90 protein-coding genes and 2 pseudogenes are annotated in these 115,343 nt (G+C 35.6%); 28 read left to right on the forward strand and 64 right to left on the reverse strand.

Going from position 1 to position 115,343, the window contains the following annotated elements:
* Positions 1-312: 312 nt before the first annotated feature.
* From SanaruYs_RS17085 to SanaruYs_RS17120, 8 genes are all read left to right on the forward strand, one after another.
* Positions 313-801: an RNA polymerase sigma factor gene (locus SanaruYs_RS17085; RefSeq protein ID WP_127123821.1), complete on the forward strand. Its 489-nt coding sequence runs from the start codon at positions 313-315 to the stop codon at positions 799-801.
* Between the two features lie 894 nt (positions 802-1,695).
* Positions 1,696-2,274, forward strand: coding sequence for a GDP-mannose pyrophosphatase NudK (nudK, locus tag SanaruYs_RS17090; RefSeq protein WP_127123822.1), 579 nt, complete (start codon positions 1,696-1,698; stop codon positions 2,272-2,274).
* 4 nt (positions 2,275-2,278) lie between these two features.
* The gene (locus SanaruYs_RS17095) at positions 2,279-2,641 is read left to right on the forward strand and encodes a DUF4406 domain-containing protein (RefSeq protein WP_127123823.1); all 363 of its coding nucleotides are present in this window, start codon (positions 2,279-2,281) and stop codon (positions 2,639-2,641) included.
* A 164-nt stretch (positions 2,642-2,805) separates the two neighbouring features.
* A complete protein-coding gene (locus SanaruYs_RS17100) occupies positions 2,806-4,701 on the forward strand; it encodes a tetratricopeptide repeat-containing sensor histidine kinase (RefSeq protein ID WP_127123824.1) in 1,896 nt (631 codons plus the stop codon).
* A gap of 399 nt (positions 4,702-5,100) precedes the next feature.
* Positions 5,101-5,970: a CPBP family intramembrane glutamic endopeptidase gene (locus SanaruYs_RS17105; protein WP_127123825.1), complete on the forward strand. Its 870-nt coding sequence runs from the start codon at positions 5,101-5,103 to the stop codon at positions 5,968-5,970.
* A 96-nt stretch (positions 5,971-6,066) separates the two neighbouring features.
* Positions 6,067-7,203: a DUF998 domain-containing protein gene (locus SanaruYs_RS17110; RefSeq protein ID WP_127123826.1), complete on the forward strand. Its 1,137-nt coding sequence runs from the start codon at positions 6,067-6,069 to the stop codon at positions 7,201-7,203.
* 199 nt (positions 7,204-7,402) lie between these two features.
* Positions 7,403-7,792, forward strand: a complete 390-nt coding sequence (locus SanaruYs_RS17115) for a hypothetical protein (protein WP_127123827.1) — start codon at positions 7,403-7,405, stop codon at positions 7,790-7,792.
* A gap of 253 nt (positions 7,793-8,045) precedes the next feature.
* Entirely contained in the window at positions 8,046-8,777 is a 732-nt protein-coding gene (locus SanaruYs_RS17120) for a hypothetical protein (protein ID WP_127123828.1), read from the forward strand.
* 134 nt (positions 8,778-8,911) lie between these two features.
* On the opposite strand, the pseudogene SanaruYs_RS20150 reads toward SanaruYs_RS17120, so the two are convergent.
* From SanaruYs_RS20150 to SanaruYs_RS17140, 5 genes and pseudogenes are all read right to left on the reverse strand, one after another.
* Positions 8,912-9,106 (reverse strand): annotated as a pseudogene (locus SanaruYs_RS20150) (IS110 family transposase); the annotation flags it as partial.
* Positions 9,075-9,674, reverse strand: a complete 600-nt coding sequence (locus SanaruYs_RS17125; RefSeq protein ID WP_127123829.1) for an integrase core domain-containing protein — start codon at positions 9,672-9,674, stop codon at positions 9,075-9,077. The pseudogene SanaruYs_RS20150 and the gene SanaruYs_RS17125, both read right to left, overlap by 32 nt.
* Positions 9,674-9,880 (reverse strand): IS3 family transposase, encoded by a 207-nt coding sequence (locus SanaruYs_RS17130; protein WP_127123830.1) that lies wholly within the window; start codon positions 9,878-9,880, stop codon positions 9,674-9,676. The genes SanaruYs_RS17125 and SanaruYs_RS17130 overlap by 1 nt, the downstream gene beginning before the upstream one ends.
* An 83-nt stretch (positions 9,881-9,963) precedes the next feature.
* A complete protein-coding gene (locus SanaruYs_RS17135; protein ID WP_127123831.1) occupies positions 9,964-10,299 on the reverse strand; it encodes a transposase in 336 nt (111 codons plus the stop codon).
* Positions 10,300-10,938: 639 nt separating this feature from the next.
* Positions 10,939-11,487: a hypothetical protein gene (locus tag SanaruYs_RS17140; protein WP_127123832.1), complete on the reverse strand. Its 549-nt coding sequence runs from the start codon at positions 11,485-11,487 to the stop codon at positions 10,939-10,941.
* Between the two features lie 351 nt (positions 11,488-11,838).
* Between SanaruYs_RS17140 and SanaruYs_RS20515 the strand changes: the two genes are divergently transcribed.
* From SanaruYs_RS20515 to SanaruYs_RS17165, 5 genes are all read left to right on the forward strand, one after another.
* A complete protein-coding gene (locus SanaruYs_RS20515) occupies positions 11,839-12,033 on the forward strand; it encodes a TlpA family protein disulfide reductase (protein WP_127123833.1) in 195 nt (64 codons plus the stop codon).
* Between the two features lie 9 nt (positions 12,034-12,042).
* Positions 12,043-13,041: a DUF3738 domain-containing protein gene (locus tag SanaruYs_RS17150; RefSeq protein ID WP_370684892.1), complete on the forward strand. Its 999-nt coding sequence runs from the start codon at positions 12,043-12,045 to the stop codon at positions 13,039-13,041.
* Between the two features lie 271 nt (positions 13,042-13,312).
* Entirely contained in the window at positions 13,313-14,035 is a 723-nt protein-coding gene (locus SanaruYs_RS17155; protein WP_127123835.1) for a MoaF-related domain-containing protein, read from the forward strand.
* Between the two features lie 164 nt (positions 14,036-14,199).
* The gene (locus SanaruYs_RS17160) at positions 14,200-14,511 is read left to right on the forward strand and encodes an outer membrane beta-barrel protein (protein ID WP_127124079.1); all 312 of its coding nucleotides are present in this window, start codon (positions 14,200-14,202) and stop codon (positions 14,509-14,511) included.
* 274 nt (positions 14,512-14,785) lie between these two features.
* Positions 14,786-15,664, forward strand: a complete 879-nt coding sequence (locus SanaruYs_RS17165; RefSeq protein WP_127123836.1) for a hypothetical protein — start codon at positions 14,786-14,788, stop codon at positions 15,662-15,664.
* 198 nt (positions 15,665-15,862) lie between these two features.
* Here SanaruYs_RS17165 and SanaruYs_RS17170 read toward each other — a convergent pair whose 3' ends face one another.
* From SanaruYs_RS17170 to mraZ, 27 genes are all read right to left on the reverse strand, one after another.
* Positions 15,863-16,075, reverse strand: a complete 213-nt coding sequence (locus SanaruYs_RS17170; protein ID WP_127123837.1) for a helix-turn-helix domain-containing protein — start codon at positions 16,073-16,075, stop codon at positions 15,863-15,865.
* 213 nt (positions 16,076-16,288) lie between these two features.
* Complete coding sequence (locus SanaruYs_RS17175) at positions 16,289-21,982, reverse strand: T9SS type A sorting domain-containing protein (protein ID WP_160118706.1); 5,694 nt, start codon at positions 21,980-21,982, stop codon at positions 16,289-16,291.
* Between the two features lie 85 nt (positions 21,983-22,067).
* Entirely contained in the window at positions 22,068-24,155 is a 2,088-nt protein-coding gene (locus tag SanaruYs_RS17180; protein ID WP_127123839.1) for a fibronectin type III domain-containing protein, read from the reverse strand.
* Positions 24,156-24,303: 148 nt separating this feature from the next.
* Positions 24,304-28,893, reverse strand: a complete 4,590-nt coding sequence (locus SanaruYs_RS17185) for a hypothetical protein (protein WP_127123840.1) — start codon at positions 28,891-28,893, stop codon at positions 24,304-24,306.
* Between the two features lie 140 nt (positions 28,894-29,033).
* Positions 29,034-29,957: a HEAT repeat domain-containing protein gene (locus SanaruYs_RS17190; protein ID WP_127123841.1), complete on the reverse strand. Its 924-nt coding sequence runs from the start codon at positions 29,955-29,957 to the stop codon at positions 29,034-29,036.
* A gap of 343 nt (positions 29,958-30,300) precedes the next feature.
* On the reverse strand, positions 30,301-30,690 hold the full coding sequence (locus SanaruYs_RS17195) for a response regulator (RefSeq protein ID WP_127123842.1): 390 nt from the start codon (positions 30,688-30,690) through the stop codon (positions 30,301-30,303).
* A gap of 667 nt (positions 30,691-31,357) precedes the next feature.
* A complete protein-coding gene (locus SanaruYs_RS17200; protein WP_127123843.1) occupies positions 31,358-33,490 on the reverse strand; it encodes a FlgO family outer membrane protein in 2,133 nt (710 codons plus the stop codon).
* Between the two features lie 229 nt (positions 33,491-33,719).
* On the reverse strand, positions 33,720-35,078 hold the full coding sequence (locus SanaruYs_RS17205; RefSeq protein ID WP_127123844.1) for a TolC family protein: 1,359 nt from the start codon (positions 35,076-35,078) through the stop codon (positions 33,720-33,722).
* A gap of 3 nt (positions 35,079-35,081) precedes the next feature.
* Positions 35,082-35,768, reverse strand: coding sequence for an ABC transporter ATP-binding protein (locus SanaruYs_RS17210; RefSeq protein WP_127123845.1), 687 nt, complete (start codon positions 35,766-35,768; stop codon positions 35,082-35,084).
* A 203-nt stretch (positions 35,769-35,971) separates the two neighbouring features.
* The gene (locus tag SanaruYs_RS17215) at positions 35,972-36,388 is read right to left on the reverse strand and encodes an OmpA family protein (protein WP_127123846.1); all 417 of its coding nucleotides are present in this window, start codon (positions 36,386-36,388) and stop codon (positions 35,972-35,974) included.
* A gap of 132 nt (positions 36,389-36,520) precedes the next feature.
* Entirely contained in the window at positions 36,521-37,510 is a 990-nt protein-coding gene (locus SanaruYs_RS17220; RefSeq protein ID WP_127123847.1) for a potassium channel beta subunit family protein, read from the reverse strand.
* A gap of 56 nt (positions 37,511-37,566) precedes the next feature.
* Positions 37,567-38,130: a DedA family protein gene (locus SanaruYs_RS17225; RefSeq protein WP_127123848.1), complete on the reverse strand. Its 564-nt coding sequence runs from the start codon at positions 38,128-38,130 to the stop codon at positions 37,567-37,569.
* Positions 38,131-38,145: 15 nt separating this feature from the next.
* Entirely contained in the window at positions 38,146-39,150 is a 1,005-nt protein-coding gene (locus SanaruYs_RS17230) for an alpha/beta hydrolase (protein WP_127123849.1), read from the reverse strand.
* Positions 39,151-39,513: 363 nt separating this feature from the next.
* Positions 39,514-41,073, reverse strand: coding sequence for a cell division protein FtsZ (gene ftsZ / locus SanaruYs_RS17235; protein ID WP_127123850.1), 1,560 nt, complete (start codon positions 41,071-41,073; stop codon positions 39,514-39,516).
* A 100-nt stretch (positions 41,074-41,173) separates the two neighbouring features.
* Positions 41,174-42,490, reverse strand: coding sequence for a cell division protein FtsA (ftsA, locus tag SanaruYs_RS17240; protein ID WP_127123851.1), 1,317 nt, complete (start codon positions 42,488-42,490; stop codon positions 41,174-41,176).
* A 32-nt stretch (positions 42,491-42,522) separates the two neighbouring features.
* Positions 42,523-43,287: a cell division protein FtsQ/DivIB gene (locus SanaruYs_RS17245; RefSeq protein WP_127123852.1), complete on the reverse strand. Its 765-nt coding sequence runs from the start codon at positions 43,285-43,287 to the stop codon at positions 42,523-42,525.
* Positions 43,277-44,671 (reverse strand): UDP-N-acetylmuramate--L-alanine ligase, encoded by a 1,395-nt coding sequence (gene murC / locus SanaruYs_RS17250; protein WP_127123853.1) that lies wholly within the window; start codon positions 44,669-44,671, stop codon positions 43,277-43,279. The genes SanaruYs_RS17245 and murC overlap by 11 nt, the downstream gene beginning before the upstream one ends.
* Complete coding sequence (murG, locus tag SanaruYs_RS17255) at positions 44,668-45,777, reverse strand: undecaprenyldiphospho-muramoylpentapeptide beta-N-acetylglucosaminyltransferase (protein WP_127123854.1); 1,110 nt, start codon at positions 45,775-45,777, stop codon at positions 44,668-44,670. Before murG ends, murC begins: the two co-directional genes overlap by 4 nt.
* 75 nt (positions 45,778-45,852) lie before the next feature.
* The gene (locus tag SanaruYs_RS17260) at positions 45,853-47,031 is read right to left on the reverse strand and encodes an FtsW/RodA/SpoVE family cell cycle protein (protein WP_127123855.1); all 1,179 of its coding nucleotides are present in this window, start codon (positions 47,029-47,031) and stop codon (positions 45,853-45,855) included.
* Positions 47,028-48,386 (reverse strand): UDP-N-acetylmuramoyl-L-alanine--D-glutamate ligase, encoded by a 1,359-nt coding sequence (murD, locus tag SanaruYs_RS17265; RefSeq protein ID WP_127123856.1) that lies wholly within the window; start codon positions 48,384-48,386, stop codon positions 47,028-47,030. The genes SanaruYs_RS17260 and murD overlap by 4 nt, the downstream gene beginning before the upstream one ends.
* The gene (mraY, locus tag SanaruYs_RS17270) at positions 48,383-49,618 is read right to left on the reverse strand and encodes a phospho-N-acetylmuramoyl-pentapeptide-transferase (RefSeq protein WP_127123857.1); all 1,236 of its coding nucleotides are present in this window, start codon (positions 49,616-49,618) and stop codon (positions 48,383-48,385) included. The genes murD and mraY overlap by 4 nt, the downstream gene beginning before the upstream one ends.
* 17 nt (positions 49,619-49,635) lie before the next feature.
* On the reverse strand, positions 49,636-51,099 hold the full coding sequence (locus tag SanaruYs_RS17275) for a UDP-N-acetylmuramoyl-L-alanyl-D-glutamate--2,6-diaminopimelate ligase (protein ID WP_127123858.1): 1,464 nt from the start codon (positions 51,097-51,099) through the stop codon (positions 49,636-49,638).
* A 64-nt stretch (positions 51,100-51,163) separates the two neighbouring features.
* Positions 51,164-53,209, reverse strand: coding sequence for a PASTA domain-containing penicillin-binding protein (locus tag SanaruYs_RS17280; protein WP_306307942.1), 2,046 nt, complete (start codon positions 53,207-53,209; stop codon positions 51,164-51,166).
* A gap of 34 nt (positions 53,210-53,243) precedes the next feature.
* Positions 53,244-53,633, reverse strand: a complete 390-nt coding sequence (locus tag SanaruYs_RS17285; protein WP_170177240.1) for an FtsL-like putative cell division protein — start codon at positions 53,631-53,633, stop codon at positions 53,244-53,246.
* A 62-nt stretch (positions 53,634-53,695) separates the two neighbouring features.
* Positions 53,696-54,643, reverse strand: a complete 948-nt coding sequence (rsmH, locus tag SanaruYs_RS17290; protein ID WP_246011938.1) for a 16S rRNA (cytosine(1402)-N(4))-methyltransferase RsmH — start codon at positions 54,641-54,643, stop codon at positions 53,696-53,698.
* Between the two features lie 58 nt (positions 54,644-54,701).
* Positions 54,702-55,010 (reverse strand): four helix bundle protein, encoded by a 309-nt coding sequence (locus SanaruYs_RS17295; protein ID WP_160118708.1) that lies wholly within the window; start codon positions 55,008-55,010, stop codon positions 54,702-54,704.
* Positions 55,011-55,151: 141 nt separating this feature from the next.
* A complete protein-coding gene (gene mraZ / locus SanaruYs_RS17300) occupies positions 55,152-55,595 on the reverse strand; it encodes a division/cell wall cluster transcriptional repressor MraZ (protein ID WP_127123861.1) in 444 nt (147 codons plus the stop codon).
* A 759-nt stretch (positions 55,596-56,354) separates the two neighbouring features.
* Here mraZ and SanaruYs_RS17305 point away from each other — a divergent pair.
* The 8 genes from SanaruYs_RS17305 to SanaruYs_RS17340 all read left to right on the forward strand — a co-directional run bounded on the left by SanaruYs_RS17305 (position 56,355) and on the right by SanaruYs_RS17340 (position 65,909).
* The gene (locus tag SanaruYs_RS17305) at positions 56,355-57,065 is read left to right on the forward strand and encodes a hypothetical protein (protein ID WP_127123862.1); all 711 of its coding nucleotides are present in this window, start codon (positions 56,355-56,357) and stop codon (positions 57,063-57,065) included.
* Positions 57,062-58,078: a caspase family protein gene (locus tag SanaruYs_RS17310; RefSeq protein ID WP_127123863.1), complete on the forward strand. Its 1,017-nt coding sequence runs from the start codon at positions 57,062-57,064 to the stop codon at positions 58,076-58,078. The genes SanaruYs_RS17305 and SanaruYs_RS17310 overlap by 4 nt, the downstream gene beginning before the upstream one ends.
* 851 nt (positions 58,079-58,929) lie before the next feature.
* The gene (locus SanaruYs_RS17315; RefSeq protein ID WP_127123864.1) at positions 58,930-59,406 is read left to right on the forward strand and encodes a hypothetical protein; all 477 of its coding nucleotides are present in this window, start codon (positions 58,930-58,932) and stop codon (positions 59,404-59,406) included.
* Positions 59,407-59,636: 230 nt separating this feature from the next.
* A complete protein-coding gene (locus SanaruYs_RS17320; RefSeq protein ID WP_127123865.1) occupies positions 59,637-60,800 on the forward strand; it encodes a cysteine desulfurase family protein in 1,164 nt (387 codons plus the stop codon).
* Positions 60,784-63,015 (forward strand): DEAD/DEAH box helicase family protein, encoded by a 2,232-nt coding sequence (locus tag SanaruYs_RS17325; protein ID WP_127123866.1) that lies wholly within the window; start codon positions 60,784-60,786, stop codon positions 63,013-63,015. Before SanaruYs_RS17320 ends, SanaruYs_RS17325 begins: the two co-directional genes overlap by 17 nt.
* The gene (locus SanaruYs_RS17330; protein WP_127123867.1) at positions 63,012-63,224 is read left to right on the forward strand and encodes a hypothetical protein; all 213 of its coding nucleotides are present in this window, start codon (positions 63,012-63,014) and stop codon (positions 63,222-63,224) included. The genes SanaruYs_RS17325 and SanaruYs_RS17330 overlap by 4 nt, the downstream gene beginning before the upstream one ends.
* A gap of 8 nt (positions 63,225-63,232) precedes the next feature.
* Positions 63,233-65,404, forward strand: a complete 2,172-nt coding sequence (locus tag SanaruYs_RS17335) for an AAA family ATPase (RefSeq protein ID WP_127123868.1) — start codon at positions 63,233-63,235, stop codon at positions 65,402-65,404.
* A gap of 1 nt (position 65,405) precedes the next feature.
* Positions 65,406-65,909 carry a DNA phosphorothioation-associated 4-like protein gene (locus SanaruYs_RS17340; protein ID WP_127123869.1) on the forward strand — a complete coding sequence of 168 codons (504 nt, stop codon included), beginning with the start codon at positions 65,406-65,408 and terminating at the stop codon, positions 65,907-65,909.
* On the opposite strand, the gene SanaruYs_RS17345 is transcribed toward SanaruYs_RS17340, so the two are convergent.
* The 11 genes from SanaruYs_RS17345 to SanaruYs_RS17395 all read right to left on the reverse strand — a co-directional run bounded on the left by SanaruYs_RS17345 (position 65,906) and on the right by SanaruYs_RS17395 (position 81,076).
* Positions 65,906-66,649: a hypothetical protein gene (locus tag SanaruYs_RS17345; protein WP_127123870.1), complete on the reverse strand. Its 744-nt coding sequence runs from the start codon at positions 66,647-66,649 to the stop codon at positions 65,906-65,908. The genes SanaruYs_RS17340 and SanaruYs_RS17345 overlap by 4 nt on opposite strands.
* Positions 66,636-67,778, reverse strand: coding sequence for a hypothetical protein (locus SanaruYs_RS17350; protein ID WP_127123871.1), 1,143 nt, complete (start codon positions 67,776-67,778; stop codon positions 66,636-66,638). The genes SanaruYs_RS17345 and SanaruYs_RS17350 overlap by 14 nt, the downstream gene beginning before the upstream one ends.
* Positions 67,768-70,011 (reverse strand): ATP-binding protein, encoded by a 2,244-nt coding sequence (locus SanaruYs_RS17355; protein ID WP_127123872.1) that lies wholly within the window; start codon positions 70,009-70,011, stop codon positions 67,768-67,770. Before SanaruYs_RS17355 ends, SanaruYs_RS17350 begins: the two co-directional genes overlap by 11 nt.
* Positions 70,012-70,020: 9 nt before the next feature.
* A complete protein-coding gene (locus SanaruYs_RS17360) occupies positions 70,021-71,124 on the reverse strand; it encodes a phosphoadenosine phosphosulfate reductase family protein (protein ID WP_127123873.1) in 1,104 nt (367 codons plus the stop codon).
* Positions 71,121-74,339, reverse strand: a complete 3,219-nt coding sequence (locus SanaruYs_RS17365; protein ID WP_127123874.1) for a hypothetical protein — start codon at positions 74,337-74,339, stop codon at positions 71,121-71,123. The genes SanaruYs_RS17360 and SanaruYs_RS17365 overlap by 4 nt, the downstream gene beginning before the upstream one ends.
* Positions 74,329-75,204 (reverse strand): DUF4007 family protein, encoded by an 876-nt coding sequence (locus tag SanaruYs_RS17370; RefSeq protein WP_127123875.1) that lies wholly within the window; start codon positions 75,202-75,204, stop codon positions 74,329-74,331. The genes SanaruYs_RS17365 and SanaruYs_RS17370 overlap by 11 nt, the downstream gene beginning before the upstream one ends.
* A gap of 758 nt (positions 75,205-75,962) precedes the next feature.
* Entirely contained in the window at positions 75,963-76,757 is a 795-nt protein-coding gene (locus SanaruYs_RS17375) for a Fic family protein (RefSeq protein WP_127123876.1), read from the reverse strand.
* Positions 76,757-77,608, reverse strand: coding sequence for a hypothetical protein (locus tag SanaruYs_RS17380; RefSeq protein WP_127123877.1), 852 nt, complete (start codon positions 77,606-77,608; stop codon positions 76,757-76,759). Before SanaruYs_RS17380 ends, SanaruYs_RS17375 begins: the two co-directional genes overlap by 1 nt.
* A gap of 1 nt (position 77,609) precedes the next feature.
* Positions 77,610-78,524, reverse strand: coding sequence for a TniB family NTP-binding protein (locus tag SanaruYs_RS17385; RefSeq protein WP_127123878.1), 915 nt, complete (start codon positions 78,522-78,524; stop codon positions 77,610-77,612).
* Positions 78,502-80,400: a TnsB C-terminal domain-containing protein gene (locus SanaruYs_RS17390; protein WP_127123879.1), complete on the reverse strand. Its 1,899-nt coding sequence runs from the start codon at positions 80,398-80,400 to the stop codon at positions 78,502-78,504. The genes SanaruYs_RS17385 and SanaruYs_RS17390 overlap by 23 nt, the downstream gene beginning before the upstream one ends.
* Positions 80,378-81,076 carry a TnsA endonuclease N-terminal domain-containing protein gene (locus SanaruYs_RS17395; protein WP_127123880.1) on the reverse strand — a complete coding sequence of 233 codons (699 nt, stop codon included), beginning with the start codon at positions 81,074-81,076 and terminating at the stop codon, positions 80,378-80,380. Before SanaruYs_RS17395 ends, SanaruYs_RS17390 begins: the two co-directional genes overlap by 23 nt.
* 570 nt (positions 81,077-81,646) lie before the next feature.
* On the opposite strand from SanaruYs_RS17395, the gene SanaruYs_RS17400 reads away from it, so the two are divergent.
* Positions 81,647-81,868 carry a helix-turn-helix domain-containing protein gene (locus tag SanaruYs_RS17400; protein WP_160118710.1) on the forward strand — a complete coding sequence of 74 codons (222 nt, stop codon included), beginning with the start codon at positions 81,647-81,649 and terminating at the stop codon, positions 81,866-81,868.
* Positions 81,869-82,646: 778 nt separating this feature from the next.
* Here SanaruYs_RS17400 and SanaruYs_RS17405 read toward each other — a convergent pair.
* The 16 genes from SanaruYs_RS17405 to SanaruYs_RS17485 form a co-directional block, all read right to left on the reverse strand.
* On the reverse strand, positions 82,647-84,383 hold the full coding sequence (locus SanaruYs_RS17405; RefSeq protein WP_127123882.1) for an ABC transporter ATP-binding protein: 1,737 nt from the start codon (positions 84,381-84,383) through the stop codon (positions 82,647-82,649).
* A gap of 12 nt (positions 84,384-84,395) precedes the next feature.
* Positions 84,396-85,223, reverse strand: coding sequence for a cupin-like domain-containing protein (locus SanaruYs_RS17410; RefSeq protein WP_127123883.1), 828 nt, complete (start codon positions 85,221-85,223; stop codon positions 84,396-84,398).
* A gap of 271 nt (positions 85,224-85,494) precedes the next feature.
* Positions 85,495-87,819, reverse strand: a complete 2,325-nt coding sequence (locus tag SanaruYs_RS17420) for an ABC transporter permease (RefSeq protein WP_127123885.1) — start codon at positions 87,817-87,819, stop codon at positions 85,495-85,497.
* A 14-nt stretch (positions 87,820-87,833) separates the two neighbouring features.
* Complete coding sequence (locus SanaruYs_RS17425) at positions 87,834-88,964, reverse strand: S8 family serine peptidase (RefSeq protein WP_160118711.1); 1,131 nt, start codon at positions 88,962-88,964, stop codon at positions 87,834-87,836.
* Between the two features lies 1 nt (position 88,965).
* A complete protein-coding gene (locus SanaruYs_RS17430; RefSeq protein WP_127123887.1) occupies positions 88,966-89,820 on the reverse strand; it encodes a hypothetical protein in 855 nt (284 codons plus the stop codon).
* 6 nt (positions 89,821-89,826) lie between these two features.
* On the reverse strand, positions 89,827-91,287 hold the full coding sequence (locus SanaruYs_RS17435; protein ID WP_127123888.1) for a FlmE/OhkG family radical SAM/SPASM peptide maturase: 1,461 nt from the start codon (positions 91,285-91,287) through the stop codon (positions 89,827-89,829).
* 25 nt (positions 91,288-91,312) lie between these two features.
* Positions 91,313-93,235, reverse strand: coding sequence for a S41 family peptidase (locus tag SanaruYs_RS17440; protein ID WP_127123889.1), 1,923 nt, complete (start codon positions 93,233-93,235; stop codon positions 91,313-91,315).
* Positions 93,236-93,267: 32 nt separating this feature from the next.
* The gene (locus SanaruYs_RS17445; RefSeq protein ID WP_127123890.1) at positions 93,268-94,182 is read right to left on the reverse strand and encodes a peptide arginase, FlmR/OhkR family; all 915 of its coding nucleotides are present in this window, start codon (positions 94,180-94,182) and stop codon (positions 93,268-93,270) included.
* A 3-nt stretch (positions 94,183-94,185) separates the two neighbouring features.
* Positions 94,186-95,244 carry a lysophospholipid acyltransferase family protein gene (locus SanaruYs_RS17450; RefSeq protein ID WP_127123891.1) on the reverse strand — a complete coding sequence of 353 codons (1,059 nt, stop codon included), beginning with the start codon at positions 95,242-95,244 and terminating at the stop codon, positions 94,186-94,188.
* Positions 95,245-95,286: 42 nt separating this feature from the next.
* On the reverse strand, positions 95,287-96,762 hold the full coding sequence (locus SanaruYs_RS17455) for a carboxypeptidase-like regulatory domain-containing protein (RefSeq protein ID WP_160118712.1): 1,476 nt from the start codon (positions 96,760-96,762) through the stop codon (positions 95,287-95,289).
* A 33-nt stretch (positions 96,763-96,795) separates the two neighbouring features.
* Positions 96,796-97,176 (reverse strand): hypothetical protein, encoded by a 381-nt coding sequence (locus SanaruYs_RS17460; protein ID WP_127123893.1) that lies wholly within the window; start codon positions 97,174-97,176, stop codon positions 96,796-96,798.
* Between the two features lie 87 nt (positions 97,177-97,263).
* A complete protein-coding gene (gene flmA, locus SanaruYs_RS17465) occupies positions 97,264-97,470 on the reverse strand; it encodes a FlmA family RiPP peptide (RefSeq protein WP_127123894.1) in 207 nt (68 codons plus the stop codon).
* A 56-nt stretch (positions 97,471-97,526) separates the two neighbouring features.
* Positions 97,527-97,736, reverse strand: coding sequence for a FlmA family RiPP peptide (flmA, locus tag SanaruYs_RS17470; protein ID WP_127123895.1), 210 nt, complete (start codon positions 97,734-97,736; stop codon positions 97,527-97,529).
* Between the two features lie 48 nt (positions 97,737-97,784).
* Complete coding sequence (locus tag SanaruYs_RS17475; RefSeq protein ID WP_127123896.1) at positions 97,785-98,732, reverse strand: JmjC domain-containing protein; 948 nt, start codon at positions 98,730-98,732, stop codon at positions 97,785-97,787.
* 36 nt (positions 98,733-98,768) lie between these two features.
* On the reverse strand, positions 98,769-99,683 hold the full coding sequence (locus SanaruYs_RS17480; RefSeq protein ID WP_127123897.1) for a cupin domain-containing protein: 915 nt from the start codon (positions 99,681-99,683) through the stop codon (positions 98,769-98,771).
* A gap of 38 nt (positions 99,684-99,721) precedes the next feature.
* Positions 99,722-100,666 carry a JmjC domain-containing protein gene (locus tag SanaruYs_RS17485; protein WP_127123898.1) on the reverse strand — a complete coding sequence of 315 codons (945 nt, stop codon included), beginning with the start codon at positions 100,664-100,666 and terminating at the stop codon, positions 99,722-99,724.
* A gap of 569 nt (positions 100,667-101,235) precedes the next feature.
* Here SanaruYs_RS17485 and SanaruYs_RS17490 point away from each other — a divergent pair.
* Positions 101,236-103,560, forward strand: coding sequence for an alpha/beta hydrolase family protein (locus tag SanaruYs_RS17490; protein WP_127123899.1), 2,325 nt, complete (start codon positions 101,236-101,238; stop codon positions 103,558-103,560).
* A gap of 83 nt (positions 103,561-103,643) precedes the next feature.
* On the opposite strand, the gene SanaruYs_RS17495 is transcribed toward SanaruYs_RS17490, so the two are convergent.
* The 4 genes from SanaruYs_RS17495 to SanaruYs_RS17510 form a co-directional block, all read right to left on the reverse strand.
* A complete protein-coding gene (locus SanaruYs_RS17495; RefSeq protein ID WP_127123900.1) occupies positions 103,644-104,960 on the reverse strand; it encodes a patatin-like phospholipase family protein in 1,317 nt (438 codons plus the stop codon).
* Between the two features lie 4 nt (positions 104,961-104,964).
* Positions 104,965-106,392 (reverse strand): ComEC/Rec2 family competence protein, encoded by a 1,428-nt coding sequence (locus SanaruYs_RS17500; RefSeq protein WP_127123901.1) that lies wholly within the window; start codon positions 106,390-106,392, stop codon positions 104,965-104,967.
* Positions 106,393-106,402: 10 nt separating this feature from the next.
* Positions 106,403-108,301, reverse strand: a complete 1,899-nt coding sequence (locus SanaruYs_RS17505) for a gluzincin family metallopeptidase (RefSeq protein WP_127123902.1) — start codon at positions 108,299-108,301, stop codon at positions 106,403-106,405.
* Between the two features lie 456 nt (positions 108,302-108,757).
* Positions 108,758-109,381: a metallophosphatase domain-containing protein gene (locus SanaruYs_RS17510; protein ID WP_127123903.1), complete on the reverse strand. Its 624-nt coding sequence runs from the start codon at positions 109,379-109,381 to the stop codon at positions 108,758-108,760.
* Positions 109,382-109,529: 148 nt separating this feature from the next.
* Between SanaruYs_RS17510 and SanaruYs_RS17515 the strand changes: the two genes are divergently transcribed.
* A complete protein-coding gene (locus tag SanaruYs_RS17515) occupies positions 109,530-109,778 on the forward strand; it encodes a hypothetical protein (RefSeq protein WP_127123904.1) in 249 nt (82 codons plus the stop codon).
* A gap of 69 nt (positions 109,779-109,847) precedes the next feature.
* On the opposite strand, the pseudogene SanaruYs_RS17520 reads toward SanaruYs_RS17515, so the two are convergent.
* Positions 109,848-110,300, reverse strand: a pseudogene (locus tag SanaruYs_RS17520) (SOS response-associated peptidase); the annotation flags it as partial.
* Between the two features lie 142 nt (positions 110,301-110,442).
* On the opposite strand from SanaruYs_RS17520, the gene SanaruYs_RS17530 reads away from it, so the two are divergent.
* From SanaruYs_RS17530 to SanaruYs_RS17545, 4 genes are all read left to right on the forward strand, one after another.
* Positions 110,443-111,240 (forward strand): SMODS domain-containing nucleotidyltransferase, encoded by a 798-nt coding sequence (locus SanaruYs_RS17530; RefSeq protein ID WP_127123906.1) that lies wholly within the window; start codon positions 110,443-110,445, stop codon positions 111,238-111,240.
* Positions 111,241-111,351: 111 nt separating this feature from the next.
* Positions 111,352-111,897 (forward strand): SLATT domain-containing protein, encoded by a 546-nt coding sequence (locus tag SanaruYs_RS17535; RefSeq protein ID WP_127123907.1) that lies wholly within the window; start codon positions 111,352-111,354, stop codon positions 111,895-111,897.
* A 141-nt stretch (positions 111,898-112,038) separates the two neighbouring features.
* Entirely contained in the window at positions 112,039-113,118 is a 1,080-nt protein-coding gene (locus tag SanaruYs_RS17540; RefSeq protein WP_127123908.1) for a hypothetical protein, read from the forward strand.
* Positions 113,111-115,105 carry a hypothetical protein gene (locus tag SanaruYs_RS17545; RefSeq protein ID WP_127123909.1) on the forward strand — a complete coding sequence of 665 codons (1,995 nt, stop codon included), beginning with the start codon at positions 113,111-113,113 and terminating at the stop codon, positions 115,103-115,105. The genes SanaruYs_RS17540 and SanaruYs_RS17545 overlap by 8 nt, the downstream gene beginning before the upstream one ends.
* Positions 115,106-115,343: the final 238 nt, after the last annotated feature.

Genomic DNA, 115,343 nt, shown 5'->3' on the forward strand with positions numbered 1-115,343 from the left:
AGCAGTCGGACTGAATCGCTGGATAAGCCTCACAACTTGGTTGGCGGCATAGTGCTCCGGCTGCTTTTGTTTATAAAATTTAACGATTAATACCTTTACTTCAAATCATGGTTTGAATCTAAAGGTTGGGAGCAAGCCTCGGAGTCTATAGATAAGAAGCCCAAAATATTGGGTCGGCTATAGTGCGAGCGTAAAGTCTTCATGACTAACTTAATTATATAGAAAGATTTGCAATTGATAGAAAAAATCTAAGTCCTCTGTAATATTTTTGATTATTGAGAGTCAAAAGCTAAAAAAGCGGAAATATTATATATGGAGATTTTTAATGAGGAATTTTCCTCCATTTATCAGAATTACAACGCTAAAATAGCAAAGCTTTGCCTTGGGTATGCTCATTCAGTCGAAGAGGCTGAGGATCTCGTACAAGATACATTTTTATCTGCTTGGAAGCACTGGAGTAGTTTTCATGGCCACTCTTCACGCAAGACATGGATTTATAGAATCGCAATAAACAAATGTCTAACTCACATTAAAAAAAAGCATCAGCGATCAGATGCTATAAAAGAAATGGTTGAGCAGCCACATGCCTATAATGAAAAGGATGAGGCAATAAATCTTTTATATGACGCGATAAATAAACTAGAAAAGGTAGACAGGTTGCTAATCAGCATGTATCTTGATGAACTAGCTTACAGAGAAATTGCCGAAGTTCTTGGAATCAAAGAGAACACGGTAGCTGTTAAGATTCATCGTATAAAAATCCAACTCACTGAAATTTATAATCGAAATGAAAAACTTTAATGACATAAAAAGTATCTGGACTGAAAACGAGCCAGGCCCTGTTATATCCGCTCAATCTTTGAGGAAAAGAAAAAAGGGACAGCTCTCATTTTTGCAGAAAAAGTACTCGTTGAGCGCTATTGGTTTAATTGGATTTACAATGTTTGTTCTAGGGTTTGCATTTTTTAGGGACCGCGGTTTTATCTACGAACTGTCCTATACCGCGTTATTCCTGATTGCTGGATGTTCATTAATCATGGTGTTAGTTAATCTGCATAATGTTTTTTTACTTAGTAAAATACATGAGACACTTGCCCCGAAAGAATATTTAACACGATGGTACTTATTTTACACCTATCGGTTACGGTTTTTTAGATTCTATTCACCTGCTCTTTTTCTGATCCTTTGCGTATCCTTTTCACTTTATTTGCCGGAAATTTTAGGCTATTACCCAACAGCATACTATAAGGCGGGATTTGTACTATTTATTATAATAGTCTTCATTGGATATCACATGCTTGGCAAAAGATCTATACTGGAAGAAAAGATCAGACTCAACGAGCTGAATAATACAATTCGGATGTTATTTGAAGAATGAATTCAATCAAATAAAATTGTCACTTAAGCATATTTCTCTCATTGAACGTAAGGATATATTAAAAAGATTATTTGTCTTACTATAAATAAATATTTTTTGACCTTTTAGCTTGACATTAGAATTCATTAAAGATAAAGTGATGGTTATTAGATAGAACGGCCAGCGCCCAACAGCATGTTTCTGCAATGGTGCCGTGACGTATTGGTTTAAAGTTTTATCTTCGTTTAACGTTTCTCCACGTGGACAGGACGCGGCTTCGAAAAGGCACCACTGCAGAAACACAAACGTTAGTGTCAATTTAAAACAACACCCTACAAATGATAGACAACATAAAAATATTAGACACCAAAGTCCTTTCTGACAATTGGTATGTATTGAGAAAAATTACTTACGAATATTCAAAAAAGGATGGTACAAAACTGACTCAAAGTAGAGAAGCCTACGACAGAGGAAATGGAGCGACAATTTTGCTTTATAACAAAGAACAAAAAACTATTATTCTTACTAGACAATTTCGCCTTCCAACATTTGTAAATGGAAATGAAACTGGAATGTTAATTGAGGCTTGTGCAGGTTTATTGGACAAAGACAATGCTGAAGATTGTATTAGACGAGAAACTGAAGAAGAAACAGGATATAAAATTACAGAAGTACGAAAAATATTTGAAGCCTATATGTCGCCAGGTTCGGTGACAGAAATTTTGTACTTCTTTATTGCTGAGTATGCAAAAGAAATGAAAGTTAATGACGGTGGCGGTGTTGAACAAGAAGAAGAAAACATAGAAGTATTGGAGCTTGATATAGACGATGCAATGAAAATGATAGAAAGTGGAGAAATAAAGGACGGTAAAACAATAATGTTACTTCAATACATAAAACTTAACAAAATACTTTAAAATTATGATGATACTTATTGCAGGACCTTATCGTGGAGGAACAAATGACGACCCAGTTTTAATAAAGAAAAATTTAGACAAACTTGAATCTGTTGCATTGCCATTATTTCGTAAGGGGCATATTCCTATGATTGGAGAATGGGTTGCTTTACCCTTAATGCACTTAGCTGGTTCAAAAGAAATTGGGGACAGTATTTGGGACGAAATACAATATCCTGTTGCACATCGACTTCTTGAAAAGTGTGACGCAGTTCTTTGTCTTGAAGGAGAATCAAAGGGAGCAGACAATGACGTAAAAATTGCCAAAGAAAGAGGCTTAAAAATTTATTATAGTTTGGACGAAATTCCGGACTTGACACAGAAATAAACTGCCACTAACACTGTATAAGAGCAATAGCGAGTAAAGTGGTAAATTGAAGGTCTTTGCATTTAATAAACTTTTGTGGTAGCGGACAGGTAATCGCCTTGAAATACGCTACTGCTCTTATACTAAACGTTGCCAGATAGACAGAAAAAAATCGAACTGAGTAAATGAAAGTAACGCTGACTATATTTTTTACAGTAATACTACTCAATCAGACAATAAGTCAAGACCTTGATTCCCTTGAGCGTAAACTAAGCAGTAAGCTACTTACTACAAGTGATAGTATTGTTACGTTAAATTTGATAAGCAGAGGTTCGACTTTTATAAATCCTTTAAAGGCATTAAACTATGCTAATAAAGCATTAGAACTCTCGACAAAGGCAAATAATCTAATTGGAGCAGCCTATGCATATCGAAATCTGTCGAGCATACACTCATTTAACGAAAGTTACTTCATTAGTATGGAGTACTTACAACGAGCTCTAGATATTTTTACATTGAGTAACGACTCTACAGGAATTGCCAACTGCTATATTTCTATGGGGCATACTTACAGACGACTACAAAACAGAAAAGAAGAAGTACATTATCATTTAAAATCATTCATAATATTTAAAAGGCAAAATAATAAAGAAAGGATTGGTGTGACCGCTCACAATCTTGGAGAGAGTTACTATAATATTGGTGATTTAGTAAAAAGTCGACAGTTAACTCGATACGCCATAAAAATCAACGACTCGCTTGACAATAAATCAGTTCTATCCTCTTGTTATAAAGTAATGGGATTGATTGAGTTGAAAGAGGATAATCTTGTACTAGCTGAGGACTATTTCAAAAAAGTCATTGACTTAACAACTGAACTAGGGGAAAACTCTCAAAAAGTAGCAGCGGTTGAATCAATGATTCAACTTGCAACAGTTTACAAACTTAGAGGAGACTTAAACAACCAATTTAAATTTCTCTTAATGGCTGCAGACTTTAGTAATAAGAATGAGCTTGCAAGTTATTTACAGAAAACCTATAAGGAATTGATACTGTATTCATCTACAAAAAATGACCAGGAAGCTGTCACGAAATTCATTAGCTCTTACTTTACAATCAGTGATTCTTTAAATCAAAGACAACTCCACGACAGATACAGTTTAACAAAAAGCATAGTTCAAGTACATGAGCTATCAAAATCTAAAACTGAATTGGAAAAGAGCAGTCTGTTACAATTGCAGAAAATACAAAGCAGAAATACATTAATAATAATAATCACAATTACAGTAATTGTGTTGCTTTGGTTACTATTTAAATTCACCTGGCTAAATAAAAAACTAAAAATTCAGAATTCGATTATTGAAAATCAAAGGAACGATTTAGAAGTTTTAAATAATACAAAAGACAAGTTTTTTACTATTGTAGCTCATGATTTGAAAAGTCCTCTTAACTCCTTGAAGTCCTTTTCAAGTTTATTAATTGACCATTTTGACGACCTTAGTAAGGACGAGATCTTGACCATGAGCAAACAACTCCGAAACTCAATTGACAATACCGTTAAAATGGCCGACAACTTAATTACGTGGGCACAGATACAAATGCAAGATTATCAATTCCATGAAGAAACAATAAAAGTTAAGGACATTGTATCAAACATATGTGGTGTTTATCAAGAGGTAGCCTTAAAAAAAGGCATAAATATAAGCTACTCAGTTGAGGACTCTCTTACAATAAATGGTGATAAAAATCAAATAGAGTTCATAATTAGAAATCTTGTGAACAATGCTATTAAGTTCACACACAAAGACGGCCTCGTAAGTTTGACAGCTAAAACATTACCGGAAGGACAAGTACAAATATCCGTTTCAGATAATGGGGTCGGAATTTCTGATGAATTTAAAAGAAAATTATTTTCTATTGGCAAAAAACAAAGCACTAATGGGACAGCTGGAGAAAAGGGCACCGGATTAGGTCTTATGTTGAGCTACGAGTTCGCAAAACTTAACGGTGGACAGATTGACATTGAAAGCAATCTAGGCAAAGGGACAACATTTCACACAACTTTCAAAAGTGGAAATTAATAAATGACATTAGGGAATGCAACAACCGCTAACAAAGTGTATGCGCAATTGAAATTTGTTAGTTATTTTTAAAGGAAATTTAAACTGCGCATACACAAGCGTTGCCAGCATACTTTGGCTGTATCGGAACTTCAAACTGATACCAGAAAATAAGTGACATTTATCATCTCAAACTATGATCTGTGTCATAGCCCTAAAGTTAAAAATCTGTAATGTTTGCTACAAATATTTGTTGTTACATATTATCACTTTGCTATGAACTTTAAAAAGTCACTACTGTGCTTTTTGTAGTCTCGTCTTTTACACAGGCTTCGTTCAGTACTACTCGCAACCAATAATGGGCACTAATTTTTACTGTTGCTTAGGCATGGTAGAAGCTAAACAATGTAGGTAAGTACTATGAAAAATTTGATTATAAAATATCCCGTTGCAACTTACTACATACTGACATTTCTTATTTCTTGGGGAGGTCTTATACTGCTTATTGGTGGCCCAGGGAGAATTAATTCTCAGCAAACTAATGCTCCTTTTTTAAATCTGTATTTAATTACAGTAGCCGGTCCCATTATTTCAGGGGTTCTTTTAACCGGATTATATTATGGAAAGAAAGGTTACCGCGATTTTCTTTCCCGGTTGTTTAAATGGAGGGTACCTGTTAAATGGTATGCGATTGCACTAGTGATCGCTCCGCTTACGGTCTTTGCAGCACTTTTCGCTCTTTCATTATTTTCCCATGTATTTATGCCGGGTATATTCGAATCAGGGAATAACCCAATTGCTTCATCGTTTGGATTACCAGAAGGTAATAAAATAACCCTGGTATTGTTCGTTTTTATGCTTAGTCTTTTTAATGGCTTTGTCGAAGAACTTGGATGGACAGGATTTGCAACTCCGATACTTTTACGAAATCAAAATCTTTTCAAATCAGGTATTACGCTGGGCATCATGTGGGGATTGTGGCACTTGTTTTCAAATTATTTAGGAAGTGCTGATGCAGCGGGAAGTATCTCTTTGCTGGTATACCTGCCGGTAATGCTTTTCTCTTTTCTTCCACCTTTTAGAATTCTTATGATATGGGTTTACAGGCATACCGGAAGTTTATGGCTAGCAGTGCTGATGCATGCAAGCCTTGATATGTTCTGGATGCTTTCCATGCCGCTTTCTCTAACAGGAAAAGAACGGATAATTTGGTATACACTATGGGCTGTTGTGCTTTGGATCATTGTAATAATAATTGGCATAGTCGACAATAAAAAGAAAGTTGATTGAAATCACTTTTTATTAAACCAAACTCTTAAAGTTTCTGAATAGTATATAAAAGCATTTCAGACAGACAACTGAATTCGAATTGTAAAACTATAACTGATGGAAAAACGACCGCTAATAAAAAAAGAAGACAGCAGAAAAGAACGACCGGCACAAAAGATGGTTGCTCTACCTGGATGGCAGCGGATTACTTTACTGATTGTTCTTGGTTACGAAGGGGCAGGGTGCTTGCTGGGCGGAACCCTTCTCGTTGCGGCACCGGACGGCAGATACATGGACATGCCGACTACTATGATGCATGGTGTCTTCAGTGATTTCCTCATTCCCGGCATCATCCTCTTCGGATTGGGTATCCTGAACACGTTTGCTTTTTTTACAGTCCTTCGCAGAGCCGCTTCCGACTGGTTTATGGCGGGGCTTGCTTTAGGCGGACTATTTATTTGGTTTGTTGTAGAAATTATAATTCTACAGGAACTGCATTGGCTGCACGCCATGTGGGGAATTCCGGTTTTACTGGGATTGGTGGTCACTATTCCGTTGATTGTTTTGCGACATGATACAGCGATTATGCGAAAAGCTTTGCTCAGCTGTGGCATCCTTTCTTCATTATGGTATGTCGCCATAAATATTTTTGTTCCAATGATGTATGATGGATACAGCATGGCTTCTTTGACTGTAAGCGAATTGTCCGCAATAGGTGCTTCGACAAGAATAGTATGGGTGTTGCTTGCAATGCTGTATCTTCTGCTTTTGATTGCCTTTGGATGGGGCGTGCTGAAATCATCAGGACATAGCCGCCAACTGCGGATTGCAGGAAATTTAATTATTGCATACTGTATTATGAACTTCTACTGGCCACCGATGCATCAGCGCGAAGTAATCGCAGCGGGCGGAGGAACCCTGACGGACACCTTGCATATCATTTGGGCAATGATGACGCTTCTCTTCAATATGCTTCTAATGGGGTTCGGGGCAGCGGCCTTAGGGAAGCGGTTTCGCATTTATACCATCGCGACTTGGTTAGTCTTTATTGTATTCGGTATCTTGACCTTTATGGAATCACCCGGCATCGAAGCAAATCTACCAACGCCCCATATAGGTCTATGGGAACGCATCAACATGGGTGCTTTCTTGTTGTGGATAATTGTGTTCGCATTTGTACTTTTAAAGATCGAAAGATTATTTAATTCGATTAATGGCTCTGAGCATTTGGTGAATAGTAGCACGAACGCATAACAGCACATTTGCAATAGGCGGGGTTTGGTGCTTTGCAGACAGTTTAGTAGTAATAGAAGGTGTTGTGCTCCGCATCAACATTTGTGGTGAAATCCCGCCCATCGCAAATCTGCAAAACGTTAGGGGCAATAGTATGGAAAAATTTATGATACGATTCATTTTGATTCTTTTGACGTTTGACCTTTTCAGTTGTCCTGCAATGGAGAAGAAAATAATCGTTGACAATGAATCAATTCAACAATTTGACACGGCCGACAAAGAACCAGTATTCAGCGGACGTCCCATCTCATTTTATTTAACACACAAACAAATCCCTCAAGTTTACAAGGACTTGTATAATGGGAAAAGGCAACCAGCTGACGATGAGGACACCTTGCCTTTATTGGACAGCATGTTTACCTCAAATACTGAAATTAAGCCATTTTATTTTTCAACCATTACTCGGACAATGGAAAAGACTGATGGTGCTTATACCGAGCCACTGGGAATGATGGAGAAACATTTTGTTGAAAAGAAGGCAAAGGAGTTTGTGGATTACTATATAAATAATTCGTTTTTGACGGACAAGGACTTGGAAGAATGGGCATAGACTGTTGCAGGAGAAATTCAAATATCAGCAGAAGGACAAGAGAAAGAAGAACTAGAAAGGTTAAAAGCAAAAAATGAAATTCAGCTGTGACAATTGTAACGGACGACAAAGTAAAGTAATAGTAAACTTCCTTGAGAAAGTGAAATACTACTGCCCCTAATAAAATGTATAAGAGATGGTGTTGACAAGGAGGGATATTTTTTTATTTTTACTCAGCGCCACCAATTATACATAAACGTTACCTACCATTTAAATGAAGTTAGAAGAAGCTATAGAAAATTTGTATCAAGTATTTTCAAAATACACAACCTCTGATATGTATTATTGTGACTGTGGCTGTATTGATGAAAATGACGTGAAAAAATTGGCTTCAAAGAAACTGCGAGAACTTGGAGAAGACGACTTTAGTTCCTATCATGGAAGTGCGCTTTATACTTGGGGAGATATTGAACATTATAAACACTTCTTGCCGAGAATTTTAGAAGTCCATAACGAAAAAAACGGAAAAGGACTTATTGGACTTTTTGAAATTATTTCAAAACTAGAATATGCAGAATGGGAAAAATGGGAAAGTAATGAAATTAAAGCGATTAAAGACTTCATTTTTGCTGATTGGAATAGCTTTATTAACAAACAGAATTCAGAAATTGGGACAGATGACATTCAATATTATTCCTTCTTTTTTAAACCAGAAAACCTTTTCGGTATTTGGGACTTGACGAAGAATGGAAATAGCTTTAAAAACTTCGTGAAATTCTTCTATTATAATGGAACTGAAATAATAAATAAAGGACTGAAAATCAAAGACAAGATTTATGATAAAGAGTTCCTGAATTTACTAAACCAGTCTGAGCTATTGGATAAATTAGAAATCGAATTCTTTAAAGCAGACGAAGTAGATAAAGACTATGCAGAAAAAATTTCGATTGTAACACAAATGATTGAACAAGAAAAAACGGTAGGTAACAATGTATATAAAAAATAGGCTAGACATTGGTAAATTCAAGGGATTTAACTCCTATCTAATCTAACTTTGTGCTTAACAGAAAGTTTAGTGCTTCGAAATCGCCTACTTTTCAGATACTAACCGATATCTATGATTAAAAAAAGTTTTTCTAACTATTTTTTTAATTCTGGTGTGTAAGGTGTTCCACGATTCACAACAGCTACAATTCTGTGCAACAGTTTGTTTCGAACAGCATTGATCACCGACATTTTGTTTTTGCCTTCTTTCACCTTTCGTTCATAATATTCTTTAAGTTCCGGATTGTGATGTGCGCTACTAATGGCAGCCATATGTAGCACTTTCTTCAGGTTGTACTAACCCCCTATAAGTTGGACAGGAAAAACCTAGTGACCATTTCTGATGAGGAGTTATCCGACCAAGTTTTCTGTGCTTCCGTTCATAGTTGTACCATTGCATGTATTTTTCAATGTGCTGTTTGGTTTCGTAGAAGCTGCTAAATTCAAACCGGTCGATGAGTTCACGTTGAAGAATGCTGTGAAAGGCTTCGATGTATGTATTCTCTTCAGGAGTAGCTATATGTGTAAATTCCTGCTTTGCCTCCAGCTGCACCAGAAAGCTTCGGGCCTGATTGGCAAGAAATTGTGAGCCGTTATCATTTCGGATAATCACTCCCTTGAGATTATAAATCATGTAGAGCCATCGAAACATATTGATCATATTTGCTTTACGAACACTCTTCTGAAAAATCCAGTGCAAAATCTTTCGACTGAACGCATTCATGATTGACAGCAGGTAGTACCATCGTCCTTCACCCTGCACCCATACGTACTTGATGTCAAGACAGAGATATTCTAATGGCTGTGTAGCCAGTATTTTCCGATACTGATCCCAATTGCGTTTACCGCTGGTTCGGATTACTTTCCCAAGAGAAGCTTATGAACGTCCATGATTCGATAAGTTTTCTTATGGTTGATCAGATAACCTAATGCCTTAAGATCATCATTAATGGATTGATATCCAAAGGCATTATACGAGCCACTGAACAAGATTTTGATCTTATCAACCACTTCTTCATTGGTCATGAGCACCCCATGATAAAGTGTATGTGTACTGGGTTTCATGCCTCGTTGTCCAATGTGGCTTATAAGAAAATGTGCTACGCGGTAATTGCAGCCACCTCGAAAGTAATTGAATCGGTGCACGATCAGAAAATCGTTTGATCAGCATTACTTTTTCTTGGGTTGGATAGGAGTTTTTTTTTTAGAAGCACTGACTTTACTTCTATCTCAAGAGCTTGCCTAGCGATGATTCGTTTCAATCTCTCATTCTCCTCTTCCAAAGCGCGAACCTCTGGATCTACTCGCTTATAGGCAGGCTTGAGTCCTTCTGCCCCCTTTGCCAAATACCGTTGCTTCCACTTCGATAACAAGGCTGGTGACAAATTATACTTGCGACATGTCTCCATGTAGCCTTCTCGTTCTGCTTCCTGAAAAAGGCTTAATCGCTCTTCTGGTGTGAATGATCTTTTTCCTCCTGGCATATTTCCCAAATTTAACTGCTACAAATCTGTTTTCAGATTCTTGTCCAGTCTTATAGGGGGTTAGTACAACCACAGTCCATCAACCACAAGAATACTGGAGTGGTGACTTGACCAAAAAGAACGAAGGAAATCCCATCGGAGCGCTGTTTATAGAAAACCATGTTGCCGGAATCTTTATTATTTCGGCTTGTTGGCTTATCCTCATAGCCCTGCTAGGGTATTATCTACCCCGAAAGGTCAGCAAAATATTTTTACTGTTTTGCTTAATGGCCCATAGCTATGGAGCATCCACATGGTTATATTATCTATACGGATTTTGGTATGTCATGGCATTCATCCTGTTCAACGCTATACGCTACAAAATCCTCGACAATCTTGTAGACAATAAAAACCTATTGCAAGAGCACATACAGCGTAAATAACTTTTGACTGCCTTCCTATCCTGGCAAATTTTTCTTAGCGCTCAATCATCTGATCAGCAAATCAAACAAAATGGGCATTAAAAAATATGAGTATCCCCTATGATTGGGATTAATGATTTAGTTTGCCTTAACCTGACGGCTATGCTTACAAACGAGGGCACTAGGTAAAAAAACCTGTCGGCCGGAGCAAACAGGTTTTTTATGTGTTGGTGGTCGGTTATTTAGCGCCAACCTGAATAGTACTAGTCATGGTAAAAGTTATGGTGTAATCCATTGAACCTGATGCATCTCCACTTAATTCAATATCCATAACAGTATTAGATGAGTAGTCCAGTATCCAGTCTTCAATGGCTCTGCGCAGCTCATTTGTGAACTCTGGGGTAAAACCGTTTAACTGGTCCTGAAGCGTAGCACCATTAACAGCAAGTCCTATTCCGCTAAAGTCTGCTTCAAAACTAAGATATACATTGGTAGGAACGGCACTGCCTCCGGTTAAATTATCAACTACATCAAAAGTTAATGTTACAACTTTAAATTCCTTCATTTTATCGCGGTTCTCATTAAATTCATCAGATGCGATATCTACAGGTTCTGTCTTGGTGAAAGGACCTGCTTCGGAGGTGCTTATTCTGATGGTTTTGGTAACCTCAGTTGGCACATCAATTGTAATCTCATCAGATAGATCTTCGCAAGAAAGTGCAGTTAAACTGAGTGTAGCAGTAAGTAATAGTGCGTAAGTAAATAGTTTCTTCAAATTGTTTATCATTTTTCTTCAGATTAAAACCTGCGGAAAAATATACAGCACACGAAAAAATTTGAACAATTATTTGATGAATGGTTTTGAAAAAGCGCTCCCTCCTAACCATCGTTTGTAACGAAGGCACGTTGTGCAGGTAATAGTTTACAGTGCATGCCTGAGCGATGACCTAACCCTCGTTAGTAATGTGTCAAAGCAGTAAAGAATAGGAGCTCACACAATGAAATTTGGTTGAGGCGGCAGAGTTAAAAATAAAAAATGCTAAATTATTTAGCCTTAATGTATTAATTTTAGTTGATACTTTGTAGAGATAAAGTAAATACCAATAGGCTAAGGTTGGGAACAATTAAAAAAAACGAAATGAAAAGAATTCTTCTACTTCCATTTATTATTTTTTCTTTAACCTCTTGCAAGGACGAAAGCTCCATCGCTGAAATTGGTAAACCAGTACCCGATTACACGTTCAGCCATATTCTAAATAGCAAAGAGGAACAACTATCCTTAAGCGATTTAAAAGGCAAGCCCGTCATCCTGGAATTTTGGGCGACCTGGTGAGGGCCCTGTATTCCTGCCATGAAAAAATTGGATAGTTTACAAAATCAATTTGGCGATCAGATTGAGATTATTACCATCTCATCCGAAAATCAAAAGCGATTAGAAAAGTTTATAGAAAGTTATAAAACTTCCTTGCGCATTGCTTCAGATACAGCACACACTAAAAATTTCATCTACAAAATCATTCCGCACACAATTTTAATCGATAAAAACGGAATTGTAAGGGCCATCACCAGTCCGGAAAATATCGACAGAAAGGTAATTGAAAATTTGCTGGCCGATAAGGACATTGCCTTGGAAGTAAAGGATGATTTTTATATTAATCCTGAATTAAAAGTTGAGACTATTAAAACAATCGCCAATGCTGATTACAGGATTGAACTAAAAAGTTACGATCAGGAAAAGCGAGGTGGCTCAAGACCCTTAAAAGATACTGAAGGGAATATCAATGGTATTGAGATGTGGAATAGTCCGATTCCAAGACTTTACCAGACCTTGTTTAATGTACCCTCACCGAAGAGAATGATTTTTAAAGATAGCTTAACAGAAGATGATTTTCCTTATGAAAAAGCGCATCAGTACAATTTTACAATTCAGGTTTCTGACAAGTACCAGGAAAATTGGAGAGCGCTTGGTGTTGAGTTTCTGAATGAACATTTTGATGTCAATGCAAAAATGGGGCTTGATTCATTAATGTGCTATGTATTAAAAAATACCAACAATTTGCTTAAGCCCTCTGAAGCCGAATCGACTGAATTCATGTTTATGGGCCCGGTGCTACAATCTAAAAAAATTAAAATGTCTCGATTAGCAGATTATCTGGAAAATTTCACCTCGATCCCTGTTGTAGATCAAACAAATCTTCTTGGCGAATATGATATTGCGTTGGAATGGCAAGCGGAAGACCCGAAAACAATTCATGTTGAATTAAAAAAATATGGCCTTGAGTTAATCCGATCAGAAGAGAAATTGCCCGTTGAAATTATGGAGATCTATAAAAAGAAATAAATACCATCGCCAATAGAATGCCTCACCCTCGCTTGTAAGGTAGGCGCTGAGTACAGCGATCAGGAGTCCTTTAACCAACACTCCTGGTCTCGAAAAACAAGCGATTTAAGCAATATATATACATGCATTTTTAGCTCGCTCCAGGCATTGTAAAGTTTTTTAGGGAGATTTTATATAAGTGATATACATACAACGTATGTACATACACATACCTTGGCAGTTGTTGTAGAGCGGCAACAACAAACCGGAAAAGGAAAAAGAACTAAACAAAATGAGTGATTTAAAAAACAAAAAATTACTGCAAGATATCTTTGCTGAGTTATCGAAAGGAAATGATAGCCTCTTCATTGAAACTATGGCAGATGAAATGAAATGGATATGGATGGGCTCTGGTCAGTGGTCAAAGACTTTTAACGGTAAAAGTGAAGTACTTGGTGAGCTCTGGACTGCTATACGCCAGACCTTGAAGCCTCCCTACAAAGTTTTTGCAAACAACTTTATCGCGGAAGGTAATTATGTTACCGTGGAAGCAGTTGGACAAAATTCAACACCTGATGGAAAGATCTACCAAAATAAATATTGCTGGATATGCAAAATTATAGATGGCAAAATTTATGAATTGAGAGAATATATGGATACAGACTTGGTAACAAAGACGTTTACAGAAAAGTATGTTAAAATTATAGGTGAGAAATTCAGGGTTGACTTTGGAATGGCAAAAGCAATACTTTATTTCCAGAGTGAAACATCAATGCAATTTACAATTACCGAAAAGGACGGTAAGCCATACGAAGAAGTAGAAACTGTTGAAATAGAATTAACTGAAATTAGACCTAATTTGTACATAACAACCTGGAAAGAAAGAAATCAAAACACCGTCACACAGATTCAAGATTTTAACAAAGGGATTGTCTATTCAAACTGGACTTTACCAAGTGGGGAATTCATTAATGAAAAAGGATCTATTTTATCAATAGATAAGGATACTGAATGATAAAGAAACAAAGAACCGCCAACAATGTATCTGCAAATAAGCTTCATAGTAGTCTTTTAAAGTAGTAACCCGCTTCAAATTTTGTGTACTTGATAGCGGATTACCTCGGATTCGTCTACTTTGCATATACTCACATTTACCGGTAATTTTACCAGACACAAACAATTAAACAAACTTACGCGTTATGGTTAAGTCCTGTAATCATTGGACAATTTACCATAAATAATAAGTGGAAAACGGCAATTCGGGGAGAGTATTATCATGATGAGATAGGCATTATCATTCCAATTAACGGTTTTCGAACAACAGGAATTTCATTAAATTTTGATTACTCTCCTGTACAAACTATCATTTGCAGACTTGAAGGGCGTTGGTTAAACGGTAAAGGCGGAATATTTGAAACTAACATTGCCCCAACAAGTAACAACTTTATTATTGGGATATCAATTGCTGTTAGATTTTCTGAGGCATTATAATCACTACTTAACTCGAATAAACTTTTCTAGTTAACACTAGAAGCGCTACTGTATTTTAAAAAATGGTGCAAAAATAACAGGTGATAAAAAGCGCTATTATGAATGATGTGTTGTGTAGCCCCCCTACCCACAACGCAAGTTTCATCTCCTACCATGTAATGGTTTGCCAATTGCGAGCAAATTACTAAATTCGTTTAGAACGTGTTCTGCTATCTGACACCTATGTAGTCGACCGTTAGTGGCAATTTTGGTAAGGCAACTCAGTTACAATAAAATGGATTCAGCATTAGAACTAAAAATTGGAATTGATAACGGTTACCACTTTTCCAATAAAGAGATTCTTGACAAACTTCAAAACTCAGAACTTGTAGGCAAACTAATTGCCGATATGCCTGTAACACCACTAGCAATTGTCTGGCGACTGATTTGTATTAGCGAAATACCTTTTAGCAACAAACTGGATTATACACAAAAACTTATTGAAATAGTTTACTCGAAACTTGCAACGCCTTATGGCTTTTCATTAAGTCGCGATGAGAAAATGTTTTTACCATGTTACAATGCAATGGTTGTTTCTGCATTATGTCGTTTAGGGAGAGCAAATGATAGACAAGTTAAAAATGCAGTTGATTGGATTAACTCAAATCAACCCATGGAAAGAGGAATAAAGGTGGATTTACCAAACTTTAACTTTGATAGATATGGAGGTTGCTTCAAAAAGACTCCTTGCTATATTGGTTTAGCCAAATCCGTTTTTGCTTTACAAGACTTTAAAGAACAAACAAAGAAGAAAGAACATGAGACTCAATTACAGAAAGGTATTTCATATTTACTTGAACATAAATTTTTTAAGCGTCTAAGTAAAGACGAACCAATTAATAAACATATAACCGACATATCATTCCCGGAAACATATCACCTTAACTCTCTCGAATTATTAAGGTTTGCAAAAAAAGCAAATCTATTAGCTAATAAAAAAACAACTGACTTAATTTCACATATCGAAAAACGAAAAACAAAAGACGGGAAATGGAAAAACAACTTTAACTACAAAGCAGAAGGTTACGTGGCTTTCGATAGTGGAAAAAAAACAAGTGACTGGACCACCCATTTAATAAACGAGATTTTGAAGAACAAGAAAAACAGTCACTAATATTGTGCGTGAAGTAGAACTTGTCTCATCTTTAAAATGACGGTTCTAGTTTAATAACTGAAATCAACAAATCCATCAACTATAAATCAGTACATATCTAGAAAAAAAGAATTACAATAAGCTTCTTACATTAAAGATACACTACTCTAATATTCCGTAGAAAAGCATCGAAGTCAAAACAGGTTTTAGAGTTTTTGCTTAACTATTCAATAATTCTCTAGGGTTAACTTTCAGAATCTTGGCTATCTCAAAAAGTCTGGAAAGTGTTGGTTGGCGGTTATTGTTAACATAGCGTGTTATTGTTTGAAAATCCAAATCCAATTGTTCAGCCAGCCAGATTTGCGATTTACCACGATCTTCCAATACTTCACTCAGTCGGTTCAACACCACTTTTTCTTTAAGTATTTCCATTCAATAAAGTCTTATTAATTCCGATCAAGCTCTTCGTTTACTGAACAAGACTTCAAGCAAACAAAAAGAAGTCATTAATTAATCACTCAATTGATGCACCTATGCTTTAATTCAGATTGCTTCGTCATGCCAACGCATCTGCCATCCCAATTCCTCGCAAAGACATCATATTCGTTTGCAGTTCTCAAATTCATTCGCCAATCAGTACATCAGTTAATTAACAACAAAACGCAAATACTTAACGCCTCCCCTGTAATCCATTCTTAGCACATAGGCACCAGTTGGTAATGGTTGCAAATCAACATTCACAGAAAAATCCTGAGCCTCCTTAAGGTTCATTTGTTTTACAACCTTACCTGTCAATACCTCCCAAATACTAAGGGTGGCAAATGTTTCTTCTATAAACTGAAGCGAAATTGTAAAGTTGCCCTGTGTTGGGTTAGGGAAGACTTCAAAGACTTTTACAAATTCTTCATAGCCTAACAATTCTTCTTCCTCTTGTGATATTCCACCTAAAATTGATATGGACTTAGTTACCTCATCATGACAACCGCCTAATTGTGCATGCATTCCAATATTATATACACCTGCATGTAGAAATTTACCATAAACAACTTCATTTAAGTCTTGTAGTACATCAAAATCTGACGGAAGTTGCCAGGTGATACTTTCTGCCAGTGGCCATGTAATATCAATCATCGCTACTGTATCTTGCACGTTAGCCTCGGCAGGAATAATGAAAGAAGCGCCTAATAAATCATTTGATGTGGCTAATAAAAAAGTATCACGTGCAATACACCCCAGCGCATTGGTCACTGCTAACCAATATTGTCCGGCAATATCGATTTCGACCTGAGACGCTTCACTTTGAAAGTTTACATTACTACTCCACTGATAACTTGACCAGATTCCATCAATACTTAAAGTATGACTTTGTCCTTCGCAAATGGTTCTACTTTCACCAAGTTCAATCGTCAGTTCTACCGGATTAAGTAATTGATGTGTCTGTTGCGTTTCACATTCATTTCCATCGGTAATAGTGACTGTATAAGCACCCGAACACAAATTTTCAGGATTTGCATCTGTATGACCATTTGACCAGTGATATGAGTATTCCCCTACTCCACCCGTAGCATCTACAGCTAACTCACCATCGCAACCATTATGACAATCGGGGGAGTCTAATGTCAAAAGTCTTGGCGTTAGTTGAGATGGCTGCCCTAAAGCGTAAGTGGTTTGGAGTGCACAACCTTTTGCATCTTGTACACTTACCGTATGGCTATCCGCGCATAAGTTATTTGCCAATGCCATTTGGCTTCCTGAATCCCAATTGTATAGATACGATCCATTACCACCAGCAGCCAATACCTCCATTTGCCCATTGCATTCACCATAACAAGTAGGCAAAATCCTGGAGACCAAGTTTAAAGATAATGGTGTTGGTTCTGGCATTGAATAACTTGCTAGTGCCATGCATTGATTAGCATCGTACAAAGTCAAATAACTATTACCCTTACTACGTCCTGGAAATAAAGAACCTTGAAAAATTCCCCAATCATAAGCATAAGGTGCAATACCTCCGCTGCCAGAAACTTCTATGCTACCATCGCTATAGCCATAGCAAGAGGGTGGTTTTAATTCAATGAGCGAAATAGCTAAAGGCGAGGGTGCACTTACTGTACCTGAACTTACCGTTATACAATTATTTACATCTTGTACTATAACAAAATATTCTCCTGACGCAAGATTAGTAGCGGTTGCTAAGCTTTGTCCATTCTGCCATTGAAAAGTAAATGGACCATCACCATCACTTACTTCCATAGCTATACTACCATCTGCTGAATAAGAACATTTGGCTGGAATAATTTCTTCGACTACTACCACTGGTCCGTCTGTAGCCTGAATACCTAAAAATTTGGAAGCTTCACAATTATTAGCATCAGTAATCAATAATGAGTATAAACCTGCAGCTAAATTCTCAATTGAGCTATCCTCGTCAATCAGATCATTAACACTGTTCTTCCATTGGTAAATATAATTCAATATACCACCAGTCACATGAGCAGAAGCACTACCTCTTGGATCGTCACAAAAAGCGGGTTCTATATTCTCGAAATTAATTTCAATTTGTGAAGGTTGAAGCAATGTTTCTGAAATAGTTGCGTAACAATTGTTGGCATCGTAAGCATGTAAGGTGTATTCCCCAGACATTAATGTTGAAAAAAGAGTTTCATTTGTCTGCTCAGATAAGTTGATAGCATACGTATAATTACTAACACCACCATTAGCCTCAACAGCTATACTCCCATTATTACCACCAAAGCAGGTGATGTCATTCTTATTGACAACCGCCAAGGTTAAAAGTGTTGGCTCAGTAATTTGTTGAAACACTTGATCGCTACAACCATTACTATCCGTAATCGTTGCTGTGTACATACCCGAACCAATCCCGGATAATATATTGCTTGTCTCGGTATAATCATCCGTCCAATTATAGAAGAAAACACCGGTACCCCCAGCACCCGTCACCGCAATAAAACCGTTTTGGTCATTAGCACATAAAACACCAAAGCCATTATAATCAGAGATATTTACAACTGATGCTACAACAGGTGCTGGGTCGACAAGTTCTTGCTGAGCATTTCCCTGACAACCATTTTGATCGGTTGCCAATACTTGATAAAGTCCAGCCGTTAAATTATTTTGTATAGATCCCAGTGTTCCAATATTCCAAGCGTAAGTGAAAATATTTGTTCCTCCTGTTGCACTTGCTTCTAAACGGCCGTTTGCCTCACCAGCACACGTTATCGCCTGACCGTTGTAATCTGAAATAACTGCAATAGATACTTCAATTGCTGGTGGATCTATTAAACTTAAATTTGTTTGTGCAGTACATCCATTTTCATCAGTTGCTGTAACTTCGTAGTTACCTGCCGGAATATTTGACAGCACATTTGAATTCACCCCGGTGCTCCAAAGAAATGTATACTCATTTGTACCACCTGTAGCCATAGCCAGCAATGAACCATCAGATTGACCAGTGCAACTTATCGGGAAGCCAAAAAAATCTGATGTGGTTTGAATAAATGCAGTAAGTACCGGTGGGTCTTCAATTGTAAAACTTGAGAAGGCAGGGCAATTATTTATATCAGTGGCAGTAACGAAGTATTCCCCGGCACCAATGTTAGTGAGCGATGAGCTTTCCGTACCATTATCCCAAACATAAGTATAAGAACCAGGAGTTCCTCCACTGGCAATGGCCAAAAGAGATCCGTTATTCTCACCTGTGCAAGAAATAATGTAACCATTATAATTCGAGTCTGCTTGAACATTTACCTCCACTGGATCTGGGTCTGATAAAGTAATGGCAGTGTTGGCTGTACAAACTCCCATGTAGGTAGTTACAACACTATAGTCCGCTTGATTAAGGTTATTAATATTACTTAAAGATTCACCTGAGGCAATGATCTCTCCATTACGATACCAAGTATAAAAATCAACCTCAGTAATGCTAGCTCCTTCATCAAGCAAGGTTACCGCGAGTGCACCATCCTGGGCTTCATGGCAACTGATAGCCGAACCGTTGTAATTACTCTGAATAGCGATGATGGCAACAAAGGGTTCCGGAGCTTCTAAAAAATAGGTACCCTCAGCTGTGCAGCCATTTCCATATTCAGCTTCAACGTTATAATTACCTTCATTAAGGTTGGAGGCAGTGGCTCCTTCACCTACAATGGCCTCCTCTTTGTACCAAGTAAACGTACCGACTACAGGAAGTGAATTTTCGTTTAACAAGGTAGCACTTAAAATCCCATCTGATGCTGTGCTGCAGCTTATAACATTTCCATCGTAGTTACTTTGCGGAGTGATGTTGACGGTATACGGTTCAGGGGCTTCTAAAAAATAAGTTTCTTCGACAGTACAACCATTCCCATATTCGGCTTCAACTCTATAATCACCTTCGTTAAGATTAGAAACAGTGGCACCCGCCCCTACATTCACTCCTCCTTTAAACCAACTAAAAGAACCAACCGCTGGATCTAAATCTGGTTCTAATAAGGTTGCATTCAAAATTCCATCCGAAGCACTACTGCAACTAATGTAATTACCATCGTAATCACTTTGAGGAGTAATGCTAAGCGAATACGGTAAGGGATCGCTTAATGTTTGCTCTCGGTAAGCAGTACAACCTTGCTCATCTGTGATGGTTACATTATACGTTCCTGCCGAGAGATTTTGAATAGCACTACCGTTTCCTCCAGTCGACCATGCATACGTATCTATTCCTCCGATTGCGTTCTCTACATCACTAACTGTTAATGAACCAGTTGATAATCCAGGGCAGGTAATATTAGTTGGTGTTAGTGTGAAAGCTATTGATGGCGGAGCAGTTAATTCAATATTTGAATTTGCAAGACAACCATTGCCATCAGTTACAGTGACAGCATAATTTCCAATACCTAATCCAGAATAGGTTGCAACAGCAGGGCCACCACTCCATTTATAGTTACGCCCGCCTGCACCTCCAGTAGCAATGGCTGTAATAGAACCGTTTTGCATATTATGACAACTAACATCATAATTACCATTGGCTGCATAATTATTTGATTGGATTGAAACAGAGAGGAGGTTAGGCTGCTTTAATTCGACATTACCCGAAGCAAGACAGTTGTTAGCATCTCGATAACTTACTGTATACCAGCCAGCATTTCTACCTGTAATGGTGGGTAGTCCAACATTTAAATTGCTAGTGCCTTTACGCCAAGAAAAATTCTTAAATCCACCAACGCCACCACTAGGGACAGCTGTTACCTGACCATTACTGCCACCATGACAACTGATATCGAAACCATTTTTAAGTACGCGTGTAAAGGTAGTTTCTATAGCTGATGGGTTGGTAATTGTAAAATTTGGGGTCACACTTCTGCATGAGCCATATAAATTTATGTTCTTGTTATTAACAACAGAAACAAAATATTCTCTTGGTGAGTCATTTACTCCCAAGTTATCAAACTCATAAATTGACGAATTATTCAACACCTGCCATGTGATGGCTGGAGGTAGCCCTGTACCCGGGTCAATAGCAATAGCAGGATCATGTAAGTAAACGATAAAGTCATCCACTGTTGAAGGTGAAGCACTTGATATTGTAACAGCAACAGATCCGTCTTTTGAATTATTACATGTTTGATCGGTTTTTATAAAACTAATTGAAGGAGCAGGCACCCAGAAATTAAAGACCACTGAACTTGGACTTGCTAAATTGGTAAGACAGCCCGACTCCACTACTCTTACATTACGGTTTTCATAAGCGCCATTACCTGCGGCAGTTTGTAGTTCTTGCCTAGTGGCTACAATAGCGTTTGATGCATCAGTTCTAAAACTAACCCAAGCACCAGCAGGGTTTAGTACCTGCCAAGTGTACGAGGGAGCTGTATTAGTAACCAAGAGGTTAACAGAACTTGAATTACACACATCAGAAACATATGTTACCGTAGGGGCAGACATAACAAGTCTGAAACTGTATGTTAATCTAAACCTCACAGTGTTATTTGTATATGTCTGCGAGCCATAAATACACAAACCCGTAAAGTTTATTGGAATAGACTCAGAAAAATTACCAGTATAACGCATTAATTGATCTCTAGTGCCATTCCATCCATTACAATCAAGTGAACTATAACTAAAACTTCCTGATAAAACTATTGAACCTGAAAAAGTATTTCCGTCTAATGGAATACTTGTATTCAAGCTCACACCATCTGTTGCGTTTCCATTAATTGAATTAACAGCAACATTCAAATTATTATTCAATCTTACTGAAACAGAATTTGTTACGTAAATCTCGTTCGCATCCAACGCGCAACCTACCGGATTTAACATGGTTGCAGTTATATCTACCAACATCGTCTGTTGGGCTCTTAAAGTTTCAAAAAATATCAAACAGAAAAAAAAAGCAAGTAAGTTTTTTCCACAACTCATAAAATCTCAATTAATAGTTGACTTTAATCAATTCACTCATTTTTGCTTTTGCACCATTTTTAAATACTGGCAAAACAGCATAGTTGTATTGCTTCGCTGAAAAAATCTTATCAGTAAAGTAGTTTGTAGTGGCTTCAATAGTTCTATAAAGGCTTAAAACACCACTATCAACTGATCTGTAAATACGAAACTCAGTAACCTCCTCAGCCTGATAAACCCAGTGAAGTGTAAGGGTTTTTTCTTCTTTATTAATAGTATAATCTTTCCATGTTATCGCTGGTCGTAAGGCATTGTCAATTTTAATACCACGAACGGGAGCAGCAGGCTCTGATTCTAATCCGGCATCATCAACAGCCACCACTGTGTAGGCATTCGCTTCTCCACTTTCTGAATGGCTATCCATATATTGAAAAACAGAATCTGTTGTAGTCTCAACGATTTTCAATCGTATCCAATTATCACTTCGACTTGTTTTCCGATACACATCATAACGCACCACATCTGCACTTCCGCTTGGCAGCCAACGCAATGACACACCACTCTCAGACCCTTTAACTGGCAAGAAAACCGGGGGTTGTGGTTTAATTTTATCAGGTAACACCAGTTTAACTCTTGAAGAAATAATTGATTCATTTTGATTTCTATCAACAGCTGCTATACTGTAGAAAACTGATTCCTGCAATGCGTTAACATTTACTTTGTCAGCAAATGAAGTGGTGGAAATGGGAGAACCTGTTAGCATGACCAATTCTTCGTCAGAGAAATTGCTACGATAAACTCTGTAGCCAAAAATATCAGGCTCACTGTTTTCTTTCCAGTTCAATTGAACATTTCCGAATTCATCCACTTTTATCTGCAGGTCTACAGGTGTAAGTGGAGCTATGCTGTCAATAAGTTGCAATAGATAAGGTGGCGAAACATGTTCATCTCCATTAAGCACAAAAGTTCTTATTCTGTAGTAATTAATTTGATTTGTTTCCACATACTCAAAAGTTCGATTGGTGGCTGGTAGTAATTCTTTGCTGACAACATTGTACTCGTCCTTTGCTTTATCTGCTCTTTCTAGCGCAAAACCCTTAATGGAGGAATTCTCTTCTTCACTTAATTCCCAGATCAACCTGACAACTCCATTATTCAATACTTCGCCTTCCGTAATAAATGGAACTGCGCTTAATGATTTCGTGCTTTTGCCTTTTACTACTTCAGAAGGTGGCCCCAATTCGCCAAAGGGAGAGATACCGCGTACACGGTAATGATATTCTGCACCGATAATGCTGATTGAATCAGAAGCATATTCATATCGACCTTGATCTGTTTTACCCGGACTTAAAGTTACCAGTGGGTTGTCGGAAACAGTTTCAAAACTACTGCCATCTGTTGAGCGTTCTATGCGATAGGCGGTATAGTACCCAAATACATCCTTCTCCCATTGAATTGAAACCAACGGAAATTTAAAGTCGGCTTTCAGCTCTTTCGGTTTAGGCAGCTGATATGAATCATTTGACCCAATAAATACGCTTCCCCTAATAGAATCTGACTCATTAAATAACTCAACACGATATAGGTATTTCTCATTCTTCTTTATTGATCTATCGGTGTACCACAACCCCGAAGCAATGGCAGTTGTTGCTGACATGTCAGCACAAAAGAGAGCAAAAGAGTATCGTTGTTCTTGTTCCTTTGATTTATTAACGATAGTCATGATGTCACTTTCGCTAAGGTTCACATCGAAACGATCTCCATAGATGGCTTGGGCCGCAATAGCAGCGTACTTATCTTTCTTTACTAACGATTCCCAATCGTCAAGTGCTTTAGGTTGTATAGGTACTCTATTTAATATTTGTAACTCAGCCGGTAAGATCACTGAGCTATCGCGAATAATCGTATATCGCTTGATAATATAACCAAGATTGTTTCCTTTTTGCCATGTCTCGAAATTCAGAGGTGCCCACCGTAAGGTAATGGAATCGCTTGAGGGATTTCCCAGCACAGCTATCTGATCTTCTACGTGCAAGCTGTCTTGGGCAACAGAAAAAACACTAGCAATCTGCACTAAAAATGTAGTAACATACAATATCCTTATAATACGCTTATCCATCTATTGCGATCTATCTTCTAATTTGTTTCTTTACCTAAAATCCGTCTGACCGCTGATTACTTCAGACTTCAGCGGTCTGACGGATTCACTCTAGTTTTTATTATTTACCACACTAAAATCAGTGCTATCAAAATAGATGGCCGATTAACTAATATTCCCTTTCGATTATCGTATTAAATAATAGCCATTCATATTCGCTGGTCTTCTTACTGATATTAGGAATTACATATTTCAATTTTATGTAGTATGGCCCAAACCGGATGTAGGGTGTTCTTCCCTGAATAATGCTTTGTAATCGGGAATTATACGCTGACGGATTATCTGTTACATAATCCACAGCCTTTCGCTGTAGTTCCAGAAAATCCAAATGAACGGGAACATTCATTCCATAAACAATATATTCACTGCTAAAAGAAGGCATGGTGTAGGTATTTACACCTTCAGGTAATGAAGCCAACGCATGTTTAAGAACAAAATAATTATGACGTATTGGAGGAAAACCATAAATTGTTGTATCCGTTAACTGTATAGTACTTGTAAGCGGGTAGCCACTATATAAGAGAGGATAAACAATATTTTGATACCATTCATTATTATGAGTAACTGCCTCCAGCTTAATAAACGGAGCATTTCCATTAAGTCCAATTAATTCTGCAGCATCCCAAATTTCATCACCTATGAGATAACTGGAAAGGTTAAATACATTAATAGACACGGAGTTTCTTACTGCATGTCGCAATGTTATTGATGATAGCTTCTCCCCAAAGGTTTTATACTTACTTGTCCTAAAAGCACTTTTAAAAATTGATTTCACCTCAAGCTGCGCTATATCGCCTTCTAATGTCTTTGTACTTAAGGTATCGGTGCTACCTGAATAATTTTGCAGCTCAGTATTAATCAATCGAACATTAGCATCAATCCGCATGGTCTGAGTGGGTATACTAAGAATTTCAAATCGGTAGACTTTACTCTTATCAAATCCTAAGAGCATATTAAAATCAATTCGCTTCGCCTGATTATTATAGGTAAGATCTGTTTCTGCAAAACCATTGTCAGTACTCATTCTAACTTTTTGAATCCATCCATTTTTATTCTCAAATAAGTAGTCCTGACCACTTCTTAATTGGATAAAACCCTTGTCGTACTCTTGTGGATAAAAATTTAACTGACCCTTAATGGGATAGGAATATGATACATTATGTTCTGGTATGTAGTCAGGAGCTTTATCAGTTTCAAAAGTTAAAGTGGCTACCTCCTCAACAGTTTGGTTATCAAATTTCGCCAGTGCCCATATCCCATTTATTCGTTCCTGAAAAGATAGTTTAACCTTAACTGTGATCTTGCTTTCTCCAGGCAAAACTTCCTGTCCATTAAATACTACTACATCCTTTGCTTCATTCCACACCGATGTACCTGCTAAAGAGGAAGTTTCTGTTTCAATCTTAAATTCATCCAACATCGCTTTATAATAGTGCTTAATATTTTCTACGTCTGTAATTTCAAAAATCTCACCAACAGGTATATTAAAGGCAACTTGTGGTGTTGTAAAAACATCAACTTTTTCGCTGCCATTTGCAGGACTTAGTTCGGCTATCATGTTTACATTGGCTAATAAATCTTGTTCACCAACGGGGATACATTCTTCCCCAACAGTTACCTCGAAGCGGCAGTTACCTTTTACTAAACCACCTAGTATTTTAAAGTAACCACCTACTGTGCCTTTCATCCAAAACGGATTGGGTCCTTTAGCTTGCATAACGGCTGCTGCTCCCAAGGATAAAATATCATAATCTCCTTTATAAAATTTAAGATTAACCCTGACTCCAATTTTTCCAGCAACGAATGCGTATGCTTGTCCATTGGCAAACCAACCATTGATTCCCATTGGGCCGGTTGATCCTGCGCAATGATAATTAGTACTGTAATCTTTCAGCATCATATCGAACCCAACACCAGCGGCAAATCTTCCATAGAACATCAGGAATCTCAGATCGCCCGTATCTACAATGAAGCCCATACCGAAAGCAAGTCCGGTACCAGATTCCAAATCATTCATATTTCGCATGTAGTCCAGATCAACATTACCCAGTATTTCACTTACTTGGCTTGGTGGTGGCGGACTACCCGGCACATTTTTACCTGCCATAAAATATGATCGTGCCTGAAAAATACCGGCTACATTTAAACCCAAAGGTTGATCAGGGGTACCTACTAAAATTTGCCAGTCATTTTGCTCAAAGTGTATTACTGCCCAACCAGCTCTGTTGCCACTGCTTATACCACGCACTACACCCCCAGCTACATTAACAATAACCTGTATGTTTCCATGAAACACATCATTTACATTATCAAAAGTCAAATGTATACTACCACATACCTGTCCGGTCAACATACCTGCAAGCTTTGATGCTATATTACCAGCAGCAGCATCACCCGCCAGTTCCTTCACTTTATCTTCAGCTATTTCATGTAAGCCAAGCAAAGTCGCATTTCCTGCTAAAGTCACCATGTTAATTCCTCCACTACTATTCATAGCAATTTCAAGTGTTACAATGCCATTCAAAAGTTCAGGGGTTGGTGTTGCAAATTTCATCATTGCCCTAACGCCTCTGGATTGTTGGTTAGGAATGTAGCGTATGCCTGAAGGCGTAATACCAATGGAGGTTGTTAATGTTTCATTTGATTGCTGCATGCGGTGATAATAACCTCCACCAAAAGCGTTTGCATTTAATACTCCAGGTACTAAAGGAACACCAACCTTACCTAACTCTACCAGTGCATCGGCAAACCAATAACGATAGGTATCAGTTCTTCCAAATAAAGCATATACTTCAAACCCTGCCTTTAATTTCCCAAAAATTCCTCTTATCCTTCCGGTAAAGCCATCGCCATAGGTGGGATCATCCTCAAAAAATCTTATCATCCCGTCAATTTCTATAACATCAGGCTTGCTGTACCTAATGGCAATGGCAGTAAGTTCTATTTTATCGAAAGTCCAATCATCTTCAATTCCTATAGGCTCTCCTTCAGGCCCGGTAATTTCCTGCACTTCATTTTTTGCCCAAACAATTAACCCCGCTATACCACTTACTTCTGCCGCCTGCGCGTTACCAGCAACATTTACCTGAAGGTCGAAGCCGATACCAAATCGATTTTCTTCCCTCCTCACCATAATGCCTGTAATTGAAACAGGAAACTTTGATACCTTTTGTTGATCTCCGGTTCGTCCAAAACCTAATGCAGCTACATCAAACTTGGGATGTTCAGTACTGATGCGCATGCCTTCGAATTGTATACCCAATAATTCAGCTTTTGGTCCTGAGCCGGTGCCTTTAATGTTTAATGAACCGTTTAAGAGCATAGTAGGATAAAAGCTATCATCTTTTTCTTGCACAGTGATAGAGGAACCTGCCGCAAGATTTAACTCAGCAACCAATATTGGCATAGTCAGATTATTCTCCACTTGAACTGCAAACATGTATTCACCATTCAAGTTTCTTTGCGCTGTATAGTTGAAATTAGTTGGATCGCCATTTTTTTGCTTAATGATTGGCACTGAAATTTTACCTGCTAATTCAAAACCTGTTATCTCATTTGTTACTATGCCAATCGCTACTTTATTTAATGAATAGTCCCAGCCCTTCATATCACCAACATCGATAATACTTCCTTCCACAAAGATGACACCTGTAAAACCTTGTTCGTCAAGCAACATGTGCTCGACACCAAGTTTAGTTCGTATCGTTGTATCTGATTTTAGCATAAAACCTTTAGGCAGTCGAACCTCTAGTTTTTTCATATAGATCCCATGCCATAAATTAGGACTACCTGACTGCAGGAATGGTGATGTATAAGATGCAGGAAAAGTAACTTGGGGTGGGTTGGCTAGATCGCTCCAATCCAGATAGGCCTCAGTAGCATTAAAACCAAAATCTTTCAATCCATTTATTTGAAATGGAGGAAGCGTGACACCAACCATTATATCGGTCCAGCTTTGACCTCGAGCAATGAATTTGGTCTTAACACGATGGCTTAAATCCGTATTAAGATTACCATTTGGCAATTCCGGAATAATCAAGTCGCGTGAAAACTGAACCTCTGCTTCTAAACCAATCTCTTTAAATCCATTACAATCAAATTCAACAAAAGTGTTTCCTTTACCTAAAAGCCAAGCCATGATCTTATCACCTAACGGGATATTGTAATCTCCCACTAATTCTAACCGACCCTCACCTGCAAGTCCACCCTCTTGTGAAAAGCGAATATTTTTTCCACGAAAAGCAATTTTAGTGTTATTAGCATTTGGTAGCGTCAGCAGCAAATAGGCCTCAACAAATGCACCTTGTGCATTTACCTTAACCTGTGTGATGATTATTGCATAATTAGGATCTTCATTACTGGAAGCAATACCAACTGGTAATTCTAAGGTAAGTAGGTTGTTTAAGTTACTAACGTAGGCATTCTGACTACTTACCTGTTGATGATACTCTTCAGCTTTGGCTCTATAATAATTAACTGAATCGTCATCACTAGTAGTTGTTAATATGATTGGATCTTGGTTAATTGAAATATCTGAAATTGATATACTATTAAACTTCTTTAAAAGAAGGTGTTCGCTATTTGGCAGCAATGTATTTTTTGTGTTAACAATCACCGAGTCTTCTTTAGAAGATACTGCTCCGCATATATTGAAGGAACAAAGTAGTAGTACGGTTAGTGAAGTAATTATTCTGTGCATCAACGAGTATTAACTAACAGCAAGTTAAAACCAGATGAACAATAGAAGAAGAAACTTAGATTGGATGTAATGAATTACTCAATAAAGAATTATTGAACTTTCTAAGATATTTAAAATGAGCTAAATACTATACTTCAAATTTACATGTGCTCATAATTTATTTCATACAGATCACCCTTAGTCTTAAACCAAGCTCTCACATCCTGCAAAGCTTCCTGATAATCATCAACCACGAGTTCGCCACTTACATCTGTTTTAAATGGGTAATCTGTTATAGCTGCTGCCAAATAATCTATTATTCTGAAGGCACATGTTATAGGTTTACTCCTTTCAGCATTAGTCGAGTTACAGTTTTTCTCATCGCGGTAGAGTTGTTCAATTAAATAATCGATGGTTGTTCTTTGTCGTGTGTATACAAGGTCGGGAAACAATGTGTACACTACGTCATCAGTTACACCTAACGATTTTACTTTGTCGAGTACAAATTGTGTTGCATTATCATCACCCATACGACTTAAAGCCAGGTAAGCAGCCCAACGCTGGCGCTCATTTGTAATAAGCTTTGCTTCTAATTTTTGTTGAAGAGCAGGTATAAGCGTTTTCACATCTAGAAAGCCTACCATTCGCAACAGTTTATCATAGTAGCCAGGTGATTGATTGATAAGTAGCACTAAACTATCTTTAGTTGCTAGGGTAAAATCATTTTTGGCGTATTTAGAAAGACAAGAGGCCACAAAACCGTTGATACCCGTATCAGTATCGAACCAACCACGTAATAAGTTCGAAACAACTTTTTGTCTGTCTTGTTGCATTATGCTTTGCATACCACGCTCATGCAATAAGTGGTAGGCATTCAATCGAATTATTGAAAGTGAGTCGTTTAGATAGGGTGTAATAAGCTCACATAAGATATCAATATCTATTTGCTTAATCTTTTCAACCACAACTCTTTCAGGATTTTCATTTCGATGGAGACTCACAAAATACTTCTCAATGTAATTATCGGAAGACTGAGCAAAAGCAGATAAACAGGAAAGCATAAATACAAAAGTGATATAGCGCATAAATTATTTTCAGTTTGCTAAAGCTATAGAATCTTCATGCTAAAAAAATTACCCGCATCTATGCATGTAATGAATTAAGTATATAATCAGAATTAGACTTTTGGGAACATTGAGATGGACTTTTAAAGGTCTTATCAACATAGTATTTCGGTCTGTGAGGACACAGACCGAGGTGAAGGAAGAAAAGCGTTAAATATCGTATCGTTACCTTAAGGGGAGACAATACTTAACGAACAACTCTAAATAGATATAGACACTGTCAATTCAGAAAAACGGTGTTTCGGTCTGTGGGGACACAGACCGAGGAGAAGGAAGGAGAGCCGAAGAAAAGTAATATCAAGCACTACTCAAACTTACGCTCTTGTAACAGCGGTAATTCGTCTGAGATGATTTGTCTGATGGATTGAATCAGGTTTTCATCTTTGATCACATAATTTCTAATGCCTTGTTGAATAAACTTAAGAACCTGTATGCCATCATCAATGGCGCTGGCCATAATTACAAGCGTGTCGGCTGGTAAATGATGTTGAAGCTGACCATATAGTTCAATGCCTGTCATGCCGGGCAGTTGATAGTCAAGTATTAAGATATCGGGATAGTTTTTTCTACACGCTGCCAAAGCTGTAAGGCCATCATCAAAAACACTCACCTCTGCTTCATACATTTTTTTTAGTGTAGTAGACAAGACAGAAGCTGTTAAGGGATCGTCTTCAACAATATAAATGCGTCTCATATAGAAAAAATGGTGGAAGTACTAGAATCAGATTTGCTGGAATTTCTGAAATGTTAGCAACTTATCCAAAAGGATGTTGATTTTTGGGGTTTTGCACTGTTTTATTTGCTCCTGTGTTAAAAAGTGATCTGATTAAAAGCTTCCCCTACGGAAGTCAATGAGCGGACGGAATACCGATTCATAATATGTTTATGTAAATAACATGAAAATAAAAAGCAAACCAGCTATAACGAAGGTAATCGTGTAAAAAAAATTAACAATTCTCCTTAGAATCAAAAGAACATGTAAATCTCTTATTAGCCTGACATCTGTGCTTTCTCTAATTTGAATTAGAACCTTATTTGAGTCTATGCCAGTTCTTCCATTATCATAACCAACAGCTAAGCCATATTTTTTCGATACTAACCACCATTTTCTTCTGAAAACCAAATCGATAAAAACCAACAAAGTCACATATATAAAAATATAATTCATTTATTTATTCCTCGTTACTTTCCTCAGTTGAAGTATCCTGATTTAGGTGAATAATTATATTGGAACTCAAACAATTAATAACTTAGTAATTCTATTGATTTCCTTGAAGCAGTTTGTTAAGTGAATATACAAACTAAGGAAAAAAAGACAGATTCAAAAAAAGACTTTGTTATCAATATGGTGCTGAAGTCCTCTATTTTATCGCTTGTAAAGCCGCCTCTGCTGCATAGCGTACATCTTTATTGGTAGATGAATCTAATATGCGTTGTATACTTTTGGTCGCTGGTGCTGCATCTTTTCCAATTTTACCTAATAATGTGATCAATTGAAATTGCAGGCCTCCCTCATGTATAGTGGTTTTATCCAAACGCGCCTGTAAAGGTGCTACGGCTGGCTTACCAATCTTTACTAATGCGTCCTTGGCCGCTTCTGTATCGTTGCCATAATTGGGCAGGGCGGCAATCATAAAGTTAATTGCGGTGCGATTTGTGGTCTTGCAATTACCCAGCACTTCAATTGCCAGTGTTTGTGCCTTTAATAAATCACTTCTTTCGTCTAATGACTTATGCGCAAGGAAAGCTACTAGTGTAGGTTCGAGAATCCTGGGTGCATCATCTTTCAAAGTAAGAAACTTCATTACTTTAAGCTGTTCGCTTACTATAGAACCTTTTAGTATTTTCTCAGCTTCTTCAAGGGTGGGGATAACACCGGGTACTGGAATATCATATTTAACACAAAAATTCAAACGGTCTTCCTGCTGGCTTTGATAAGGTGTGCTAACTGCATATTGTGCAAATCGATTACGGCTAAGTTCCACTAGTTTTTTAAGTTCAGCTTCTGGGTAGTCACGTTTTATCTCGTTATTTCTTTCCTCATAGGTTGTTAGCTTAAAATGCCAGGCAAAATCGTATAACTGCTCTGATGCTTTTGGATAATCCTGCTGATTGATAAACTCAGCAATCCATTGAATAATCTCTGATTTTCTTACTTCATTTTCTTCTTCTTTATACATCGAAGTTAATTCAGAGAAAAAAGTAGCCTTATGTTTATCATCCAACATCAGGTCTTTACTATATCGTTCATACACATATTGTCGTAACCCCTGATTTTTTTTCAAGCCCTCCATCATTTCGAAGTAGGCTGTTTCTTTACTAATGGGTAAGGGTAAACCAAGCTTGCCATTGGATACTACGCTGAAAAAATCGTCAATCCTTGTTTTCGAAACATCAACAGCGGTATTGCTTGGTCTTGCTAATAAATAATCCAGGTAGTTTGATAACCAGTAGTTGCCTATGCGAGATATGGCACTAAAGGCCGACTCCCACTCTGCCTCCTGAAGTTGTTCATCGTTCACTAAAAAGCGTATGATTTCCAATGCACGGTCATCTTTAGTGGGATAGGCGATGGTATCTAAAGTTTGCATCAAAAAACGATTGTAATTTCCTTGCTGGATTTTGTATCGGCTAAAAGTGTACATAACATCAAAATGTAAGAGACCACAGCTATTGTCAAAAGCTGTTTGCATGGCTTCACTGGCTACAGCATCAATTTTTTGTTGGGTAGATAAATCGCTGAGTTTAGTTCTGAACTCCTTCACTTTTATTTTACATAAATCAGCCACTGACGGTTTTGGTGTTTCATTAACCCCATTGGCATTGTTGATGGTAACGTTAATAGCTGGTGATGTTACTTGTTGAGCCGGTAAGGTATTATCAGGTGTAGGTTTGCTGGTTGGCTCTTTAAATAATGTTGCCAGATTTTTATCTACTTTAATACGTCCTGCAAAACTCATCAATACTTCTCCGGAAGAAACATCGAGCAAACGCGCACTTACATCTACATAAGTTTTAAGTTTAGTATACGTACCGGAGAGTATTACATCAATTGGTGCCAACTGACCAATTTTTAGTGCGGCAGCGGGCTTCATCAAATCACTTAGTTCCAGTTCTTGTTCTTTCAAAATAGCATCAAGTCGTGTGCGCTCGAAAAGTTTAACCTTGCTGGTGTAATTACCCACCTGACCCATAATTGTCTCCGTTAAATACTCACCAAACTGAGGTGAATTTTGAATCGATGATTTTGTGGCTGTAAAAGGAACAATACCCAGACGCATGGGTGACTTTGGCACAGGTACATTAATCAACTTCTGTGTAAGCTCATTGGTTACAACAGCGTAGTTTCTAGGCTTTTGACCATAGACTATGCCGCTGCAAAATATAAGAATGAGTAGAGCATACTTCATGTAAACAATTTTTGATTTAAGGACAGTTGGAACCTCGTAATTTTCATGTCCTTTTGACAGAAATGTGCTTATGCAAGGTTTCATTTTTAAAGTTTAATAAAGATTTAACCAAACGCAAGGGCAATCAAGATAATTTAGATTGTTACTTGAAAAAATCATGCCTCATACTTCTCAGCTATCGTTAGACTGTAAAAGCTGATGCGCTATAAATCTGCACAATGAGGTATGTTTTTAAGTATAATATTGGGCAAAATAAAAAAAGCCTCTGCTGGTTTGCAGAGGCTCTTGGGGTTAGGGAAAATTTGGTTGGTTGTTATGGAATGTCTTCAAACTTTAAAGTGCCTGTGGCATAACTAATTAATATTTTCTGGAACATTAACGTATAGCGCGCACTCTCAAAATCACCTTGAGCTTGTGTGTAGTTTTGGGTTGCCTGTGTTAACGCAACAATATCAGAAATACCTAAACTATATCTTTCCTTTTCGAAATTATAAGATATTTCTGCAGCTTTTAACTGTGCATTTGTAGCTTCATAATTAGAGCGGGCATCTCTGTAGTTTTGGTATGCCAGCATTACCGATGATTTAACCTGAATTTCAGTATTGGCAGTAGTTAGCTTAGCATTTTCATAATTCATTTTAGAACGAACTACATTTGTACGGGTTTGAAAGCCACCAAAAATAGGTATGGTAAAACTTACACCATAGGTCAGCTGCGTGTTATCTGTAAGAAACTGATCATTGAAAGAGCGATTATTTGGGAAAAAATTCTCTTCCGGGTTTGGGTGTATATAGTTATAACGCGAACCATATTGCAAGAATGCATTGATACTTGGCAAGTAGGTTCCCTTTGCTGAATAGAATCCAAAGCGGTTAGCTTTTTCTGTTGCTTTTGCAGATTCAAGATCACTGCGATTTTCTAAAGCAGTTTCATTTAATTGCTCTATTGACAGCACATCAGCATCTGCTACATTAACATCCCATGCCGGCTCTTCCAACTCAAACGAAACAAGCGGATCTATTTGTAAAGTAGTGGCCAGAATAGTCTTATTGTTTCTTAATGTATTGCGGGAACGCAACAAAAGTAATTCAGCATTTTTTACCTGATAATCCTGGTTGTATAAATCAACTTCTGGTCTGCTCCCAGCAAGCACTTGTTCGCGGATTTGGTCATACTGCTGTTGTTGTGTTTCAAGGTTTTTTTGCTGAATTATTGCTAAGCGCTGATCTAATAAGCAACGTAGAAACTGATTGGCTACATTGGTAATAACATCCTGATCTGTTCTTTTAACCAAGTTTAGTTGTGCATCGTTTTGCAATGCTGTCTGCTTAAAGGTTGTAATTGTACTCATGCCATTAAACAGTGGCATAGAGGCATTCAGGTTAGCGCCAACAAAATCAAGCACACCATTAATTACCTGACCTTCTTGCTGGTTAAAGGAGTTACCATCGTTTCTTCCGGCATTACCCTGAATATTTACACTGGGTGCCAACTGTAGCATACTGCTATTTTTAGCAACCGTAGACGTTACTAAATTATTCTTGGCCTGGTTTAACGCCAGGTTATTTTGCAAACCAAGCTTCACTGCTTCTTTAAACGAAAGCGTCAATGGGGCTTGTGCTACAGCTGTAAATGAAATTACGATTATACAAAGTATCAATACTATTCTCATTGATTAAGCATTTACTGTTAGACGTTCATCTTGAACAATGGCACCATCACCCAAACGCACAATGCGCTTACCATATCGGGCATTCTCTTCTGAATGGGTTACCTGAATAATAGTGATACCTTCATCATTTAGTTTCTGGAATATTTCCATGATATGTTTTCCTTGCTCGCTGTGCAAATTACCCGTTGGTTCATCGGCAAGTAATAATTTAGGCTGACCAACAATGGCACGGGCTATACCCACCAGCTGTTGTTGTCCACCAGAAAGTTGCTCCGGAAATAAATCCTTTTTAGCCACCATATTAAAGCGATCTAATAATTCGGCCACCATACTCTTGCGTTGTGCGCTGTTTACACCTTTGTACAGTAATGGTGTTTCAATATTTTCGTAAACTGTTAATTCATCAATAAGGTGATAGGCTTGAAAAATAAAGCCGATGTAGTTTTTGTGCATGTCGCTCTTCTGCTTTTCCTTCATGCGATGCACAGGTTCATCAAAAAAGAAATACTCACCTGCAGAAGGTTCATCCAACATCCCAATAATATTCATCAAGGAAGATTTACCCGCACCACTGGGCCCCATAATGGTAACAAACTCTCCTTGTTGAATTTCCAGGTTAACTCCCTTTAAAATAAACGTGCGCTGAAAGCGGGAATCCACGTATTTGTCAATGTCTTTAAGGTTGATCATGCTTTAAATTTTAGACGTAAATCCATACACTGAGGTAACAGTACAGCCATGAATCCTAAGCATCATGACCAATATAATGCCAAGGAAAAAAGGCCTTAAAAACTCAAAAATAAGGCTTTTAGTGTAATACAGGCGTTCGCTATCGAAAAGCGCTGTTCTTTTTCGGACACTTTAACTTCTAATGCTTAGAATACCAATTTCGTTTAGAATACTATAGGGTATAAAATAACGTCTACCCTCCTGTTCATTTGCATGCCTCTGTAGGTCTGGTTGCTGTAAACTGCATCATCCAGCCCCCAGTCTTTTCTGCTGATTTTATGCTGGGGAATATTGCGTTGTAAAACGAGTTGTTCAACGGACTCACTACGCATTTTGGATAGCCACTCGTTGTAACGCTTACCACCAATGGGATCGGTGTGGCTAATCAGATGCACTTCGTAGCGATCAATGTTAGGAATGGAATCAAGCCAATGTAGTAAAGACTGCTGCTGAAACGAATCGATGTCGTAACTACCGCCACCGAAATAAATGCTCATACGAATTTCGTCTGTCGTTTGCTGCTGAGCACGTACAGTAACCGAAAGTGAGAATAGAACAACGATGGCAATGCGTATCATCATTCTTATAAAATTTATAACTCAATTTCCTTTAGTTAAGCCATTTTTTTTACCTCACCTCCAGTCCTCTCCTGTAGAGAGGAAGAATAAGGAAGCTTAACTAAACGACATTTATTTATAACTTAAGTACACTGATTAAAACGAAGGAGGCGCTGGTTTGTTCTTAAGTATCTGCTCTATCTGCTCCATTACCTGTGGTGTTAAGCGGTCTCTTCCCTCAAAAGCCTTAAAATTTTCTATTAACTGCGCTCTTTTGGAAGCACCTAATATTACGGTACTTACATTTTCATTTTTTAAACACCAGGCTAAAGCCAAAATTGGCATGGTCATGCCTAAGTCAAACGCGAATTTTGTTAGCTCCTTAACCCTTTTCATGTTGGCTTCAACTAAAGTATTATCTCTTAACCAATCCAAACCCTCAATGCCAAGGCGTGTTCCCTCCGGAAAGCCATCATTATACTTACCCGTTAAAACACCCGAGGCCAATGGCGACCAAATAGTTGTTCCCAACCCAACTGTTTTGTAAAGCTGAGCAAACTCGCCTTCTACCTTGTTGCGCTCTAGCATGTTGTACTGAGGTTGTTCCATGGTGGGGCCAATTAATGAGTAACGTTGTGCCACCATGTGTGCTTCCATAATTTCTTGCGCACTCCATTCACTTGTTCCCCAATATAAAATTTTACCCTGTTGTATCAGGTTGTGCATTGTCCAAACCGTTTCTTCAATGGGTGTCTGCTTATCCGGACGATGACAGAAATATAAATCGAGGTAATCAAGTTGGAAGCGTTTCAACGCTTGCTCGCAAGCTTCTACCAAATGCTTTCTGTGCAAACCCTTCTGTGTAGGTTTAAGATCTTTACCTCCTAATCCAAAAAAAGCTTTACTGGAAACGATATAGCTATCGCGCGACCAACCTTTCTTTTTTAAAATTTCGCCCATCACTTCTTCTGATTTACCCCTCGCATAAATCTCTGCGTTATCAAAAAAGTTAATGCCGTTGTCGTAAGCTATGGTCATGAGTTCATCGGCAATACCATTTTCGATTTGCTTGCCAAAGGTTAACCAAGAGCCAAATGAAAGTGCACTTACTTGCAAGCCTGATTTTCCGAGACGTCTGTATTCCATACTATGTTAATTTGAAATTTGAAATTTGAAATTTGAAATTTTTAGAATTATTTTCCTTACTCCACATGTAATGAGTTACTAATGATTCTTTTTACAATATAACCAATCAACAATCCAAAAGTTGTAAAACCGATAACAACGTAGGTAAAATTATTTTCGAAAGAGCTGGTATCTAGCTGAAAAACAGAGCCAACAAAGTACCCAACAGTGCTCACTACCGTTGCCCAGAATAAACCCGAAATGATAGTAAACAACAAATACCGAGAAGGCGTCAAGCCACTCATTCCGAAAACCACCGGGATAATTACCCTAAACCCATACAAAAAACGATAGCTTAACAATAATTGCAACTGATACCGCTGAAAAAGATTGGTGACAGGAGCAACCAGCGCTTTTAATTTTGGTTTGCGCTCAATAAAATATTTTCCATTGAGTCTGCCTATTAAATAATAAATCCAATCGCTAATAAATGAACCAGAAAACGCAAAGAATACAGTAAAGGGGAATTCAAAGAAACCCTTATGAATAAGTGACGAGGCAATCAGAATAGCAGTTTCTCCCTCGAAAAACGTTCCTACTAATAATGCCAGATATCCATATTGATCTAAAAACTGTTGCATGCCGTAAAAATCTCATCAAAACTGACTTTGCAGCTTTAATGTTTGTGTGGCAAACTTAACAATCTCTGCGTAAACTGCAGGAACATCTTTTGATGCCATCGGGCTTCCTAATACATGCGCCCCAGCAGTGGGAATCGCTATGGCAAATTTTAAGGAGTCTGGTGTGCTAAGTTGTTCATTCATTTTCAGCATAGCACTTACTTTCACCTGAGGATCCTGTTCCTCTTCGTTCTTGAAATAGTATAGTGTTAATGAGGGTTGTGTAATTTTTTCAAATGTCTCTTTCACCATACTTGCTTCCAGCAATTCCTGCAATTGTATTGTGGCTTCTAATCTGTACAAACCGTTCCAATACTGCCACCGTTGGCTCTCTTCAGAAATTCCGGTTTTATTATACTTGCCACCCATCACAACTCTGGCAATTTGCAAACCCCAGGGGTCGTTTAATAAAAAAGCAGCTGGATTATTAATACGAATATTAGGTGAAAGATTTATTAAAGCATGCACATCATCAGGATACTCTGCAGCCAGTTTTATTGCAACGGTTCCCCCTGTAGATGTACTCAGAAGAATAACTTTATTGCCAAGTTGTTTGCCAATTGCCAAAGCTTGCTTGGCAGTTTCCCAGAGGCGGTCAGCCGTAAAATACAGTAGAGCATCCGTTGTATCTACACCATGGTCAGCCAGTCGTGCTAAATATAAATTGCAACCAAACTGTTTGGCGAAATTGCGATGCACAGGATTGCCTTCTTCCTGACTGGCGCTAAAGCCGTGCAGGTAAACCACTGCATACTCTGTTTTTTGTTTTAAGGAATCGTTAAGCCACACTATTCTGGCTTCATTGTCTTTTTTAAGTTGATGTTTTGCTTCGTTTTCGCTTATGAAGGTCTCCAATTCACCAGCTTCTTGTGGTACCTGAGGCATACTGAGGTTAAAAACCGGTGAGTCCGGTCTTCCACCTGCCAGGTAAATAGCTGCTGAGACTAATAAGAGTGCAATAAGTATTTTACGCTTCTTCATAATGTAAGGTACTCATTTTTCTTCAACAGCATCCTAAAGGATAATTTCTAATTTCAAATTTCAAATCTCAAATTTTGAATTTTGAATTTTGAATTTTGGATTATCTGTTTGAACGCAAAAAGCCCCTGCTATGCGGGGCTTCTTGCGTTGAAAAAATGGTCAGGTACATGAGACCTGCAACACTAAAAAGAAAGGCATGCCGTTACCGGCTAAAAATATTTACTACCAACAACCACTACGAATGGAGTAAAGTACCTGTCATAACGGCCATGCCAATTTCTTGTATCGTTGATAGTTTATAGTTGTTGGTTGTTCGCTTCTTTTTAAAGTTCAAATCAACAGCTACTTACTATCAACAAATTATTAATCTACATTATCGTGTAAGAATTTATTGTTACCTAAAATGTTATTGTCATCATTCAAATTATACTTCGAAATAAAAGGCTCTGATGAATGAGGTACGTCTTGCATCTTCACACCTCTGCGCATGTAAGCTGGTAATGCCCACTTTTCGCTAAATTCCTCTTTAGTCATTTCTGATTTCTTGCCTTCCTTCAATTTGTTTTTACGTAGCTCTGCCTGTTGACGCAAGCGCTCACGTGTAGAACGCAGTTCCATCATGCCTTCGTCATTGATTTTCTGATCGCCAAAAGCTTCAGCGTTCGTATCGTATTCATCGTCAGCTCTGAATAAACCATCTTCTCCATCATCCTCATCTTCTAAATCGAAAGAGGCATTAGGTTTAGAAAAGTTTGTTGTAAAAACTACTTCACGTGAAGCTGGTCTATCGTCATCCTCTTCTTCAACCTTAAATTTATTGGGCTTGAGTTCAGGCGCTACTTTGCCTCCCATAGGCGCATCCTTTGCTTCTTTTGCCTCGAACAACCAACCTTGTGATCGGTCGAGGTCATGAACCTTTTTTGCCTCTTCTTTTTTCTCCTGCTTTTTAGCTTCTGCATCAAAACCGGTAGCGATTACCGTTACACGAATACGATCACCCAAACTTTCATCTACACCGTGACCGAAAATCATTTCTGCTTCTTGTCCAGCTTGTGCCTGTATGTATTCCGTAATCTCACTCAACTCATCCATTGAAAGCTCAATGTCAGAACCTGAGAAAATAGAAAGCAGTATACGCTTGGCGCCCATGATATCACGGTTATCAAGTAGTGGCGAGGAAAGCGCAGCCTCTGCAGCTTTCTTGGCACGGGTATCACCTCTTGTTTCGGCAGTACCCATTACAGCAGCACCGGCATTAAGCATTACGGTACGCACATCCTGGAAGTCAACGTTAACGTGGCCTGTCAGTGTTATAATTTCCGCAATACCTTTTGCAGCCGTTGTTAATACATTATCAGCTTGTGCAAATGCCTGACCGATTGGTAAGTTTCCGTAAATCTCACGAAGTTTATCATTCAATATCATCAGAACTGTATCACAGTTTTGACGCAACTCATCTATACCAATCTGCGCTTGCGAAAATTTCTTTTTACCTTCCCATCCGAAGGGAACAGTAATAATGCCTACTGTGAGTATATCCATTTCTTTGGCAATCTTCGCTAACACAGGAGCAGCCCCAGTTCCGGTTCCCCCACCCATACCAGCAGTTACGAAAACCATTTTTGTGCCATTGAGCATTTCACGAATTTGTTCGCGACTTTCAATTGCTGCTGCACGACCCACATCAGGGTTGGCACCGCAACCTAAACCTTCTGTCAGGTTAGTACCAATTTGTAATTTATACGGAACAGGACTACTGTTAAGCGCCTGTGCATCGGTGTTGACCACCACAAATTCTACATCTTTAATGCCCTGCTTGAACATGTGGTTCACCGCATTGCTTCCACCTCCACCTACGCCAATTACTTTGATAATTGACTTGTGGTGTTTGGGGATTTCGAATTTATATCCTGAATCAAACATAATCTTTTTATTTAGTGGTTGTTCTTTAAGTAGTAAGACTTTAGTACTAAGACATAAGATTTAAAAATTTACTTATGTCTTAATACTTACATCTTAAAATCTAGTACTCGTTCTTATCATTCAAATCGTCTATTAACAAACTCTTGGTTTTAGTAAGTATATCGTTAAAGAAATTCTTAGAAGAAGATGGCATACTTACCGGCTTCTTGGCCTTTACTGTTCTAATCACTTCTCTTGCTTCTTTGTAGCGGTCTTCACGCTCATCTAAAGAACGGAAACCTGACAATACCAATCCCACTGCAGTTGCATACATCGGGCTCTTCACAATTTCAACTTTACCTTTGCCTAAGTGTTCGTTAGGATAACCAACTCGTGTATCCATGCCCGTCATATACTCAACTAACTGCTTGAGGTTAGCTAATTGTGCACCACCACCAGTGATGACAATTCCACCTGCTAGTCTGTTCTCATAACCGGAAGCAATAATTTCTGAATGTGCCATCTCAATGATTTCTTCCATTCTTGCCTGAATGATATTTGAGAGATTCTTTACAGAAATTTCTTTGGTATCACGGTTTCTGATACCCGGTATTGCTACAATCTCATTAGCATTTGCTTCTTCAGCGATAGCACGACCGAATGAAGTTTTCAGACGTTCAGCTTGTTGTTGCAATACCATAAGCCCCTGCTTAATATCATTGGTCACAATATTTCCACCGAAAGGAATTACCGCTGAATGACGAATGATATTATCGTAGAATATCGCGATATCTGTGGTGCCACCACCGATATCGATTAAGCAAACACCTGCTTCTTTTTCTTCATCACTTAATACCGCTAAACTTGAGGCAAGTGGTTCAAGAATTAAATCTTCAATCTCTAGACCAGCTTTGCGCACACACTTATGAATATTGTTGATGGCATTTGTTTGCGCAGTGATCACATGGAAATCTGCCTCAAGACGAACACCTGACATACCTACAGGTTCTTTAATACCTTCTTCGTAATCCACCATGTAATCTTGTGGCATTACATGAATAATCTGGCTTCCTGGCGGAACTACCATGCGGTACATATCTTGTGTAAGACGCTCTATATCGTCAACAGTTATTTCGTCTTCTTTTGAAGAACGAGTTATACCGCCATGTTGAACAAAACTTTTTATATGTTGACCCGCAATACCAACATTGACTACACCGATATCAATGCCTGATTGATCGCTGGCTTCTTTTATAGCTTTTTCAATGGCATATACAGTTTTATCAATATTAAACACGATGCCTTTAACAACACCTTCGCTTTCTGCTTTACCCATTCCCAGGACTTCGAGTTTACCAAACTCATTTTTGCGACCAACAATCGCGCATATTTTAGTTGTGCCTATGTCGAGACCTACAACTATTTTTTCGTGTTCCATGCTTCTGTATTTAGTGGTTGTTATTTTTTAAATTATTCCGCTACGATTTGTCCTTCGTATTGGAGATTAACTCGCTTATATTTATTCCATCCCTTCACAGGGAGTATCTCTTTGTAGAAAATCATCAACTTCTTCAATTTCTCCTCTGCATTATCCGCTTGACCGAATTCAATCAACTCATCCCCCACCTGTGGAAAAAGATTGATATTCCGCTTAGAATCGATGTCTAATTGTGCTATTTGTGCCTTCCAAAAATCATCATCCTCAATCATTTCTATCAGTGCCAACAGTTGTTTTCCTTCTTCTGTTTTATTCAAATTACCCATAGCCAATAGGTTGTGGGCATACGAACCACTGATCAGAATAACTCTTGCTGTGAACTTTTCAGAGACTGGCATAACAGTTCCGTCTTCAGCGATATAACCATCAGGTCCATCGTTGCGCACAATACGTGCGATAGGTCTGCGCAAGTCTACATTCACCAACAGATTACCCTTAAGATCACTATACAATTCTGCATCTTCTATAAACTTATCAGCCTTAATGCGTTTTTCAATTTCCTTCAAACTGATACTACCCATTGATGCACCGATCAGATTTTGTTGATTGAATTGCATTAATCGTCTTACATCTTCTTCATCAATAAAATGGTTATTCTCTATGTTATCTATATCAATCGAAATTTGCTTCACAGCAGTATCGTTTGTTTCACGTTCAGCAAAAGCAATGAGTACCAGGAGCGCAGCAAGTGCCAGCACACCTTTGATTTCATTTCGCATGTTGAGTTTAAGCTTCATACTTTTCAGTCAACATTTTTTTAATTGGTTGTACAAACGTATCAATATCGCCAGCGCCTACTGTCGCCACCAGCTCCAGTGTAGAATCTCCTAATGCTGCCATCAAATCCTCTTTGGAGCATCTTACCTTCTTCTTACTTGTTACATCTTTAAAAATGATATTGGAATCAACACCTTCAATGGGTAACTCACGCGCGGGATAGATGTCCATTAAGAACAATTCATCTGCCAGACTCAAGCTTTCTGCAAAACCTTTTGCAAAATCGCGGGTACGTGTAAACAAGTGTGGCTGAAAGATTACCGACAACTTTTTACGAGGATACATTGATTTCAATGATCGCAAGAAGGCTTCAATCTCTGTAGGATGATGCGCATAGTCATCAACAAAAGTTACATTACTTCCTTTAAGGATAAACTCAAACCTTCTCTTTACTCCCTTAAAAGAAGTAAGTGCCTGCTTAATTGTCGCCAAATCAACTCCTACTTTATGTGTGGCCACAGCAGCAGCAATTGCATTTTCTACATTATGAAAACCGGGGATACCGAGAGAGATATGTTGAACTTTTCCGAAACCGTGAAGGTCAAACTCAAAAAATCCTCCTTTCGAAGTAATGTGCTCGGCAAAAAAATCTCCCCGACTCATACTGTAATTAACCTTTGCAATATCTTTTAAGTCGTGGGTTAATAAATCATCAATAGATTCATGAATGATTAACGATCCTTTCTTATTAATCTGTTTTACAAAATCTTTAAATGAAGTAATTACACTTTCATGATCACCATAAATATCAAGGTGGTCAGGATCAGCATTGGTAACGATAGCCACTTCAGGAAATAATTTTAAGAAGGAGCGATCAAATTCATCAGCCTCTACAACTACAAGGGTATCGTCTGTTACCTCACCATTCATAACAAGATTTGACTCATAGTTTGTAGTAATACCACCCAAAAAAGCTACCATCTTTCGATCAGCTACTTTTAAAATATGTGCCACCATGGATGAAGTGGTCGTCTTGCCGTGAGTTCCCGCCACAGCAATAGTCTTGTAATTTTTAGTAAGCAGACCCAATACTTCTGAGCGCTTCAAAATCGTGTAACCGTTTTCCTTCAGGTATGCATGTTCAGCGTGATCTTTGGGAATTGCCGGTGTGTAAATTATAAGCGTCTTCTCCTTATTTTCTTTTACTAATGCAGGGATGGCGTCTACAGCATCATTAAAATGAATCTGCATACCTTCTGCTTGCAGGGCCTCCGTTAGTGCAGTGGATGTTTTATCGTAACCAAATACGTGTAGTCCTTTTTTAATAAACCAACGTGCCTGAGCACTCATGCCTATACCTCCAATCCCGAGGAAATAAATAATATCGTATTTGTCTAGTCTCACTTAATCAATTCCTCAATTTCATTTACTATATCACTTGTAGCACCAGGTCTGGCCAATGCTTTTATATTTGTTTGTAATCGTTGACAACGCACCTCGTCAAATAGCACTGTTAAAGCAGTATCAACTAAGCTTTTCATCGCGTCAACATCTTTTACTAAAACCGCTGCGTCCTTAATAACTAAAGCCATTGCATTTTTTGTTTGATGATCTTCCGCTACATTGGGTGAGGGCACTAGTATAGTAGCCTTACCCGCAATACAAAGTTCAGAAACGGCCAGCGCGCCACTTCTGGAAATAACCACATCAGCGGCAGCATAAGCCAAGTCCATCTCTTTTAAAAAGTCGTACAGACGCACTCTACGCAAATCATATTTTGATAAAGCTTCTTTACAGTCGACATAGTAGCCTTTACCTGTTTGCCAGATTATCTGTACTTCTGTTTCTTGAAGCTTTTCCACGTTCTTCAAAATACTTTTGTTGATTGTTCTGGCACCAAGACTCCCTCCTATAATCAAAAGTGTTTTCTTGTTTGCATCGAAACCAAAATGGCCAAGTGCCTTGCTTCGCTTCGAATCAATTTCTAATAAATCTTTACGAACCGGATTACCTGTTAATACAATCTTCTCTTTAGGAAAATAATTCTCCATGCCCTCGTAGGCAACACATACTTTCTTTACACGACTGGCAACTTGTTTGTTAGCTAATCCTGCAAAAGAATTTTGTTCCTGAATAACTGTTGCATATCCTAATCGAGTGGCTGCCATCATAATAGGGCCACTGGCATAACCACCTGTGCCTATAACCGCATGTGGTTTAAATCTTTGTAAGATGGCAACAGCCCTCAGGTAACTAAACACAAGTTTAAAAGGGAACAACAAATTTTTCCATGTAAGCTTGCGTTGAATACCACTGATCCACAAACCAATAATTTTATAGCCTGCTTCAGGAACACGTACCATCTCCATTTTACCCTGTGCACCAACAAATAAAATTTGTGCATCCGGATACCGCTGACGGAATTCATTAGCAATGGCGATGGCTGGGAAGATGTGTCCTCCGGTTCCTCCTCCACTGATGATGAGACGATATGGTTTTTCCTTTTTCAACTCTTTACTTATCCTTTTAATCGCTTTACGCTTCAGGCTGCAAGCTTGAGGCTTGAAGCGTAAAGCATGCAGCTGTTATGCTGCCTTCGCAGTTAGATTTTTCTCTTTAATTTCCTGTTCACCTTTCTGTTTATCCCACACTTGATCTTGCTGTTCTCCTCTGCTCACACTCAACACTATTCCTAAAGCAAGTCCTGTAAATACCATTGATGTACCTCCCATAGAAATCAAGGGTAAGGGCTGACCAGTAATGGGACCAAGGCCAACAACAACACCCATGTTTACCATTGCCTGACAGACTAAGTCAAAACTTAAACCGGCAGATAATAATCCTCCGAAAGCACGTTCACTATTGTAAGCTGCTTTCATCCCACGATGTAATAGAATGAGATAGAGTAACAAGACTACAATACCGCCAATCATGCCGTACTCTTCAATTACGATAGCATATACAAAATCTGAATACGGATGTGGTAGTATATTTCTTTGATCGCTGTTACCTGGTCCTTTTCCTGCTACACCTCCTGTTGCAATGGCTATGCGTGCATGCTTAGCCTGAAAAGGAAGTTCAGTACCATTAACAAAATTTTTGATACGATTCTTTGCCGTTTCACCACGGACACCAAAAGCGACTGCCAGTGCTCCGAATAGTAAGCCAACAAAAACAAGCATGGCTAAATATCGCGCTGGTACACGACCGATAAACATAATGAGCATACATGTTATTAAGAGTAGTACCGCTGTTGATAAATTGGTTAATGCAATCAATCCACAAATAATACCACACCAAAACAGAATCGGAATCAAAGACTCCTTGATATCATCTATATTTTGTTGACGTTTAGCCAACATGCTGGCCAGGTTTACGATCAGTGCTAAACTCGCAAAATCAGATGGTTGAAAGGATGTTCCGATCAGTGGAATCTGAATCCAACGTGCTGCATCATTGATGGTTGTTCCGTTTGTAAAAGTGTAAATCAATAGGGGAACACTTACCAATAAAGCAATCTTGGATAACTTAGAGTAGTAGCGATAGTCAACCTTATGTGCAAACCACATGGCAGCAAGTCCGATAAACACGTGCATTGTGTGAGTGAGCAAAAACTTTTCAGGACTCACGGTACGCTTAAATGCCAGCGTGCCAATGGAACTGTACACTACAAGGATACTGATCATTGATAATGCAAACACAACGGCCCAGATGACTTTGTCACCTTGTAAATTTTTATCGGCCCACGCTTTTACTTGATTCATTTGGATTGGCCCTCCACTTCCATTTTTAATTCTAATACGGCAGATCTGAACTGATCTCCTCGATCTTCATAATTCTTAAATAAATCAAAACTTGCACACGCAGGTGATAACAAAACCACATCGCCCTTCTGAGCTTCTGCTAGTGCCATTTTTACCAACTCTTTTACACTTTGTGTCTCTTTAATAGTAGACACAACATTGCCAAAAGCTTTCTTCAGTTTGTCATTTTCCTTACCTAAACAAATTAAGGTTCTCACCTTTTGTTTTACTTCTTTCTCAATTAATGTGTAATCATTACCCTTATCTACACCGCCAGCGATCCACACGAGTGGGCCTGTATAACTTCCCAACCCATACACTACTGAATCTACGTTTGTTGCTTTTGAATCATTAACAAACTCGACACCATTAATTACTGCCACCGATTCGAGACGATGGGGTGCATTTTTGAAAGTTGCTAAACCTTTACGAATGGCTTGTTCACTTAAACCTGCCAACTGAGCAGCAGAAACCGCTGCCATAGTATTGATCAGATTATGTGGACCCTTTAGTGTAGTTTCACTTTGAGCAATTTTAAATGCTTCACTAAAACCAAAGCTCATTCTTGTCCCATCATAATGAACCGGTGTTGATTCATCTGATAAAGAGATAGCCAGTTGTTGACCAGCAATTGGTCTTGCTTTTACTTCATGTTTCAGGATTGCATCATCTGCATAGTAAATGAAAGTATCTGTATCACTCATATGTCGAGTGATTCTGAACTTCGAGTTTATATAGTTTTGCAATTGATACTCGTAGCGATCTAAATGATCAGGAGTAATGTTTAACAAAACACCCACTGCTGGTTTAAATGTAGTAGTGCCATCCAATTGGAAACTACTGATTTCTATTACATACCAGTCGTGATCTTGCTCTGCAATTTGTCTGGCTAAACTAAAACCAACATTTCCGGCTAATGCAACTTTAACACCTGCTTCTTTAAGCAAATGAAAGGTAAGTAGCGTTGTTGTTGTCTTACCGTTGGTGCCTGTAATAGCAATTACTTTTCCTTTGATAAAGCGGAACCCAAATTCCAATTCATCAATAATTTCAATACCAGCATACTTACACTTTTTAATAATTTCTGCTTTATCAGGAATGCCCGGACTCTTAATAATTAAAGAGGCATTGATAATTTTTGCTTCAGTGTGCTGACCTTCTTCAAAATCAATTTTATGAGCCAGTAATTCTTGCTTGTATTTATCCTTAATTGGTGATTGATCAGAAACAAAAATTTCATAGCCCTTCTTGCTGGCCAACAAGGCTGCCCCTGTTCCACTTTCTCCTGCACCTAATATTACTATTCTCTGCTTCATCTTAACTTAAGTGTTGCTAGTGTTAGTATGGCTAGTAATATTCCTACAATCCAGAAGCGTGTTACAATTTTTGCTTCATGGATTTGTAATTTTTGATAATGGTGATGTAAAGGCGACATCAGGAAAATTCTTCTTCCTTCACCGTACTTTTTCTTTGTGTATTTGAAATAAGTAACTTGGATAATCACCGATAAATTCTCCACCAGGAAAATACCACACAGGATTGGGATCAGTAATTCCTTGCGAACGGCAAGTGCGATAACTGCAATAACACCACCCAAAGTAAGACTGCCCGTATCGCCCATAAATACCTGAGCCGGATAAGCATTATACCATAAGAAACCCAAGCAGGCTCCGACTAGTGCCGTACAGAAAATTACTAACTCACTCAAGTTAGGAATGTACATGATGTTCAAATAGGAGCTAAAGTCAATACGACCTGATAAGTAAGCGAAAATAGCCAGCGTGAGTGCAATGATACCAGAAGTGCCCGCGGCCAAACCATCAATACCATCGGTAATGTTAGCACCATTCGATACTGCAGTGATAATAATGATTACAACTAGTGTATAAACTACCCAAGTGTAATCAGTAGATATGAATGGAAGTAATTTTCCGTAGTCAAGCTCATTATTTTTAACAAAAGGAAGTGTTGTTTTGGTGGAGGGTACATCCTTGTATTCAAGTCTGTTTTCTTGCTCTTGTAATGATAATGTTTCAAGACTGGCAAGCTCCGCTGGCTTTACACTTACTTCGCGTACTACCACACTATCATTAAATGAAAGTGTAATGCCTACAATAAGTCCTAACCCAACTTGCCCGATAATTTTAAATCTCCCTGCTAAACCCTTTTTATCTTTCTTGAAAACTTTAATATAATCATCAAGGAATCCGATTAAACCTAACCAGATAGTTGAGATGATTAGCAGAATCACGTAGACATTATCCAACTTGGCTAAAAGAATGGTTGGAATTAAGATAGCCATGATGATGATGATGCCTCCCATTGTAGGCGTACCCTTTTTCTCCAACTGACCCTGTAAACCTAGATCACGAATATCTTCCCCTACTTGCTGTCTGCGTAAAAAATTAATCAATGCCTTACCAAAGAAAATAGTAATGATTAAAGATAATACAGCTGCCATTCCTGCACGGAATGATATATACCTGAACACACCTGCTCCGATGAGGTCAAACTGTTTATCTAAATAATCAAACAAATAATAAAGCATACTTAATAATCGATTTTCTAATTCACAATAAGCTTCAGCATTCTCGTCACTACTTCTTTATCATCAAAAGGATGTTTAATTCCCTTTATCTCCTGGTAATTCTCATGTCCCTTTCCTGCAATCAAAATGATATCGCGTTCCTTCGCCATCATACAAGCAGTTTTTATGGCTTCTTCACGGTCTGCCATTACTAAAGTCTTTCTCGCTTCAGATGGCATAACACCGGTTTGCATTTCACGGATAATCTCTATTGGTTCTTCATCTCGAGGATTATCGGAAGTCAATACAACTTTATCACTCATACGACAAGCAATAGAGGCCATGAGTGGTCGCTTGGTTTTGTCTCTGTTACCACCACAGCCAACTACTGTAATCACCTGTTCGTTTCCAGTTCTGAATTGTGCAATAGTATCTAACACATTCTTTAATGCATCTGGTGTGTGCGCATAATCAACAATGGCAATTACTTTAGAGCCAGGCATTACCAATTCGAATCTTCCTGGCGCACCCTGCAGATTAGATAAGTGCCGTAATACCTCATCTGAGTCTTCACCCAATAAAACTGCAGCACCATATACACCCAACAAATTATAGGCATTGAAATCACCGATCAGTTTAAACCAGACAATCTTGTTATTAACTTCAAGTTCAAGTCCTTCAATGGAGTTAGTAATGATCTTACCTTTAAAATCTACCATCTTCTTCAACCCAAAGGATTGTTTCCTCGCCTTTGTGTTTTGAAGCATCACCATACCTCGTTTATCGTCTGCATTCACCAAAGCAAAAGCACTGCTGCTCAATTCATCAAAGAACTTCTTCTTCGCACGAATGTAGTTATCAAAGGTTTTGTGGTAATCGAGGTGATCGTGGGTGATGTTGGTAAAAATTGCTCCAGTAAAGTGTAAACCAGCAATACGTTCCTGATCTACCGCATGTGAGCTGACTTCCATGAATACATGAGTACAACCTGCTTCCAACATCTGCTTCAACAAAGCATTAAGTTGAATTGGGTCAGGAGTAGTATGCGTAGCTAGCACATCTTTATCCACAATTTTATTAACAACTGTGGATAACAATCCGCAACGGTGTCCTAATGAACCAAACAACTGATACAAAAGTGTAGCTGTGGTTGTTTTACCATTGGTACCGGTAACACCTACTAGCTTTAATTTTTGTGACGGAGAGCCAAAAAAGTTAGCAGCAATAATTCCCAGCGACTGAGCACTGTCTTTGACGGTGATGTAGGTAATTTTTTCATTTATTGTAGCGGGTAATGTTTCACAAACAATTACAGCTGCGCCATTAGCTACAGCTTTATCAATAAACTCGTGCCCGTCAGAAGTCGAGCCCTTCACTGCCACAAACAAAAATCCGTTTTTTACTAAGCGCGAATCAAAAGCAATATTGCTTACTTCCACATTCATGTTACCGAACGTAGACGTAAGTGATACTTTGTATAATATGTCTTTTAACTCTGCCATAGGCCTTTGCCTCACCCCTGTCCCTTCTCCAAAGGAGAGGGGTTAGGGGTGAGGCTTTACTCTTTTAACTTAGTCGTATATAAATTCTATCTCCTTTATTAATTCGTGCACCGGCAGAGATGGATTGTGAAGCCACTCTTCCTTTGCCTTCGTAAAAAACTCTTAAGCCCGATTGCTCTAATAAAAAAATTGCATCGCGGAAAGTCATACCGGTTACATCGGGTACCAGGTCTTTTCCAACGGTTGCTTTCTTTAAATTAACGCCTGCTCCTGCTCTTGCTGTTTTCACCCACTCTTCTTCTGTTTGGGAGTGGGTTGAAATACCTAACTCGTTGCATAGCATCGTTAACTCTTCCTGATGTCCACCCCTGATTACAGGAAGCGCATCATCTTCCATTAATCTTTTCTTATCCATGGCCATGTGCAACTCTATATCTCTTGAATAAATGTTATCAGCTATCTCTTTAAAAACTGGTGCAGCCACACTACTGCCATATTGTTGCCAGCCTCTTGGATTTTTTATCAATACAATAGCACTGTACTTGGGGGCATGTGCCGGAAAGTAACCTACAAATGATGTGATGTATCGTTGCGTGTAACGGCCATTATCCAAAATTTGAGCAGTACCAGTTTTACCCGCAATGCGATAATGCGTGCCTCGAATATTTTTTGCAGTACCACGTTCGACAACACCTTCAAGCATAAGCTTGAGTTTTATTAATGTTTTGTTAGAACAAATTTTATCATTCAGTACTTCAGTCTTGAATGCTTCTTCAACATCATCTGCTTTTTTAACCTCTCTTACGAGAACAGGCTTGATCATTTTACCGTCATTGGCTACTGCATTAAACAATGCCAGTGTATGTAATGGTGTAATTTCAAAACCATAACCATAAGCCATCCACGGAAGTGAAATACCACTCCAACCTTTTTCACCCGGACGATGAATTTTAGGTTGTGGCTCTCCTGTAATCTGTATGCCAAGTGGTTGCGATAATTTTAGACGATCTATATAATCGACAAACTTCTGTGGTTTGTTGCCAAACTGTTTGTTTACCAGCTTTGCCATAGCCACGTTGGAAGAATGTTCGAATGCTTCTTGCACTGATATTTTACCCAACCCTTTTTCTTCGTGATCTCTTACTTTTTTATTGTAGAAGATAGCCTCTCCGTTTCCTGTATCAATAGTATCTGTTAATTCAACGTTACTGTCTTCTAATAAGGCAATCATGGTTACCAGTTTAAAAGTAGAACCCGGTTCGAATAGACCTGCCGTTGCAAAATTGAAACGTTCAGAGAAGTTGCCTTTCCCATCGCTACTCAAATTTGAAATGGCTTTAATCTCGCCTGTCTTTACTTCCATTACTACTACTAATCCGTCATCAGCATTGTGTTGCACCATAGCCTTGTGTAAGGCAGTTTCGGTTACATCTTGTAAGTTGATGTCGAGTGTGGTTTGCAAATCCATACCATCTACTGCTTTCACATTATTAGCATCGAATATCGGTTTCCAGATACCTCCTGCAATTTTTTGGTAGTAAGCGTAACCATCCTGACCCCCCAGGTAATTATTGAAACTGTATTCAAGACCTGCGCCTTTATTATCTTCATTTACATAGCCAATGGTTCTTCTGCTTAAGTTCGAGAAAGGATGATGGCGTACGTCAATCTTTTCGAAAATGGCACCTCCACGTAATCTTCCTTCACGGAAGATAGGCCATTCCATCATTTGCTTTTTATCCTGATAGTCGATTTGCTTGCGACTTAATACAACGTATTTTTTACCGGAAGATCGTGCGTCCACGAGCATACGCTTGTAGTCTGTCTTGGATTTATCTTTAAAGAATACAGATAAATGATAAGCTAAGGAGTCAATGCCTTCTTTGAACACTTCATCTTTAGGTAATGTAGCATCGAATGCGATTTTATAGAAAGGAAGAGACGTTGCCAATAGGCTGCCGTTGTCTGAGTAAATATTGCCTCGGGTAGCCTGCACAGTTTTATAATCAAAAGAAATGCGCTCGCCCATAGCGGCCCACTTCTCCCCTTCAATCACCTGAATGTGACCTGTCTTTACTACCACAGCGATAGCAAAGAGGGTTACAAACAAAAATGCAATCCTTACTCTTATTAATATGGACTTCTTAATATTCACCTTCTTCTACAACTACTTTAGTGGGCGGTGTTAAACTTTCTTTTAATCCGTAGGCTTTCACTTTTATGGCTACTTCGCTTTGCTTGCTGGCAAACATCAGGTCTGACTTCAGCGTGGTATAATCTGCGCGTAAGTCTTCTACTTCTGCTTGTATATGATTGATCTTCCGTACTGTCTTTTCCGCGTAATGGGTATTGCCGATATAGAATAGTGCCAAGCCTAATACAAATAATATCTTAGGCAGATACTGAATAGGAAAACCCTCTTCAAAATAGCTTTCGAGATTCAGTTTTTTCTCCAGCCCGGAAAACACACTATTGCCAGGCTCACCCTTGGCAGCAGTAATCTTTTTGGGTTCGATTTTGAATTTATTCTCCATGTATTGTTGGTGGTTGATCGTTGATTGTTGATCGCGATTAACGAAAAACTAACAACGAACAACTATATTTTTTTAGCTATCCTCAACTTTGCGCTTCTTGCTCTTTTGTTTTGTTCTATCTCTGCTTCTGTTGCTTCAATCGGTTTGCGATTGATTGCTTCAAAAGGTTTGATTTCATTTCCGTAAAAATCTTTCTCTACATCTCCAAATACCTTTCCCTTGTTGATGTAGTTCTTAACCATCCGGTCTTCCAGCGAGTGGTAACTCATCACTACCAGCCTGCCATTTTTCTCTATCACTTCGCCACATTGGTGCAAAAAATCTTCTAGGGCTTTCATCTCTGCGTTAACTTCAATGCGAAGCGCTTGAAACACCTGGGCGAAATACTTGTTCTCTTTACCACGGGGGGCTATGCTACTCAGCGCAGCTTTTAAGTCCTCCGTTCTGGCAAAGGGTTTATTAACTCTATATTGAGTTACCATACGGGCAGCAGTTTTAGCATTCTTCAGCTCACCATACATACCGAAGATTTTATGCAAATCTTCTTCCCTGTATTCATTTACTATGGTGGCTGCTGTTTCCGATTGCTTTTGATCCATGCGCATGTCAAGCGGTCCATCGAAGCGGGTGGAAAAACCACGCTCGGGTGAATCGATCTGATGCGATGAAATTCCAAGATCGGCCAGTATGCCTTGTACTTTGGTAACTCCATTCAACTTCAAATACTTTTTTAAGTACTTAAAGTTGGTATGACAAAATGTGAAAGAACGACTGTTTATCTTTTCTGCTTCCTGCTTCGCATCATCATCCTGATCGAAGGAAAGCAATCTGCCTTCTTTAATGTGTTCGAGTATTTTAATGCTATGTCCACCCCCACCAAACGTTGCATCTACATAAATGCCATTCGGTTGAATGTTCAGTGCTTCAATACACTCGGTGAGCATGACGGGGGTATGATAGCCTTGAGCTTCGGGCTTCGAGCTTCGAGCATTTTGCTCATTGCTATTCATAGTTTTGTGGCTTTAAGGCTACACGCTGTTGGCTTCAAGCTACACGCTAACTCCATCATTAAAACTTTTTTAAGAACGACTGAAGCATTTGTTGCTCCCGTTTAATCAACTCTAACAACTCATTCATTTGCTTCTCTTCAACCCACTGTCTGCGTTGAACTACTAACGAATGTGTTTCTAATTCAAAAACTGACCCCAAGGATATTTCAAGAAACCTTGCATAATCCTTCTGACTTGTTTTTGCACTTCCTTCAGCTATGTTGGAAGGAATTGATACTGCACTTCTGGTCATTTGAGAACGCATTCCATATTTTTCCTCAGCCGGAAGAACAGAAACCACTTCATACACCTTATCCACTATCTCCATTCCCATTTGTCAAATCAATAACTTCTTAAAATCTTTCATCCCATTAGCATTTCTGCATGAGGCATGAAGTCTGTAGCTTGAAGCCACCGAAACATTTGCACTTTGCAACGACACACTTTACTATGTATCGTCTGCGCCATGTTACTCCATCAAATGTTTCTCGGCCAGTTTAGACAACTCACTTGGATCTTGGATCAGGTGTTTTTCGTAGTGCGTTGGATTCCAGACTTCAACACGGTTACCCATCCCCACCAACATTAAATCTTTGTCGAGTTGGGCGTAGGTTAACATGTTTTTAGGTAAGAGTATGCGACCGTTATTGTCCATCTCTACCGTTGCGATTCCAGCAAAGAAGTTCCGTTGTAGACTTCGGTACTCTTCATTGAATTCACTTAATCCTGAAATTTTTGCGAACACCTTTTTGAACTCTACCATGGGGTAAATAATAAGATTTTGCTCAAAACCCCTCCGTATCACAAGCTCCTGGCTGTCCGCATCGGGTAGCTGGGCTTTGATCCGGGCAGGCAGAACTAGTCTGCCCTTGGCATCAAGCTTAATCTCATACTCACTGGTAAAGAAGGTCATAGACGTAGTGGTTGTCTTTTTGTCCTAAACAAACGTAAGGAAAATTTTCCCACTTTCAACCACTTTACTACACTTTTTTACACTTTTAATGAAAAACTTACCACTTTATGACATTTAATGTGGGTTTAGGCTAAAAAATTAGACTGGAGCAGACTTCATTAGACTCTTTCTTAAATAATTAGACTGGGCATAAAAAATGGTCGAAATCCGTTAAAAAAGCCATTTGTCAATGAAATTGACTTGATTGAGATAAAGTAGGCAGCTACCTAAGGAAACAGGCCGGTTTTACTTAAAAGTCCTTTTTTAGACTAAAAATGAGGTTTTCGGTTCTTTTAAAAATATTGAGTCATTATTTATGGCGCAGAAGGACTCAATAAATGACTGAATTGATATCCTGATAAAGCTTAAAGTGGGGGATTTGGTAGGAGGAGAAAAATATAGGCAACATTCCCAACATTATAGGACTTGGGAAGATAAGGCTAACAAGTCTTTAAAAAGGGGTACTGGTTATACTCATTAAACGAACTATTACAAATAGTCAGTCTTAAGCTGTTGGTTCAATTTTCTAAAAACAATCATAAGCTAAATGACACAATATCTGACGCGTTTCAACAATATCTCGCCTCATAATAAATTAGCATGAACTCTGGACAATATAAAAGTAAACTATTGGCTTTTTCACCATTGAATACAGTTTTGCCAAATTGATAATAAATGATTTATTTGGATAGTCTTTACTCGTTCGACAATTAGATAGCCATGAAACAAATCCTGCCAATTATTATTTTTTTAATCTGTCTTAGATCCTACTCACAAAGTATTACTAACGTTACAAGTTTACAACAAGGAAACAACGCAATCATAAGCTATGATCTAAATGGAATATCTGGCACATCTTATTATGTGAAACTTTCGTACTCCGTAGATGGGGGGAAGAGTTTCAGTAATGAATTGGTTCAGGTATCAGGAGATGTTAAAAGTGGAGTTAAATCTGGAATCGGAAAAAAGATAGTCTGGGCGGCCGACAAAGAAATTAACTCTTTAGACGGTTCTGTTATATTCAAAGTTGAAGCTGAATCGAGAAAGCCAATGCCAAAACCAGTAACAGTTGCCTCTTCAACCATTGAAGTGCTTAAGGTTAAACGAACTGGTGATAAGATACTCATTGAGTTTACTTTAACTCAGAATTCAGAAAAAGAAATTCAGGGCTATAGAATAAGAAATACATCTCAACTAACCGCCATTGATGGAAGGCAGTATTTAGCAACTCTAAGTAAACTTGGGCCACACTCCATTACTGATAAAGGGACAAGTGGAATAGTAGAATGTATTAGAGGTATCCCTGTTAGAGGTGAACTTACATTTGAAGTTGAGAACGAAGATTTAGTCATCCCTGCCATAAAGATAGATTTATACTATCCCGGCTTTAATCAATTAGAGATTGTTGTAAAAAATATTCCAATAGAATGAAGGTAATCCTAACACTTGCCATCTCTCTTTTACTCACTAATACAGTAATTGGTCAAAAATTTTCAGGGTTGAGTGAGGCTGTTAACTTTAGCATCCCACAAAAAAGTGCTACTCTTATTGGAGTAAGTACTCCAATCCATTTTAAAATTCGTCAAGGGGATACAATGTTTGGTGTGGGCCAAGCAAAGGTATTCGTCATTGGAAAGCAGCAAAAGACATTAATAAATGTTCCTGAGGCTAAAACAATAAAATCGAATAAAAATGAGCCTTCAACTATTCCTGACTTGGAAAATAATTTGCCTAAATACTATAGTCTAATAATCGGGATAAATGATTACCAATTTGACAACGAGCGTTTACGTGATCTTAACAAAGCAGTTAACGATGCAAACAGCCTACAAAAAATACTGATTGAAAATTTTAACTTCCAAATAGATAAATCGACAATTCTTATCAATCCAAACAGACAAGAGATCATCAAAGAACTGGAAAGTCTTGCAGATAGGATCACCTTAAAAGACAACCTTCTAATTTTTTATGCAGGTCATGGTGTATGGGATGAACGAATAAATATAGGCTACTGGCTTCCATCTGATGCAAAGATCGAGGATAAGTCAACATGGATTTCAAACAGCACAATCCGGGATTACATTGCAGGCATAAACTCCAAGCATACTCTTTTAATAACAGATGCCTGTTTTAGTGGCAGCATTTTTAAAATGCGAGACATCGATTTATCTGACTATGGAATGTCAAATTTATATCGGTTGCCAAGTCGTAAAGCAATGACAAGCGGGACACTTACAGCTGTGCCTGATGAAAGCAAATTCATGCAATACTTTATCAAAAGATTAATTGATACAGAGGGGAAGTATATAAGCGCCCGGCAATTATTTTATGGACTTGAAACAGCTGTCCTTAATAATACTAATACAGTTCCTCAATTTGGGGTAATTCAAGATACAGGAGACGAAGGCGGAGATTTTATATTTATCAGAAAGCAGAAAAATTGATTCATTCAATTTTTCTGATCGCAGCTCTGAGCTAAATGAGTTTCACATAAAGATACAAGCTACTAATAAGCCGTCACTTAATTAGTTTTTTCAAGAGAATAAAATAAATTGGCAGGCGCTACATCCTCAAAAAGGGCTTTTTTAATCGTCACATACTAGATTTTTTGGTTTCGCTTGCTGCATCCGAATCCTTTCGATTTAATTGTTGATAAACCAAAACACTTGATTGTAGGACAGGTATATCATCGGTAAATTTTTAATGGCATACGAAGACGTTCTATTACTTTTTAAAGGTCTCAATTACTCTCAAACAATCAGATTAAAACCGCTTCCCCTTCTTACACTAGGGATTGATGTTTTCAATGATGTTGAGTATTTAAAGTTATTGTCCAATGTTTAACACATCGCTCTATAAGTTCTTCATAAATTTCCAATTAGATTTTAATGGAATTGAAATTGGTCTAGCAAGGTTAAGAATTTGTCAACTTGTACTATAAAATAAATGGCAAAAATTCTTCTAGTTCGTTCCACAGATTTCACTATTCTACATATCAATATACTTTTCTACATTAATTTAATCATCAAAGCTTCTATTCTGAGATTGAAGCCTATAACTGCTTAAATCACATTTTTAACAACTGAAGCTCAGTCAGGCATTCGCATTTAAGTTATAAAATATCCATTAGTATTTCAATATAATCAAAAAGCATAAAGTCAATTGCAATTTCTATAAATCCTCTAATCTGGAATTCAATTCTTTATTTATACAAAATACTTAATTTTTGGTTGGGGGCGGGGTAACTAAAGGTTAAGTACGATAACAAAGTCCATAGATATATCAAAATTTTAATATGGACAACAATAATAATCACGTAAAATTAAATTCCTTTAATTGTAGTTTTCAGCTATCAGGTGAATATTGGGAAGAAGTAACTCTTGACGATTTCTATTTTGAAAATGCTTTAGAAGTCTACAAGAAAAAAGAATTCTTTAATCAAAAGAAAATCGAATTGAATGAAGGTAAAACTAAAATACTTCCCCTAATATATAATAAGGGAGAAGGATTAATGGTTTGGCAAAGAATAAAACAAGACAAAGGTTTTGAGACAGAGTTGGTTCTATTCATTAATAAATCGTTTGTGCTAAGCGTACCCTTGATTCATGATGCAGTAACAATTGTAAAAATGCTATGGAATTTCGATCCTATCAAAGTAAAAATTATACCATCAAATATTGCAACACAAACTGGATATTGTTTTGAACTCGCAGGATGGAAGAAAATAATTGACAAAGCGGAAACGGTGCCCGTTTATAGATGCACATATTGAATTACAGACTGCTATTTGATCGTAAAGCGAATACTGCAAAGTCTTCCTAGATTTATAAATTAACTAAACTATATCAGGAACAACTTTTTAGATTAAAGATCAAAAAACTAAAAAAATAGTTTTTGATTAATGTTAAGTTGCTTATATTGACAGACAGAATAGAGATAAGAATTCAAAAACCTCGTGTGACTTTCTTAAAACCTTACTTCAATAATTAAGCAGCTATTTCAATGAGTGAACATATTTTCTTCGATAACAACTCTACTACTCAAATGGATCAAAGGGTTTTAGAAGCGATGATCCCTTATTTTACCCAAAAATATGTGAATGCGGCAAGCTCACATTCTTTTGGTTTACAAATTAGAAAGGAATTAGAAGAAGCTAAAGCTGATGTCGCAAATTTAATTAAATGCAATTTAGATGATTTAATATTTACTTCCGGAGCTACTGAGAGCATAAATCTCGCCATAAAGGGATTTGCACTAAAGAACAGTCATAAGGGTAAGCATATTATTACTGTTACTACTGAACACAAGGCTGTGATTGAAACTTGTAAGTACTTAGAATCTATCGGGTTTGAAATAACCTATTTACCTGTCGATAATATGGGCGCTCTAAATCTAAATCAATTAAAAGCGTCTATAAAGAAATCTACCATCTTAATAAGTATAATGTGGGTTAATAATGAAATTGGGACAATTCATCCAATCGAGGAAATTGCAAAAATAGCGAATGAATACAACGTCATGCTTTTCTCGGATATAACGCAAGCTGTTTCCAAACTTGAGGTTAACTTAAATTCCGTACCACTAGACATGGCAGCCTTCTCAGGTCACAAATTTTATGGTCCAAAAGGAATAGGAGTTCTTTACGTAAGAAATCGAAAAAAGAATAGAGAAAGTATTTTACCGTTATTACATGGTGGTGGCCAAGAATCTGGTCTAAGGAGTGGTACACAAAATGTTCCAGGGATTATCGGAATTGGTAAAGCTTCAAAGTTAGCACTAAATGAAATGGATAGCGACCGAATAAGAACTACTGCAAATAGAGATCTCCTTGAAAAAAATTTACTGGAAATCCCAAATTGCGTTATAAATGGGGGAATATCAAATCGAATTTTTAACCTTACAAACATTTCGTTTGGCGATATAGATCACAATCTAATATTGAGAAAACTTAAAAATATATCTGTTTCTAATGGATCAGCATGTTTATCATCACTTATCCAGCCATCTCATGTTATCAAAGCGTTAGGTTATAGTGATGAAAGAGCATTAAATTCACTAAGATTTAGTCTCGGTAAATTCAATTCCTCGCAAGAAGTTAAAAAAACTGTAGAAGAAATCAAAAGTATCTTAAATACTTTAATCTATCAGAATGTTAAAGCAAATTAATTGGCCATCAAATCGAACATTCAGATCTGGAGACGAAATTGAGCCTATCCAATTTTATTTAAACTGCCTTTGCAATAGTAAACATCTTGATCTTTTGCTAGGTTATTTCAGTTCAGGAGCTGTAAATATTCTTGCACTTGGATTTGCAAAATTTTTGTACTCAGGAGGTAAAGTTAGAATGGTTATTAATAATGTTTTATCCGAAAAGGATAAAGAAGCGATTGAAAAGGGACAGGCAGGTGTAGTCGATAATAAAATAATAGATATTAACAACATAAAAGAACTTAAAAGATCATTGAATGATTATGGGCATCATTTCTTTGAATGTTTAGCATGGTTAATCGCTAACAATAAAATATCAATCAAAATAATTAAACCAAAAAATAGAGATGGTATATCTCACTACAAATCTGGTATGTTCTCCGATGAGTTAGATTCTATTGGATTTAAGGCTTCATGTAATTTTACAGCATTTGGGTTAGCTGAAAACCTAGAAGAGCTTGACAGTTTTTTTGAATGGGAGGATAATAGATCTTCACAATGGGTAAATAGTCAGAATAAATATTTTCAGGAAATATTTTCTGGATCAGCTAGTTTTGTTCAATACCTAACAACAGAGAATGTAATTGTTGCGATAACGAAAGAATTTTTGAATAAAGATATAAATGAACTTGTTATTCAAGAAAAAGAGCTTCTAGAACGTAAAGCTAAATTATTGGGTAATAAAAAAGTAAGAAGTGCCTTTGAGAAAGTTATAATAGAAATTGAAGAAATAATAAGAGAACCACGGTTTCCTTACCCAGAAGGAGCTAGAGATTATCAAAATGAAGCTTACAAAAAATGGGTTTCAAATGGTCAAAAAGGGATATTTGCAATGGCAACTGGGACGGGGAAGACAATAACATCGCTTAATTGTGTTTTGAAAGAATACAAAAAAAGTAATGACAAACACTATCGAGTCTTAATACTTGTCCCAACTATAACCCTAGTTGATCAATGGGAAAAAGAAGCGAGAAGTTTCAATTTTAAAGAAGTGTTTAAGGTAACCTCAAAAGTTTCTTGGGAACATGAAATAACAACTCTGTTATCAACATCAAAAAGAATTCCTGTCTCTTTTATTCTTATAACCACTTACTCGTCATTTATAAAACAAAAATTTCAATCATTGGTCGATAATTTACCAAGTGATACCATTTTTATTGCTGATGAAGGGCACAATTTGGCTAGCCCAAAGGTTTCAAGCCTTTTAAAGAATTTTTCTTTAAATAAAAGAATTGGATTATCAGCTACACCAAAAAGGATCTATGATGTCGAAGGTACAGAAAAGATGGAGGAGTTTTTTTCTGATAAAGAGCCGTATACTTACTCTTTCTCAATGGAAAGAGCAATTAGAGAAGGTGTACTTTGTGAGTACAAATACTTTCCTAAAATAATCGAACTTATGGAAGACGAACTCGAAGGATATATTCAACTTAGTGATAGATTGGCAAAGCTTTACAAATACAAAAAGTCCGATGATAATACTAGACTAATCGAAATGCTTCTGCTAGAAAGAAAAAGAATTATACATAAAGCTAAAAATAAATTACCTGCAGTTGTAAAAATTTTAAAAGATCAAATTTCCGAAAAAGGCAATCTAAAATACACATTCGTCTATGTTCCTGAGGGTGAAGCATTTGAAATAAATGAGAATGTGGAAGAGCGACTTGAAGAGAATATTAAAATCATTAATCAGTACACCAGAGCTATTGGGCGGATTGATGATAAGATACTTGTGAATGAATTCATTAGCGGTATGAAGAATCGTGATGAGATACTAGATCAATTCCAAGAAGGACATATTGATGTAATTGCATCAATGAAATGTTTAGATGAAGGAGTGGACATTCCTAGGGCAGAAACAGCAATCTTTTGCAGTAGTACTGGAAATCCGCGACAGTTTATTCAAAGGAGAGGTAGAATACTTCGTAAACATAAGGACAAAAGATTTGCATCAATCCATGATTTGATTGTAATCCCAAAATTAAATAAAGAATCTGGCGATACTGAAAATTATAATTTAGAAAGGAGCTTAGTCAGAACTGAACTAGAAAGAGTAATGTATTTTGCATCACTATCAAAAAACCCATACTATACTGAAGATACATTTTCAGAAGTCTGCAAAAAATATAATCTAAACATTTACAACATTCAAAAAGAATTAGCCTCGATATGACAAAAGATGAAATTTTAAAGAGTTACCTAAATGACCCTTTATTCCAAGAAATGGATTATATGTCCAAAGAAAAATGCGAGAAAATACAATTTGGTGAGTCTAGCGGGGTAAAATTAGTAGAAATAATTAAGCTGGCTATTTCGGGAAATATTGACAGAGAATCTGAGCAAATTACTTTAAGAAAAATTTTATCATATCTCAATAAATAAATTGAAACATGATCATTGAAAAAATTGAACTTGAGAATTTCCTATGTTATTCAGGAAATGTTGAATTAAAGTTTAAGGAGGGTCTTAATGTAGTAATAGGTGACAACGGGTATGGAAAATCAAAGTTATACGATGCTTTTTATTGGGTATTATATGATCAAACCTTTAGTTCAGAATTAAAGAGATTTCAATACACTAAAGAAACAAAATCTAATCTGATCTCAGACAAAGCAAAATTCGAAGTTGAGAATGGACGAATAAACTCAAGAGTAAGCATTACGTTTTTAAATGATAGGAATCAAGATTGCTATACTCTTGAAAGAAAGTATTCGGTAAATAAAATAAATGGCGAAACTATTGAAAGTAATGATAGCGAATTTATTATTTGGAAAAGGGAGTATCTGTATTCGAAATCGAGAATAGTCTCTGATGAAGAAGAGAAGAAAAGAATTCTTAACAATATAATGCCAGTCAATATCAAAGATTATTTATGGTTTCAGGGAGAACAGGTTGAATCAATAATTGACTTTAATAACCAGGATACTTTAACCAAAGCTATAAATGTTTTATCAAATATCAAGAGATATGACGAAATTAAGGAGATCGCTATAAATTGTGTAAAAGCAGTAAATAACGAATACGACAAAGAAGTTAAAAGACTAAGTAAGGATTCTGATAAAAGTGAATCACTTAGTAGTCAAAAAGAAATAATTAATAGAAAAATTGAAACTCAACTAGATGAAGAACGGGAGCTAAAAAAAAACCTAGCAAGAGCGGAAGAAAAAATAAATGAAATCTTAACTAAAATTGATGATGCTAGTAAAATTCGGGATTTTCAAAACAAGAAAAAAAATGCAATCAAAAACCTTGAAAGTCTAACAAATGAACTCGAAATAGAACAAATCGGATTTCATAGAAAAATGTTCAAAAATAAATGGTTATTGAAGGGTACAACATTCTTGCACGATTCGTACAGTAAATTATATGATGAATATGTTCAAGAAAAACTTAAGTCAGAAACGGCAGAAATAATTAAATCTGAACATTTAAAGGAATTGAATAAAAAGCTTCAATCACGACTACCAATTAATGTGCCTGAGCCAATACATGTTAAACGTATGTTGCAAGATGAGTGGTGTTATGTGTGCGATAGGGAGGCCAAAAAAGGATCCGAAGCTTTTGAAAAAATAGAGTCACTTCTTAGAATTCCAGAATCAGAAGATATCAAAAACAAAGTAAGAAACTTCGATTTTTCTCTTGATCTAAAAAAACTTTATCATGTTAGTTTAGGATTGAACCAATGGATCCAAAATATTGATGACAACATTAACGAAACGTTATTAAAAATAAGAGATCTTAATCTCAAAATTAGAGATATAAGAAATGAGTTAGAAAAAATTGAGGAAGATATACAGAAAATCATTTCTGTAACATCTTTAAATCCTGATGAGGCAAATAATATTCTATCAACATATTATATTCAAAAAAAATATGAAGATGATTTTAGGGAAAAACTAAACAATTTAAACCAAACGCTTGAACTTAATAGACAAAATCTAAGCTCTATTGAAGTAGAACTTGCATCACTGGTAACAGGAACAATACCTGAATACTTGACTGCAAAGAAACAAATTCTAAGGGATTTTGAAGCTATTGCGATTAATACACGTGAAAGAGTTTTTGATAAACTAATAATTCAACTTGAAAATGAAGCCAATATCCACTATTCAGAAATGACAACAGGAAATCGATCAACAAAAGGTCAGATTAAGCTTAAACGTAAGATAAATGGCAACTATATGCCAGAAATTATTGATTCTGATGGAAATACTCTCCTCGGTACAAACACAAGTAATTTGATTATGGTTAAACTATCAGTAATCATGGCTATTATCTCAGCTAAAAGTGATAGCGGAGAAAATTATACTCTAATTACAGATGCTCCAACCTCTGTTTTTGGTGAAGATTACACATTTGGGTTTTGTAAAACAATCAGTAAAGTTTACAAACAGAGTATTGTAATGAGCAAGGAATTCTACAACAATCAAAAACTAAGAAATGAGTTACTAACAAATCATGAAATAAAAATTGGAAAAGTTTATACGGTAATTCCGACAATTTTAGAATCTGAAAGATCTAATAGAAATAATTTAATAACACAAGTTCATGCTTTGAATTGATATGGATTTTTTAGGAAAAATTAAAGATAAATCTCCGGAATACGATTCCTCTCATGAGGAATTAATTTCGAAATTCACTGTACTTCAAGGGGGCCGAACTGGAACATCCAATGAAGCTTCTATTTGGCAACAAGGGAAATATTTCTTTACTAAGTATGAAATATTCATGTATGCTGTTTTACTAGGTTTGAGAGATAATTATAGTCTTCCCTTAAATACAAACTCCAAGAAAAATACTTTCATGGTTATGAAAAACTGGCATCCAGCTGATGTAACAGATTATATTATTATGGGAGTTCTAACCAAAGCGAAAATTGACTTTAATAAACTTGAACAACAGGAAGATAAAGAAATCGAAAAGGAAATAACTAAAATTCGAAAGTTAATGGAAGAATTCGCAAATGGAGGGTTTGATATAATCAGAAGCAAACTTGAAAAGGAACCTTCTTTCTTTGAGAACAATGACAATTGCTTCATCGATCTATTAGAGTCAAAGCTAAATTAGAGGTAAAATGGTAAAATCATTTTTGGGGAAAACTCATTGTGTATGTTAAATCCTGAAGGATTCCAATGTGAATAGATAGACTCAAAAAAAGGTTTCCATAACCTTGCTTGGCTATTTTTAACGATTTTCCTGTAGTCGCTATCTTCAATTACCTTTTTTATAGAATGCTTATTTTTATAGTTCTGCAGAATAAAGTCTATGCCTAGCACAGCGTCCATAGGTGGGTGGATGATTCTTGGAGCAGGTAAAATAATCGACCTTCCATAATCTTTTTCCATGGGCTCCATTTTAACTCCACCAAATGCTAAGTGGTAAAGAGGATGTGAATAATTCGGAGCATTATCTTTTAGACTATAAATATGTCTATCTAAGTGCCACGAGGAAAATAAGTCAATTGGATCATTTTCTTCACCTGGACTTACTCTCCCTTCAATTTCAATATCAAATTGGAGAGAATTTAAGGGATTTATGGTTGTTTCATTTTGTTCATCTCTACTTCCCGAAATCTCAATGCTTAAAGAAACTTTGATATCAGTACAGCGAAATGGAATTCGACCGTTTACCAAATCCGCATCGAATGATATTTTACCAACTTTATAACTCCAATGTGGCCGGTTTGAGTTACTTAAGCAATAATTTCCAGCTGCATCAAGAGGGTAAGGATCTGAACAAACTGGATACGTGCGTAAGACCGTTGCTAATCTAATTAGGTCCGTAGCTATTTCTTTACTTCTGTCCACGAGTCTTTGATTTCTTATAAATTTCTTGTAGTGATCTTAACCTATCTTTTTCTATTGGTGCTACTAAGTTCCAATTCTCTTCTATACTCTGATCAAGGGCTTCATCAATTGAAATATACTCTCGTTCTTGCCAAGGAAAAATATGTTCTTGCTTAGCTAGAGTAAATCCATCAGTTGTATCAATAGCATAACCTCTTGCCTTACAGATAACCCAGAAGCTATCACTTCTTGATTTACCTTGCTTTTCAAGAGGTGTTAAAGATTTTAGTCCTAATGTATCTTTTAACAATTCCACTCTTCTGCTAGATGAGATAACTCTTAAGGATTCATTATTTGAAATTTTTTCTTCCCACCATTGACTTATAGCTGGCATTATCCATCGATCATATGTATCAGAAAATATTCCTTTATACTTACAATCTATTAAATACTTATCTTTTAAAACAACCCAATCTTTTGAATCTAATCTAACCCCCAAACGCGCAGATAGAGTTAACTCATTAATTAAAAAAGATGGCTTATCAATGACCTTCTTAGTAAAGAAACCTGCCATTACATGAATTGGTTTGGTAAGTTGTGTTTTCCATTCCTCAATAAATCTGAAATCAATCAACCCTAGATTTTCAATGTTCAATGTTGCAGCTGGAGTTTTTTCAGCTTGGAATAAATTATTATACCCCTGAATTAACCACTTTATTCTGCTCTGTAATTCAGGATATAAACAATTTTTCTTTATTCCAATATGGCTCTTTTTAATAATTAAGTCAAATAAATCATGGCTAGTTTGATCCAAGGACTCCTCCATATATTGATCAGCAGAAACAAGTATTATTGGATAGTCTTTTAGTGTAGGGCTTTCTTTAGAAAGCGTTCTTAGCTCCTGTGCAAGGGAACTGCCGCGATACTTTGCAAAGTTAGCACCACCATCGAATGATTTCTCATTCAGCCTTAAATCTAGAATTATTGCATCAAAGTCTTTAATTGTACTTTTAATTTGATCCAATTGGGTTTCCCAAAAGTTCGGCTTGCTAAAAATAATTGATATTTCACCACCCTGCTCGAGACCGTTAATTGTTCCCTTTTCTAGTTCTTCTTGAGTGTCGTCTATATATAATATTTTATACGGCATATCTTTCTTTATCTTTACTAGTTGCCTCAGGTAATTCAATTCTAATACATGTACTGTAGTCTGGATCTGGTATGCCTACTTCAACAGTTCCTCCGTAAGTTTGTACAATATCTTTCACTATTTTCAAACCCAATCCTGTCCCCCCCAATTTCTCTTCATCTGTAGCTTCAAAGCCTAAAGGAGATGAGGTTGTAAAAAAGGGCTCAAATACCTTAAATCTATTTTCTTCCGGAATGCCATCCCCGTTATCTAAAAACTCTATGTATACCTTACTCCCTATTTCTACTCTACCTAGTATCACTTTAATCTTTCCAGCTACACCTTGTCTTCTTATTGCCTTTTTTGCATTTGTATAAAGGTTAAACAAAATTGAGCTCCATTCGGAAGAATGCATAGGTAGGGTGAACAGTTCATATCCATAAGTTTCAGTTTGAAAATCAAGATTTTGTTTTTGTATATCAGAGTCAATTATATTCTTGAAATGAAGAACAACTTTAGTTAATTGTTGAGGCCTTAGCTCACGGTTAATATTTGCTGAAACTGTTGCGTTAAAATAAGCGGTATATGCAGTAAATAATCGGATAGTCCTTCGCAAATTCTCTAAAGACCTAATGCCCTCTGCATTCAGATTCTGATTGTCTAAAACACTTAGATCACCCATCATAGATGGAGAAAACTGAATAACCTCATGAGTGAATTCCCCGATTGTAAGCCCAAGAGACGCCAAAACTCTAAGCATTCCAAGTTCATCAATAAGACTCTGAAAATCAGCCTTTATCTCTCTTATAATTCTTAAGGCGCTGCTTTTTAGTTCAATATTTCCAGCAGAGCTATCATTAAAATCTAAAATGTCATTGACACTTCTTTCAAGGGCAAATAATTTTTCAATAGTTGTTTGAATTGATTCACTTTCTACCAAATCATGATTTCTGCGCTCCTCCTTAATTTTATTTTTTATAGCTTCAACTCCATAACGAAGAGTTTTTTTGGCAGCCTCGAATGACTTATTGAGAAAGGTAATAAGTTCAATAAAAGCATCGTTTTCAATAAGTCCTTCTCGGCTTGCAGTTTCTTCAAAAAATTCTCCTTTCTGATCAATAATTTCGACAAAACCAAAAAGATTTCTATTTCCAAAAGGAATGTTCACACCGGAATCATAAAAATTTCTCTTATCCATTAATAACCAATCATCATTGGATTCTCCATAAGGTAAAACTCTAAAGCCATTCCTATAAAGTTTAATTCCACCCTGTTCATTAGCAAGCTTCTGAATATTGGCTAGTTCTTGTTTTGTAATTCCTGTATAATACTGATCCCTTTGATAAATGAAATAGTAAGCCTTGAAATGAACATTGCTCAAGTTTTTATACTTGGAACTTTTTGGTTCATCTTTAGAATATTGTTTTTCGTGAAGTATTGGTATTATATCTTTGGAAACGTCTAGACTATTGCTTAGAACTTGGCAATATCCATCATGATTATCATCAATAAACCCTTCTATGGTGGCCAAGGCTTTGTTATATAACATGGTATTAGGGTCAGCTATTACCTTATGCTGGCCATTCTCAACCTTAACAAAACTTACTTTGAATGTAGAATCAACTTTATTAGCAACTTTTAATTCTAGAGCTTTTTTCGAGATATAATTTGGTTGAAATAAATCAGACACATAACGGTATACTCGTGTGACTGTTGCTTCAGACCAATACTCCCAGGCATTCTCAATAATTAATGTTGTACCCTCAGATTTAGTTTTATCAACATACTCTAGCCTATTTTTAACTAGACTTATATCAGTGTCAACTTTAAAATCATTCCAATTGATTGTGACCTTAATAGCACGATCACTATTGACCGTTTGAGTAACAATTGTCAAACTTTGTCCCAACCTTTGTGTAGCAAACCTTCCTATACCCTTTCTTCCAGCCTTACTCCTAGCAAACTTTTTAGATTTAGGGCTATGAAGTTTATCGGTTGATGAAATCCTCATAAATCCCTTTTCTAGCTGATTTAAATCCATGCCGACACCATCGTCATCGATAATTATTGTTCCTCCAATTTGATCCGCATTTTTAAAAATTACGTCTACTACCGTTGCATCGGCATCATATGCATTCTTGACCAATTCTGAAAGGGCCGTTTCTGGCTTACCCACTAGCTCCTTACCAAGTCTATTAACTAACCCTGCATCAACAGAAAAAGAAATACTTTCAATTTGCTTTTCAGTATCCATAAAGGAGATTTAAGTAAAACAACTTGCACATCCTTCAGAATCCGATTCTGCTAAAATATCCAAAAGAAATTTCGAGCTCGGTTTTTTTGCCTTCTTTTCCCGTTCGATATAGGATTCTTTAATTTCTTTAATTCTCTCTACTTTAGATAACTCTGCAAGAGATTCATCATCATTCCATGTATATCCATCCTTCTCATACTCCATAGCTAATTTGAATTTTTCCGGATGCTGTTCATATAACCAAACCCATTCAATCTTTCTTTGATAAAAGCAGAAAAAACAACCTGAACGACTCCTATAATAAGTTGATTTTTTACCATCAATCTCAAAAGGTATTTCATTATAATAACCCGGAACTCCTACCCCAGATTCATTAAGAATCTTAAAAATATCCTCAATTTTCAAGTCATTTTCATCTCTTAATAATGCAAAATTACTCTCTCTCCCAAGGGGGTAAGAGGTAGTTTTAAGGTACTTAAAAACAAGCTCATTAAATTCTATAATACCTAAATCGAATAATTGGGAAAGTTTTTGGCTCCTGTCAAAAGAAAGAGTTATTGGCATTTCTAAAATTGACTTAAATCTAGCTACTCTATTTTTAGGAATTACCTCGTCAGCTATGCTACAAATTAAATCGATGTTTGAATTTGAAAGTAATTTGGAGACTACATCTTCACTCCAAATATTTTTCCTAAATGGAAAAATAGATTGAATGTTAGCTTTTCTTGAAATGTATCCCTCCCGATTTTCATCACCTCTAATACCTACATAAGAAATCACGGGATCATCACCAACAAACTCTTCAAATACATCAAGTTTCAAAGATTTAGTGCACCACCGAACTGTTTGAGATGGAAGATATCCTCCAACCATTTTTAGTCTATGATCAAATGGAGATTCAGGGCTATCCTTGAATGCCCTTAATCTGACTATTTTTTTGCCCAAAAAAATCTCCAAATTTTCTATTAATTTATAAGTTTCATCGAGTTCTTTTCCTGTGTCTGAAGTATAATACTCTATATTAATTTCAGGGTAATTTGATTTCATATAAATAGCCAATGCTGCGCTATCCTTTCCACCTGAAATACCTAATACGTGCCTTACCTTACTCATTTTTTTAACAAATCTTTTAAAATATGTGCTAGTGCTGCAATATTTAATGCTCTATTTTTCGATAAATTAAGTCGAATTAATTCTTCAATTCTTGTTACCTCTTGTATTTTAATTTTAGGCATGCGAATAGAGCTTCTATTAATCCCATCAATAAAAGAGCTTAATTGAATTCCAATAACATCTTCGTTCTCTTCATCTATATCTTCTTTAGAAAGAATTGTTAATGAATCTAGTTCGAGGATCATTGACTTAAATCTATCATATAACAAAACTTCCTCTTCGTCAGATATTGATCCTAATGGTTTACCTAGAAGTGCATTCGCTATTGAACTTAACCAAGCCTTTTCATCATCTATTTCAGAATCTAATCTTTGAATAAAAATTTTCTGATGAGGAAGACATAGATGCCTTTTTAATTTCTTATATCTAAGCTGAATTTTCTCTTTATAAACATTGAAAGGTAATTTCTCGCCAATAAATTCAGTTAAAATAAAGTCTTCAAATCTAGCCAAAAGATTGTCATAACTTGTCCTTAATTCACGTATAGAATCTTGTAACTTGATGATATAATTCTTGAGGTTCTGTTTTGATGCCTGAAGAGTTTCTAAATTATATCCCAAGGCCATAGGGAAGTCCTCAAAAAAAGATTTCTCAGGGTCCTTAGAACTGGAAATAGCTGACCTAATTGCAATGGTCTCCTTTTTAAGCCTTTTCGTTGTTTTTGAATAATCTGGTAATCCTCTATAAAAAGTTAAGAATGGCTTAATGGTTTCTATAAATGATTCATTTCCAATTTTTTCCTTAGAATGTTGGTTTAAAAAAATTCTGTAGCTATTGAATATATCAAGCCTTACACCATCTATATCAAATGCTTTTACCTCATATTGATTTGGATATTTTACTATTAGTTCCAGAACTTCTTCGTTTATATAAGGAATAAAAGTATCCCCAAACAGTGCAAAGTCATCCCTTTTTATGAAGAAGAAAGAAGCCAGCCAAAAATCAATAAATCCTTGTTTAAGCTTAAAAGGCCTTCTTGAAAGCGGTATTACAAATTCACTGAGGGGCCTCTTAGAAATTTTCGCCTCTTGCAAAAATTTGTTCGAATAATCCCAAAGAGCGTAGAAAGATGAATTTTTACTAACCTTTACTTTATGGTTTAAATCTTCCGAATAAAGCTTAATTCCATTCTCTTTCAAAAGTGTAAGATAAATAGTTTTTTCAGCTGGGAATTTATCCTTGTCAAACCCCAATTCTGGTTTGTTCCAATTGTCTACAAGCGCTTTAAAGTAATTTCTTTTGGCTGTATGCGCTGATGAGGATATCTTATGTCTATTAATTAATTCATTTTTGAAAACTGGTGTTGATGTATATACTTCATCACAAATTTTTGATAAATATTTATTAAGAGATTTTTTGCTCTCAATTTCTATCACTTTTCCTCGATATATCCAAACTAAATCATCGTTCTTGCTATACAAATTATGTAAGATAAAATGAGTTAGTAGATTTTTTTGATGAAGAAGGATTTGTTTCAATTCTTTCACAGCAGCTCTATCATGATCGTTTTCATCAAGTACTCTAATAGTCTTCTCTATTTCGAATAATTGATTTTTTATTGTAACCGAATTCAGATATAAAGCATAAATTATGGCCTCTTCCTGGTTTTGAGATTCTTCAATCAAATTAGCAACCGATAAAGTATCACTAAAAATTAAATTGATATACCCATCAATCTCATCGACAGGGATGTCTTTTATAGGAATGGTAGAAATTTTAAATTCAAAAATTCTCGGTGTCCCTCTCTGATAAGAGTGGGATTTGGCAAGAATTTGTGGAAATTCAAAATGTCTATTCAGTCTTGTAGAAATATCACTTATCTGACTTACTTTATTACCTGCCTCAATTAAAGCCAATGGGATGTCCAAATCCGTACCCTCTGAAAGGATAAATCTATTTTTATAACTCCTGTAAGTTATGACATTGCTCTTAATTAATTCGTTAATAACTCTGTCAGGCTCCCTAATCCCCAAACATACTTCAGAATAGTTAATCAAAAAGTTCTTATCAATTTCAGATCCTGCCGATGCAGTTATATTTAATAGACCGATCGTCTTGACTACTTTCAAACAATCAACAACTCGATTCGAAGCCATTTTTTCAACCTTCTCAATTCCATTCTTTATTGACGCCCATGCTGTAAAATCTGGGTTATAACGTGAGTTTATATGATGGTAAAAGTTAAAAATTAAATAATCATAGACATTTGAAACGTTGAAAAAGGGATTACTTTTTTGATCAAATCTCTTTATTCCTGTGTGATCTGTTGATTCAAGAAACGAAAAAAGTGACCTCTCATTTTGGCCATACTTTTGCAGTAAAATTGTCAAGATATTTGCAGCAACTAAATCTAATGGAAATAGCTTAGAAGAAACTTCACTGACATAGTTCTGGTTAATGGGAAAAGCCTTAGACTTTTTTAAAATACTGATAGACTTCTTGATCGAAATGTCAATATTTTTAGGCCTTGCTGACTGTTTTAAATGCTCTGATGCAAGGTATAATAATTGTTCAACCGGCTCATTAAAGGTAATTTCCCTAAAACGGCCTTTCACCTTAGTCCATTCTTGTTTCTGAGAATTAGTTAATGAAAATGAGTAGGCGTCAAAATTTTGATGAACAGATGTAATGAGAAGTATGTTGTAATCTGGGTTATTTACAAATTCTGCTAATTGTTGAATAAAATATAGCTCCTTTTCGGGATCATTCAAAGAAGCATGTTCCAAGAACTTCCCAAATTCATCAATAACTATAACTAATAAAGGATTCTTTTTCCCAAGAGCATAGTATAAATTATAAATCTCAGAGAAAATGTTTTCATTAACGTTTCTCTTAGATGATATTTCGAAGTGTTCAATAAAGACATCTGTGATTGATTTATACTCACCAACAAAGTTTAAAAATCCAACTTTCGGGGAATTCAGAATGTTAAAGTTAAAATACTTCTTTTTCCCAATAAGACTTTGATTAAATGCCCAAAGAAATGAAGACTTACCAGTTCCATAAGATCCAATAATGTTGAATGATCGAAGACCCTTTTTAAAATCATTAGCTATTTGGTTTACCGTCCTTAACGAATTTGGTGTCGGTATGTAATTTAAACTTCTACTTGAATCCCGTAAAATATTCGTAGATGTTGTGAATTTAGTTTGCATAGTACTTATTAAGTATGGACATAGCAGTAGGCTTTACCTTAAATTGTAGCTCCTTGATTCCTGCATGATCATTAAAAGTTAAATTTTTTGTGTATTTAGTAGTCAGAGCATCAATTTTTTGTAATAAGCCTGGTCTATTAATTGCAAACACAGAACCTACGCTATTATAATTTTGCTCTATTGCATTGAAGTTAACTGACTTATCGAAAGTTTCATTATCAAGAATTGCAAATAATATTATTTCAGCAGGTATTTCTGGCCTTTCCGTATTTTCAATTATCAAGAAATCCTCTTTACTCTTGGTGTAACTTTTAATTAAATCTAAGTCAGTTAACAGACCTGAAAAGCTATCCTCCTTATCTTTTGATGATGAGTTTGATCTTTGGTACATCTTTGTCATAACAGAGAAGTCCTCAATCAAGGTTCTTTCATTAAAGAAAAATGTCTTTTCAAAATCGGACTTTCTTTTTACTAATGAAATGAAGTTGTCTCTTGTAAACTCAATTTTCTCCTTCCTTAATTCATTAAAAACAATTGAGTAGGTAGATGCAAACCCGCTTTTTACAAGATGATAGTGTAATAACCAAAGACTGCCTTCATCCTCAAGATAAGGATCCCACCCATCATCAGAAAGAAGTTTAGATGCAAATATTGTTAGCTTGTCATCTTTCGTAAGCAAGTTAAACGCCTTCATCCAGTAACGAATTGAGCTTACCATATTTTTTCCAACCCCAAGTTCAACTACTGCATCATCCGAATTAAATGATTTACCCTGAACAACAAAGTCGTAGCCCTTTTTAAGCCACAACTGGCGACACTGAAAGGATTCATGACCCGAGAAGGTCATTTTATAATTATTACTCATTAATTGTTACTAAAAAGGTCATAAATAAGCAAAATCGTAAAATCTATGACAAATTACGTCAAAATTGCAGTTCTCGTAGCCCTTTAAAACTATTTATTATGCCATTTGCCAAAACAAACTAATAGATAATACAGGGTTAAAGGGTAATAGCCAGCATTTACAATATCAACATAAGCTAAATCTTTTAATTGACAATTTGTGTCTGACAAAACCCAATAATCGCCACTAAATACTCTCCCTTACTAAGTTTATAAGAAACTTTGCCATCTCCTATTCTTCTTCTTTGTATTTTAACTAAAGAAGATTAATGCAAAGTATTTGGAAACTATCTAAATATTAAGGGTTCGTAATCAAAATCTTTGGATGGACAAAATCACCAATTATATAACTTCAAACGAGCTGGTGAAAGCAATGTCTGCTTGTAGTTTCTTAAAAATACAAGGTATAGTACTCTTCATCCTTGACTTCAATAATCCTATAACACATAGTCTTCTTCTAAAATGCAAAATTTTCTAACATCTTAAGACTACCAAAAGTCATTTGGAGTACTAGCTAATTAAGAAATTGTAGAGAATATGTAAAGTACGATTAGTTAATAGTGTGACTGTGCTCAGTGTTTGTATAAGTAAAAAATTATAACATGGGTGATACTACAAAAAGCTATAAACTCCATGTATGGAAGTATGCAAATGAGAATCAATTAATTGAATTAGGACGTGTGGCAAACTATAAACCAAAGTATAAAGTAGAAGTCAGTTCTAGAACACCGTAACTTCAATAGTCTTTAAAGATTCTAAGTACTGATATTCCATAAAATTAATAGATGAAACACTTTTTTTACTAAAGCTGCGTTTACGAAAAAATGAATTGTATTCTGAATATTCCTCAGAATTTACAACTAAAAAGGGTAAGTCATACTTCAAAAGAATATAATTCATAATTAGTCTTGCCAGCATACCATTGCTAGTATGATATGGCTCAATCATAATAATTGAATTGTGACAAAAGATTGCCAGCTCTACAATTAATGGAATGGGGTTGGAAGATTTCTTTATGTGAGAAGTCATTAATTTCACCTGCTTCAAAAAATGACTTAGCACTTCATCGGCTTGACCAAAAGGGCAGTAAAAATTATCATCAGCCTCTGAATAAAATAGATTCTCCCAATGTCCTAATAGATCTGTTGTATCGGTTATCGTGTGATTTATTGACTTATTATACTTTGAAAGGATTCCATGCATCTGGCGTAAATAAAAGGGAATTAAGTGATGGGAGTGATTATATGCATCTTGAACGATTTGAAGTAATGCAGCGTGATGGTTCCTAGTCAATTCACTCCACTTCATATCCTTTGTTAAAGGTCTTATGTTGTAGTGAATCAGTGCTTCCGTTTCATTACGATCAAGACAATTACCCTCCAGCCTTGTAGAATGATATGTAAGATCAATCAGATTTTGCTGATAAAGAAGGTTCTTATAAGTCTTATTTAAGCAAACATTTTTCAATTTTTGTGTGAGTTCGCACATAAGCGCCTCATTATGCTTTCTCATCATTAGGCAGCAATTTCAATTAAATTTGGCCTCGGTACATAGACTGAAAAACTTATTATTGAACCTCGGAATGGGGCTACCAATTCGCCAAATGACATCTCCCCCTCTTCGCTGATACCAACTGTAGCATATCCAGAAGCTATCAAAAGGTTGCCAAGGTTATAATTGCAGAACTTTCTTAGCGATCGCAGTTTGCCACCTGGTCGATTTTTTGAACTTCTTCCCTCGAGAGCCCACATTATGGCTTGCTGTTCGTTCACAACCTGAACATCTTTTGCTGCGATATTCTTGTAAAAACCTGGACCACAATCAACTAGGGTAAATTTCAACATGCGATCCTTAAAACTACTTGATATAAAGATTGGAGTATTTTCTTCGCAGTGTTCTGAAGCATTTTTAAAAAGTCTTCGTAAATGTCGCTTTATGTTCTGCTTCATTTCTACAGATATATCCCACCATTGGTTATCGAAAGCCTCTGTAATCAAATAGTGATTAAATCTAAAGTATTCTTCCCTAGTAAACCCACGAACAGCCGTACCTCCATTCCAGAATCTGAATTTCAAAAAAATACCCCAATTCACCTGACTACCCAGTAAGTCATACTTATAAAAGAGTGGAAGTCTATTGTCATTCTTTGTTTGAATTGAAAGCGAGTTATTTGACTTACTAAGATAGTAGCTCATTGCCGCACATACGCTGGCCATACTCCCATCAATGGTTTGGGTATTTGCAAGATCAAAAACTACTTTCGTGAATGAATACTGTCGAACAGTATTCATGATTTGTGTTATCTCTGCGAAGCCTTCATGATTAGTTTCTAGTTGTTTTAATTTTGAGTTATAATATATCCTCATATTACATTACAGGGGTTTCGGATGATTCAAATTCGAGTTCAAGAACAATTTTCTTCGTTATCTTCTCCTCCTTATCACGAATGGCTACAATTGCGGAGTTACGGATAACCATACTAATTTCACCTATTGTGCCATTGGTCTTATCCAAAATTGCCTCTGCTAGCTCAATATCTGCCGCGTCAGGTGCTTTTGGATTGGTAGTCAATAGAGAAGGTTGTTTAAGGGGCAAAACTGATATAAAACTGAACATCAGTCTAAGGAAGTTACTATCGGCTTGCCACCTGGGTATTTCCATCTTTTTAAACCTATTTTTTAATTGTGGATCGTAGGAAAAGATGTTAGTGGCTTCTTCAGTTCCAAATGCCACAAATGGCAGCTCAGCTTCATTAGAAATAAATTTAATGAGGTCCATAATTATTCTTTGCTTAGCTGGCGTAAGCCTTATAATGTGATGCACCTCATCAATCATAAGCAATCGAACCTTATGACTAATTAAAAGTTCAATTGCTTCTTCAAGCGCCATATGTGGCTTACCATAATAACAAGGTTGAAGCATCCCCTTAATTATTGCATTGATAAAACTCAGTTCAGTTGGGTTCGGGGGCATTTGAATGCTAACCACTGGCCAAATCACCCTACCCTTATCGTCTGGATAGCGCTTATAAATCTCTTCAATGCGTTTCCTAATTGAAGTCTTACCATTATCTGTTGAACCTATAACCAGAAGACTGTGCATTCTTGAATTTCTAGGGCGCTCAACCATTTCCTTTACTCTATCAAGGATTTTCTTAGCTAGTTCATACCCTATCCAGCCATCCTTTTGGATGAACTTAATTCGGGTTTCAGTAGAGTTGGGCATTTTTTCACATGATGCGAGAAAATCCCTGGTGGTGTTACTTAAATACTCTTTTACCATAATCTAGTTCGTCAAAAGGTTTGATTTCAGTTTTCTGGTCAATTTTAAAACGAGATATTTTAGTAGTAGGTGTTGATGCCTGGGGTTGAGTACCTGACTCGGTAGATTTCCTCTTTTTCCGAGCGTTCTTTTTCTTTGTATCAAGCGTTACTTTCTTAGCATTCTTTTCCAACTCATCATTCTCTCGCTTAGCTTTAAAAATCGCTTCGTCAGTTGCTTGGATATTCTTTTCCTTAAGATCAGCTTTAATTTTATTCAGCTCCCACCTGTCCATTGATACGCCTTTCGGATTTGAATATTTTATTTCATGGTAGATGCGTCCTGTTGGATCCAGCCAGTAAATACGGCTTGTGTCCCTAGGGTCGTATTTAAATTTGAAAGTCTTACTCTTCGACTTCTTACCATCTGCTCCGATTTCTTTGATACCTATCCATGGGCGGAATAAGTCATGGTAATAAGTAAGGCCGTTAATGCTTACACCATCTGGCTGAATGGTACGGACTTCATGAGGTTGAAGGTCCAGCTTAAGCTTTATCTCCTCCTGCATACCAGAAATCCTTTCTGGAGTCCCAATTCCAAGCTGGTCATTATATCCCCAGATTCCTTGCATCCATTTATCATAAGGACTCATTTCAATCCCGCGATGAATCTGAAGATGATATATATTGGTAATGTATCGAGTAAGCCAAATCTCAAACTCAGCAATAGTTAAGTTTGCATTCTTCTCAGGATGTTTATGACTTCTTTTCTCTTTACTAACCTTTGTTCCTCCATCCAAATCAGATAATGCAGTTGCAAAAGTTCCCATTAAACGCTCAATGTGAGAACCATATCTTGGCTTTCTTACTGGTCGAAACTTAAGATCTATATTATAAGATAAACATGCATCTTTTAGCATGTTTCCTCTGAATTCCTTTGCATTGTCGCAATGAATAGAAACCATTTTTCCCCAACAGGGCCAATCTCCATCCACACCTAAATCTTTTAAGAACTTTTCCTTTGGAAGAATACTATGTGCAATTGCTCGACCTGTGCCAAATGCTCCTGGCGCATCAAAACTTAAATAGAACCCAAGAATCATTCTGCTGTATACATCTATCAGTACTGTGATCCATGGTCTTTTCAAGGGCTCACGATCATCATCATCAACCAAGAAAATATCTAAAATAGTATGATCAATTTGGACAACGGAAAGCGGGGTGGTTGCGCCTGGAAATTGACCTGGCCTTGCTTCATATTGGTTATCTGCTGTGTTAACACCCTCCCTTCTTCGTTTTCTTTCGTACTCAGGAATTCCCTTTATGCGCCTTCTTATTGTACTAATGTGAGGAACTTGTAAATCAAGGTCTTCGCAAAGCATCCGGATCCTATCGAATGTTTTATTTACTGACTTGCTATTCAGATAGACTTCCTCAATAGATTCAGAAATAATTTCTTCAATCTTATCATCACCCAGTCTTTTGCCACCCTTTCCACCCCTACCCTCACTATCAACAAGTCCACCAACATGGCCACAAGTTTCGTAACGAAATATCCATTTGTAAAGCGTTGAAACATTATATCCGTGCTCTTTTGCAACTTTGACAAGCTCCACTTTATTTCCTCTTAATTCACCCAGGAATGGCTGAATAATCTTAAATCGAATTTCCGCTTTCTCTAATTCTTCGCTCGTAAAAGCATCAAATCCCCTCTCGTACTTGGCATCAGGAATATTATTTACAAGATCATTTGACGTGACATCACAAATTGCAACTCGTTGGGGTAAGCCAGTTTTAGCATCGCGAATTTGAAGATACTTCATATCCCTAAGAACCTTAGTAACGGTATACTTAACACCTTGATAATAAACGATTTCACCTTTTAATAGTCTCAACATAGCTATATGGAAAGTTTAGTTCTATAAAGTCGTTATCAGTGTTGAGCCAAATCCGTGAATCAGGACTGATCTTTTTGAACATATCAACAGCAACCCTTCTGTTGAAAATCAGTATTCGTAATTGCCTTAGTAGCTTGGCTCGTTCATTTTCATTTGTAGCAATGGAGTTCAGGAGCAGATTGGGTGTAGATTCCTTCACCCTTGCTAAAGCATCAATTATCTTCGTTGTCGAACTCAAATCAGGAACATCATCTCTAACCTTAAGCAGCTCATCAACGTTCTCACTATAAATGCCCAAGATTTCTTTATCTGTTATAATTCTATACTCAACATTGATTGATTTAGCATATTGTTTACCAGCTTTTAAGTTTCTTGCGATACGTCCCTCATCATTGTCAATTTCACTTTGATACTTTACTTCAAAGATTACTGACTTTCGATTTTTGTAGGTAACTAAAAAATCCGGATAGTGAAGTTGTTTCTTCTTATTATGTAAGTACTCAATGACTATAGGTTGGTCGAGGATGTCGATTACTTGTGAATCGAACTCTAGAATCTCAATAAAAGCGTATTCAAGGTATGACTCGAATTGAATAAGCTTGCGTGTTTTGGGACTCGCGAAAGTCCCCGTGATGGTTCTACCGTTGCTTTTTACTTTTCTTACTGGTTTTTGCATTCAATGGGGTTTATGTTAAACATTGTTACAGAACATTTACCAGAGGTTAAACCAAGGTTCTCTGGTGGATAGCCTATTTAGCAATCCATCAGCCACCAACGGTCAGGCGTCCATAAAGTTGCGACAATTAGTGTCGCGAATACCTTGCAAAAGATTTTGTGGTAACTGTCTGTAAAAGTTTCGGAGAGTTTATCAGACTATTCAATATTGACTGATATAAAAAATGTACTCTCAAAAAAATGTCTACTAATGTGTCAAACTATCTTGACTTGTCGGCTTTTTAAATATGATTTTTTGCTCAATTTTAAATTCAAACTTTATTGGTATAGATTATTGGAACGACCTATAACTTTTGATAAAACAGCAAACCTGTCAATACTAATTAATCCCATATCATCACTAAAGCTCTGACATCTAAATCCAAAATTATTAGGCAAATATTAACCACTCTTATGGAATACATAAGAATAGCCTAGGCTCTATCGTAAGACTAATATAGCAAGGGTTTTCCAATTACAAAACCCTTTTTCAAAACATTATCTATTGGTTTGTATAAACAAACCTCAGATTTTGTTAACCAGGAAAAAACTTGCAGAGGAAATTGGCCAGCGTATTCGCGAGGCACGTGTTAAAAAGGGTCTATCACTTAAAGATTTTGAAACCTACGAAAACTCTATTGAAAGAGGTAATCTTTCCGAAATTGAAAATGGTAATACCCTACCATCTGTCTATACGCTTTATAAGATCGCCCAGATACTAGGGGTTAAAATCTCTGATTTCATTAAGGAATAATTTTAGATAATCCATTCTGCTAATACAGATTAGTTTGATAATATAAATAAGCCGAATAATAAAATTATTTACCAATTGCATTACTACTTTTCTAAAGTGCAAAAAGAATGTTAGTGTCTAGTTTATCCTGTAACATTTAATCGGTAAGAAAGATAGGCTCAAGATCATTTACACCAACCCACAGCAATCGAACTAAATTTTCTTCGTCCACGAAAAGCTTAGAGCAGCATTGGGGGCGGGGACAATATTAAATTCATTGATAATTGTCATATATAAAGCAAATGCGTTTTATGGCAAAGACATACAAATTTTTATCCCTAATCGGTGAATACTAGACCGAAACATTAAGTAATGATCCTATTATACGCGCTGAACTTAAGCGAATAGGATTATCAAAATATTTACGACAGTCGCGCGCGGATCTGACAATGCTCGGCAAAAACAAAAGGCTTGTGCTAAGACATCTCAATGGCGAAGCATTTTCTATATGGGAAAAGAAATTGCTCTCACCGAGGCAAAATGTCATTATTTGCGTTCTATTTATCAATAATTAACAGAAAAGAACGAAAGACCTATTAGATAAAGCAATGGAGTTTGCAAGGTTACGCTGGCTTAACTATTCCTATTATGTCAATGTCACCCTAAAATTACATCCAGAAAAATTTGAAGAGATTCTTCTTGAACTGGGATGGAAAAATGATCTAAACAGCTCAGTATTTACCAGCACCCGTGGCTCAATTTGGGAGAAAATGTAAAATAAAATCCAATAAAATACTTTTCACATATCCCTGGCAACTTCACTGTTAACTAATTGGTTTTTAAATAATTTATAAAAACCACCCTTCATACTAATATGTTCCTTAATACTATTCACTTCAGAAGCCTTACCTTCATCTAATAATATTATCTCATCTGCAAACTGAATAGAACTTAATCTATGAGAGATAATAATGACTAATCTGATCGTTGGTTGATTATTAATGTACTCAAATACTTTTTGTTCACTTAATGAATCAAGTTCAGATGTAGCTTCATCTATGATTAAAATCTCAGGATTTCTTAACAAAGCTCTAGCAATAGCAATTTTTTGCCGTTGTCCGCCAGAAATTGTTGACCCCGTCTCGCCTAGCGTTTTTGAAGAAAAGGTATCACTGTCATCACTCGATAAACCCATTTGGTCAAGAATTGCGTCAATTTCAGATTTATTTACACTTGAATTACCATAATGAAGATTATCATATAGTGTACCATTCAAAATAAAATAATCTTGCGAACAAACTGCTAACTTTTCAATCCAATGCTTTGTTTTAATTTCGTTAAGTCGAATATTATTTACTAGAATACTTCCAGAATCCTCTTTTATTAATTTACATAACAAATCAATTAGTGTAGACTTTCCACTACCACTTTTACCAACTAAAGCATACTTTTTACCCGCTTCAAATATTACATTAATTTTATTAAGAACCTGTTTATCATTAAATGCAAAGGAGACATCCTCAAATTTAATTTCACATATTTCTCCCATTTCAATGAGTTCATCCGATGCCGATTCCAAATCTATAGGCTCATCCAATACATCATATATTCGCTTAATTGATACTGACGTCTTAACAAGATCAACATATAAACTAACTATATTTCTAAAAGGTTCGTGCAATTTGTTAGCATACTGAAGAAATGCTATAAGCGTTCCAACTGTAATAATACTTTCCAAGACTTGTTTCCCACCATAAACTAAAACAACCAATGGTATGAATGCTAATAATAGGACTGATAAGTTATTGGAGCCTGAAGTTAAAATGGTAGACTTCAGATTTAAATCAATAATTCTATTAATTCTATTTTTCATCAAAAACCCCTCATACTCATGGGAGTAAAAAAGCTTGATGAATTTAACATTTGAAAACCTTTCAGTCAAAAATGCTAAGAAATCAGATTCTTCTTTTCTTGTATTTTCAATAATGGTCTTTATTGATGGTGTGAAATATTTGGTAATCAAAATTAATAAAGGATACAGTAAGCATATTATAATAAAGAGTTCAAGATTCAAGAGAACCATAAGAACAGTTAAGCCGACTATAGTAATGATACTATTAATCATACTTATTATACTGCCAGTAAATGCTCTTCTTACTTGACTAACTTCATTATTAATTTTATAAACTAGACTGCCAACGGAATTAACTTTAAAGTAAAACATTGGTAATTTTAACATATGTGAAAATAATTTCTCTGTTAACTCCTGGGTTATTTTATTACTAATTTTTGTATATAAATAATCTGCGTAAAAATTTGCTCCAACTCGCAAAACATAAAGTCCTAATAAGGAAAAAACAATTTGGATTAAAAGTTGAAAGTCGCCCTCTCCAAAGACTTTATCAATTATTACTTTCAGAAAGTAAGGGGAGGCAAGGGCACCTAAATTCCCAATAATCAACATTATAAGTAGTACAAAACCACCAAATAAATGTTTCCTAAGTAATCCAAAAAACCGTAACCAGTATTGATACATTTTTTAATTCAATTATTTTGATTTAAAACTATCAACTATTGCCAACATTTTTTGATAAGCATTGGTATAACCAAATTCTTTGAAGGTGTTAAGCACATTTAAGTAGTTCTCCTCGTTAATAAAATTTTCAGATAATGCCAAACTAGGCTCTAAAACATAAATCGCATGCCAAATATTGCCAGGACAATATATAAGTTCCCCAGGTTGTTGAACATGAATAATAGGCTTGACTCCTTCAAAAAGGGGATACAAATTCAAATCAGGATCAAATGGATCAACTTTCCCGTTATATAAACACTTCTCGTCATTTGGATTGAAGAATACCCACAATTTTTTTCCCACGAAAAGTGCATTCCAAAAACTAGTTCCCCAAATATCTATATGCAAAGGACTTTTAGCATTCCTTGGACCAAGATACAAATTTGACATATTCAATTTTCTTACCTCATTCTCACGTTCTCTATACCATTCTCTATACCAACAAACGAAATATGAACCTGTAAAATAATCATGCTTCATACCATTTGATAAATGAAGAGCTGATTTTCCGTAATAAGGATTGGCTTCCTCTTCATTGATCATATAGGTTATAAAATTTGAAAATGTAGTTTCAATAAACTGGTGACGTCCCTCATTTACACGATCAGCCAAAATCTGGTGCTTACCATAGTTATCTGATAAATATTTAAAATTCCATTTAGGATATGAAGGCCACGTTTTCATAACATCAGTAAAAACAATGGGCTCTTTTCCTAGATCATTTTTATTAAATAAATTAGAAACTCGCACTCTATCTGAGTATGACTCATTAAGAAGCTTATTGAGATAATTATTAATCATTTGCTAACTAAGCATTTATTAATTTGTTGATTCATATATTCCAGATCAGAAAAAAAGAAAAGATCAACATTGCAGTCTGGAATTAATATTCCATAATATTTTTCTATAAATGAGGCCCATTTTAGGGCTGCCAAATCGTCTTGTACAAAAAACCACAATAGATTTAATTCAATCATTTCATCTGTGAACTTGGAATCAATTTCTAACTCCAATCGCAATAACTCAAGCAGTATTTCCTTTTTGACAGTCATAATCCAGTTGAAAGTGAGAATTACTTTTCATATAAAGTAACAGACAAACGAACTAAATTTACTTTTATAGCGTGTATTAAAATAGTTATAAAAGATATTGAAGATAGAAATAATACTGGTAGACAATATTCAAAAAAAGAAGGATAAATCCTGAATGTATACTTGATGACCCATTCAGTGTACAAGAAGTAAGCTGTTGGTGTAGCCAATGCTGTAGCTATAAAGATTAATACTCCGAACTCATTGAATAATAATTTAAGCAATGAACCGAAATTAGCGCCAAGCACTTTTCTAATAGCCATTTCCTTAACTCGTCTTTCAACACTAAAGTTTGTTAATCCAAAGAGTCCTAATGATGAGATCAATATTGATAGAATTGAAAATAGCATGCAAATCTTACCGATATTTTCCTCTGATCTATAGAGATTCTTAACCCTATCCTCCAAAGTGTAGTAAGTAAATATTTTTTCAGGACTATACTCCTTATGAATCTGTTCTAAAAATCTAATCGATTCATTGAACCTTGTCTTTTCGACTCTTACCATTAAATATTCAACTTGGTCAGATAAATAAACAATTACAAGAGGTTGTATTGCCGTAAAAAGGGAATTAAAATGAAAGTCCTTCGTAATTCCAATGACCTCTCCGGTTCCACCCCAAATCTCTATGCTCTTATCTATTATATCATAACCCATAATTTTAGCGGCACTTTCATTTATTAGAACTGAAACTGTTCCTGATGAGGACTCCTTATTTCTCCGTCCGCTTACTAGATTAATATTAAGAACATCAGAAAAACTAGGGTCAACGAAAATAACCCCGAATTGAGAACTATCTTGATCAGACTTTCCTGGCCATTTTATACCTCCAACCATTGGACTGCCGCTAAGTAAGTCATCACTAGAAAATGTAACACCACTCACATAACTTTCTGCACGTAATTTTGCTTTTATGGATTCTAACTTTTGAATTTCAGATTGTGACAATTCTTTACATATCAAATCAGTTTTATTGTATCCCAAGTCCTTATTTACTAGAAAACCAACTTGTTTGACAACACCCGAAGTGAAAACAATTAATAATATGGATAGGAAAAATTGTATGACAAAAAGTAGCTTTCTAAACCCAATTCCGCCTAGCTTAAGATTCTGATTAATATTTAAAATCTTTATTGGTTTAAACGAGGTTATTAAATATGCTGGATATATTCCTGACACGAATCCAGTAAAAACTAATAATATTAAAAGGATAACCCAAAAAAATGCTGAATTGAGCGGTAGCATTATTTGTTCAGAAAATGTCTCATTAAAGATCGGTATAATCAGCAAAACTGAGATTAAAGCTATAATAAGGGCAAAAAAAGTAAGTAGGTAGGCTTCTATAATAAACTGCCACATAAGAATCCTTCTCCCAGCTCCTAGTACCTGTTTGACGCCTGCCTCTTTAGCACGTCTAAAGGCATTTGCGCTATATAGGTTCATAAAATTTATGCATGCCATAAATAATATTAACACAGAAGCACCTATAAAGAGTGTAGCATACTCAATCCGACCCCCTATTATCTTTCCCTCTTGAATATTTGAGTATAAGTAAATTTTATCGAATGGTTGAAATAATACACTGGCAGATGTTTTGTTTTTTAAGTATTCATTTACAGTTGCTTGATGAGAAACAATATTTTTTGGATCGAAGTCTTTTAAATAAACTTCATAGTTAAATATACCTGGGTGCTCATCATAATTAGGAGCCAATAGTAAAGCATAATCGAATTTTACTGTTGATAATTCAGGGAAATCTTGGAAAACACCAGTGACATCAACCTCTTTCCATTTATCAATTAGTATCGTCTGTTGTTGAATTTTCACCATCCAATCAATACCGAATAAATTTCTTGCCATCGACTCGGAAATAACTATTGAAAAAGGATCTTTAAGAGAATTATTAATATCACCGTATAGAAATGGTCTTCCAATCACTTTGAAAAAGTTACCGCTAATTGAGGTCCCGTAAAATTCTAATTCCTTCCTATTAGCTTCTACAATATGCTTACTATTCAATACATCTTTGTAAGCCACAGCTTCGAATTCAGAAGATTGTTCGATAGATTCTATAATCTTAAATGACGTTTTCCTTACAGAACTGATCTTACCATTAAGAATGTAATTAGTAACAACTTGGAACACACTATCTCTAGAATCTAAAAACTTGTTATATGAGTATTCTTTATCAACCCAAAGTAAAAGCACAATACAAGAAGCTAGACCAATTGATAGACCGAAAACATTAATCAATAAGTTTAACTTATTATTCCAAATAGATCTCAATGCTAATCTGATATTGTACATTTTAAATTATTTTTCTAATTATTTATAGATTCTAACTTTGATTTCAAATTTCTAATCAGTTCGAAATTTGTATTAAGCAAATCACAAATAAAGGGATCTACTGCGACAATTTTTTTATTGTATTTTAGAAAGAAACTTATCAACTGATAACCGAAATAAATATTCGTGAGATAATGGTTTTTGAAATAGTTTCCTATAACTAAAGTATCAACTGTGTCAAAGAGTTTCACAGAGATTAATCCTTGAATAACTCGCTTTCCTGACTTCCTGCCGATATTACTTAAATGATTATTAGGATCAGTAGGATAACTCATTATCATTTTAACCCTTTGATGGGTGAATAAATCCACTACATTTAGGTCATCTATTGGAAAAACTAATAGATTCCCAGAATCTGGTAATTTAAAATTAAAAGCATTTCGATGTTGATCACAACTAAAGGGGTAGTGCATTGAGAGTGATTTAATACTCAATCTTCTTAATTCTTCCCTTAATTCATGTCGATCCATAAAAGTAAAATGTATGAGTATTTTACTTAAAATACCAGTAAAAGATGCTGTGGCATAACTCGTACCACCTCTGATAGTGTACTCACCATTTTCACTGATAATTCTTTGATGAATTCCCCTTGCCAAAATATTAATGTACCCGTCTCCCAAATATGTAAAATCAAAGGGGGAATGTAATAATCCTGTGCCAACACCATAGACATTTTCAAATGCTGCAGGGAAACAAAGTTTTTCATTACTAGGATGTGCGGAAGCTACAATTATTTTCCCGTTTAACACACAAATATCGCATGCCGAGCTCAAATCACTTGGAAAAATATCATAAAGAAATCCAAGACTAATATTGATAATCCGAATATCTTCCCTTTCAGCGCAGTAAAGTAATGCTTGAATTAATAATCCTACATTAATTCTTTGCTTTGATTTAAGTCGTATTGATATCAGCTTACATTTTGGCTCTATATAATGGATAACAGAAGCGACATTTGTCCCATGTGCCTTCAGATAATTCTCATTTGGAATAATAAAATCATCTTTTTCAAGACAAATGTCTACCTCTTCGTATGAATTACAAGATTTCAAACGCTCATCCAGAAAATTAACACCTTCATCAATAATAGCAACTCCAACTAACACTTTAATAATTCTTTATATACGCATAGTTCTTATCCGCTTGGTAGACCTTATCAATAATATTTAATAAAGAAAGAAACTTTTTATAATTTGTGCTGCCTTGAGAGACAAACAAATTATCATCTATCTTCTCACTAAAATCGAACAAAGTGATAGGTAAGCTGCAGAAATTTGAAACCTTTTGAAGTGCTGAAATAAGTACATCTAAAATCGGATTTTTATGACTGTTTATTAATCCTGGAAGCAATATTAATTTTATAGTCACATATCCTTTATCACTACCCTCGTTTGATAATGAAATCACAGATCTATTAATAGTTAGTTCTTTAATGTAGTAATGAAAACTGTAATTAGAATTAGAATAAGTGAAAAATTTTTCCAGAAAATCCATAAGTTCATCTGCTCTGATTATCAGATTAATTTGAAAAAATGATTTTGTGTTAAAGGGGATTTTAATAAAAGAATTTAGAATTTCGCAGGCCTCATTAGAATATGTCCAAATTGGGAATCCGGTAGAATTTATTTTACCCACTATATACTCAGCGTATCTAAAAGTATCAAATGTGTCGCCTGAGTTATAGTAATTTTGCCATTCCAGAATTTTTCTTTTCAAATCTATTACTATCTCACTATCTGGTGTCTCGGATTCTAGTTTACTAATTATCTGTTTACAAAATCTTCCTAATTTAAGATTTGCCTCATTCAATGGTAGGAAATTCTTTCGATTTTGACTAGCTGAGCTTTTTAGATCATGCAGCTTATTATAAAAATAAAACTGATTATGCTGTTCCGTGATAGTATCATGAAAAACATTATCAAAATAAACCAAAGATTTTACCGCTTCTTTAAAATCAGTCATGTATTCCTATTTATTTGAATGGGTTTGATGTTCATTAACTTTAGCCACCTTAAAAGATACCTTATCAGGATTCTCCAATTTCATTAAGTACATATCTTTGAAGTATTCGGGTAACTTTGTTTTCCATATTGTGCAGGGGAGTTTATCCTCTTTAATATCCGCAAGTGCATCATAAGCGCAAGATAATCCCCCACAAACAGGATTAAATTTACAAGTCTCGCAAATGGGGTGAACATTAGTTCTGGAATAGTTTAAATACTTTTCAAAATCCTCGGTGGACCAGCTTTTGAAAACATTTGTCCCGCTTGATTTTTTTGTGTCGTGAATAGTTTCCCAACATTTATGAATTGTACCTTCTGGATCAAAAGTAAAGAAGTAAGGAGATACGTAAGTAGCGCAATCAGATTGTTTATCTGGCAACATCCACAACATCTTTGCATTAAGGTCGCTATTTGTTTCTGCCCATGAGTTAAATCGAGATACTTTGAGCTTACTAAAGGAATTTTGAACATCAAAGAATTCATCCTTAGTCAAGTATTGCATCGTAGATGAATCTGCCCCAGGATAGGATCGCAACCATGCTAAAGAGAGGGAAAAAGACTTATGTCTTTGCGGCCATATACCGTAACTTTGTAAATCATCTAATAATCGCTCAAAAGTAGCCGCAACTCTCTTATCAGTATTAATCCTTATCGTAAGATCCATATCTTCGGGCATCATAGATATGTTCTCTAATATTTTTTCGTAATTCTTGCTGCGTGAATTCTTTAAGGGTCTATATACATCATGAACTTCCTTAGCACCATCTATAGTAACCTGCAAACTTGATACTTTGTATTTCTTTAACATCTGCCAAGTATCTGCATCTAAATAAATTCCATTTGTAATTATTGTAGCATCATATGGGATACTGTACTTATCAGATAAACTAATGAACTTTTCTGAAAGGTATTCAATGGCTGTCTTGTTAATTAAAGGTTCGCCGCCATACCAAGATATTGAAAGTGAGGACCATTTTTCAACAGGAGCAGATTGAATCATCCCTTCAATAAAAGAAACAATACCATCTAGTACACGCTCATCTCTAAGAGTTTTATTTGGTTTGACGTCTTCAAAACAATATGGACAACCCATATTACATAATATTGTTGTACCAATGGTCAAACCAATATGTCCGTTTGTTCTATACTTTCTACTTTGATTTTCAATATAATCGGTTCGATACTTTTTGATCTCGTCAATTTCATATTCAACAATGAAGCCATTGTTGAATAATTCTGATAATTCTTCAGTTATACTAGGGAAATCTGATAATTCAAAAGATCGCCCGTCTTTTAGCTTAGAAAAAACTAAACCTGTTTCTTTATTAAGAACATTTAATCCACCACTAACAATGTTATAGATTAAAAACTCATTTGTTTCCTCAATGGGAATAATCTCATTATAAAAACTCGATTTCAATTTCATATTGCATTATTTAGGTTTATTAATTTTACTCTGTCATTTGATTAAAAGATAAAACTGATTTTGCGGCCTTTAGAACTTTATCATCATAAGGTTTCAAATCTCTTGCATGTGTTTTCGAAACAAACACATCAGGTCTTATACCAATACCCTCTGAATAGTAAGTGCCTTCATAATTGTACCTTCTGATACTGGTATGAGCCAATACTGATAACCCGTTTGGATACCTGTACAAGGTGGGGCTTGCAATAGCTCCCATAGTGTTTTCATCACCAACAACAAAAACATTATTTCTGTCCCTAATACCAATCAAAAAAATCTCCGAGGCGCATGCCGTTGAAGCATCTACAAGTATAGCAACACTTAAATCTTCGAAAAATCTGAAATTCCTTTTCGCAGGAGTGATGATAATACTTTCTTTAAACCAAGGATATTCTACATTACCAATTTGCTTTAATTGGTTCAAAAAAAGAGAAAGACATGCATAGACGTCTGATCCGTAACCACCACCATTACCTCTAAGGTCTATGATTAAACCATTGGACTTTCTAATCTTATCTGAGTTATTCAAGATATGATAAAAATTATTACCTGACCAGTTATTAAATCTAAGGTAAAATGTAGAGTCATTTAAATATTTAGCCTCACCATGTTTTGTAACAAACCGTTGATCACGGGCGATTGAAATATTTAATGGCACTTTCACTTCTTTTAATTCACCATAAACTGAATTCAAATCTTCTAATCCTAACCTAAGGGTATCTTTGCCAAGTAAAAAATATTCATTATAATTCTCAATTCCTTTTTCTAAGGATTTTCCATTAACAGTCTGCACAATTGACCCGAGAGGAATAGATTGTTTCAATTTATCATTATAAACAGCTGCAATTACATGTTGACCTGCTACTTCCTTTATAGCTAATGGCAACTTAAGAGTTGGTAAACTAGCATCATCTGATTCATCAATATAAACAACCGCAAAATGAGGATCATTAATGTTGGTTTTAATAAAACCTTGAATCGCTTCAAAAAGATTCTTTGGGTTTTTAGTGTTGTGCGTAAAGATGCTATCCATTTTCAACTTAAGCTTACTCTTATTCAATCCTCTTTCAACATGAAAGGGGTATTTATCAATAAGAGCAACCATTAATTTTTTAAAATGAGTAGCTACTTCGGTGTCAGATATTTGAAAATCTACTGTGCTGGACAAGTAACCTTCAATTAATCCAAAACTTTCGAAAGTTGGTAAAGTACCATTATCAAACTGTTTGGAGCACCATAATGAATATTCATCAAACATTTTAGAGTATGAATATGAATTATTCATAATACTATCTATCCATGGAATATTTTGACCTATTTGATGGCTATAGTATTCTTGTATTGTTAGTTCACCAATAGTGAAATTTGAATGCGTTTTAAAAGAGGATTTTTGGTATATTATGGAAATGCTTCTAATTGTAATTTCCTTCAATTCATCCACCAACTTTGTATCACTTACATCCCAAGTTTCAACATAGGTAGAAGTTGGAGGTATAAATCCATTATCTGAAATACTAAATTCCTTCGCAAACCACCCACTATTTTCTACATGGAGAATGATTAAATACTTTGAAATATTTTTTACATGCAATGCTGTGGTTAACCTTAAACCTGATTTAGGGACTGATGGCTCATTAAGCGCAATTGATATTGAATAATATTCACCGCTATCCCAGCCAAAATGATCTTCGGCTAGGGAGATCAATTCTTTACTTTCTAGCTTATCATTAATCTCCACCCCAACGCAACTGTCATCCTTCGGAAAACAAAATTCTTTTTTATTTTGGATTCCACTCAGTGCATTGATTTTTTGCTTTGTAATTGACTTATAACTAATTGCTTTAGGTTGGGCTATTAAATTAATGCCCATACAAATAGTCAAAGCAAATATTGAAATTAGTTGATTCATGATACTTACAATACTTTTAAACTGGTATTGCTCTATTTAATTATTTCAGAAATATGTTTAATATCTACTTTCACAAACAATCCATTTAATCGCTTTAATAACTCTTTTTCTATAAATTCCCATTGATCATCGGGTGTATAGCCACTGAATCGAGACCTACATATCGTAATTATACTTGGCCGGATCTTTTGTTCCCTTATTTTAGCAATAGTCTCGTCCAATCTTGCTATGATTATATTCCTTTTCACCTTGAGGTGAGATTTATAATTTTGCTTCATTCGGTTGAGTATGAAGTAAAATCTACCTCCTTTTCTTTCTACTTGAACTTTACCAAAGTCAAAGAATCTAATTCTATGGTATTGTGAAGATAAAAATCTATGGTACTCCTTCTCTGTTATTTCAATTTGAAACTCCTTTTTTAAAGGATCTTGTATACAAGAAAAATAGTCCAGATCTATATCCAACACAACGTTACCAAGCTTACCAAGCTGATAAATATGTTGTTTGTAAAATCTATACTTTATTGCGTCATCTTCGACTGAACTCCTTTCGGAATTGCTTTTAAGTAAAAGAGACATACGACCACTAGACAATTTTTTTCCGTTTCTTTTAAAAGAGCGAACATAAAGATTGATACTACGTTGGTTAGTTTTATTATGCTTCTGTCTAATCCAATATACCTTATTAAATATCTTTTGATAAATGGATGGTATAATGAAAGATGCAATGTTTAGTTCACGATAAACAAAATCAGAAATTCTTTTTAAATCAGTATTAACTGTTCTGATTGCAGTATCTAAATTAGGCGAGGCCATATCTGAGTGTTCATCAATATGGATTAAAGTGTTATCAGTACGATTAATGAGTTTATGCTTTATGGCATAATGCCATACATAAAAAGCTTCATGGTGCTCCTCAACAATATATATCGGAATATTTATACTCATAACCTAGATAAGAACTTGTTTAATAAATAAATCCCTTGTCAAACTGGGGTTACTCATATTAAGATTAGAAATTAATCTTTGTCTTTCATCGATTGATGTCTTATGTGAAAAAACATCTTTAAGTTCATCGTCAATTGATATCATGCTGTAATTCTTTCTATCAAAAAGATAGAACTTACTTTCAAGCTTCAAAGGGCAAAACCGATCAGAATTAAAAGAATACTCTGGACCAAGATTTTTGTTAATATTATTCTCATCGTCGTCTCTAAAATACTCTAGGTCGGTCCAATTGTGAACGTATAGCCAATTTGACCACTGTGTTGGGAATTTCATTACGTGTTCTTCAAAATGTTGGAATATTTTGTCAATAGCCTTTATGCAAAATGTTTCCTTATCGCCTTCATTAATTAAAAATGGTTGATAGAATTTTATATAATTTAATCCATCAATTGAATAATTAAGAACTAAAACAATTGGTGCTTTTAGAAGATATGAAATATATGCCAATCCCTTCCTAACTTTTACTCGACCCTTCAAAAAGTTGACTGATAGCATATTACTATTGTTTTTTATCTGCCCTCCAATTCCCTTATTACCATCTAAATATGCAACTGTAGCAGTACCTTTTCGAATTTGTCTTAAGACATTAAAAATGGAACCATCCCGTTCAACATTAACCATCTCCAACTTGCAACCATTTTTATATTTTGTATTATATAGTTCAGACAATTCATTGTAATCACTATTTTTTACGCTTTCTGTATCAGATAAAACATTTACTTCTCTTCCTAACTTTAATAATAATGTTGAAAGCATATTGTATGAGCCAGTATGAAAAGTTACATAGATAAGTGGATTAGTTTTAGGCTGATCCAATACCTTGAATTCATCTTCTACTATTAAATCATCAACTTTAAATGTCATTGCATCTTCATGAGCCTTCAAAGCATTGGCAACGGCTCCTTTATAGATATCGATGTGCTTCTCAAAATCTGTATCTCCTAAGAAGTTATAGAGATTTGCAGATGTTGACGCATATCGGAGGATATTTTTTGCTAGCATAACAACGAGATTAGTTTCACGAATAAAATTAAATAACCAAAATCAATAGCTAATTAAAAGGTTAAAAGCTCGGCAAGTCTCTTCACGTTTGCTCCAATCATTGTTATTTACTTCTCTGACATAACTTGTTCCAACACCAAGCGTGAAATACAGGTCCTTAGGCTTTTTGTCTAGAGTGATTCCCTTAATTGCTTTAAGTGTTACAAGAACATCCCCTTTTAAATAAATATCGTACGGCGCAAGGCTAAATTCTTGCCACCCTTTACTTTTTCCAATTTTGAATTTTATACCCTGATTAAGATTACTTAATAATTGGCCATTATCATCAAGTTGATATAAATTCAATTCAAACAGAATACTATCAAAAGAATTATATTTTAGATGAAAATTAAATTTATCCAATCTATACAAATCACTTGGGCCTTTAAGTAATGAGCCAACTTCATTTGTTGGCTCATGTATAAAACCTGAACCACCGTCCGTGGACTTAAGACTATTAACGATTCCAATTTTTTCCTTCTTTTTTCCAGTCCAAAGATCATTTGGCTTGTTATTTCTTACAACAAATACATTATTATTTACTTGTGGTAATACATTACTAAAGGAAGCGACCTGGGAATTACCATTTTCAACATTTACTGTGTGCTTAACTACGATGTCTTCATTAATTGAATCTATTACAATACCTTTAAAATGGATGGCGGGCGCGGAGGAACCTTCTTGTCTTGACCAATAACCTTGTGGTGACGATCTGTAAATGCTGATTCCAGGTTTATTTGGCGTACGAGATATGGTTAACATTTCACTTTTATCTCTTACACCCCATGAATTAATCCATTCAATAGAAGCACCGAAATCTTGTTTAAGATTAATTGAAAATTTCCTTAAGTCTAGTTTATACCATCCTTTGGATTGATAAACTGTAAATAAGATATCTTTTGTAAGCAACTCATCTTTTGGTGAAAACCTTTCATCTAATGAGTATAAATGAAGTCTCAGTAATGAACTATCGTAGGCATTTTTTTCAATGTGTATAAATAGTTCTTCAAGAAGAATTTCTTTGTTAATGTCAAAAAGCAGTCCAATACTTTTACCAATTCCTGCATTTTCAAGTCCACTCCACCCATTAAATCCTTTAAACCTACTAGTCTTAGAATCGCCCAGAAAAATATTCTCAGGATTATCTACGATTTCAATTCCTTCCAGCAAGTAGCTCTTTTCTGATAATTCAAAAACATGGTTGCTTTTTGATTTGAAGATAAAGCCATTTATTGAAATGGGCTCATATCCTAGTATACTAACAACCAAAGTATCAGAATCATTAATATTTGAAATGTTTAGTGTAAAATTCCCATCCCTATCACCTACAGAACCAATATTCTTTCCAATTACACCGATAGTACAATATCCAATAGAAACTTTTGAAGCCTTATCAATAAATTTACCTGAAACAAATTGGCTAAAGGAAGCTGTATTACAAAAAAGAATAAATAGTATTAAACAAAATCTTCTATTCATAAACATTATCACAAAATAAAAAATGGTTATAAGCTATTTAGTGCTAGAGCGTTTAGCTTTCAATTTATATAGGAAATTATCCCCCTTAACTTCTACTGTTGCGATCAGAGAATCACCTTTGATGAAACATGAGATTACGGAACTAGTCTCTTCAATATCCGAATTAAATATTATTCTATTTTCACGAATTCTTACAACATCTAGTTTAAAAACCTTACCAGCTTTATTTACAATTTTACCTTTGTAGGATTCACCAGCCTTCGATAAAAAAATACTGCCATAAAAGTTGCCATAAGGTGTATCCTTAACTTGATAAATCCAGGTGCCAGAATAATCAAGTTTAGTCTGATAAATTGCACTTATGTAAAGTAAGCAAATCGAGACAAATACAAGTGGAATCAAAACCCTCTTCATGTTATTAATATTTCATTTATAATGCCGATATAACACTCGTTATACCGGCATTAAGTATTATAAAATAGATATTCTAAAATTTAACTTCTAGAATAAAACATCATCATTATCACCTGCTGATGTAAACCCACCGTCTAATGTAGAACTCTCTGCATTACAACCTCTAGGTCTTCTATCAAAACTAGTACATAATGATTCGAGCTCCTCAAGGGAAACTTCTTTTCCATCGATTGTCCTTCTAGTTTTAATCGATGGCTCGATCAATTGTTTGTTTTTTAAATCTTGATTTTTCATAAATTAAATTTTAAAAGAATAATTACATTTTTAAATAGTCTTGACAATTTCCTAACTTAAAATAAAACATCATCATTGTCGCCTGCAGAGGTAAAACCACCATCTAGCGTGGAACTCTCTGCATTACAACCACGAGGTCGTCTATCAAAATTAGTACATAGTGATTCTAGCTCTTCTAGAGAAACTTCTTTGCCATCTATGGTTTTGCGCACCTTGGTGGCAGGCTGAACCAATTGGTTTCGTGATAATTGATTTTCATTTTTCATAATTTTAGTTTTTGTTTAACATTAATTAAATATTACTATATATAGCTATTATAGTTCTAGGTGTTTGGAGAGTTCAGGCATCTTGAATTTAAATCCTTCCTCAGTAGATTTCTTGACATTCTCTTTTTTAGTAAAAGTTGCCAATTTTTCTAAGGTCAATTCTCGCTCAACAAATTCACATAAATCGTTAATAAATACTTCCCTCTTTTCTTTATCTTGATAAATAGATAAATCCAAATTACTCCTGAAGTAAGCACTCTCTTTCAAAACGCTTTTCAAATAATTCTCAATTGTAGCGAGCCAAGTAACATTAACACAACCAAAAGTAATATGAGTAGAAACTTCATTTGTCGTAATAACTTCATGAACGAACCCACGCGGAAAATAGACTGTATCCCCTGCCTTTAATTCTACCTCATGTAATAGTTTCAATTTTGAGAAATCATATTGCCTCTGGTTTTGAGGTTCTAAAGGAAGGTATTCAGCATATTCGAAAATTTTCCATTTTTTACTTCCAGAAATTTGTACGATAAAAAGGTCATGTTCATCAAAATGTGCGTCAAAACATTGGGAGTAGCTTGGAGTTATGAAAATATTAGCACCAGCTTTTGAATTAAGACTATCTCCTATACTCTTGACTAAATCATTTATGGGTTTCCAAACCCTCTGACTAAAATTAACTAATAGAGTAGCTTTATCGTTTGAAAAAAGATTTAATGCTTTGGGTAGGTCTAAACCATTCCTAATAACTACGTTTTGCTCAAGTGAAGTCTTAAGATATTCTGATGAATATATCTTCCTTTTGGAGTTAGACATACTTACCTCAATTTTACCCAAAGAATTGCCTCGATGGAGTATAGTATCAAGATCACTTAATGTCAAAAGTTCATCAAAATAAAAGGGATTATTACGCTGTATGACAAGCGGCCTTTTCTCAAAGTAATCATTGAGAAAGCTTTCCTTCGAAATTGGGCTAATTAAACTTTCAAAATTCATTCAAAAAGTCATTTTTAGGATATCACACTTATTCAATTAATCTAGAAGTATCGAACTTACAAACGATTTTACCGGAGCTTGTTTTTGATTATAGGTTTTGAAGGAACCTTGCTTAATATTAGTGATTAAATCCCTTTTAATTTCGTAAAAGAGAGACTCCTTATTTGATATACCTTTCAAATCTAAATTCCAAAAACACTCTCTCATTGTGTTAATCCTCTCACCTGCACTTCTTACCTGATCTACTGCAATTTTTAAATTAGTAGGCCTGTAAAGGTTGACTATCAATTCTGCATATTCGGTTAAGGACGAGTTTGATTTAACAATATAGCCCTTGGGAACAAAGAGCATATCTCCAGGACGTAATTCGGTTTCTAAAATTTTAAACTTATTATCCAGACTAAATTTTACTGAATCGCAAAGCGGAATTGGCGATTCAACTACACTATCAAAGATATCGATTCTTTGCGTTCCGAAAACTTGGTAGTATAATTGGTCAAATCCAAAATAATTTGCACTCTTAGGTATGCAATCATTTGGAACGATATTTAGAATAGTTTTTGTTGAACAATATAGTGCAGATTCAATTTTATCAATAAGCGAAAAACCAGACGGTAACAAATCACGAAAAGATGGAAATGAAATGGCGTATTTTGATTTATGGTAATATTGATCGATTACATCTAGCAAATAACCAATCCTTATGTTAAGATTTCCATTTCTTGTATTAACCGTGTATATATTTTCATCTAGTCTTCCTGTTTCGTTAATGAGTTCTAATTGAACATTTACTGAACCAGAAATATCGTTAATTATGGATTGAATTACATCCTTATTTAGAGATTCACTTAAACCTAGACTGGCAGAATTTAATAATCCGCTTGCCAATAATAATTGATAAAAAGAATCTACTTCTTTATCAAATTTTACAGAATTGAATTTTTTATTCATTTAAAACTATGTTAACGCTTAAAATTTCATTATTAGCACTAAACCTTAGATGACAATACCTGATTTAGGATTGAGACTTCCTCTTTTATTGGTTTATACTTTGTAGAAACTTGCTTAACATTTTCAATATTTATGGCATTTATGATTTCATTCTGTATAAGCGAAATTTTGTCGTCTAAACTTACACTTGATTTTAGATCATCTACGAAAAATCCACTCCTTAAAATTTCTGAATTAACTGCCAACTTTGAAACACAATCTAGTATTATCCTAGCCCATGTCGTATTGTAAATTCCCAAAGTAATATGGGCAGAAATATCATTGCTCGTCATCGCCTCATGAACAAACCCTTTAGGTATATATATTAAATCACCCTGTTCTAATATAAAATCATAGGCGGGAACGATATCAGTGGAATCATATGGGACACTAGGCTGGGTTCCAAGTGGTAGAAAAATAGGATTGTCATAAATTTTCCATCGTTTTGATCCATGAACTTGAATTATGAAAACATCATGGGTATCATAATGAGCTTCAAAACCTTGAGAATTAGGAGGAGATATGTAAATATTTGCGCCAGAAGAGCACATCAATTCCTGATTAACAAAATTTGAAAGACTGAGAATGGAAGGCCATACGTTAGAAACTTGTTCTAGTATAATAGTAGCCCCATGTTTATGGAATAGTTCACTTACCTTACGTGGATTAGACTTTACTTTTACTTCCACATTCTGAATTTTACTAACATTTGAATATTGCTTTTCAAAAATTACCTTTTCAGCTGAAGCCATTCTTAAATCAAAGCTTCCGAGACTACTCATATTTGAAGTAATGAAATCTAATTCTTCGAATGACATTAATTCATTGTAATAATTACTGTCATTTCTTGAAATAATGAGTGGCTTATTCTCTAAAAATTTGCCAATAAAATCTGACTTAGTATAAGGATTTATTAACCAAGCCAAATCATTTTTATTCTTCATAAGATTCGATCTAAATAATATTTAAAAACTTGTTTTCCGTAACAAATAATTCTCAACATTTTCTTCAATAGAATACATAGATACTGCAAGTGAATTAGCAAAATAAATTCTACATCGTCTTAAGTTAAATAGTGTGTTCAATTATTTCCTCGTCTAATGAATTGCATGCACAACAACAATTTGAATCCTTTTCTATATTGAAAAGTTATATACTTACATTTAATTGGTAATTGAAATAACGAATAAATTTTTATTATGTCAATACCTTAATTTTAAGGTATTGTCCATCCAGTGGTAAAATTTCAATCACTTATTGAAATTGTAGGTTAAATTACAACCATTGCTTTAAGCGAGTAAAGATTATTTTGAACCTTGAACTAATTAATATGAAAATTGGACTAATAGATTGACCCTATAAATTGATCACACTTATCTGATATCAAGTATCATATAAAATTCTACCGAGGAATGAGTAGAAATACCTAACATTCACTGAGGTTTAAGACGTATAAATTCTAAACTTTAATGAAAATATCATTTGTTATAATTAGAATAAACATCTCCCAAATATGACTTTTTATAAAAAGCCAGAAAAAATTATCTCATCATTTTTTGAAGAACCTATAAACAGAAAATATCTACTCTCCGAAAATAAAAGATGGTTGATCATTCTTGAGGGAATAAAATTCTCAAGAATTGAAGATATTTCCCAACCAAAAGTTGGTCTGGCTGGAATAGAAATTCAGACAAAAACATTTACCAGATATAAGTCAACGTTCTTTTCAAATATTAAACTTATAGAAGTTGATAGTAGAAAAGAGTTTATTATTAATAATTTACCAAATCGGATCAAAATTAATAACGTCTCTTTCTCTCCAGACAGCAGTAAAATCGCTTTTCAGCAGAATGAGCCAGATAAATCTATTCTATGGCTTATCTCAATTAATGAATTAAATGCATATCAGGCATCTGAATATCCACTGCACACGATTTTCAACAATGGATATACATGGGTAAATCAGAACATGATAATCTATTTGACACCTTTGAATTTTGGTAAAGAACCTCAAAATAAGAATTTAATTCCGAATGGTCCTCTTGAGTATAACTCCATTGAAGGATTTGATATTCGCAAATCAAATAAGGATTTTTTAAAAAATGAAAATGATGAGTTTCTGTTTGAATTTTACGGCATGTCGCAAATGATGAAACTTATTGATTCATCAACTAGTATTAGGATTTATCCACCATCGATAATTTCATCATTTTCAGTTTCACCTGACAATAATTATATATTGATAAAAAGTTTGTATAAACCATTCTCATACACAACTAATTTTGAATTGTTCCCATCTAAAATAGAGATAATTGATCAATTGGGGAAATTAGTCTGTGAACTTCATAAAAGTAAAGCTTATAATAAAGTTAAAATAAGTTATAGTTCTACAACCTATGAACCGCGTGATCACGGATGGCGAAGTGATAAACCAGCAACAATTTTCTGGATTAGAGCAAAAGATTCTAATAACCAAGATTTACAAACTATTGACCAAGATCACATATTTAATCTAGATGCACCCTTTAATACTGAAGCTGAGAAAATAGCCTCACTACCATTGAGGTTTGGTGGTATCTATTGGGGTAACCAAGATATTTCTATTGTCTATGAATGGTGGTGGGAAACAAAAAAACTTCAGATATACCATTTAAATCCCCAAACAGGAGATAAAAAAACTATGGATTTTATAAGACCATTTGAAAATTCAACTATAGAGCTTGGGAAACCATTAACGATTCAAAACAATTTAGGTCAAAAGGTTTTACTCTTTGATGAAGATAATTTCGTGTATTTTATATGTAAAACTGTATTAAATCAAGTTGAGTTCTCAATTCTACAAAAAATATCACTTAAAAATGATAGCTCAGAAATTATCTGGAAGAGTAACGAGAATTATAAAGAAAACTTCATCGATTTTATTGACATAGAAAATAATGAGATATTGGTATCTAGAGAGTCCAATTATGAATATCCAAATCTTTTCATAATTAATATTGTAACAGGCCAAGAAAAAAATTTAACCAACTATCAAAACTTACACAAAAATTTCGATAAGATTAAAAATCAAGTTTTAAGATATAAGAGAAGTGATGGTGTTTCACTTTCAGCAGAAATCTTTTTACCTGAAACATTCAGAATTGGAGATCCTCCATTACCAACTTTAATTTGGGCGTACCCCAAAGAATATAAAGATAAAAGCAGCGCAGAAAATAAAAGTCAATCCTGGAATAAATACTTTAAAATTAATTGGGATAGTCATTACCCTTTGGCATTAAAAGGTTATGCTATAATCATCAATGCAAGCTTCCCTGTCCTTGGTGATTCTGACAATGAACCCAACGATTCCTTTATTGAGCAAATAACCATGAATGCAAAATCATTAGTAGAATACGCTAATAATTGTGGATATATAGATCCTAATAGAATAGCAATTGGAGGGCATAGCTACGGTGCATTTTTAGCGGCAAATTTAATGGTGCATACCAAATTATTTAAGGCTTGTATTGCAATTAGTGGCGCCTATAATAGATCTCTTACTCCGTTTGGATTCCAAAATGAAAATAGAACTTACTGGAAAGCTCAAGAAGTCTATCAAAAATTATCACCCTTCAATTACGTTAATTTACTATCTGGCAAAATTCTACTAATGCATGGAGAGTTGGATAATAATCCTGGAACGCCTACGCTTCAAAGTGAAAGATTCTATCAAGCGATTATTGCTAATAATGGTGAAGCAAGGCTAGTTATTTTTCCTAATGAGGGTCATACATTTCATTCCCAAGAGTCTATTTTGCATATGATGTGGGAAATCGAACAATTACTTGAAACCTTGTAGAAGAGAGATTTTTACAATCTGAATTACTTTCAGAAAAGGCTTAAATTTTATCATTAAAGACCCCAATTAGAATCCAGTGATTCCTACACCAAAATTGATGGGCAGTATAATTTAATCTGAAGTTCAGCCAAAATTTCAGATTGATTAACTAGCGCTCTAATTTGAGTATCTGATAATGCTGTTAGGTTAGTACCTACTTTACGTGCTATCTCTAATTTTGAATTTTCTTGCTTTCGCTTTAATAACTCTTTATATCCTACCCTTTCCTCCATGTAAGTCAGAATTGCAGACTCATTATGTGGATCAAGATACTCCATGGGAATTTGGTGTGCCTCAATAAGGCTTTGCTTTATATTTTTGTTACTAAGATTATACACAAATCCAGGAATACATTCTTCTAAATCCCATCCAAGCGAAATGAATACAATTTCATTTTCTTTGGTTATGACATCATTATACAGATTATCCATCATCTGCGTCTTTTTAATCCGATTCATGAAAATATCCACAGTCCGGACTAATAGTGTAAAAACATTCTTATAAGAACTCTGAAAAGGCATTTTGTTGCCTGCATCGCTAGTGATAACAATATTACAATTGTATGCGCTGGTTTTAGAAGTAAGCTTGTGCATTCCCTGGTTATCAAACACCCCACCATCAATTAATCTAGGTTTCACTCTCTTCATATCTGCTACATCAATAAAAAACTGAGCAGATATTGGGATCGGGGTAAATGCAAAAGGTACACAACTTGAAGCCATTACAGCTCGAGATATTGGAAATCCCTTCGGTGTAAATTTAATAGGGGCTCCTTTGAATGAGTAATCATAAGTAGAGTCAGCCATTCTATATTTAGAAAATGTAAACTGCCTACCAGTTTCGAGATTGGTGCTATTAATTGCCAAAATTGGCTCATCTGGAAGCTCAGGTAATGTTAAACCTTCAAAGAAAATATCATTATAAATTCTTTCAATAATACTACTTACAGGAAAAATGCTAAACTGATGAAATATAATCAAAAGTAGAAACGCCAATGCCATAAGTATACTAATCCAAGGATAACTCGTAAACTGGAAATATACCATAAGACCAAGCCATAAAGTGAGACATATTCCAATCACAATAAATGTAAAAGATGTGAGAATACGCTTCACTACCCCTTTTTTAAGCTTTAGAATAAAATTCGATTCGAATTCAGGATAAGATTTTGTTTGACTTGCTAGTACATAAGCGGCACCTACGATTGAACCTCCTGAGACGGTTGAGAGGACAGTAATTTTTTTAAGGATATTCAATTTATTCATTGTCCTTAATGTGCCAAGATGAAAGGCGGCTGCGCGATAGCCACCGCCTGACAATGCTAAACCGAGTCGGGCTGCAGGTTTTTCATTCTCTTCCATTTGATTATTCTACTATATATTCAACAAATAAAGGAGTGATTTTTACTTCTCCTACTTTACTCCACGCGTTTTTAACTTCCTTATCGCCTTTTGGATTACATCCCTCTGCAAAGCCCTCATCCATACGGAGAACCCGATTATCAGTCTTTTCCTTCAAGCGTTGAAAAAGATTCTGTGCAGGCATCTTCCAGCCATTTGTCTTGGAAATATTTGGATCAGATTTATCAACGGGTATCATAGCTACTAGCTCGTCACTAGTCATTTTTTCAAAGGCATCCTTCAGAGTTGAATTATGGCTACCATGGTGACCAACCTTATAGAGTGCAGTTCGAGAGAGTAAACTTTCTGTGGTCGTATTCTTGTCTTTAAATTTTATATCTTCCCAAGAAAGCCAATTACCAATTTGAGCATCGCCAGCAAAAAGGAGCACCTTGCCACTTTTGACTAACTCAATAGCTAAAACAAGGCTACTATTATTAGTAAATGTATCCATGTACAAAGCCAAGCGAGCCGCTTGGTCTAACCAATCGTTGTCAATATTTCGCCATGCATTATGCCGCGATTTATACACACTGTCGACCTTTGACATTGCCTTTGAGAATTGTCTACTCTGGCTTAATTGAACCTTAAAACTTGCATTAAATGGAAATTGCTCTTCTTCTTTATCTAAACTTGAGGTCTTATTGTTTAATGCACGCAAAAAATGAAAGGCCATCATATTCAGGCTATGTAATTTATGATCATACGATTCATCCTTTCTGGGATCTTTACGATATAGTAAATCTTCGTCCTTCGGAGGTCCAAGCACATGAACTCGAATTGCAGATAATGGAATACCAGGAATTTGTTTCAATTCACCAGGAGACAAGTATTTCACTGGTTTCTCCCCAATTGATTTAAGAATTTTAATGCCCTGCGCTGGTAACTTTGGTGCAGCACCAAAAAAGCCCATAACATCATCAATCAACTGATGAGTCGCATGCATTTTAAGAGCCGTTTGATTTGAGGCAAGACGACCAGTTTTAGTTTTAGCCAATTCTGCTAATTTCTGAGATGCTTCACTTAATTGGTTTCTTAAATTCAAATGATTTTCCTCAATACGACTTGCCTGCTTATTTCTTGGATTGTCAAGCCAAGACAGCCAAACTTGATCAATGCCAATTTGTTCAAACATATCTTCTGCATGTACAAATCCACTGATATGATCATTATGTTGGTGTGTGGCAACCACTATATCTAGACCATTGGATTTAACTTTATCTTGTATGTCCGCAACAATTTTTCTAATTCTTTCTTTTGATTCTTCTCCATTACGAAATGAACCGCAATCAATGAGCATATGCTTTAAAGTATCTTCGTGCTTAATAGATAGCAAGAAACAGTCTCCAAGTTCTCCCATCTTGTACATTTTTACACTTACGCTAGTTGCCATGTGTCAAAGTTTAATGTGAATGAAAATGAAGTTGTTTGAAACTTATGTCTTGTGGATCCATTTGTTCCGATTGATAAGTTGAAAGATTCATGCTAAAGTCCTCTTGGGATTTTTGGTAGGCGACTTGCATATCGAACCTACGCTGACTTCGAATGTTTTTAAGAATCACGTACTCCACTTTTCTAAGATTTCCAAGACTTAGAATTAGCATACACCCGCCCCTGAAGATAATTTTTTCCTTACCTCGAACCGGCACCTTGACTGTCTGCGATAAAGAGATGATCACTTGTTGAATTTGCCTTCCCTCCCTTCCTACTCTATACGTAGGTCTTATCTGGTGAACTTGTAGCGGTGGAGCTTGCAGCGTGTGTGTTTTACCATCAAATCGTAGTTTAATCGGTTCCGAGGTTAGACCCAATTTATTCATTAACGATTCCTCCCATTCGTCTTTATTGAATTCGGGATTTTCACCACCTAGGAAGTCGTGTAGCTTTGCTTGTAATTTTTTACTGGCAGAATGTATCTCCTTTCGATCAGTAAGCTTGAGCAGGTCATTTACGCCAGGTTCTAGAAAGTCAGCAATCGTCTGAAAAGCTGCATCCTCTGATTTTGTAAAATTAGGTCTTGACCACCGTAGGCTTTCAACTGACATAGTATTAACCCTGTCTGGAAAGATTCCTCTGGCTCTAAATGCCTCGATCAATGCAATCCGATAACCATTTTCATCCTCAGGAGCTATATCAAGATCTGCTGAAATAAGCGCGCGTAGGTAATTACCAAAAGTTATGTCAAAAGGTGGACAGTAATCTAAGGCTCGAATACAAATATGTAATAAATGTTCCCCTATTTCACAGGCCTCAGAAGCCAAACGTTTGACAAGATCGTGGTTGATACTTCCTTGTGGAAGGATACCTGAACCATTGGTAGCAATTCTAATAAGATCTTGTGTTTTGTGCTGATAGATCCTTTGGAATGCATCAAAAATTGTTGCAACTAAAAGAGAACCTCTATCGTGTGGTTCCTTCGTCATTTTATAGTCAGTAGGATTAGGTTCGAGTTTTTCCCATTTTCCTGTTTGAGGATTTATTTTTCCAATAGCACCTCGAAGTGCACCCCTTTCGTTTTCAATGGCTTGACCAAATTGAGTTGCTAATTCCCCTAAAACACTGAATCGATCAAGGCGTCCTTCTGTAATTGCTAGTTGATGTTGAACTAATTCAGGAAAAGTGAATCGTTGTAAAAGAGCTACAATGTCTGAAAAGCCTTCGTGAAAGGCTCCAACGTCTGGATTTGTATTTTCAATAAATCGATTATGAATTGAATCGAGTATCGCGTGGGTAGTCTCGTGTGCTACAATATCAGGCGATAAACAAGTAAATACAACACCACCTGGATAATTTGTGCCATTCGATTGGTCTGATGCAGTGAAGTAACCGAAAAGCAGGGCAATTTTATCAGGATCGTAATAAGCATTGGCATCTCTAAGGGCATGGGGATGTACCCGAAGCTTTTCAACATACTGTAATTTTATACTCCCTGCATCTTTGAAATCCCTATCACGCCATATTATTTTTCTACCTAAAGCATGCTCGAAATGATGGATAGTTTTCATTACCACTGCATACACCATTTGCTGATGAAATTGTGGATTACCCTCACTTGGTGTAAGTCCTCCTTGACTCAAAACATTTTGCGCGTTTAAATCAATGGGCTCGTAGTAGCAATCACTCGCAGGATCTATATCAATAACTTCCACATACTCACCAATCGGTCCAGGCAGAACTTGTTCCCAACGAATTTTGTAATTCACTTCGTTTATAGTCATTGTGCTTAACTGTGTACTGAATCCTGGGTCAAGCGCATAACCACGTAAATAACGGTAGTACGGATTATCTGTTAGAGCATTCATAAAGGGGGTTTTTAATGTTGCTGCAAAACGAAAAAACGAATGAAAGACCTGGGAGATCCTCCAATCACTTAATTAAATATATTAAAAAGAAAATAATTTAAAAAGAGCTTAAAAGAAAATTTAGAGATTACACCTATGGATACCTCACGAAATTTTTCAAAAATGTAAACAAGGACTCCAAAGCTTCGAAAATCCTAAAGGTGAAAAGGTGCCTGCATACCAGGATAATACTTAGTGAAAAATACTAATCGTTACTTGTTGTGCAACACTTATTTCAAATAGTGAAAATATATTAATTGACGCATGTTGAATTATTGAATGTTTTGCATCAACTCTAACACCCAACTTGTCAAATTGATAAAAAATGATATAATTGAGTTAATGGACAGGTGTAGGCATACTTGAGTTAACAATTGTAATGATAAAATGTAAACATGGGAAATATCAATTTGCTTATTATAGTTCGACAACAAATGGAGGATTAACTAATTCATAGTAATGATTGAGTACACTTGCATTAAAGAATTTTATGCCTTTCATTTCTTGCATTCCATAGTCCTCATGAATATGTCCAAACACATGCATTTTTGGTTTAATCTTAAATACCTTATCCAAGAGATCCTCGCAGCCAACATTAACATCCTTGCTAGTCATGTCCAGAATTTTAAAAGGAGGTCCATGGGTCACCAACACATCAATTCTATCAGGTATTTTATCCCAAATAGCTTTTATTTCTGCCCCTCTTTTTTTCATAAAAGCCCAATTCAAAAATTCTGGCGTATAAGGTGATCCATATATCTTAATACCACCAATTTCAATAAGAGTATCTTGAAGATATGTTACGCCAGCAGGCAAATATTGCATTAGATCAAAAGAGGTATTCTCTAGAAGAAAATCATGATTACCGCCAATGAAGATCTTATGTTGATGTGGTAAGTTTCCAAACCATCGAAAGAATCCTAGGGTATCTTTTAGTGAACCCGCCCCAGTAATATCCCCCGCATGTAGTAAAACATCCCCTTCCGGGACCTTGAGCTTTTCATGCCGATTATGGGTATCACTGATTAAAATGAACTTCATGCTAATAAAGGTATTAACTAATTAGGAATGAATCTGACCACTATTAGGCTAAGGTTAAAGTATTTCCTTTTTGTACCATATAACTTTCAAGAATTCTAGCTAAATTTATTGAGCAAAATAAATACCCAAAGGTATTATTTACTCAATTATGGCTAAGATCAAAAAAAAGGGAAAGATTTATTCAAGCAACTCAGCGATTATATCCAAAGAAGGTCCTTCCAGTACAACAAAAGCTGGATTACTAAAGGCTGGTAATAAATCAGTTAGCATGAAAATAAGTCTCAATGAAGAGCAGCAAATACGATTCTTTGAAGCCATTGAAGGGAGTCCAAGAAATATACCAATCCTGAGAAAATCACTTAAAGAACATTTAAAGGAAAACCCTAAAGTATCATAATACTATAAATACAAAAGGTTTGTTATCACATTATTTGAAAACAGAAAATATATGCAAAGACATACTGTATCAGTCTGCATTTTCCAATTCCGGATATTTAAGCCTTTCCATTACATCAGGGACACTTTTATGTGTTCCACGAGTTGTGATTAATTTACTTACCGTATGCGAATCCATTAACTGATCGTCTATTGGTGCACATAAGGCTAATACATCTTCCTTTGTTAGGTTAGGATTCAAATAGTATTTTTCATATTCACATAGAATAATAACAGGCATACATTTCTTTGTGTTGTGGATCTTCTCCATCAATGAATTTGTCTTTGTCGTCAATATCGAAACAGATTCAATCTCCTCCCCTGTTTCTTTATCAACCCAGCGCTCATAGATGCCTGCAACAGAGAAAGTCTTGAGGTTCTACAAATAAATATAATGAGGGTACTTAAACTTGCCCACATGCATCCACTCGTAAAAGCCTGAGAAAGGTATCAGGCACCTATTATGTTGAATGGCATATTTAAAAGATGGTTTATAGAATAAAAATACTTAAGGGACATGTCATTTACTGTCGCAAATAATTGATTACTTAAAAACAAAGGGCTGAACGCAATGGAATATTCCGTCAAATTATTATCTTATTACCGAAATATTAGATGGCTCTCCTATGGCTACAATAAACTACGTTCTTCAAAAGATTGCAGGGAATCTTTTTATCAAATATGACTCAAAAGAAAGAGAAAACATTGAGACTAGAATTGCCAATTTCAAAGTTAGCATCAAAGACTATTTTACCAATAATGTAAAAGATATTCTTCTATTTGGCTCGTTTAAAAGAGACACAATACTGCCTAGAAAATTTGATGAAGATTCTGACATTGATATACTAATAATTTTCAATCAATCCCAAATAGAATTCACACCAGAAACGTATCGCAATCAACTAAGGAGATTCGCAGAGGAAAGATATTTTACGTCAACCGTTATTAAAAGTCACCCTTCAGTTGTACTTGAAATGAGTAGTATCAAGTTTGACCTTGTGCCTTGCATTGTAAATAGTACATTTTGGAGTTCTAGCTTTCAAATTCCAAGTAAATCCGGGAGTTGGATGGAAACTGATCCAAAAGGTTTCAACGAAAAATTGACGCAAGCCAATAATAGTTATAATTCAATCGTAAAACCCATCATCCGTCTTTTAAAAAGATGGAACGCTTTTAATGATTACCCATATGAATCGTTTTACTTAGAACAGTTAATAGCCGATATGAACTTTGGAGGCGATAATTACCAAACAGGGTTCTTGTATGCCATAGATAAGCTATCAGAATATGGGCTACCTGAATACCAAAAGAAAAAAGTTTATACATTAAAGAACAATGCCAATTGGATTCAGGAGTACCTTAAAAGAGATAATCAAGATAAAGCAACCGAAGTTGTATACAGAATATTGGGGCTATACAACTAAAAGTTAGATGAATCGGTAGTCTGTTTTTACATGTTAACTCAAGGTTGTGGCAGTTAACTCACACACAGATTCTAATTTCAGAAAATTAATGATTAAACATTATCCAAAACAATGGGACAAGAGACATTAAAAGCACTTCAAAAACTAAAAGTTGATTGCATTTACAAAAAAAATACACATTTTAATGCCGCAAGAAGAGTCCATTCCGAGGCAAATCGCTTTAGAATATTCTTGATTGCTGGCACAATATCAGCCTCGTTTTCAACTATCATGAATATCGGCGTCTGGGAACACATTAATATAGATACAACTTACATTCAAGTAGTTGTAAACCTACTTGGTGCACTAGGTGGATTTTTGATGCTCTATTCTACTACCTTTTCTGACCATAACTCCAAAATAGAGCTATCAGCAAAGCACGAGGTTGTTGGAAACTCAGTAAACCTTCTTTATAAAAAAACACGTATTGCTGAAGCAGCCTATGTTGATGAGTTGTTGAATGGTGAGCAACTAATCAAGAGGCTCGATGAATTCTCTTCAGAGTATCACTCAATTTGTAACTCTGCGCCACTAACAGATGATAAGGATTTTTTAAAAGCTAAGGAATACTTTGATAAAGGATTATCAGAATATACTGATCGTGAATTAAAACTTTAAAATTTTTGTCAACCTATTAAACAATTCTATCGCGACTATCCTACAAAAACATATATGGTAATATCTCTGTCGAATTTAATAAATAGAATCTTCACGATTTTAACACCACACAGATCATTAAGAATACTAACTTTCGTATCATTGACTAGATCAGACGCGAAAGTTAGGTCTGTAAGCTGGATATTCATTAAAAATAGAATTCAAGATTTTGTTAATAGACCATATTTCATATTTGGTGCAACACTAACTTCTATTGTAGTAATTTCATATGTTAGTTTTAGGTTCTCTTTTGATTTTTCAGGTACGCCATGGTCTTGGCTAAACATCATTGAGCTGAGTGAGGAATCTTCTAAAGAACTAATTAGTGAGAATCTATCTAACACAGGCGCTATTGTCGCATTAAGTTTTGTTGTTATCGGATTTCTTTTTGAAATCATTAAGGAAAGAACAGGAAGAAATCTAGAGGAACTCGTTCGTGCAACCTATCTTTATTTAGGATTATCAGTTACTTTGATTAGCCTTTCTTATATGGTATTACTTAATTTAATTAAAAATTCTATATCGCTTCAATCGCTAAAAAATTTATCAATTAGTTCGAGCTATCTTGTGCTAGTCGTACTCATAATGATAGGCATTCAATTTGCCTCTTTGATAAAACTCTTCAATTCAAAAACCCTTAGTGATCTATCAAAATATTCAATAATAAGATCCGGCCTCAATGTAATATTCCAAGAATACTATATTAAAAAAAGTAAATCTATAATGAATCAATTCTTACTATCAAAAGGATTGCATCAATTTAATTATATCAATCATGCAAATCTAAATCGTATCACCCTAACCAATAATAGAGACTTGTATTGTTCTGACATAAACCTAATTCTTCTCAACTGGACAATTAAGTCTTTTTCCAGTGATAACAATGAGAAAGTATTTCAAGAGCTCTACATCAATAAATTCTTACCAAGAAACGCTGAGGTTTTCTTTTATGCAGGAAATCAAAATACTAATTTATCAATTACAACTCTAACAATAAGCCCTTCCTTCTATTTACAAAAGACTCTTACATCTGATCAGAGGTTTGCATCGGAACGAGAAAAGTTAAGAAATATGGTAATTAGGGCGGCTGAACTTGGTGATCAAGAAGAACTAGCGCGCCAACTTGATATTTTTCAAAATTTATATTCAATATACTTTCAAACCCGTCCAGCTAATGATTAGATCTTTCTTAGAGGATCCCAATGACAGGATTCACTCACAACTTATCGAATCTATTCAATGGGATATCTATGCAGCCTTTCAAAAGGCCTATGACGCCAAAAAGCGTGATTCCATATTGAGCATAATTACTTTTGTTAATAGAACTAGGAACGAAGCAATTTCAAAATCAGCTACTGAAATTCTTCAGCAACTTCACTTCATGCCAGTTCACTTCTTTAAAATATCTGAAAACAATAATGAATTTAGAAATATCGTTTTAGAGCAACAGTCTATTGCACTCAAAACCAATTGGCTCGTCCTTAAGTATAAACATGAAAAATTAATACAAACTGAAAATTCCAAAACAGCTAAAGCTGTTGTTGAAAAATTCTATCTGGGGGTTATATCCTTTTTCCATGTCATTACAGAATCCTTAAGTTCAGATGAATTACAAAAAGCATATAGTGAATTTAATCAAATGTCGGGAGAAAGATATACACATCAACTTAACTCACCGCGGAGTGAATTTCTCCGTAAGCAAAGAAATATTGGAATTAATCCAACTATTCTTCAAGAATATAAAATTAATCTAGAAAAACAATTCTTTCTTCAATACACGCATAGAAGAGTAGCTCTTTCAATCAAGTCATGGTTTATCTATTTATATTCCATGGACAGAATTAAGTTGGATAAACTTCAGTTTATATACCAAAAAATAAATCAGAATTACTTTGTTTTCGAAAATCTGATTGACGATATGAATTACATAATTGATTATGGAGAATCCGGAACTTTTGGTTTAAATAATTGGGATTTTACAGAGCGAGAAGCAGGTAAAACCTATAGCCCTCCATCAATAAGGCATTGGATATTGCATGGTGTGTTAGCTCATTTACTTCGTCCTAATTCTATACAATTTGATATTGATATGATTACATATCGACCAGACCTATTTCTCCTGTTCGAAGATGCTGTTAAGCTACTTAAAAACTATAAAGAGAACATTGAAAAATGGAAAGATTTTTTCGGAATACATTTTGCTCCGGATACTAAAGATGTGATCGACCAAAGAGTAGTTACGACTAAACTTCTAGAACTATTTGATGAACGAGCCAGGCCAGTTCAAAACTTTTTCGAGCAGCTAAAAATAATGCGAGACAATTATGAAACTCAGATTGTCAAAAGTCAACAGTTGGATGAAACCTTGGTAACAAAATTCAAACAATCACTTGCTGAAGCATGGAAAGAGCAATGTCACTCATTTAATCTATTTGAACAATTTGAAGCAATTGATGTTAAAGAAGACCCAGCTGGATTAACATACCTTGGTCAATCAACTTTGTTGGAGAGAATGAAAGTGATGTTTGTTGAAAATGGGCATCAAGAAATTGTTGGTATCACAGATATTGGAGCTGGCGTAGGAAGGGCAACTGATTACACTTTCATTGATACAATATTAGAAAATAAAAAGGAATCAACAGAATTCAACTCAACAAATTCATCAATTGATAATGCGCTAAATATATTAACTGAAAGTGGATATAGTCCTAATTTAATTATTATACCTCCTGAACTATCTTATAGGGGAGATTTATTAAAAAGTAAAGATTATGTGCCTCAATGGCAAGAAAGCAGTAATCATGAAGGTATAAATAGAATGGGGAATTATAAGGGAATTCCCATTATAAGTTTCTACACGACTAATCTTACAAATCAAATAATATGCTGTCAATTCGAAAAGGCATTTCGATTAGAATTGTTTGAAGCATCTCATCTATTCTACAAAAGACTTAACATAAATGTTAGAGAGTTGACAGTAGAAGAAATAAAAGACAAGTTTGAAAAAGCGCCAGATTACTGGAGAACAGATAGTAATGGGTTAAAATTTTCAGATTCCCAAGCCCTTTCAAGAGTAGCTACTTCGATACTTCTTGAAATTTGGTCAAGAGGAAAATTTATTATTAAAGATAATAATGCTATAGCAATTTCACTGATTAAGGAAATTTAGCTCTACCGAAAAATTAAGAAAAAATTTCTTTACTGATATAAGTAATTAAATAAAAAGGGTTTATAGATATTTATTGTACAATTCTTAAAATCAAAAACATGGAGCTGTAGCAAAAATAAATAGACTGAAATCACAAAACCATTCGAAGGGTGTCTTGTGCTTTAATAATATATAGTCATTCTACCAGGAAGTGTCATAAATTTCTATATACAAGGTCTTTTCTAGATTTAGATGTGGA

This window comes from Chryseotalea sanaruensis (genome assembly GCF_003990915.1).
Lineage (GTDB): Bacteria > Bacteroidota > Bacteroidia > Cytophagales > Cyclobacteriaceae > Chryseotalea > Chryseotalea sanaruensis.

Coding starts and splice junctions, on each gene's coding strand:
- SanaruYs_RS17485 (WP_127123898.1), bottom strand. CDS start 100,666: ATGAAGAATAAAAATGATTTGGCTTGGTTAATAAATCCTTATACTAAG.
- SanaruYs_RS17165 (WP_127123836.1), top strand. CDS start 14,786: ATGGATTCAGCATTAGAACTAAAAATTGGAATTGATAACGGTTACCAC.
- nudK (WP_127123822.1), top strand. CDS start 1,696: ATGATAGACAACATAAAAATATTAGACACCAAAGTCCTTTCTGACAAT.
- SanaruYs_RS17185 (WP_127123840.1), bottom strand. CDS start 28,893: ATGCACAGAATAATTACTTCACTAACCGTACTACTACTTTGTTCCTTC.
- SanaruYs_RS17100 (WP_127123824.1), top strand. CDS start 2,806: ATGAAAGTAACGCTGACTATATTTTTTACAGTAATACTACTCAATCAG.
- SanaruYs_RS17315 (WP_127123864.1), top strand. CDS start 58,930: ATGGACAACAATAATAATCACGTAAAATTAAATTCCTTTAATTGTAGT.
- SanaruYs_RS17490 (WP_127123899.1), top strand. CDS start 101,236: ATGACTTTTTATAAAAAGCCAGAAAAAATTATCTCATCATTTTTTGAA.
- SanaruYs_RS17180 (WP_127123839.1), bottom strand. CDS start 24,155: ATGGATAAGCGTATTATAAGGATATTGTATGTTACTACATTTTTAGTG.
- SanaruYs_RS17130 (WP_127123830.1), bottom strand. CDS start 9,880: ATGAAACCCAGTACACATACACTTTATCATGGGGTGCTCATGACCAAT.
- SanaruYs_RS17390 (WP_127123879.1), bottom strand. CDS start 80,400: ATGTTGAGACTATTAAAAGGTGAAATCGTTTATTATCAAGGTGTTAAG.
- rsmH (WP_246011938.1), bottom strand. CDS start 54,643: ATGAATAGCAATGAGCAAAATGCTCGAAGCTCGAAGCCCGAAGCTCAA.
- ftsA (WP_127123851.1), bottom strand. CDS start 42,490: ATGGAACACGAAAAAATAGTTGTAGGTCTCGACATAGGCACAACTAAA.
- SanaruYs_RS17225 (WP_127123848.1), bottom strand. CDS start 38,130: ATGCAACAGTTTTTAGATCAATATGGATATCTGGCATTATTAGTAGGA.
- SanaruYs_RS17195 (WP_127123842.1), bottom strand. CDS start 30,690: ATGAGACGCATTTATATTGTTGAAGACGATCCCTTAACAGCTTCTGTC.
- SanaruYs_RS17140 (WP_127123832.1), bottom strand. CDS start 11,487: ATGATAAACAATTTGAAGAAACTATTTACTTACGCACTATTACTTACT.
- SanaruYs_RS17515 (WP_127123904.1), top strand. CDS start 109,530: ATGGCTAAGATCAAAAAAAAGGGAAAGATTTATTCAAGCAACTCAGCG.
- SanaruYs_RS17405 (WP_127123882.1), bottom strand. CDS start 84,383: ATGTATCAATACTGGTTACGGTTTTTTGGATTACTTAGGAAACATTTA.
- SanaruYs_RS17135 (WP_127123831.1), bottom strand. CDS start 10,299: ATGCCAGGAGGAAAAAGATCATTCACACCAGAAGAGCGATTAAGCCTT.
- flmA (WP_127123895.1), bottom strand. CDS start 97,736: ATGAAAAATGAAAATCAATTATCACGAAACCAATTGGTTCAGCCTGCC.
- SanaruYs_RS17360 (WP_127123873.1), bottom strand. CDS start 71,124: ATGAGTAAGGTAAGGCACGTATTAGGTATTTCAGGTGGAAAGGATAGC.
- SanaruYs_RS17085 (WP_127123821.1), top strand. CDS start 313: ATGGAGATTTTTAATGAGGAATTTTCCTCCATTTATCAGAATTACAAC.
- SanaruYs_RS17105 (WP_127123825.1), top strand. CDS start 5,101: ATGAAAAATTTGATTATAAAATATCCCGTTGCAACTTACTACATACTG.
- SanaruYs_RS17170 (WP_127123837.1), bottom strand. CDS start 16,075: ATGGAAATACTTAAAGAAAAAGTGGTGTTGAACCGACTGAGTGAAGTA.
- murD (WP_127123856.1), bottom strand. CDS start 48,386: ATGAAGCAGAGAATAGTAATATTAGGTGCAGGAGAAAGTGGAACAGGG.
- SanaruYs_RS17395 (WP_127123880.1), bottom strand. CDS start 81,076: ATGCAAAAACCAGTAAGAAAAGTAAAAAGCAACGGTAGAACCATCACG.
- SanaruYs_RS17305 (WP_127123862.1), top strand. CDS start 56,355: ATGAAACAAATCCTGCCAATTATTATTTTTTTAATCTGTCTTAGATCC.
- SanaruYs_RS17110 (WP_127123826.1), top strand. CDS start 6,067: ATGGAAAAACGACCGCTAATAAAAAAAGAAGACAGCAGAAAAGAACGA.
- SanaruYs_RS17220 (WP_127123847.1), bottom strand. CDS start 37,510: ATGGAATACAGACGTCTCGGAAAATCAGGCTTGCAAGTAAGTGCACTT.
- SanaruYs_RS17385 (WP_127123878.1), bottom strand. CDS start 78,524: ATGGTAAAAGAGTATTTAAGTAACACCACCAGGGATTTTCTCGCATCA.
- SanaruYs_RS17175 (WP_160118706.1), bottom strand. CDS start 21,982: ATGTTGGTAGATATAACTGCAACCATGTTAAATCCGGTAGGTTGCGCG.
- SanaruYs_RS17285 (WP_170177240.1), bottom strand. CDS start 53,633: ATGGAGAATAAATTCAAAATCGAACCCAAAAAGATTACTGCTGCCAAG.
- SanaruYs_RS17535 (WP_127123907.1), top strand. CDS start 111,352: ATGGGACAAGAGACATTAAAAGCACTTCAAAAACTAAAAGTTGATTGC.
- SanaruYs_RS17350 (WP_127123871.1), bottom strand. CDS start 67,778: ATGCCGTATAAAATATTATATATAGACGACACTCAAGAAGAACTAGAA.
- SanaruYs_RS17355 (WP_127123872.1), bottom strand. CDS start 70,011: ATGGATACTGAAAAGCAAATTGAAAGTATTTCTTTTTCTGTTGATGCA.
- SanaruYs_RS17445 (WP_127123890.1), bottom strand. CDS start 94,182: ATGAGTATAAATATTCCGATATATATTGTTGAGGAGCACCATGAAGCT.
- mraY (WP_127123857.1), bottom strand. CDS start 49,618: ATGCTTTATTATTTGTTTGATTATTTAGATAAACAGTTTGACCTCATC.
- SanaruYs_RS17455 (WP_160118712.1), bottom strand. CDS start 96,762: ATGAATAGAAGATTTTGTTTAATACTATTTATTCTTTTTTGTAATACA.
- SanaruYs_RS17215 (WP_127123846.1), bottom strand. CDS start 36,388: ATGATGATACGCATTGCCATCGTTGTTCTATTCTCACTTTCGGTTACT.
- SanaruYs_RS17330 (WP_127123867.1), top strand. CDS start 63,012: ATGACAAAAGATGAAATTTTAAAGAGTTACCTAAATGACCCTTTATTC.
- SanaruYs_RS17545 (WP_127123909.1), top strand. CDS start 113,111: ATGATTAGATCTTTCTTAGAGGATCCCAATGACAGGATTCACTCACAA.
- SanaruYs_RS17495 (WP_127123900.1), bottom strand. CDS start 104,960: ATGGAAGAGAATGAAAAACCTGCAGCCCGACTCGGTTTAGCATTGTCA.
- SanaruYs_RS20515 (WP_127123833.1), top strand. CDS start 11,839: ATGAAAAGAATTCTTCTACTTCCATTTATTATTTTTTCTTTAACCTCT.
- SanaruYs_RS17530 (WP_127123906.1), top strand. CDS start 110,443: ATGGCTACAATAAACTACGTTCTTCAAAAGATTGCAGGGAATCTTTTT.
- SanaruYs_RS17510 (WP_127123903.1), bottom strand. CDS start 109,381: ATGAAGTTCATTTTAATCAGTGATACCCATAATCGGCATGAAAAGCTC.
- SanaruYs_RS17260 (WP_127123855.1), bottom strand. CDS start 47,031: ATGAATCAAGTAAAAGCGTGGGCCGATAAAAATTTACAAGGTGACAAA.
- SanaruYs_RS17435 (WP_127123888.1), bottom strand. CDS start 91,287: ATGAAATTGAAATCGAGTTTTTATAATGAGATTATTCCCATTGAGGAA.
- SanaruYs_RS17410 (WP_127123883.1), bottom strand. CDS start 85,223: ATGATTAATAATTATCTCAATAAGCTTCTTAATGAGTCATACTCAGAT.
- flmA (WP_127123894.1), bottom strand. CDS start 97,470: ATGAAAAATCAAGATTTAAAAAACAAACAATTGATCGAGCCATCGATT.
- SanaruYs_RS17190 (WP_127123841.1), bottom strand. CDS start 29,957: ATGCGCTATATCACTTTTGTATTTATGCTTTCCTGTTTATCTGCTTTT.
- SanaruYs_RS17325 (WP_127123866.1), top strand. CDS start 60,784: ATGTTAAAGCAAATTAATTGGCCATCAAATCGAACATTCAGATCTGGA.
- SanaruYs_RS17375 (WP_127123876.1), bottom strand. CDS start 76,757: ATGATGAGAAAGCATAATGAGGCGCTTATGTGCGAACTCACACAAAAA.
- SanaruYs_RS17380 (WP_127123877.1), bottom strand. CDS start 77,608: ATGAGGATATATTATAACTCAAAATTAAAACAACTAGAAACTAATCAT.
- SanaruYs_RS17210 (WP_127123845.1), bottom strand. CDS start 35,768: ATGATCAACCTTAAAGACATTGACAAATACGTGGATTCCCGCTTTCAG.
- SanaruYs_RS17200 (WP_127123843.1), bottom strand. CDS start 33,490: ATGAAACCTTGCATAAGCACATTTCTGTCAAAAGGACATGAAAATTAC.
- SanaruYs_RS17230 (WP_127123849.1), bottom strand. CDS start 39,150: ATGAAGAAGCGTAAAATACTTATTGCACTCTTATTAGTCTCAGCAGCT.
- mraZ (WP_127123861.1), bottom strand. CDS start 55,595: ATGACCTTCTTTACCAGTGAGTATGAGATTAAGCTTGATGCCAAGGGC.
- SanaruYs_RS17440 (WP_127123889.1), bottom strand. CDS start 93,235: ATGAATCAACTAATTTCAATATTTGCTTTGACTATTTGTATGGGCATT.
- SanaruYs_RS17205 (WP_127123844.1), bottom strand. CDS start 35,078: ATGAGAATAGTATTGATACTTTGTATAATCGTAATTTCATTTACAGCT.
- SanaruYs_RS17505 (WP_127123902.1), bottom strand. CDS start 108,301: ATGAATGCTCTAACAGATAATCCGTACTACCGTTATTTACGTGGTTAT.
- SanaruYs_RS17275 (WP_127123858.1), bottom strand. CDS start 51,099: ATGGCAGAGTTAAAAGACATATTATACAAAGTATCACTTACGTCTACG.
- SanaruYs_RS17120 (WP_127123828.1), top strand. CDS start 8,046: ATGAAGTTAGAAGAAGCTATAGAAAATTTGTATCAAGTATTTTCAAAA.
- SanaruYs_RS17295 (WP_160118708.1), bottom strand. CDS start 55,010: ATGGAGATAGTGGATAAGGTGTATGAAGTGGTTTCTGTTCTTCCGGCT.
- SanaruYs_RS17320 (WP_127123865.1), top strand. CDS start 59,637: ATGAGTGAACATATTTTCTTCGATAACAACTCTACTACTCAAATGGAT.
- SanaruYs_RS17450 (WP_127123891.1), bottom strand. CDS start 95,244: ATGCTAGCAAAAAATATCCTCCGATATGCGTCAACATCTGCAAATCTC.
- SanaruYs_RS17340 (WP_127123869.1), top strand. CDS start 65,406: ATGGATTTTTTAGGAAAAATTAAAGATAAATCTCCGGAATACGATTCC.
- SanaruYs_RS17420 (WP_127123885.1), bottom strand. CDS start 87,819: ATGTACAATATCAGATTAGCATTGAGATCTATTTGGAATAATAAGTTA.
- SanaruYs_RS17475 (WP_127123896.1), bottom strand. CDS start 98,732: ATGAATTTTGAAAGTTTAATTAGCCCAATTTCGAAGGAAAGCTTTCTC.
- ftsZ (WP_127123850.1), bottom strand. CDS start 41,073: ATGTTTGATTCAGGATATAAATTCGAAATCCCCAAACACCACAAGTCA.
- SanaruYs_RS17365 (WP_127123874.1), bottom strand. CDS start 74,339: ATGCAAACTAAATTCACAACATCTACGAATATTTTACGGGATTCAAGT.
- SanaruYs_RS17370 (WP_127123875.1), bottom strand. CDS start 75,204: ATGAGTAATAATTATAAAATGACCTTCTCGGGTCATGAATCCTTTCAG.
- SanaruYs_RS17480 (WP_127123897.1), bottom strand. CDS start 99,683: ATGAATAAAAAATTCAATTCTGTAAAATTTGATAAAGAAGTAGATTCT.
- SanaruYs_RS17460 (WP_127123893.1), bottom strand. CDS start 97,176: ATGAAGAGGGTTTTGATTCCACTTGTATTTGTCTCGATTTGCTTACTT.
- SanaruYs_RS17095 (WP_127123823.1), top strand. CDS start 2,279: ATGATGATACTTATTGCAGGACCTTATCGTGGAGGAACAAATGACGAC.
- SanaruYs_RS17115 (WP_127123827.1), top strand. CDS start 7,403: ATGGAGAAGAAAATAATCGTTGACAATGAATCAATTCAACAATTTGAC.
- SanaruYs_RS17430 (WP_127123887.1), bottom strand. CDS start 89,820: ATGACTGATTTTAAAGAAGCGGTAAAATCTTTGGTTTATTTTGATAAT.
- SanaruYs_RS17245 (WP_127123852.1), bottom strand. CDS start 43,287: ATGAAGCTTAAACTCAACATGCGAAATGAAATCAAAGGTGTGCTGGCA.
- SanaruYs_RS17155 (WP_127123835.1), top strand. CDS start 13,313: ATGAGTGATTTAAAAAACAAAAAATTACTGCAAGATATCTTTGCTGAG.
- SanaruYs_RS17310 (WP_127123863.1), top strand. CDS start 57,062: ATGAAGGTAATCCTAACACTTGCCATCTCTCTTTTACTCACTAATACA.
- SanaruYs_RS17335 (WP_127123868.1), top strand. CDS start 63,233: ATGATCATTGAAAAAATTGAACTTGAGAATTTCCTATGTTATTCAGGA.
- SanaruYs_RS17500 (WP_127123901.1), bottom strand. CDS start 106,392: ATGGCAACTAGCGTAAGTGTAAAAATGTACAAGATGGGAGAACTTGGA.